The sequence below is a fragment of the Vibrio profundum genome, assembly GCF_050337555.1.
GTDB classification, from domain to species: Bacteria; Pseudomonadota; Gammaproteobacteria; order Enterobacterales; family Vibrionaceae; genus Vibrio; species Vibrio profundum.
The window spans coordinates 115,344-230,686 of sequence record NZ_JAKJTA010000005.1 but is presented as its reverse complement, the minus strand read 5'-3'; the positions used below and the strand labels follow the sequence as shown (position 1 = coordinate 230,686).

The following is a 115,343-nucleotide window of genomic DNA, read 5'->3' as shown; positions in this document are numbered from 1 at the left end:
ATTTAATGTACTCCGACACCATTTTTTGCAACAAGTCCTTAATTTGAATTGACCCCAATATGCCGATGTGGAATATTACCGCACGTTAAAAACTATTAAATGGAGTTTATATAAATAATGTTGCGAAATATCCTACTGATCATATCTCTATCAACAATATCCGCCATAGCTAATGCCGCAACAAGCGTACATCTTCTTTGTGTCGTACCAGGTGGTAGTCATGGACACCCTGTTTACACACAATGTAATGCGGGAGATATAGACGGGAAAGATTTCGTATACATACGTGTATTAAAAGTATGTGACGGAGATAATAAGGTTGCTCACCTTGACCCATTCCCTATAAATAATACTGGAATGGTGACCATGAAAATTGGCAAGTGTGGTATTGGCCAAAACTTTCAAGAAAACATCGTTTATGCCAAGTTCAGAGGCCAGGATAACGAAGTGAGGTTGGGCTCAGAAAGCAAACATGAAGGAGATATTACATTAGTTTGGTCGCAAGTAGGCACTTGGAAAGTAAGTGGTTTAGATCATTTATAGCTAAGAACGGACAATGTGAATTACCCGAGGCGTCCGTCAATGAATGATGGGCGTCCTCCTCTAGATAGATGCGGAGATCACTTACTCAATAAGTTCTTGGATTGAGGTTTACAAATGAAGATTAAGCTAACGCTCATAATCTCACGATCTCGATGACATTAAGCAAAAATAATATCTGCCAGCTGAGATTGCTCAAGATTAGATTTATAAGGGAAAGTCAGCCGTCGTACCATATAGCCAACCAACTTGGCTGACTTGTTATGGGGCACAAAATATTAACTTTCAAATGATAAGTATATTTTGAGTGCCCCAAATAAACTTCTCCAGCGTAGCTGAATCACCCTGTTTGAAATGAAATATACGTCCTCACTCTCAGCAGAGATAGAAGGAAAAACCTGGATTAGCCCACTTTTTATTCGATTGAACCATAACTAGGTCAGCTAATCTTGTTACGAGAAAGCTTTGGCAATATATACGGCTAGAGATAGTTCTTTTACCGCCCCCACTTCTAAGATCATTTCTTCATTTTTGTTGCCTTGGGCTTTCAGAATAGCATCTCCCATACTTGCCAAAGCATCTAGGTAGGTTTTTATTTTTGTAAGTTCAGAAGCTGTGCTTTTTTGAGTGTTTTCAATGGAGATAACAATAGATATCGTTAGTTTCACCAGAAATGAAAGCAGTGCCAAAGCTGATTTTTGCTTAGGGTAGAAAGTCTTCACCGACAAGATAAGTGCAACAACCGTAAGAATATATGAGCTTACTGGAGATAGGTACCCCACTACCGTTTGGTTTTGAGTATCTATGGCTTTTGTCAGCCCAAAAATTCCTTGAAGTATTTTCACTTGCGATTTAGCGAGACCAAACTCATCTGCAGAGAGCCCTCCAAAGCTACTCATACAATCTAATATGATCGCTATTTGACTCGTGACAATATAACCAGTGGTAAGAGGAGAAATGGCGCTTCCTTGGCTATCTACGAAGCTTTCAAAAGTTGAGGAACCAGTATTGAACGTCACTGATTTCAATGAATGCCCGGTTTCAAAGGCGTACATAGTGTGTAAAGGAAACGCCACCATAAAGGCGGTCAGATTGCCCCAAGTCAACTCTAAACCAAACAATTTTAGCAGCCAACTAAGGAAAGGGACTTTCTTGTTAACAGCGGAGATAGCAATAGCTTCGCCCAATTGTGTGATTTGTGCTAGCCCTTCAATTGTCTCCTGAGTTATTTTGCAGCCATTGCGAAGTAAGGTTTTTTGGTCCTGCAACACACTATCTAGCGCCGACTTATCAAACCCTTTCACTATCACGTCGAACAGCGATTCTACCATATCTTCAGGAACGGCAATGCCTTCAACAAGGACATCTCCCACGAGTGACTCGACTAAACTATTCAAACTGTTCGTGGATAGTTCGTCTGAATCATTCCACTGTGTTACTTGAGTTGAACCTGATGCTTGTGCCGCATTAGTAAACTTGTTCAATACGAAATTGTGAACACAGGAGTTGTTCACTGAAGGTTTGCTTTTCTCTATGTTCGGTAACGACCGTTGGCACAACTTATCAATGTCAGTTTCGATGTTTTGTTCGAAGTTAGAGAATTTAATTTTTATATCTTGCGACCATTGATAACTTTCTTGGGCCACATAAGATATTTGATTTTTTAAACCGCTTTCTATACTACGAGATAAAGCCAGAATATCTTTAAAGTCAAATAGTAGCTTTATGTACTTAATCAGAGTTTTCACCGCAGAAATTGCTGCATCCGCCAATGTTGTAACGACAGACACAATTGCCTTCGCAATATGTTCAATGGTATCTAAGGCAAAGCTAACCGCCCCGCCGACATATTGGAAGGTAATACGAAAACCATCTTCGATTGACAAAGCCACTTTGGTCACGGCTCTTGCAACACCATTGATCACGGCTTTAACGCCTTTCTCTATCGAGTGGACTATATGGTGGAATAAGTGACCAATACTGTGGAAAAAACTACCGACCTCTTCAGAATACCCTTCACTCAATGAGCGATTCTGTAAATCTAACGTCCACGATCCAGACAAGGTGGTCAGTTCTGTATCAGATAGGTTAGGGAACATATAGCTGATGTGTTGTAACGGGTTGATCACTTGAGAGTCAGGCTGTGCTATCAACGATGAATTGGGTGCTGGCGTAGGTGACAATTCTGTGAGTCTACTGCCAGCGGTTTGCAGTAATTTGGCATTAGCTGCAGTGGCATTTTTAGCAGAGAGCAAGCCAGCTTGCTCCAAGCTTTTTGCGTTTGTATGACTTGGGTTTGCAAGCCTTTTGTGAGCATCTAAATCTGGGTTCAATTCATGCCACGAATGGTCGGCACCGCTTTGACTCAGTTGTATTTTCTGGTTATCCAATTGATTATTGGTGTCGTAAATGCGGGTAAATAGGCTTGGCGACTTGAAATCGGTCGCTTTTATCGAAGCCACAATTCTTCCAGCGGCATTAGTGTACAGTATCGCACTAGTATCACGACTAATGGAGTGTCCTCTTCCCGTACTATTGTCGATCAGGCGTACAGGTTTAGAGCTTCTTATTTCAATTGGTTGATTTGAACCCACTGAACAGCCATACACATTCAACACATTGATCTCGGCGTGGTAATAAGTATCGGTTATCTGTTGTTGGCCTTTATCAGCATTAGCTTCAATAGCAGCTTCAGACATTGGCACCATAATGGTTTCTTCTTGTGCGGTAAGACTGAATTTGGTCACCTGAGTAGAATGGTATTCGACCGCTTGAGTAGTTGAAGAAAGCTTAGCAACTAGATATTCACAATCTTGCCCAGTCAGTAAGGGGGCGACAAAGCCGATGCAAGACTTATCCAGTTGTTGCCATTCAGGTTCAAACCAAGTATCTAACTCACCTTTCGGCTCTATTGCCACAAATGGGCTCAAAATATCACTAGGCTCTTGACGTTGGCAGTTTTGCCGACGCTGAAACACATTACCTGCATCATCTTGGAATAGCAGACTTTGTATCCCATCGTGATTAGTTTGTACTATCGGATTTAAATCAGAAGTGGTGTTGTTAGGTCCTGTAAGGGTCGCTAACCCAACTTTACTATAGGTTGAAGAATGAGGTGCAGGAAAAGTGATCTGGCTGTTCACTATCTTACTATGATTGGAAATCGACTTTCCACACAATATAGCGCTGATCTGACCTTGAAAACAAGGAGCGGGATAGACTTTATAGGTCCCTTGTCCCATAGTCCAAAAGTTGGTATAGGTTTCTTCTTCTTCTTCTTTGGCTTCTCCAAATGACCAAACACCCGACTGCATAAGTGAAGCAGGATCATCCCATTGAGCTACGTAACTTTTATAGAAATGCTCAGAAGCATCTTGCCCAACAAAGTTTATAAAGGTGAATTGCTGGGTTTCCTTATCTGTAGACACTAAACGTAGCTGATTTAAGGTGTTGAAATGCGTATCTTTATTTTTCCAATTATAAGTGGTGCGTTGCATGCTCGACATCTCAGGGTTTGCGAGCACATAATTGAGGTCATGGAAATAGAAAACATTTGAAATGGCATCGGGACCATGCTGTTTAGAAGGTGGTTGAAAGAAATGAACACAAGGGTTCTGATTTAGACCGTCCCCGTAAACTATATCTTTAATTAATGCCGGATGAGGTACCAGTAATAGGAAATATCCGTCGATTTTCCAACCAGAGTCTTGTCTCTGGCTGCTATCGTTGCTGTTTATTTTGAGCGTACGGTTATAGGCAAACACTGAACCATCGTTGATGATGCACCAAGCAGACCAGTGACCGACAATCCAGCCATCAATTATCGTACCGTTGTCTGGATGGGGTAAAACAAAAAATTCTATAATATCAGCGTTTGGTAAGCCAAGGGATTCTACCCGCTGTTTAAACCCATGGCCCGAATCTGGATCTCGATACATATGGACAAGGTTGTTGTGTTCATCGAGCCCTAACAACTCACTTTCCCCGCGAATCAATGAAGACACATTCACCGACTCATCGGGCATCGTTTGGATATAAGGAGTGGATGCGATGCCATTTATCATGGCATGGCGACCATCAAACTGCTTAAACATCGCCGCATTTTGCAAAGTAAGCTGTTCATCCATTAACTCGCCATTTAGCGTCATTGAGTACGCTGCTGTCACTTCACTCCTCTCAGCATCTGTAAGCTGTAAATCTGGCTCATCGACCTGATAGTTTGGGTTGGTATTGGCCCAAACAGATGGAGGAAGCCCAGACCCAACCAAAGCCGCTAAAGCAGTCAGCTTTCCAGCGCTACCTAAGAAAGCTCGGCGAGACACTATGTGATCAAATTGACCAAGTTCTTTTCCAACAATGGTTTTGTTTGGGATCAGACGAGAAAGACGTTTGAAAATTTGGCTTCTCATCTTTTGTATTTTTGATATATCAGACATATATAATTAAAAACCAATCAATGTAATGGTTTGGTTGTGGGCTCCATCGCGTGTTTATGATTAATTTATTGTAATCTTTCGACAGAGAGTTAATTTCAGGAAAAGGGTTAAATAACCCAACCCTCCTTCACTATAAACATTCACGCAATATAATTGATGTATAATATAGGTATGAGTCACCGATCTACCTTCTATACTAATTGCGTGTAATTTAAACATGAATACAAGTTAATATATGACACCTAGGAATAGCCACCCTCCACGAATAAATAAGAAAATTTTGGTATTATGATATGGCACGACATATTTTACCGTAATGAAAAACTTGGGTATGTATAGTCGATGCGCATGACTGCTTATTGAAATGCTTATCATTTACTAATGCGAATATTGCCCTTCACTTTATTGTGTGCCCAGCAATTTTCCTACCGGATATAGAGTCCTTTTCAACTCTCTTTAATTTATTATCAATAGACTCGAATTCTAAAGATATCTCGTCCACTCCCAACTTTTCTACTTGACGCAACTGGGCATTTAATTCTTGTACGTTAATCTCTTTTGTTACTTCTTGAGTAACATTGTTCATCATTTTTTTAGCAGTTGCGATAAACTTCGCCACCGTTCGAATAGCGTGAGGTAAACGTTCTGGACCTAGCACAACTAACCCAATAACAAACACCAGCACAATTTCACCGAAGCTAAAATCAAACATGACTAATAAAGATTTTGTTTACTGGTGGTTTCAACATTTTCGCTATCAGCATTGTCAGCAGTACTAGTTGCGTTATCGTTATCACTGACGGTTTTCTTAAATCCCTTGATAGCAAGACCTAGATCTTCCCCAAAAGTCCTAAGCTTTTTGGTGCCAAATAACATCACGAAGATCACTGCAACAACTAGGAGTTTGGATAGCGAGATTTCACCCATGGTAAATCCTTATTTATTTTCTGTGGTAATTAAAATTCTAATGTAACCACCAACAATGAGATTGATGGCTTTTGTCTACCCAATTTGAAGGAGACATGCTTGACGACACTATGGCTGCCACAACCGTTAATTTTCCAGCATTACCCAAAAAGGTCGATAAGACATTATGTGTTCAAACCTCCAAGTTTCTTTGTCTACAATTTTACGATTATTGAACAATTGTGAAAGCTCATTGAGTCGTCGTAATCTTAAAAAACGGATTGGCGTTGTGTCATTCGTATTATTTAAACTTTGTTGTATCTATTATGGGGAGGTAATTTACATTTTGATACATTTGAAAGTCAATCTCTGCAAACGATTGCGAGGTACACATAGTAATAAAGTGCTGTCTTTTTGTTTGAAAATTAATTCTAATGTTATATAAAAACCATTGTGATGCATTGTTTTTGTAAACTCAGCATTCACTCTATTGACAAGGCTAATAATATTAAGGTCACACCCATTTATAAATCTAATAGTTGTTGTTATTATCGGTAATTTAAATTTCATCTATTTTTTTACTAAAATATATGGAATTTATCGGCACAGTGCGTTAGGCCGATATTTCTGATTGGTTTTCTTTGGTCAAAGGTCGCCCCAGGGCGGGATCGCACTTTGTTAATAAATCTGATCTAATAGGCAAAACCCATTGATAGAACGCTAATTTGAGCTTACTCGATCACCTCTCTGTTGTTGTAGACACTCGTTCTCACACCAGCCAAAAACATGACCTTATTGATGTCATGTTCCTTATAATTAGTGCCGTTGCTGCAGGCAGTGAAGGTTGGCAAGCTATTGAATCCTATGGCGAACATAAGCTCGATTGGTTGAGAAAATATCGCCCATTTGAAAACGGTATCCCACGCAGGCACACCATAGCGAGGATCCTAGCTTCAGTCGTTCCTGAATCTTTGTTTGAGGCACTAGTACTTTGGATAAATGAACAACGAAGTCATCAGGGTAAACCTATTATCTGCTTTGATGGGAAAGTATTAAGAGGCTCGTATCGAAATGACAGAAAGACAGCAGTGCAGTTGGTGACTGCCTATGATGCTGAACGAGGTTTAATTCTAAGTCAGAAGCCAACAGCGACTAAAGATGGTGAGCTTAGTGTTGTTCGTCAAATGCTTGATATAGTTTATATTAAAGGTAGCGTAGTCACTATCGACGCGCTTCATTGCCAACGAGAAACACTAGAGAGAATCGCTGAAAAGAAAGCGCACGTCGTTGTTCAAGTGAAAAACAATCAACCCAAATTAAGATCAGCAGTGGTGTCTCAATTTCAGGCAGTGTTTGATGCGAAGAAGGAAAAAATAGTCACTGAAGTGAAACAAGAACATCATGGTAGAAAAGAAGAGCGTTACGTATTCCAACTCAAGGCCAAGCTGCTAGAAGAGCTTGAGGCCAAATGGCCGACAGTAAAGAGTATCATTGCAGTAGAGCGGCACCGAACAGTCAAAGGTAAGGGGACAGTCGATACGTCTTATTACATCAGTTCAATGGCTCCGAAGCATAAATTACTGGGTCATTACATTCGACAGCATTGGCGCATAGACAATAGCCAGCACTACATATTAGATGTTGTTTTTAAAGAAGACAGCTCGCGAATAGTCATGGAAGATGCGGTAGAGAATATCGCTTTATTCAGACGTTTTGTGTTGAATCTTCTTAAGCAGTGTAACTGTGGTACTCGCAGTCAAAAGTTGAAACTTAAAAAAGCGGGTTGGTGTGATGATTTTCGAGCGCAGGTCTTCTTTGGGTTATAAATCGAGCAAAGTATGCTCCCGTCCTGATGGTGCTGTAGTTCCAGTCTTTATCGATTATCGCTTTTGAGGGTCACTTCGGTGGATGCTGTGACATGTACACCGTTCCAGTGGTCATCATCAATGTCTATGATTCTCTGAGCAGTCCATCCTACCTAGTTTATAGGTGCCATTGATTGAAAGTGAACCAAATTTGACCAATTTGAGTTAACTTAAAACATTAGCCCCAAGTACGGCTAGTAGTGTGGTCATAGGAGTGATTATTATGACAAATACGGAAGCCCTGTCGAAAAGTATATGATATTTAGGCCTGAATTAATTGGGTTTGAATGGGCAATCTTCCATTTTTCTCGGTACTTTCCCTCTGCCAGAAGTAGAATATTTTCTTTGGATACTTTCTTTTAAACCACTGCTATTCATCTGGTCAATAACGGCATTAAACTTAGGGACTAGGTGTTCATAGTCTCTATGAAGTCGTATGTGTAAAGGCACGGTTTCAAAACGATAGATTACTTCAAAGTCGTCTACCTCATATTTGAAATTGTACTGGTTATTACTTAGTAAGTAGAGAAGTTCGTTTTCATTGATGATGATCACTTTTAACCTTCCACGAAGAAGTTTCGGTAATAACGTTTTTGAGTTTGAGGGACTGGTTAGTATTTTTCCTGTATTAAATGCTTCTGTAAACCCCTCTGGGTAGTAATACCCAACCGTCACTCCTATCTCCTCCCCATGTAAATCTTTGGAAGACACAATGCTTTTAAATTTCCCCTTTTTGGCAAAAATAATATCGGATGTTGTAAATAATGGATTCGTATAGGATGAACTAGACTCTTGAGATTTTCTCCACAATGGAGAAATCGCGGATTCAGCGTTGATACGCCGCCCCCACTCTTTCCTCATACGTTTAGCATTTTTAACATCTAGCAGCTCCAGATTTGTTTTTGTACATAACGCAATAACTTTTATTGTGTCTATCGCTATCCCTCCCCAACTTCCGTCATCCAATTGAATTCGCCAAGGTATCCAAGGAGAAACTGCTACTGTTAACGAGTTTTTATTTGACGGGTAGGCTTTGTTGAGTAACGAAGATAGAGAAAAAATAACAATACTTGTATAGAAGAATAGGATAATCAGATTAGCAACACCTCCTTTTTTCCGTGCCCCTACTAATCGGAATCTTTTTGTTATTAAAGGCACATCTTCATATATATCGCAATATGTTGTCTGAACTTTCTTTAACCTTACAGCACTTATTAGGGGATCGGGCATAACTACTCCTTGTATAAAAGAAGTATAGTAGTGTTGCTGGAACTGGTTACTAAATCGCCCCGATATCATATATACCCTTGATCATTGAAGATGCTTGATTTTCGATGAAATCAGGATCATGCTAAGCGCCATGAAAATTACACTCACTCCTCAACAAAAACAGCAACTTGAACAAATGCACGATTCAACTCGTGACGAACGAGTGCGTGACCGTATTAAAGCTGTCTTACTTGCTTCTGAAGGTTGGAGTCAGACCATGATTTCTCAAGCCCTTCGCATTCATGAATCGACTGTTGCTCACCACCTCAGCGATTATGTGCTTTCAGAAAAGCTTAAGCCTGAAAATGGTGGCAGCCAAAGCAAACTTTCGGCTACCCAAACCATGCACCTTGTCAAACATTTGACTGAGAATACCTATTCTCATACTCATCAAATTGTCGCTTATGTTAAAGAGGTATTTGGCCTGAGTTATCCTGTTTCGGGCATGAATAAATGGCTTCACCATAATGGTTTTAGTTACAAGAAACCGAAAGGCATTCCACACAGGTTTGATGAGGTCAAACAGCAAGCTTTCATTGAAGCTTATGAAGCGCTAAAAGCGAGTTGTGGCGAGGATGAATCGATAGTTTTTATCGATGCCGTTCACCCAACCCTATCGACCAAAATCTCCCATGGTTGGATACGCACTGGTCAAGATAAAGTGCTAGAAACGACAGGAAATCGTATCCGACTGAATATTATTGGAGGGTTGAACCTGTCGGATATTGGCGCGACCATTGTTAGCGATTACGAAAGCATTCACAGTGAAAATATTGTTCGCTTTTTCTGCAAACTAAGTGAGAGCTACCCATCAACTCACAAGCGCCATATCATCTTAGATGGAGCAGGCTATCACCGTAGCGATTTAGTCAAAGATGCGGCGTTTGTCCTAAATATTGAGCTGCATTACCTCCCACCTTACAGTCCTAACCTCAATCCTATAGAGCGGTTATGGAAGGTAATGAACGAGAGGTCGAGAAATAACGTTTACTTTAAAAACAAACGTGACTTCAAGTCGGCAATTGACCAGTTCTTTGCTGTGACTCTTCCAGAGATCGCAGGCTCGTTGACGTCTCGAATCAATGATAATTTTCAGGTGCTCAAGCCTGCGTCTTCAAGTTGATTGGGTATAAGCTAATATTAATAGAGGAATTACTCTATTAATACGGTGTAGAATGATGTTGAAGTACATAATACTACTCTTTCTATATCTTCCGGTTCCTGTGGGTGCGGTTGAGCTAAATAATCTCCGATTTATAACGGAAGAGTACCCACCATACAATTATACAGATAATGGAGAGATAGTTGGCTTGTCCGTTGATGTGTTAAAGTTAGCAGCTGAATCCATACACGACCCCATAAACTTAATTGAGCTGCAACCTTGGGCAAGGGGTTATATGAACCTCTCCAATGGGCCTATGGTCGTGCTTTTTTCTACGACTAAAACCAAAGAGCGGGAAGCTAAGTTTAAATGGGCAGGGCCAATAACATCAACGAAAATAGTTGCTTTAGCAAAAAAAGATAAAAAAATAAAAATCTCTAAGCCAGAAGAATTTGAAAAGTATGTTATTGGTGTTGTACGGAGCGATGTTGGAGAGCAGTTATTGTTATCCCTTGGAGTAAATGATGGTAGACTAAGACAGTCACATAGTCCCAAACTAATGGTTAAGAAGTTAAACTATGATAGAGTTGATATAATAGCCTATGACATCAATGTGGCTAAATCGATTATGAAGAAGGAAAATATTGACTTTTATAATTACGAAGTGGTTTATACTCTTAGTCAATCCAAATTATATTATGCTTTTAGCTTAGATACACCAGATGAATTTATTGATAAGCTTCAAAAAGGAATTGACATTATAAGATCTAATGGGGATTTGGATGAGATAATACTAAAATATTAGGAGGTGGCTCCCATTTACTAAAAATTGTCTATAGGGAATGTGTTATTACTTGATTTATCCCTGTTCAACTTGAGATACAGGTTTGACAATCCGACAATTATCATTAATTCGAGATTCAAAAAAGTCTGAGATATTAGGTAATACATCCATAAAAATTTCTTTATTGTTAACTCAAATTCTCGTTTATTGGCTAAGTAAACGTTGTTTCGAATATGCTCATTAATTGGCTGTGACACCAAGTGGTTGATTCAGTAATAGTGCTTTTTTCAATAAAAGTACCGATTACCTTCTCGTACTTGGCTTCTGCCTTGGAAAAGCCAATCGTTTTTCTCATTAACCTCTTTAGTCGAGTTCGGTAAAGTGAGATTGGTCCGCTCTATTCTCTGGTAAGACCCCAGTCATGTCGTCGGCCAACTCATCGACGCCAATGTATTTGAGATGACTTAGCCTTAGATACATCCTGTTCTGGCACGGACTGAGCTTCGATGTTCTTGACGGCTTCCCAACGAATACCGAGGTGTTGAACCGTACCATCAGTTTTGGTTTCCAATCAGCCTGTCTGCTCTTTTGATGTCGTGTTTTTTGTCGGTGTCAGAGTTATTTTTTAGCCCACAGCCAAGGTAGGTAGCAGAGAGTCGTTGATCGGTCATACCCGATTCAACGAAAGTAAACACCGCGTTTAATCTAGCGGTATGGATCTCAGGGTAAGCAGAAGCGATATCATTTTTTAGTGTTTGATAGGCTTTCATTACGGTTACTCATTTTTTATCAATGAGTTGATCACAAGTGAAAGCTAAGGTCGATAAGCAATCAGTCTAAGGGCGGAAATTCGTGGGGATTCCCACAGCTTTTAGTATTCACATTTCTGATCTATTCTTTCGTAAACAATGCATCAATATGTCTTCAGCGATATGAAAACAACACTGATATTTTTATGTTTACTTATACTACCGTACCAACTTGTACGAGCCGATGTGCTAACGTTAACTTCACTGGAATGGCCCCCGTATACTGGCCCTAATCTTATTCACCAAGGGGCAACTGTTATGGTTGTAAAAGCAGCTGTCGAAGCTATGGGGCATGAATTACATGTTGAGTTCTACCCTTGGCAGCGAGCGGTCATGCTCGCAAAAATTAAGCCTAAATATGCTGGTTACTTTCCAGAGTATTATTTCGAATCGGAAGATATTATCTTTTCATTACCGATTGGTACAGGTCCGTTGGGATTCGTTGAGAATAAATCTAAACCGTTCACTTGGTCTACTTTGCAAGATTTGAAAGCAGTGAAACTTGGTGTGATAAGTGGTTATGCAAACACTGATGAGTTAGACAACATGATTGCTAGCGGTGAAATACAAGTCGAAGCTGTCATTAGAGATACCCAAAATTTGTATAAAGTCGCGAACAAAAGAATCCCTCTTGCGGTCATCGATAGTAACGTTTTTGCATATTTGGTTAATACTAATAGCAAGCTTAGGGAACAAAAGAACCTACTACAGATGAACGAAAAGATTTTGGATGAAAAGAAACTATTCATAGCTTTTTCTAACGATAAGGTAGGAAAAAAATGGAAAAAGATTGTTGATGAGGGGATAGAGAAAATAGATGTGAATAAAATTATGGCTAATTATTTTTCTGACATTGAGGGGGCAAAATAGGGTCGTAACGCCAAGGCGTTGATATATGGTATGACTCTGAATTTTGGAAGTGGGCATGAGCAGTATTTCTGTTATTTTTTCACGACTTCAGAATCTGTTTGAGAAAGGTCAATCTTACCCACGATCCCGTTTGATGCCGCGAGTATTGAATTGATTTGCGAAGTCGACGAACAATGGTCTTTTGTGGGGAATAAAAAGAATCAGCGTTGATTGTGGTATGCATGGGAGCCGAGGTTTAAACGTATTATTGCTCACGCATTTGGCAAGCGGAACAGTCAAGCATTTAAGCGTCTCCAAAGCTTGCTGACTCCCTTTACCGTCAATTTCTTCTGTACGGATAACTTCAGTGTTTACACAGCAAGTTTACCACGTGAAAAACACATCGTGGGCAAACGATACATACAGAGAATCGAGCGAACCAATCTCACTTTACGCACTCGACTAAAGAGATGAGTGAGAAAAACGATCGGCTTTTCCAAGTCAGAAGCTATGCACGATAAGGTAATCGGTACTTTTATTGAAAGAGAGTACTATTACTGAATCAACCACTTGGCGTCATGACCGTTTTTTGACAGGCAGTTCGTTATCATTGCCACTTTTTTGCTTGAAATCGGCACCAAATCAAACACGCTTGGTAATCTGTAAAAGTCCGGTAATCGAGCTGCGAATCATGCTTTTCATATTCGTTGACTATCATTTTGTCAGCCATGACGGAGTCCACAACGGTACCGTTAAATCGGCAACCGTGCTCGTAACACCAATTGGTAAAGGTGAAAATATCATCCAGAGCGTCTGGAGTTGCGAGTTCCCACTGTCTAGAGTCGACACATGATCCCCAATAACCTAAGTTCCTGCTCAGCACCTCAGATTTCCACGCATCGGCGTAAGTGGTTATAGCTTCCAAGTTCCACGAACCCCAACTTCGACCAATAAGGAGGTTTCCTTCGAAGTGAAATTCATGGCCACCATGGATATTTCGTTGGGTCATTGCTTTCCTTTACTTGGCTACAAACTTGTTACACGAGTATAGCCGACGGCTCTCGTCTCTAACGCGGTATTAACGTCGAGATTTTTTCATTTCACTACGTATCCAAGCTAGCGCTTCACTTTCATCGTCAAAGTGCCGAGTAATCAGGACGTCTTTAGCTGCAGCGGTGTAGTCACGCACAATAGTCTTCTGCAAAGGGTTGATAGGTAGCACTGCTTGCCAGCGGTTTTGGAGGTTCGTAAAGTCGGTTACTTTACTATTAAAATATTCTATGACATCAGGAGTGCATAACTCCCAATCTCTAAAGTCGTTAATACATCCCCATTCATGTCCACCACAAACGTCATTGACGAGCTTATAATAATCGTTTACGAATTCTTCCGCGGCCTCAAGGTTCCATACCCCAGAAATTCTCGCGATAATGATATTTTCATCCCAGTAAGTGGGTTCGAACGAATAAACACCATGTTTGTTCCATTTAGCCATATCACGGACCTCTTCATGTTTAGTTGATTATAGCGTTTATTTTCTTTTCTAAGGCGAATTAACTCAGCGCGTTCATCGGTTGAAAGCACCTAATCTTGAGTCTGCTTTTTATACTTAGCGACCCAATTTAAAGGGACTTGTCCGTGTGATCTGCTCCGACCAAACTGAACATTTCATTAAGCGACATCAAAGACAGATATACCGGATGAATTCCAGATTAGTTTTAGGTTCTTCTCCTATATGGAATCCATATAGGAGAAGAACCATTTTGTCGGGCAAGTCTTCCTCAGTAAATCTCCTTCACTTTACTCCGCTAAACAACTTTGGGGCATAAATGAGATAGTTCATGTTTAGCTAATCACGCCCTCAAAGCCAAAAAGTGATCAAACTTTTTTGTAACCAGACAAACTTTATTGTTTATGAGTAAACTATTTTGTATTCCTACAATAGGAGGCCTTATCACAAACAAATTTATATCCACAACGTGGCAAAAGGAAGCTCTATGCGCAGCCCTAGCCGAAGATAGCAGCGCCATCGATTAAGCTCTTATCTTAGAATAGAAAATAAAAAAACCTCGTTCTTTGAACGAGGTTTTTTTGTTTAAGACTGTATAAATTGGTAGGAAACAGAAAGGTTAGATAACCTGTAACACCTGTTCCATCGCTAGGCGAGATTTTGGCAAGCTTAAATTGTAATCTTCTTCAGGCAAACGATAACCAATGGCAAGAGCGACATCACATTGGTAACCGCCTAGCTCTTTGCTAAACAATTCACTCACCATCTCCGCATCAATCCCTTCCATCGTTGTGGAATCAATACCCAAACGTGCCAGCACATGCAAGGTATTACCCAATGCAAGGTAAGTTTGTGCTTTAGTCCAAGTCGCATTATTGCCCTTGTCGTCCGTATTTAGATCAACAAAGCCATACGCGCCAAAGGCAGAATCACGTTTTTCTGGTGGTGTGCGTCCATCTTCAACCCCTTTATCGACCACTTTTGCGTAGTCATCGCGGCTATAATTCGGATTGTGGGCAAATAAGATAACTTGCGATGCCGCTTTAATGTGAGGCTGGTTAAATTGGTGCATACGCGAAAAAGTATCGTGCATACGTTGCTTCGCTTCATCACTTTCGATGACGATAAACTTCCACGGTTGAGAGTTAATCGAAGAAGCAGACAAACGGGTTGCTTCGTAGATCACATCCAAATCCTTTTGAGGAATGCGCTTTGAGGCATCATAGCGTTTAGCAGTGTAACGGTTTTCTAAATCAGCAATAATTGGATGAGTCATAATGTAATCTTCTCTAAAATGGTGGTATCGCTTGATACGCTTATGGACAACGAGGACAATATTACTCGCTAGACCTTCAATGAAAAAGCGCTGCTGAGTTGAATCATTATCAAATAAGGATTGATAATATGTTACTAGAAGATCTTAGAGTGGTACTAAGGGTTGCTGAGTTCCGCAGTATCACTGCCGCCGCCACTAATCTAGATATGCGAACCGCAACCGCCAGTGCCGCGGTCAAGCGGGTCGAAGCGAATTTAGGCGCTGAACTGTTCGTTCGCACCACACGAAGTTTGCGAATATCCAGCGCCGGTGAACGCTATCTCCCTCAATGTGAACAAGCGCTGCAATTGTTGGAGCGTGCCAAACTCAATATGCGTGATGACCTCGATATCATTGATGGTGAAGTGCGAATTGCCGTTTCGTCTGATTTGGGCCGCAATCAAGCGCTCACTTGGTTAGATGAATTCGTCGACGCCTACCCTAGCGTGACACTGCGTACTGATGTGAGTGACAGCAAAATAGATTTTTATCGTGATTCCGTTGATATGGCGCTGCGCTATGGCTCCCCGAAAGACAGTAATCTATATGGGTTTAAAATCTGCTCTATACCACGTTTGGTCTGTGCGAGCCCAAGTTACTTAAAGCAACACGGTACGCCTAACGAGCCGAGTGACTTACTTGCGCACAACGGGCTGTTTTATCAATTTGGCGATATGCTATACGATGAATGGACGTTCCCCAGTGAATCGGGAGATTACAAAGTAAAACTGAAAGGAAACCGAGCGTCAAATGACAGCGACGTGGTCAGGCGTTGGTGTGTAGCAGGGAAAGGCTACGCGATAAAATCAAGTTTGGATGTTGCAGACGATCTGATGCAAGGTAGGGTCGTCAGCATTTTGACTAAGCATCAGCCTGAACCAATTGAACTATGGCTGATTTGCCCTAGTCGCCAATCCATTACCCCCGCAGTGCGAAAGATTCGGGATATATTCCGTTCAAAAACCGAACAGATTTTAGCGACTCTCAAAGAAAAAGGCTTGCTCGGATAGCCCAGCAAGCCTTCTACTCTAAGTAAATTGATAATTAAAACAAAGGTTAATGGCTAAAACTAACTTACGCGGGTCATTTCATTGATGACAAAGCTTTCTACCGCACCTTCCGTCGCTTCGATATAAGCGGCAATATGCTTGCTAGCTAAATGTTTGGTTAACAATTCATGCGATTGCCAGTTTTCATGGAATATAAAATGAGCTGGATTGCTGTTGTCTTGGTGAAGGTCGTAGTTGATGCAGCCTTCTTCTGTCAGAGTCGGCTCGATCAGCTTAAGAAGCTCTGATTTCACTAATTCGATTTTGTCTTGTTTTGCCACAATATCGGCAACAATTGTAAGCTGAGTCATACAGTAAACCTTCTATAAATGAATGTTATATGGCTTTTCATTTGCGATATTCCGCCTCGTCACCGCCACATCTGACAACTAGAATATAAGTAATATTCACTAAGAAAAACACCCTCAAATTTGAATCGTTATCAAATTTAATTTGTCAATGACATACAAATAACGAGAAACTGCAAATAGTACTTGTCGGAGGCGAACAATGAGACTATAGTCAATCGTAGTTCGACGATTGACTATGTAGGTAAACGAATGACCAACCCATGCATCCCAAGCCGCACTCAAGCTTTCACCTCAACGGAAGTTGAAACGGAAAATGAAGCACAGCTGGCTGCACAAGCAAAAGCGCTCGCGCACCCTGCCAGAATTCGAGTGTTGAAAATATTGGTCAATTTAGATAACACCGGAGGATGCTTAAACAGCGATTTAGTCTCTGATTTGGGGCTTGCACAATCGACCGTTTCAGAGCATCTACGGATTCTAAAGGCGGCTGAATTCATCACCGCAGAGCCGAACCCGCCTAAAGTTTGTTATCGTGTCAATCGCGCAAAATTAAATCAATTTTCAGCGCTATTTGCGTCTATATTTCAATAGATTGTTATAACAGATGATGTAAGTGGCTTTGATGCCACTTAATTTTCAAACAAATAATCGTCTATCGACGATGAACAATAGTAAGGAACCACCATGGAACCAAACACACACCAAACCCAAAGCGCTACCGATGAAATGGGTTTTCTCGATCGGTATTTAACCATTTGGATATTTGTTGCCATGGCAGTAGGTGTGGCGATTGGCTATGCTTTCCCGCAAGTTACCCAGTGGAATGAAGCGATGTCGGCAGGTACGACCAACATTCCGCTAGCCATTGGCTTAATCTTAATGATGTACCCACCTTTAGCCAAAGTAGATTATCGCCTGCTTGGTGAAGTGCGCCGAGATAAGAAAGCCATCACACTCTCATTGGTTATGAATTGGCTTATCGGTCCAACCTTGATGTTCGCCCTCGCATTAATTTTCCTCGGCGATCATCCAGGCTACATGATGGGAATTATCCTCATTGGGCTCGCTCGCTGTATTGCTATGGTACTGGTCTGGAATGACATTGGCGGTGGAAACAAAGAATATGGAGCAGCACTCGTTGCTCTAAACAGTGTATTCCAAATTTTCACTTATAGTGCAATGGCATGGTTGTTCATTACCGTATTACCACCCTACTTCGGGTTCTCTAGCTTTGCCGTAGACATTTCTATGCTGGATATTGCCCAAAGCGTACTAATCTATCTTGGCATCCCCTTCCTAGCCGGATTTTTGAGCCGTGCCCTACTAACCAAATACAAAGGTGAACAATGGTATAACGACATCTTTATCCCGCGTATTTCTCCTATCACCTTGATTGCACTTCTGGCGACGATTGTCCTCATGTTTAGTTTGAAAGGTGAGATGATCTTAGACTTACCGTTCGACGTCGTACGCGTTGCGACTCCGCTGGCCATATATTTCGTCTTGATGTTTTTTGTTAGCTTTTTTATAGGGAAAAAGCTCGGTATCGAGTATGACAAAAACGCGTCTATTGCCTTCACCGCAACTGGCAATAACTTTGAGCTCGCGATTGCTGTCTCAATTGCCGTGTTCGGTATTAATTCAGATCAAGCCTTTGCGGGTGTGATCGGCCCGTTAATTGAAGTCCCCGTGCTCATAGCCCTAGTAAACGTGGCGCTTAGAATGAAAAAACACTATTCACTTGTTGTTGTCAACTAAAATTGGCCACAGCGAACTTAATAAGCCTCCACACCATGTTCCAATTTACTCAACGATTACATTATTCTGGGGTAGTTAAGCAAATAGAGTCGATACACTGAACTGGAGCCGCTTTAGCAATGTCGCTAATCCGGCTCTAATTTATTGAAAGTTAAATATCGAGTTCGCGAAGCTTTTGTTCACACATCTGGTAAGCCTCATTGTAGTCGAAGAAAAAACCGACCATTGTTTGATCTTTAAAGCCGTCGTCAGCTGCAAAAACCTGTATTTTTTTGTCGAAGACAATTGATAGGTAAACTCCATTGTGCTGCGACATCCAACGTACAAAATTGTTGGCAATATCCCAAGAGTCGGGAGGTGCCATCCCCCATTGCCGACAATCAAGGAGGACAGACCAGGGTTCCATAGTCTCAGTCGAACCTTTCATTAACAGCTGTTCGGCGTCTTGGCACCAAGCCTCATTACCTTCCCGATTAAACACCCCTGAAACCTCCGAAAACAATATTTGGTTTTCGAGCTTCATGGTCCATTCTCCGTGGATGTTCCTACTAGCCATCAGCTTACCTCATCAAGTGATTGGTTTTCTCTCAACTATACCCAAGAAGCATAATTTTAGTTGTCCATTACATACTGATCAACCGTCTTTACTGGCGGGAAATACAATAGAAAACTGGGCACCGTCATGCCAACTCTTCAATTCGATTTTCCCTCCTAAACCTTCGGTGACAAGCGAATACGTAATGGATAAGCCTAATCCAGATCTGACCGAAAGATCATGAGTTGAAAAAAATGGGTCAAAGCACTTTTCCGCCACTTCATCTTTCATCCCACAACCGTCATCACGAACGGTGAGTAAAATATGTTCATCAGGCTGAGGGGAAACTTCGATGACAATGTTCCCAACCGACTTTCCCTCAAGCCCATGTATTAACGAATTATCTACCAAATTGCTTAGAATCTGAAAAACGATATCTTGACTGGCATTGACCGTACAATTTTCAGGCATAATCACGGATAGACGATGGCCTACATCCTTTAGCTTCTTACCATAGACATCTCTAAAACTTCCTATACAATCCACTAAATCCAATGTGACATTGTGCCTGTGGAACTGGCTGACAGAGACCTCTTTAAACCTAGATATTAAGTTCTTCGTTCTATCCAAACTGTCGGTCATTACATCCACAACGGAGATACAACCGTCGATATAAGCATCTAACCACGCTTCCTGAACAGATCTCTGTTTAATTTCCTCTTCCAATTCAACCAAAGTATGTTTTAGATGAGATATACCTGTAATACAAATACCTAGAGGGGTATTTATGCTGTGTGCGACTCCAGAGACTAAAGGCGCTAGCCCTGCCATCTTTCCAGAGATCACCAAAGCATCTTGCGCAATTTTTAATTCTTGCAACGATTTAGTTAGTTCAGAGTTCGTATGCTCAAGGTTCTTATTTGCGACTAAGTTTTCCTTCTGTAACCGCGTTATCGTTAGGTGAGTATTAACTCGAGCTATAAGCTCCTCGGAGTCTACAGGCTTAATAATATAATCAACCGCACCAATTTCAAAAGCTGTCACTTTGTCGATGGTATCTGTTAATGCACTCATAAAGATAATAGGTATATCGGATATCTCACTATTTTTCTTGATGATTTTACATGCATCAAATCCATTCATTTTTGGCATTTGTATGTCTAATAAAATCAAATCAGGTTTAAGGCTCTTAGTAATCTCAATTGCGCTTTCGCCATTCTTAGCGACGGCTATCTGATACGCGCACTCTTTTAAATATGTCGAGATCAACGCCAAGTTCTCTGGATTGTCATCCACCACAAGTATGACAGCGTGGCTATTTACATCACTTCTATTCATCGCCTGACTCCCGTATTGAATCGAGGAACGAAACCAGTTCTTCATCTTCGAAGTTATTCGCCATGACTATCAACTTATCAGAGAAAGGTTCCAGCTCTGGGGAATCCTCCACCATCTTGAGTGCCGTTTCTTTTACGGAATCTAATAACCCCATAGTTGCAAGGTGATGGAACTGAGTAATCACGTCTTGAGGAGGTATTGAAAAGTCATGGATATCAACTTGACGGTCATCAAGAACTGATTCACCACGTGTATAGCTAATGTGATTCATGATTTCAGAAAGCAGTTGGGGTTTTGTCACAGGCTTGGTCAAATAGCCATCACAGAATGTACTGATATGGCCTTCGTCGGAGCGCGATGCGGATGCCGTAATGGCAACGATAGGGACAGAAGATGTTTTACTATTGTCTTTCAATGCCCGCGAGGCTTCGTAACCATCCATAATTGGCATTCTCATATCCATCAATATGATATCTGGAAGCTGTGAGATAGCATTCTCTATTGCGGCTTGGCCATTACTCGCATATAAAAAATTAAAATTTGAGTCAGAAAGGAAAGCGGATATGACGTCACGATTATAGTCTATATCATCAACAACCATCACTGTTTTACCTCCAAAATCCACGTCAGAATATTCGGCAACAAATTTTTGGTCAAGCTCAGCTTCATCTAAAACCATATCAACTGAAGGAAGATGTACTTCAAAATCACTACCGGAATTAATTTCACTTTGAACACTGATTCTCCCTCCCATAAGTTCAACGATACTTTTCGTGATTGCCAACCCGAGACCGGTCCCGACATACTTTTCTACTTTAAGATCCCTAACCTGCTCAAAGGAGTTAAATATCTTATCTTGCTGATTTTTGGCAATCCCTACACCTGTATCCTTACACTTTAGCGTCAGGCTTATTGTTGGAGTATCCGACTGAGCCAAGGCCTGAAAAAACACCGTAATATGTATACTACCAGTATCAGTAAACTTAAAAGCATTCCCAACAATATTGATAATGACTTGCCTAAATTTTTGCTCATCAAGCAGCAGGTACTTGGGAAAATCTTTAGGTAGCTGGATTTCAAAGTCAAGGCCTTTATCGGACATTCTCTTGTCAAACAACATATAAACTTCGTCTAGCAGGGATTTAAACGAGGTTTTTTTCGGGTTCAAATCCATCTTTCCTGATTCTATTTTAGACAAATCTAAAATATCGTTAATCAGTGACAACAAATTATTTCCACTTCTATTTATAGATGTAGCATATTTTTTTTGATCTGAATTTTCCGCTTTATCAATGAGCACCTCACTAAAACCTAAAATAGCGTTCATAGGAGTCCTTATCTCATGACTCATATTTGCCAAAAACGTACTTTTAGCAAGGCTAGCATGTTCTGCCCGCTCTTTCTCAAACTCTAACCTTTCATTAAGTTGATTCAACTCCTGAGTTCTAATCTTTACTTTATTGTCTAGTGATTCAAACAGCATCGCATTTTCAATTGATATTGCAGCTTGAGAAACTAATATTTTCAAAGAAGATAACTTCCCGGGTGTGAACACTTCAGTAGCAAGTCGGCTTTCTAAATACAGAGCTCCCTTAAGCTCTCCTTTGTTGAAAATTGGTTCGCATAAGATTGAAGATGGCATATTTTTACTTATATATGGGTCCATAGAAAACTCAGGGTTATCTACCGCATCGTCTAAAACAAGAGTTTTACTCGTTCGTTCAACATACTTTATTATTGGAACAGGTAATAAATCCTCGTCGAAATAACCATCAAAGTCATCACCTATAAACGTATCAATTTTTTCTTTATCGCATATAGCTTTAAGGGACATAACACCGTCGGAGAATAAAATTAAGGCCCCATATTGGGCTCCTGAACTTTTTATGACTATATCAATAAGAGAACGGATCATTTTATTAAGCTCAACCTCCCCTGATATCGACTGACTTGCTTTGATGATAGTTTGAAAATCAAGATCATTATGAGATGATAAATTTCCTTCCAAAATATTATTTTCATTTTGAGCACTTAAAGACAGGTACTCTCTTTCCATCAGGTCGCTTTTACCTTTACATCCCCACTGCTTAAAGAATGAGTATGACTTATAAATATACAACTCTGCCAACTCTTCCCGACCAAAAAACTGCCAGAAAACAGAAAGTCGTTCATAAGAAATTGCCAAATAGTGTATTTGCTCGTTACTTTCAGCAGCATCAATTGCCTGATAATACATCTCCAATGAATCGAGCATATCACCCTTCACTCTACACATTTCAGCGGAAACCAATTTATAAAAACACAAAAAATTATCCGGGCAACTATTAGCTAATCTTTTTATGTGTTCAAAGTATTCATTCAATGTTTTATCGTAACGAAGACGTTCTTTTTCATCCGGATGATTACAAATAACAAGACAGGCGTAAAGTCGAAATTCCAGTGACCAAGTGCCCATGATAGATAGGTCATTCTTAAATTTGTCTATTATTTTTATTGCCTCTGCATACTCTCCTGACAAAAAATATAAAAATAATTTATAACTATCAAGTAAATCTAAAAGAAGAGGCACTTGAGAAAGACATTTCCTCCCCTCGACTTCATTAAATCTATTACACTCTAAAGAAGATAATGAATAGGTCTCACCTTTAAGAGCTAAAATAACGCCTTCTTGCATAACTGCAAGATTATACATAACCTCATAATTTAAAGACCTGACAGTATCTACATATTTTTCATGTTCATCTAGTATCTCATTCAATTCAACACCAGCAGAAATTCTCATTTTAGAAAAATTGGTCAATGAATATGCTGAATAATTAAGATCTCCTATTTCCATTGCTTCTGAAAGACCACTATCAACATACTTAAATCCAGACATATAAGGTTCTTTCAAATAAACTCCGAATGAGCCAAACATAAACTTCACCCGACAAGACATAGATTTATTATCAATCTTATCATTATTAATCATATATCCTACTCTATGAAAGTCATATGCTTCCTCCACATTTTTAAAAACCTCATGTATCACTAAGCCATGAAACGAATAGCCAATCGGAGTATACTTTGTATGTCCAGACTTAATTGATTGATTAATAATCGTGATAGTGACTACTCTTAGATAATTTGGAAATCCTAAAGTAACAGAATCCAATATGGAAGATAATATAGAGATAAGCATTTCTTCTTTTTCTAATTCACTTATTGGAAGGTCATATAATTCTAAAATTCTTTTTTTCTTTCCCCAACTTTCATCAAACCAATTATATTCATTAACAAAGTAATTATTTATCCCTTTTTCATCATCAATATCTGGTAAATTTACACCAAGTAATGAGATTGCAGATATCCCTTGACGAATAGCATTATTATAATCTCCTAACGTTGTACTCTGAGCGATTCTTTGCTGATAAACTCTGCATCTATCCAAGACATTTTGTGACTTTTCAAATACAGTATCCATCATACTCGAGAAACCATCAAAGTCACCTTGAAAGTAACTACATTCCCCCCCCTCTAAATATACTGAAAAACATAGATCGTAACTTGACCCCCAATCTGCGTCAGTTAGAATATTCTTTGCTATTTGGAAATATTTTATGGCGACATCGTAAGCAACAGCATGTTTTGAACGAATACCAGATTCACAGTTTAATTTAGCAAGAAGTAAAATTTCGTCTTTCTTCGTTATTGAATCTATACCTAGATTTAAGTGATCGGTGATATCAAGAACATTATCTCCAATAATCCCCATTGACGCTTGGTATAACGTCCAACCAATTTTTGAATGTAATTCATTTTTTTCATTATTAGAAAGCATTGAGTACGATGCTTCCTGTACTCTATCATGGACAAACTTATACTCGTTATGTTTCGAGGAAGTATCTTGTGGCACAACTAGCCCGTCTTCTATTGGAATAGATAAACTGTCAAATATCTCCGCCTCTCCTAACCTACTAACAATACCAAGAGTCTTAATATCAAAGTTTGATCCAATGCAAGCCGATAACTTTAAAATTTCAACAGTTTCTTTGGGGAATTTTTTAATTTTTGATACCATCAAATCAACAATGTTATCAGTGGTCATTGTTCTTTTTATTACATCATATTCCCAACTCCATATTTCTTTGTTTGAATCAAAACAAAGGTAACCTTCATCATATAGGGCCTTTAAGAACTGCATAAGATAAAATGGATTTCCGCCTGTTTTTTCAAGACAAATTGAAGCTAGTTCAGACTTGTCTGATTTGGAGCATGGTAACGACTCAGATATAATCATCTTGACGTAATCACTAGTCAAATTAGAGAGCCTTATATCCGAAACATTACTATTTTCTTTCTTTATATCTGTCATGACACTGGTTAGGTGATGTCTTAGGCTCACCTCGTTATCTCGATATGCTCCTATCATAAATAAGTTGTTAATTGTTTTAGATGTTATGAGGGTTTTTATTAAATTAAGCGACGACGTATCAGCCCATTGCAGATCATCGAGGAATAAACATAATGGTCGTTCTGATCTTGTAAGGGCCTGTATAAATGCGACAAAGGTCATGTTGAACCTGTTGGATGACTCAGTTGGTGGCAGATCAGGTATCTCTTTCTGCTCCCCGATCAAGTACTTAACTTCAGGAATAACATCGGTAATAACCTTACCATTAACACCAAGTGACGATATTATTTTCCTTCGCCACGATAGTATATTCTCGTCACTTTCGGTTAATAATTGATTGACCAACCTTTTAAAAGCTTGAATTATCGCGCTATAAGGGACATTTCGTTGTATTTGATCATATTTCCCCGAGGAGAAGTAACCCTTCCTTTTCACGATTGGTTTATGAATTTCATTTACTAAAACTGATTTACCTATCCCTGGATCACCAGAAACAAATAACATCCCGTTACTTTCACTTGATACTTTATTAAAAGACGACAGCAGCACTTGAATCTCTTTATCTCTCCCGAATATCTTTTGGGGTATTGAGAACTCGCCGAAAGAGTCGTGACTTCCAGGAACTATCTTAGGGATCATATTACCAGTTGAAATATGTTCTATACAAAAGTCTATATCATGTAATATTCCAGATAGGCTTTGATATCGATCCTCTGCTCCTTTCATTACTAGTTTATTTATTATCTTGATTATCTCTGGGATATTTTCTTTATCAAGACGTGAGTACTCTAAATTTTTTGCCAAGTGATGATGAATGACATCCAGTGTATCTTCACTGTTTACGGGAATATTTCCTGTAAACACATAATATAAAGTCAAACCTAATGAGTAAAAATCGGTTCGATAATCAAGATAGCGATTCATTCTCCCAGTTTGTTCTGGAGAGATGAAGAGTAATCCATAGTGATCAATGCTAACATCGTGGGTGCGCGGGTTTTCCTTTGGGATCTCTGTCGCGCCATAAAAGTCAATAATTTCAACCATCAATGTGGATTTATTATATACAATATTAGATGGGTTGAGGTTTTTATGTATTATTCCGGCATTGTGTATTGTCGAAAGTACTTCCACTATATTTCTTGCTACATGTAATGCATCAAGTAAATCTATAGATTTATTTCCCCAACATTCTTTAAGCGAGTGAAGATCTTGGTCATCGCTGATCAAAGCCAAACGATTATCAATCCTTTGTTTCTCTCTAATCTGACTAGAGTTTGACGCGCTAATTTTTTCTACTAGGCGAAACTCCTGATTTAGCCGTTGTTCACTTTCAGGAGAGTTTTTTGATGCTAATTTAATGATGACTGGCACTGTATCACGGAGTCGAATGGCCTTGTAAATTAAAGACTTAGGTCCAGAATGAATAATACTTAGTACCTTGTATCCACCAATGTGTGTATTTACCATGTAAAAAGGCCATCCAACGAGATTATGTGAATATTTGCCGCACCCGATGTAAGCCGACGTTTAACTAGAGACATCGACTGTCACTTTCAAGGTTTTAGTATAGTGCACAGACTTACTCTTGGCTGACGTTGATCTAGTTTTGTATAAAACCGATAAAAGACACATAAAAACAAACCTAATAATTTCAATGGAATATAACACTGTCCCGTTATAAACCTTATAGGTATCATACCACTCGTTTTCTTCACCAATTAAATATTGAGTATTATTAATATATAGTTATTATGTTACTTCCCTTTACTATTCTGACAAATAAATACAGACATGGTTTTTATTCCCTATCAGATAAACACAACAAACACTCCGATTCACTACTACTAATCTTAGATAACAGAAGTTTCATACCCCTCTACTTCCCTTCCTTAAAATCGATAAAATAGTAATATTGGGATAATGGTATAGAATTACCCTATATCCACCTACCTATAAAGGCATAGAATGAATAACAAGCTAACGTTGATCCCACTGTTGATTTCTTTACTTTCCTTTAACGTATCTTCGGAGGAAATATCTTTAGTCACAACGAATTGGGAACCAGTTTATGGAAAGAGCTTACCTGAAAATGGATTTTTCTCTGCGCTGGCAAGAGAAGCATTTAATAAATCAGGATATGACATGGACGTGAAATTCATCCCTTGGAGTAGAGCGGTTGAAACGGCAAAGAAAGGAGAATTTGATGGCGTAATGGGTGCTTATTATACGGAAGATAGAAGTAAATCTTTTGATTATTCCGATTCTGTTTACGCAGTAGAAGAAGTCTTTGTTAAGAATGTAAATGCTGACATCAAGTACAGCGATGTGAATGATCTCAAACCGTATGTTATTGGTGGGTTGCGTGGAGGAGGTCAATTAGAAGAGTTGAAAAATCAAGGTTTCAAGATACAGGAGACATCGAATGACCTACAGAGCCTAAAAAAGGTATCGGCTGGGAGAATCGATTTAGTTTTGATGGGTAGACCTCAATTAAATTTGTTACTGAAAGATAATCCAGCTCTTCAAAAAAATCTCGAAATCCTTGAACCTCCGTATAAGTCATTTGATGTTTTCGTTATTTTAAGTAAAAAGAGGAAAAACAGCCAAAACAATGGAGCGATAATAACTAAATTCAATCAATCTCTCAAAGAAATGAAGGCTAATGGAAGCTATTCAAAAATATTAAAAAGGTTCGGTCAAAACTAGCGTGTATACACCCTCTCGTCACGGCTGCAACTATCGCTAGTGCTTGGGAAACTCAATAGTGAGTGAGTTGGTTGGATGTCGAGTCACAACTGCGTGTTGTTTTCGTGTGTGCTTTCCAAAAAGCTTCAGAAAATCGCTATTGAATCGTAAATAAATGACATGATCATTATGCCGACTTGTTTCGATTACGATAAGGCCTACCCAAAACTGCCTTAGAAAACTTGCAGAAGCTCCAAGGCAGTAACGTAAGTAATGTATTTGGTCTATGTTTTAGAACGTTGACCAACTCCTAACTCATCATTTTTTCATTCGGCTCGCAAGATCTGCGAACGGGTTATAGGTTGCGCTTTCGTGATCATCTAATCGCGCTGTCGGATCGACACCATAACGGTCGTGGTCAGTGTATTTTGAGTGTTCATGATCGTGGCAGTATATGCACAATAATTCCCAGTTGCTTCCATCTGATGGATTGTTGGTGTGATCGTGGTCTTTATGATGAACGGTCAACTCCCGAAGGTTAGAGTAAACAAACTCGCGAGCACAATTTCCACAAATCCAAGGGTAAAGCTTCAGAGCTTTTTCTCGATAGCCACTTTCTTTACGCGCGTACGCAGCACTAGAACCATAAAAATCTGACGACATAGTATCTATACCCTATTAAATAGTATTTAACCCTGTAAAGTAATGGAGCTTACTTTAACAAAATTGGGCTAGGTAACGCCACTCCCAGCCGCCAGATCGTATCGATGTTAGTGTTAAGCTGGCTCAATCGCTCAGTCTTTGATTCCTCGCAAACGAATCGATAAGTTAATTTCCAGCAAACGCACGATACGTTTGACCTGTTTCGGCCCCAAGTACAGAGCGTACATAGGAACTAGCTAAAGCGTCACCATCGACCGAGTGATATCCCGGAAAATAGTCAGCGTACTTTTCCACCGACTGAGTCAATACCGTAGGACTAACTGCATTGATACGGATTTTCCTCGGCAACTCGTTGGAGACAGCTTGCACAAAGTGCTGGATAGCGCCATTCAACGTTGCCGCACTCACACCATGACGTATTGTACGATCTGCGGTGATTCCTGTAGTCAAAGTGATACTACCTCCATCCTTTAGGTACTTGAGACCGATTTGCGTTAAGTTGATTTGCCCCATCAAGCGGCTTTGTATCCCTTTTTCCCAATCTTGACTGCTCAGTTGCAAAAACGAGTTAAACGCCACTTGGCCTGCTGCGCAGATGATCGCATCGACTGGCCCAACTTGCTCCAAAGCATTCGTGACTGAAAGAGGATCTGCGACATCTAATCGCACATCGCCAGACGTTCTACCTGCGCTCACTACCTCGTGTTGTTTTTCAAGTGCACCGACTACGTGTCGACCTATCGTGCCGTTGGCACCAATAACTAATACTTTCATCTTGTTTTCCTATTATTGTGTACGTAGTGAATTCTATTCTCTTGCCATTTGATGAAAAACAGCAAAAACTAAACCTATTGTTTACTAATTAGGGTTAATTGATGGACCTGACTCACTTACAGACCTTTCTAAAGGTGGCGGAAAACAACAGTTTTACTGGCGCGGCCGACGCTATTGACGTATCAAAAGGCTTAGTTTCTCGTCATGTTAAAGCCTTGGAAGCAAGCCTAAATTGCAAACTATTTCATCGCTCGACCCGTTCGGTAACGCTGACCGAAAGTGGTGAAGCTTTATTCTTAAAAGCTAAAAAAATTCAAGTGCTAGCGAGAGAGGCAGAAACTCAAGTTAAAGATATTTCCCAAGCGATTACGGGCGATCTAAGCATCACAGCCCCTCTAGAGCTTGGCAAAGCCTTGTGCCAACATGTAATACCAAGGTTCAAAGACTCCTATCCTGAGATAAATTTGCGATTAGACTTCGGCCCGCACGCTCGTAAAGTGGAAGAAGGCGACTTTGACATTGCGATACGAGCGGGAAAGGAATTACCCAGCGAAAGTGTGGCAAGAGAACTTGGCTACATCCGGCATGTGTTAGTCTCTAGCCCTCAATATCTAAAAGGACGTAGCTTTCTCGAGTTGGAAAACTTACTTACCGAAGACTTTGTTCTCTACCAAGAAGCCACTAAGACAACACAATTTGATCTGTTCAACGCAACGGGAAACTTTGAGCTCACCGTTTCAGGCAGCATTCGGTGCAATAGCTATAGCGGCGTTCTAGAACTGATACAACAAGGGTTAGGGGTTGCCAGCCTCCCCTATTATCAGGTCGAGCCGTTGATCAAAAGTGGTGAGCTCACTCATGTAATGCCCGATTATTCAATCAGGGCGCAACCTTTGCATATTGTTTATGCCTCTCATCGCTTAACGCCTAAAAAACTCGCGATGTTCAACCAAGCGGTGATGGATTGGCTGACACCTGAAACAGGCTATGTGGTCGATGAGAGAACTTGGCGGCCAAAATAGCGAACAATAACGCATCATCTCTTCGCTACTCATATATCAAAATGAGAGTATATACTTTGAGTACGTCCCGATAACTCAGCTGACGTAAAGAAGGTAAAATGAAATTCAATGTACATGGTGACTATAATTTTGAGTTTGTAGACGACATATTGATTATCCGTGTTGTAGGCAGTTGGAATGAAGAAGCTGCGATTCAATTTAGCGACACCCTGAAAGAGATTGTCGTCCGTTTAGACGGCAAACCTTGGGGTAACGTGCTCAATATGACGGAATGGGATTTATCGATTCCAGAAATATGGAATGTGTTGGGAGAGACCGCAATATGGCTTATGGATCACAACCATAAATTTGAAGCTGTGGTCGCTACCCATGCGATTGAGAAACATTTGATGAATCAAAGATTTGAAAGTACCCCTAACTTAAAAAAGGCCTTTTTCCGCAATGAGGTCGAGGCACTAAAATGGTGTCGGGAACAACAACATTATTTACAGGGCCTATAAACAAGTTAGATCAATACTCGGTTAGCCCATCAAACGTAAACACACTGGATCTGAGACGTTTATTTGAAGGCGGCTCAGAGATTCAACAACTTTCCCCCTTACACATACCTGCTTGCCGTTCCAACTTTTAATATCACCAAATTGGCTCTCAAGCCCGAATATAACGTCGCTATCAACGGCAATAGACAATGTTTGATTGGGGTATGGCAAGTCGAGGTTCAGGTAATCAATCTCATCTTCGTCGCTAATTTGTGCAATATCACCGCAAGCCACAACTAGCTGATTAACATAAAATGGCGCTTTATATGCCTCGATCTTTGGCTCTGCACACGCATAAGAGGAAGAAAGTAACACGATAGAAAATAAAAAATGTTTCTTCATAAACTTCATAAATTAGTTAGCTTATCGGGTGGGTAGCTTTCGCTATATTTTTGGTATATATGACTTTAACGACCAACTTAGTCACAACCCTTCGAGGAGCACCAGCTACGCCAACACTGTGGCTTGAGAAGGCCATACGCCCAAAGACTCCGACTAAACAGAAGGCTCCGATCGTAAGCATAACCCGAATCGTTTTTTTCATAGAGCGAGCGTCGTAGTCAAGCGGATTAAATCTGCTGCCCTGCTCGTTTAACTCGGTTACAGCCGCGCTCAATTGGCGAATTTCTAACTGAATATCATGCTGATAGTCTGGCTCCTGAGACAGGGTTATTAGCTTCTTCTCATAAACGGCAACCAATTTAATTCGTTCTTGCCTTCTGTTCTCTTCCGTTGGTGTCCGAGTCAATCGCTGCCTACGTAGTGCACGATGAACTTTTCCGATGACATTGGCTGGATTCGTGAACATTTGGTGGCGACTGACCCGCAGCACGGTCCCAAACTGGGAGATCAAGGCATTTTGCCGCGCAAGAAAATCTCGCCATCCATCCCTACCCTCGCCGTCAATCTCAATGGGTAGAGCGACACCCATTTCCTCATCCAAAATCATAAAGTCGATATAGTGGCTTTGGCCGTTCTCATCCAGAAAATGATATTGAGGAACCACATCCGACGGCGAAAGATTGGGTAACTTGCGGAAAACACCATCAACAAGGCATTCTTCGTAGCCAGAAACATCCACCATTTGCTTTTTATACAGATGTTTCCAGCTTTCCCAACTGTGCATATTACGAGCATATTTTGTATTTGCGAGTGCTTGGTAAGAGATATTCACGATACTTATTTCGTAGGTAGTTGACTAACTAACAATCTAATTTGTTGTTTTTAGTCATATTAACCTAATTGTAAGCAAGAGCCCAGTGTTGTCTTGGACAACAGAACCGAGTCATTACAATGCGCATAACGCCGAAGATCACAAACTCAAACTGGTGATACTAAAGTCCAGTAAATGCTCCTATCCTCCAGTATAAATATTATTGATAGCTCGTAATAATGACCCTCTTTACGCACAATTTGGGTGATATATGGAGATCCAATCTCTAATTAATGCCGACTTAATCTGTCTAGACCTCGCGGCAAAAACAAAACAAGACGCGCTTGCCGAAATGGCAACTTTACTCGACAAAGCAGGTAAACTCTCAGACAAAGAGCAATATCTGGCAGATGTTTGGGCACGAGAAGAAATTGGTAACACCGGATTTGAACAAGGCATTGCGATCCCTCATGCCAAGAGTCAACACGTCGCATCGCCCGCTATTGCCGTTGGTATCAGCCGAACTGGCATAGACTACGGCGCAGAAGATGGAGAGCCATCCGACTTAATCTTTATGCTTGCCTCACCGGACGGAAACGACAACCATCACATCGAAGTATTGGCTCAAATCTCCAGTAAACTGATCGAAGACGGCTTTATTGAAAAGCTAAAACAGGCTCCCAGCAAACAGCAAGCTCTTCAATTATTGCTTTCTCAAGACGCCGACTCTCAAATACAAAAACAACCTGCGCCAGCGAACTCCTCTGAGTCAAACAATTTAGACGCTGGCTATACCGACGACGACAAAAATATCAAAGCCAAATTAAGCCGAGTGAAAGAACACTTGCTTTACGGAACCTCTCACATGATTCCGTTTATCGTCGCGGGTGGTGTTTTACTGTCTCTTTCAGTGATGATATCAGGGCAAGGCGCAGTACCTGATCATGGGTTGTTGAAAGACATCGCTACGATGGGGATTGCAGGCCTAACCCTATTTACCGCCGTGCTTGGCGGTTATATTTCCTATTCCATTGCAGACAAACCGGGCCTTGCGCCGGGTATGATTGGCTCTTGGATCGCCGTGCAAAACTATCATACGGGGTTCCTAGGCGCGATTGTGGTGGGCTTTTTTGCAGGCTTCGTGGTATCCCAGCTCAAGCGCATTAAACTGCCAGACAGCATGACCTCACTCGGTTCGATTTTCATTTATCCGCTGGTCGGTACATTCATCGTCTGTGCCGCTGTCATGTGGCTATTTGGCGCACCGATCGCACACATGATGGCCGCAATGAACCATTGGTTGGCAAGCATGGCTGGCACAGGCAAAATTCTACTCGGAACCATTCTCGGGGCTATGACAGCCTTCGATATGGGTGGACCAATCAACAAAGTCGCGACCCTGTTTGCACAAACTCAGGTCAACACTCAGCCTTGGCTAATGGGTGGTGTCGGCATAGCGATTTGTACGCCACCGTTGGGTATGTTCCTTGCTACGCTTTTATTCCCGAAAAAATTCAAAAAGTTCGAAAAAGAAGCAGGGAAAGCCGCAGGGATCATGGGCCTTATCGGTATCACTGAAGGCGCAATTCCATTCGCCGCTGCCGACCCTATCCGCGTGATTCCATCAATCGTTGCGGGGGGTATCGTCGGTAACGTTACAGGCTTCATGTTCAATGTTATCAACCACGCGCCTTGGGGCGGTTGGATAGTGCTGCCTGTCGTCGATGGTAAGATTGGCTATATTATTGGCACGCTTGCCGGTTCCCTGACCACGGCGATTATCGTAGCACTATTGAAAAAAGACGCAGTAGAAGATGAAGCCGAGAGCATACTTCAAAGTACGGCGAGCAGCCATAACGTTGCGAAAGGCCAAGCACAAGTTATTGCTATCACCGCTTGCCCATCTGGCGTAGCCCACACATTCCTAGCCGCGAAGTGTTTAGAGAAAGCGGCTAACAAACTGGGTGTCACTATCAAAGTGGAAACTCAGGGCGCAAATGGCACCAATAATAAGTTAACGCCTAGTGATGTGGCCGCTGCACAACTGGTTATTTTTGCGCATGATGTCGCCATCAAGGACAAAGATCGCTTCGCCGGACTGCCTGCCGTCGATGTCGGAACCAAAGAAGCTATGCATAATGCGGAATTGATCATTCAATCCAAATTAAAGCCTGACACTGCTAGCACCACACCAGTGACCGCCTAACTAACGATGCCGTAGGGGCCGCTGCCCCTACGGATCTATTTACCTGATATCTTACCTATTCACCGCCGCGATTTGTATTTATCGCTAATACTCGTATTTAGGACTCTGTCACCGGAACATGTGCGGGTTCTCTATCACCAGTGAAGACTATCAGCAGAACCGCCGCCAATATACTCAACAAACCCGAACAAAACATCACTATTCCAAACCCAGCAGCCATAGAATTTCGATAGGTCGAGAGCAACCCTTCAGGGCTTGAAGGGAACTCATTATTGACAATTGCATGCCGAGCAATCTCGATGGCGCCTTGCATAGTACCGGAAGTGACTGCGTCAGCCATATGCTGGATTGCATAGAGACTCATAGCGCTGCCAAGTAAGGCAATACCCAATGTCATACCTATCTGTCGAAGCGCATTCATGGTTGCCGAAGCGATCCCTGCCTGTTCAGTCGGTGCGTATCCCATGACCATCATCCCAGTTGCAGGAACTGTAAGCCCCATGCCCAACCCCAATATCGCTAGGGCACCTCCGACAAAGATATAAGGGGTATTCGCCGTAAACAGTACCATTGAGCACAAGGACACTCCCACCAAAGTGTACCCACCCACCATCAGCGTTTTTAGCGATATATAATGTGCCATACGACCGAACAACAGAGACGCTGCTCCCATCACGACAAACTGAGGCATCAAGTGCAATCCAGCCATGGACGGGGTATCACCCTGCGCTTCCTGAAGATACAAAGACAGAAAGAAGAGACTAGCATAAGCAGAAAACCCGAGTGCAAAAGAGGCGATGTTTGCCACGGTCAGAGAAATATTACGAAACAGTTGAATGGGGAACAGCGGCCGTTTAACGGTCTTCTCAACCCCGATAAATACTCCAAAAAACACTGCGGCGCAGGAAAGTGGTAAGAGTACTTTCTCCATAGAAACGCCATGCTCGCCAATTTCAATTAGTGCATAGCAGAGCATCCCAAGCCATATCATGCTCAATACTTGGCCAACAGGATCAAATGTGGCGTGCTCTGGGTGTTTTCGCTCCGAAATTCCCCAAGTGCCAAGTAAGACCGCAACGATACCGATCGGGATATTGACCATAAAGATGCTTGACCAACCAATATGTTCAATCAATAGCCCACCGATCAAAGGGCCGGAAACGAGCGCGAGTGCGCTACTTGCCGACCAACCCCCAATCGCACGAGCGCGCTGTCGGGGATCCGGAAAAGCATGGGTCAATATTGGCATAGCCCCTGGGATCAACAGTGCACCAGCGACTCCTTGAACGGCACGGCCCCATAACAGGGTGTGAAGATCATAAGCTAAGGCGCAAATCAGAGAACCAATCACAAACAGAGTGACACTCCCCAGCCAAACTCTTTTATGGCCATATTTATCCCCTAATGGCCCCGCAGAAAGCATCACAGCGGATAGCGCAATCGCATAAATATTAACTATCCACTGTAGCCCCGCCATGTCTGCATGAAGAGCTTGTTGTAATGTAGGCAAAGCAACGTTGACGATACTAATGTCAAGCGTCGCTAGAAATGTCCCGAGATAGGCCGCAATGACCAGAGCATGAGTTCGATAACGGTGCATATTACTTGCGCTCAAACCTTAATGAGAATAAGAATCAATAACATACAAGACAATTAATGGCGGGTCAACTGGAAGAAATCACTCCTACCTAGATCTAGCTGTCGGAAACAACCCAGCCTGTTAAGTGGTTTAGGAAACGACGCCGAAATGCGCTGACTGTGATGCTATAGAAACACACACCACATTTAATGAGACTCAATCTTATTTTTTTAAGCATCCTAATCCCAATATGATAGACTTTAATTAAAGTCATTGATTTATGGGAAGTGCTTATGAAAGTAGTCGTAGAGTTTATTGAAGCTGGCCATTACAAAGATAACTTCTGGGATGATGATACTTTTGTTGAAGAAGGCGAAAGGCGCGCCGTTACTCCATCTTATGCCGCGCAATTAGTTGATCAAAAAAAGGCGAAATTTGTTAGAACTGATGACGAAAAGTAAAGCCAGAGACTTTCCTCTCCCAAGAAACGTTGCAATAGAGTCTCATCATCAGGTTATTCCTATGTACTTTGAGTTTCATAGCCCTCAACTTGCCGTTGGCACCATTGCAATGTTTCGTCATAATCAGACGAAAAAAACTGACCATATTGCGTCGGATGCCCCGCGCCGTCGTCAAGTTTAGTCACGAAATGGTTGATCATCTTCTGGTTGCTCACGATACCTTCGGCAATCATGCCATTCTCTGCAAACCACAAATACAACTCATCGAAATATTGCCAAACGTCGGGAGGACAATGCTCCCACTTTCTCAAGTCAACAAACAGAACCCAGTAAGAAGGCAAGGTATTTTCAACCAGTGCCCTTACTTCCTCTCCATATTCTTTTGCCATAGGTAGGTTCCAAGAGCCCTCAGCGACCTGGTATAAGATATGACCTTCCACTGAAAGATAAGATATGCCATGAACATTCTCTTTCATTTTTATTCCCACGTGATAACGACTACTAGTAGTATGAACCAGAGCTTCAAAAAGGAAAATTCTATCGCTGTACTCTGCTGGTTTTTGTCGAATACGGTACATACAACCGTCACTACATAAACGCTGGCGAACACTATATAGGCGTCTTTGGTATGACCGACACTGAGATAGAACTAGAACATATTTTTTGGGAAGCACGCTGGCAGCGCTGGGAAAACCTACCTCGCTTTTTACTGCCTTATTATTGCTTTTCGCACGGATACACAACCAAGAAAAACAAACCTGATTGGCTGCAAGCCAGAGAGAAAGGCCTGCGATCACGTACTGCAAACGATATCAATAATGCCGTATTATCAGCAGTGATCCCGGAAGCGGTGATTGTCGGTGAAATAAAAAGCCTTGAGAGAGAACAGAACCTGACGCGAGAATCGTTAACGACACTGCTTTCAATTCATCTTGAATATTGCGCGATCAGTAAGCAAGAACAAAAGCGACTCGAAGTGCTTGGTCTTTCATCGAAAATGCCCAAAGAATGGCATCAGGGGAATAAACAAAATCTACACATACGCCTACAAAAGGCGGAAATAAGTCTGCAGAAACCAGCCGATAAGTAGAGTACAAATAAAAGCCAAAGGCTACGTAAAAACGTAGCCTTTGAAGATTCTAATATCGACGAGTGGTAGTATCGATTACAAGAAATGCATACTTACGTTTAGGCTAAGCAATTTAATGTCGTCATGTTTTAAATTGTAAACATCATAGCTCGCACCAACGGCGATAGGGCCAAATGCATAATAGTTTGCACCGACACCGTACATCACATCGTATTCGCTTTCGTTATAGCTGCCGCTGGTAGATTTCACTTCATAGTCGTGAATACCACCACGTGCATACACCTGTAATGGGCCTAAATCCAAACTTGGGCGAAGCGCAATGTACTTGGTGTTAGCCTCTAACTCACCTGTAGTGTTGTCGTAGCCAGAACTGTCAAATTTACCAAAGTCTTGATAACCCGCTTCTAACCCCATCAAAGGCAATAACCCTAGACCTGTACCAACGTGCACACCATAAGCCGTTGAAGAATCACCGCCAAGATCAGATGAACCGACATCCACACCACCGTAAACCAGTGATTCAGCTGACGCCGTTGCGCAGCACCCTAACAAGGCAATGGTAAGCAATGCTTTTTTCATATCTAACCCTCTATTTTCCTTAATTTTTTATTATGTTGCTAGCATACCATGTGCAAGGTATTGCCGTACACCGTCAAAATTTTAGTACAACATCAAGCATAGCAAGTTTCATACCTTGAAAAATGTTAATCACTTAACACTCATCAATGGCATTTTTTATCCGTTTATCTGATACAGGGTAAGGGGTTCCTAACTGCTGGGCAAAAAAGCTGACTCTAAGCTCTTCAAGCATCCAACGTATCTGCTGCACATTAGATGGGATTTCGACTCCTGCGGGGATCTTATTTAATAGCTTTTTATAGTCGCTGGCGACGGCTTCTATTTTCAGCATATGTAAGCGATCTTTATTAGGGTCGATCGGCAGCTTCTCCATTCTGCGCTCAATGGCCTTCAGGTAACGTAATATGTCTGGCAGTTTTTTCCAACCTGACTCCGTTGCAAACCCTTTATAAATCAAACCTTCAAGTTGCGCTTTGATATCCGACAAGGCAAAGGCCATGGTGAAGTCTACTTTACCTTTTAACTTCTTGTTGATCTGAAAAGCTGTGGTCAAAATAGTTTCAACTTGCTTAGCTACGTCCACCACTGTTTCGTTAAGGTCGGCACGTATCTTTTCTTTTAGCTGTTCAAATTTCTCTGGTTGCCATACTAAGCCACCGTTTTCCACGATTAATTTATCAACCCCGCAAGCAATACAATCGTCAATCAAGTCTAAAACCTGACCGTACGGGTTAAAGTACAATCCTAACTTTGACTTGTTAGGTAGGTTAGCGTGCAAATACTTAATTGGTGACGGCACATTCAGCAACACAAGTCGGCGCTGACCAGCTTGCATTGCCATTGTCTGCTCTTGCTCCGTCTCAAACAGCTTAATTTCAACGCTGTCTTTATTATCAACGATGGCAGGGAAAGCCTTAACATCAAAACCGCCACGTTTTTGTTGGTATACTTCAGGCAGTTCGCCAAAGCTCCACGTGCTCAAACCTTGTTGCTCTATATCGTCGTCCGCAACTTTAGACAGTGTCTGTTGAACTTCGTCTTTTAGGCTCTCTTTCAGCGCAACCAACTCTTTACTTTCTTTCAATTTACGTTTGCGATGGTCTATCGCTCTGAAAGTAATCTTAAGGTGATCAGGAACTTGTGCTAAATTCCAATTCTCCCTAAGTATCTCGACCCCGGTCATGCGTCGCAGCTCTTTTTCTAAGCTATCGAGCAAAGGCACCTGCAAAGGGGTCGCCTTAGAAAGAAACGCATCAGCATAGTTTGGCGCTGGCACAAAATTCTTACGCAGCGTTTTAGGTAGAGATTTAATTAAACTCACGACCAGTTCATGACGCAGCCCCGGGATCTGCCAATCAAAACCGGCCGCTTCCACTTGGTTTAAGATCGGTAATGGCACATGCACCGTGACACCGTCACTATCAAAGCCGGGTTCAAATTGGTAACTTAATTTTAGTTTCAGCCCTGCTTGATGCCAAAAGTTTGGATAATCCAGTTCCGTTACGTGGCTCGCATCGCCCCGCAGCAGCATCGTTTTTTCGAAATTGAGTAACTCTCGGTTTTGTTTCGATGCTTGTCGCCACCAATCGTCAAAGTGACGCCCAGAAACCACTTCAGAATCAACCCGCTGATCATAGAAATCAAACAGCTCATCGTCATCGACTAAAATATCTCGGCGACGTGATTTATGCTCAAGCTCTTCCACCTCTTGCAATAGCTTGCGGTTTTGTTTGAAAAAGGCGTGCTTGGTTTCCCACTCTCCTTCAACAAGCGCACTACGCAAGAAAATCTCACGGCTGACTGACGGGTCAATATTGCTGTAGTTGACCAAGCGCTTCGCAACGATAGGCACTCCGTAAAGCATCACTTTTTCGTAGGCCATCACTGCCGCTCGTTTCTTCGACCAATGCGGTTCGCTATAGCTGCGTTTGATCAGGTGCTTCGCCAGTGGTTCAATCCATTCTGGTTGAATTTTCGCGATGATGCGGCCCCACAGTTTCGAGGTCTCCACCAGTTCAGCCGACATGATCCATTTAGGCTGCTTCTTAAATAGCCCAGATGCTGGAAAAATATTAAAGCGTGCGTTGCGAGCACCTTGATAGTTATTTTTCTCCGGGTCTTTCACCCCGATATGAGAAAGCAGCCCGACTAAGATTGCGCTGTGCACTCCTTCGTAACCCGCAGCAGTATCATTGAGCTTAAAGTCCATTTCACGCATTGCTTGATGTAATTGAAAATAAACATCCTGCCATTCTCGGATACGTAGGTAGTTTAAGTAGTCTTGTTTACACTGTTTTCGGAACTGATTACTTGATAACTCTTTCTGCTCTTTTTGCACATAGTTCCACAAGTTAACCAAAGTGAAAAAGTCAGAGTCTTCATGGAAGAAGCGGCGATGTTTGTCATCCGATGATTGCTGTTTATCCGATGGGCGCTCACGGGGATCTTGAATCGACAGTGCCGATGCGATAATCATCAATTCTTTCAAGCAGCCATATTTAGGCGCTTCCAACACCATGCGTGCCAGTCTTGGATCAATGGGTAAACGAGCTAACATCTGACCTGATTTAGTCAAACGCGTTTGTCCGTTGCGGCCTTTCGCGGTTTTTCTCGTGGTTGAAGCATCCTCAACCACACCTTCAGAAGCTTGCTCGTTGCTAGCAATCGCACCTAACTCTTCCAATAAGCGAATGCCGTCTTGGATGTAGCGTTTGTCTGGCGCTTCTACAAACGGAAACGCTTCAATGTCTCCAAGGCCCAGAGCGGTCATCTGCAAGATAACGGAAGCCAAATTGGTCCGCAGTATCTCAGGATCAGTAAATTCTGGTCTAGATTCAAACTCTTCCTCTGAATAGAGGCGAATACAAATCCCTTCTTCGACACGACCACAACGCCCTTTCCGTTGACTTGCACTTGCCTGTGAAATAGGCTCTATCGGAAGGCGTTGCACTTTGGTGCGATAACTGTAGCGACTAATGCGCGCCGTTCCCGGGTCAATAACGTACTTAATCCCCGGGACTGTCAATGAAGTTTCCGCGACGTTGGTCGCAAGTACAATTCGGCGACCAGCGTGAGGTTGGAAGATTTTATTCTGCTCACCCGCAGACAATCTCGCATACAGTGGCACTATCTCAGTGTCCCGTAGGTTGCGTTTCCCTAACGCATCCGCAGTGTCACGGATTTCTCTTTCACCGTTCATAAAGATCAGGATGTCACCTAACCCTTCATCACACAGCTCATCCACTGCGTCAAATATGCCTTCAATCTGATCGCGGTCGATATCGTCTTCACCACTTAATGGGCGATAGCGGGTGTCGACGGGGTAAGTGCGCCCCGAAACTTCAATAATCGGCGCATCACTAAAATGTTTGGAAAAGCGTTCTGGGTCAATCGTTGCCGAGGTAATGATCACCTTCAAGTCAGGACGGCGCGGCAGTAGCTCTTTTAAGTAACCCAAAATAAAGTCGATGTTTAAGCTGCGCTCGTGCGCTTCATCGATAATGATGGTGTCGTATTGGTTTAAAAATTTATCATGTTGAATCTCAGCCAATAAGATGCCATCAGTCATGAGCTTAACTTGGGTTTGCTCAGATATTTGGTCGTTAAATCGAACCTTATAGCCAACCAAATTCCCCAGCGGTGTTTCCATTTCTTCGGCAATACGATTTGCCACTGAGCGAGCCGCTAATCGGCGCGGCTGGGTATGACCAATAAGGCCAAACTTACCGCGACCCAGTTCAACACAAATTTTGGGGATCTGAGTAGTCTTACCTGAACCAGTTTCACCAGCGATGATCACCACTTGGTTTTCACTGATCGCTTGCGCAATATCGTCTTTCTTTTGACTTACTGGCAAAATCTCTGGGTATTCAATTTTGCACGTGGCCGAAGTACGCGCTTCAGCTTCAGAGATGGATTGAGCAATCCTCAGTGCAATATCATCAAGGGCGCGATTGCGAGATTCAGCATTTTTAATTCTGCTCGCGCCATGAATACGTTTACTAAAGCGGAAACGGTCGCGTAGCATGCACTCGCCTAACGCTGCTTTTAGCGTCTTAGCATCATTATTTTTTACTGTGTGCGCTTTTTCAGCGTTATTTTTTGGCAGTGACGTGGTCAAAGCGTTATCCATTCTTTCTAATACACAAAACTGGCGAGATTGTACCACAATAGGCGAGAATTTCGCTTGATTGCATTTCGATGATCAACGAATGTTTCTCGTTCAGCGCCAAGCGTAATATAATCACAGTAGATAGTCCGTCGCACGATCCATTTCGTTCAACCATCACTTGTACGATTCCACCATATTGACCATAGGCTGTACCCATTGTGAAAGTATCAGAGTTCAAACAAATGTTAACATTACTACCCGATCACGCCGACCCAGAGGTGGTCACTGGGGAGGAATGGTTACCTGAACGTTTGATTGGGTCACAACTGGATGGCGACCTACTCTTTTTGGAGTTTGACAACGCGCCAGATGAAGCCAGCGGAGACGATGAAGAACGCGGTTTTATGGAACACGAAATAGAATTGATCCAACATCGTTTTGAACAAATTCTGACGCAGCAAAGTGACATCAAATCCAAAACCGAAGCGATGGTATCGCTATTTGTTATGGCTCACGAAAAGTCCAGCTCAGACATCATCGAAATGCTAGAAAGCGAGCAGGCTTGAAAGACTGAATGCTGCAGATAGTAAATGCTGCGCAGCGACACCAATAAACATGCCAATCAGCAGGCCAATGCCATACGCTTTCAGCCCTGCGTTCCGCCTTAAACATATCGTTTAACAAAGTCGATAAAGGTCTTATCAGCCTTAGATTGATAGCCGTTTTTACGCCATGCGAGTGCCAAATCTAGATGTATGCCTTGTTCAAAGGGAATACCGACGACCCCGGATTCTTGTTCGGGGACGAAGTCGAGCAACACGGAGATGGCAAACTCGCGTCGGACAATATTCAAAATCATCGCGACAAGGTTCGTTTCAAAAGCGAGCCGTAGCTCTTTTCCCAAACGCTGAGACACGTCATCAATTAAATCACGATGGAAATAGCCCGGCTTAAACATCACCAGCTCTTCCGCTAGAAAGGATTCAATGGGTAATGTTTTTCGCTCGGCAAACGTGTGATTGTCCCCAACGACCGCCACCATTTGCGCGCTCATTAGATGATCCACTTCCAGATCGTCCGGTGCGTCTTGTTCGATAATCACGCCAATGTCTAACTCACCGCTAAGCAGCATTTGCTTAATTGAACTGGCACCGGCGTCAATGAGCACTAACTTGAGATTGGGATAGTGGGACTTAAATGCCATCAAGATTTCAGGGAATATATAGGAGCCGACCATACTCGGCGCCCCAAGTCTTACCTCCCCTTTTTCAAGCCCAATCAGCTCATTGATGGCAAGCTGAGCGTCATCTATTTGTTGCTGCACCTTCTTCGCATGCTCGTAAAGTATTTTGCCTTCAGCGGTTAACTCTATTTTTCGGTCACTGCGCAGAAACAGGTTCACACCGAGCTGAGATTCAAATTTCTTGATTGAAATACTAAGCGCGGGCTGAGCGATATTTAGCGCTTTAGCCGCGGAGGTGAAACTGGCATGCTCGGCGACGGCCACTAAATGAGATAATTGTCGGCTGTTCATAGTCCATATAAAAAATATATCGTAGTTATTACTTTAGTATATTTTATATATCCATATTGGAGTGCTAAATTGATCACATTCTCCTTCGAACTACACCAATATGATTGAATACGGCACCGCTTCCTATCGAAAAATCACGCTAAGCCTTGCACTCGGCTCATTTTTGATTTTTTGCAACTTGTACCTGTTCCAGCCGATTCTGCCCTTGCTAGCCAAAGAGTTCGCGATGGACGAAACACGCATTAATTGGATTTTCGCCGCAACGACTCTAGCCCTTTCAGTTTCTTTGGTGCCTTGGGCAATTGCGTCTGAGTCTTTCGGCCGCAGAATAACCATATTGATCGGCTTATTTGCGATTCCGGTTATCGGTGTGTCACTCATTTTCGATAACAGTTTCTACTTGCTGGTCGCAGGACGAGCCATATTAGGCTTGGCTATCGCCGCGTATGCCGCTGTCGCGGTCGCTTATATGGCGGAAGAGCTCAGTGCCCAAGCGTTTAGTAAAGCCATTGGCACCTACATTGCGGCAAACTCCTTAGGTGGAATTACGGGAAGGCTTGCTGGCGGCATTCTCTCTGAATGGTTAGGTTGGCAGCAAGCGGTCCTATTTATCGCTGCGTTAACCTTGCTTGGCGCAATACTAATTGCCTACATGCTACCTCACCAGCAGCACTTCAAACCTCAGAAAGGGTTGTTCTACTACCACAACCGAGCCATCATTCGTCACCTAAAAAACAAAATGTTATGGATAGCCATGTTGATTGGCGGAGCCAACTTCGCTTTATTCGTCAATATTTATACCGTCATGGGATTTCGACTCGTCGCCGCACCCCACAACTTATCCATCGGCCTCGCATCGATGATTTTCCTTTGCTACCTAGCAGGCACGCTTAGCTCCACCCTTGCAGGTAGATGGAGTCAAAAACATCACCCCATCAAAGGAATTCTACTTGGTACCTTATTCAATTTCGTTGGCTTATGCATGGGTTATATGGATTCCATCGGCGCCATGATTGCCTGCCTATTACTTCTTAGCATGGGCGGCTTCTTTGTCCATACTCTGGCTTACGCTTGGGTCAGTCAAAAGGCAACAGAAGCCAAAGCGACCGCGACAGCGCTTTACTTAGTTCATTACTACATCGGCGGTAGCATCGGAGGATTCTTATTGATCTACAGTTGGCAAACATTTGCTTGGATGGGCATCATGACAGCTGGAGGAATATTGTGTATTGCGGTCGGCGCACTCAGCTTCACATTACGTCACCAAGAAGAAACACAAATACCAGATCATGCTGATCAAAGATCAAATAAATGGATTAAGTCGAAAGTCTGATACAATGAGCCGCATAGTTTATGCCCTGAAATATTCAAAGAACCCGATACAATGACTCAAACAATTACCTCAGAAGTGAATACGTGGTTAGAAAAGGTTGTGATTGGCCTAAACCTATGTCCGTTTGCGGCAAAACCTTCACGTAACAAGCAAATTAGAATCGCTATATCTGAAGCGACAGATGAAGAAGCGCTACTGGCTTCTATCCTAACTGAGTTAAATACGTTGACCAGCACCAGCGTTGACCAGTTAGAAACAACGTTAGTCGTCGTTCCTCAGATGCTACAGGACTTTGATGACTATAACCTATTTTTGAATTGGACTGACGCGCTATTAAAGCAGCAACAATTAGAAGGCATTATCCAAGTGGCGACATTCCACCCTAATTATTGCTTTGCTGGTTGTGAGCCAGAGGATGCCGAGAATCTCACCAATCGTTCGCCATACCCTATTTTTCACCTTATCCGAGAAGACAGTTTGGAGAAGGTACTGCAGTACTACCCTGAACCTGAAAAGATCCCTGAGAACAACATTAATAAAGTCAATGAACTGACAGATGAGCAGGTTAATACTCTCTTTCCTTATTTGCAGCGGTAGGTTGTTATTTTTGAGGTTAGATTAACGATTCGCTACTCGGCGGAATGAAGTTTCGAGTGTTGACCTGGTTTCTACCTTGATTCTTCGCTTGGTATAAGCACTCATCCGCCATTAGAATAAGCTCATCTAAAAATGTCCTATTGCATTCTTGATCGATGTCGCCGAGAACAAAATGGCATGCACCTATCGAGACTGTAATAGGGTCATCGCCTGCTTTCACTTCCTGAACCGACTGATGTAATTGATTGAGAATGTCGACCCGCTGAGCCAACGGTTTTTCCGGTAGCCAAACGAGAAACTCTTCACCGCCAAATCGCGCAAGATAATCTGTTGACCCTACCACCTGCTTGAGTTTGTCCGCTACATTTTTAAGAACTTCATCTCCGACTTGATGACCATAGGTATCGTTGACTATTTTGAAGTGGTCGATATCCACCAATGCAATCGTACCGGTTCCGCCCGCGCGCTTGATTTTATCAAGGTCGCTATTTAGCGTTCGAAACATACAGCGCCGATTGGATATTTGAGTGAGGGGGTCGATAAGTGCTTGCGCTTCCAGTTTACGATTCAGCACTTGTAGTTGCTGCTCCTGCTTGCGCCTGATCATCTCGACTTCAATCCAAGAGGCCATCAACTTTATCGCGTCGATATCAGTTTGCTCAAATGGTTTGTCATGAGGATCAACAGAAGAAAAATTGAGGGTGCCGACGACCTCGTCATCGACAAAGATAGGAATACCTATATACGACTCTAAACCCAAACTGCTGTAAGCAGGGTGCGATGAGAATTTCTCATCCTGCTTCATATAACTGATGGCGACAGGGGCAAAAGCGCTACAGGTGATCTCACAATAGGTTAATGAGTAATCAAAAATATCACCTTGATTAATATCAAATTCTTCGGGAGTCACGCAATTAAGAATGGTATATGTCGAGCCTTCAATCTTCGACAAGATGCCAATATCTAAGTTGAACCTTTCCAAGCCTAAGATAAGTAGTTGGCTGATCTGAATATCAAATCCTTTCTGATAATCGTTCGTGATCTGATAGATACGGCGGATCAGCTCTTCACTTTCATTAATAGCAGCCATACTTCCTCTTATGAGTTCAGGTCCATCCACACTCTTATACCTGATATTAAAGACTAATCATTACGTTATCGCAATGAAGTGGGTCTGAAACCGTGGCAGAAGTACTAAATAAAGCGATATTTTTCCAACACAGTCAGTAGCCCTAGGGAAGGTGGTTTGCTAAAATGCGCCCATTTCTATGATTGGATTGACCTAAATGCGCATAGCCAAGTTAACTCAAGATATCTTCGATCACTTATATCAAGACATCGTCGAATTTCGCAGTACTTTTGATCTTCCTGTTAGCGATCAAAACAGTTTAGACAGCCAAGCTGATACTCTCCACAGCTCATTAGCCATTGAAGAACTGACCGAACTCGCCGAAGCTACGGACAAAACTGAACAAGCCGATGCGATTGTCGACAGTGTCTACGTGCTGATGGGACGTTTAGTTCACCTAGGCCACGCTAAGCTGGAAGATAATATTGCAATCAGCTACCTAATCGACTTGCTGCTACACGTAGCCAGTAATCGCGGCATTGATTTTCTTCCGTGTTGGGACGAAGTACATTCAAGCAACATGAGTAAAGTTTGCCGAACCGAACAAGAATACCGCGACACAGAAACTCATTACGCTGAGCAAGGCATCAAGTTAATGTCTATTGAGAAAGGCAACTATATTATTGCCAAGTGTGCTGAAGATTTTACAGTTGAAGGTAAAACAGTCCGCCGCGGAAAAGTGCTGAAGTCGGTTTACTACCGACCTGCTAACCTTAACGAGTTGACTGCATAAAAAACTGCTTAAAAAAATGCCACCTTACACAAGTGTAGGGTGGCCAAACAGATGTTAGCACTAAAAGATATTTAGCCTAACAAGAACGAGAATGTACCTTTTCTATAATACAAACCTCATGCCAATGATAAAACCTTCATAACCTATTGATTTTAAAGGGAGTGAAAGTTCATCTTCACATTTACTCGGTCACTTGCTCACCAAAAGCGAGCGTCATGCACCAAAATCAATCAAAAACAAGCACTTGTTTATTGTTGACGCGGGTCAATATCACCTCAGTATGAAACACTTCACTTATGGTGTTTGGCTGTAACACTTGCTCAGCGCTGCCTTGTTTAACCAAGGTACCTTTATCGAGTAACAACACGTGATCAGCTTGATTTAAGGTGCGATTGAGATCGTGGTTAGCCATTATCACGGTAATACCCTGCTTCGCTACCTGATCAATAAGCCGGTACAGCAGCCTATCTTGCCCAACGTCTAAAGCAGTGGACGGCTCGTCTAGAATGAGAAGTTTCGCCTCAGGATTTAAAGTCGGCCACACTTGTAGGCAAACACCCAATAACCTCACTCGTTGCCATTCCCCTCCAGACAACTGATTAATTGAGCGATGAATTTTATTGTCTATATTAAGAAGCTGAGACAACTGACTAATCACTTCTGCCAGCTCTGGTGAAGCCTTTTTATGCCGAGGAGCCGACAACGACAAATATTGAAACACAGGGATGCTAAAAACAGGCTTGTCACTTTGTGCTAGGTAGGCACGATATAACGACAGCTCAGCGATCGTTAATGCACTCAACTCTTGGCCGTCTAATTTCACGTATCCTTGAAATGCCATTATCCCAGCTAACGCCGACAATAAGGTACTTTTTCCGCTCCCATTGGGGCCAACAACATGGACGACTTCCCCCGCTTTACAGGAAAAGGAAAGTGGTAAAACTCTTTCCCCCACTGACAGGCTCTTAACGCATATCATGGTTTTTCACCAACATCCAAATAAATATAGGAGCGCCCAGTGTGGTTGTGACCACACCGAGAGGAAGCTCGCCAGCGTGTAAGGCTGTGCGCGCAATAAGATCTGCCAAAGCTAATAAAGTAGCGCCTAAAATAGCGCTAGCCGGAAGCAAGTATTTATTTTCAGAGCCCAAACATAATCGAATCAAGTGTGGTACAACCAAGCCGACGAAGCCTATTATTCCGCCTAGTGCAACAGCCCCACCAACCAATATCGACGTCGCAAACACCAATCGCCAGCGGATCGAAAGCACATTAAGCCCCAACTGAGTCGCATGTATTTCACCCAGCATCAATGTATCCAGCGTAATCCCTTGCTTGCACAACCAAACGACACAAGGAAGCATCAGTGCTAACAAGTAGAGTTGTGGCCAACTCATCCCAGACACGCTGCCCATCAACCAATATAGGAGCTGTCGCAAGTTGAAGTTGTCACTGAAATAAAATGCCCAGGTGGTGACCGCTCCCGCCAAAATACCCAACGCGACGCCAACCAATAGCAAGCGAGAGGTAGTCATTTGCATCAACTTGGCTAGGATAACTAATAAACTGGTAAAGACTAAAGCCCCCAGTACCGCTGCAATCATAAAACCAATGGGTGTTGACCATGCTGGGAGAAAAAACAACACCATCACCATCGCAAGGCTCGAGCCGTTGGAGATGCCAAGCACCCCAGGTTCAGCCAAAACATTACCCAACAGAACTTGCAAGCTTGCGCCCGCCACCGCCAGCGATGCACCAATCGTTAGCACTGCAATTAGCCTAGGTAACCTAAGTTCAACGAGAAGCGTTTTATCTAATGCACTTAGCGGCTTGAACGGCGATATCACCACGCTGCCCAGCGCTAAATACGTCAAGCTCACCAGTAACATCACCCCCAGCAAAACAAGTATCGCTATTTGCCAGCGGCGCACCGTCTTTTGTATCAGTCGATTAAAATCCATACACCACGTTTGCTAACCAAAAAAAAAACGGCTTAACGTTACCGTTAAGCCTGAATGATGTCGTCTACAAGTCAACAGGTCTAATCATAGATCAACTGTTCATTCTCGTAACGTGTTGTCACTTCGCATACCATCAACGCCGCTCTTTGGCCGACCGCGACGCGTCGATTAGGGAAGACTATAGACTCCCCTTCATTTTTCGCCATCAAAGGCTTGTCGCCATCATTGCCAAATACTTCACCGTGCTTAAAAGAGGTAAAGTTTTCTACATCGTCAGAAAACAAGAAATTAAAATCCGCATGAAGCCGAACCACTGTGCGGCTAACTCGGTAGATAATTGGCTTTTTCGCTTCAATCTCCGAAGACTTTCTCGCCACTAAACCCCGCAATGAAGTATCGAAAGACTCAAGTTTTTTCAAATCATTTTCGCCAATTCTCGCCACTCTGCCGAGCTCTAACGTAACGGCTTGCGCTGCGTAATTCTCCGCACTAAACCAGCTGAAAGTACCTGAGGGTGCATTAGATAACAAAATCGCATCTACGTGTCCGCGTTCAATAAATTCAATTAATTCACGGCTACGTACGGCGTGGCGAGCTTTCGGACTGACCGCGAAAGAATAGTGCTTAGATAAGCGGATCGCACTATGCAGATCGAGATGCCATCGGGTTTCTTCTGACGTGCCTTGGAAAAAATCGTCCACCAACTGTTTAAGGTTTTCAGCAATCACTCTTTCTTTACTTGAGCTCTGATCTTTATTGAGTGGGTGCTCTTTGTTATCAAATAGACGATTTAAGTTTTCTTCAACGAAACGAGTATGCTGATTGGTCGCTTCAGGGTGAGCGATAATAAATAGGCAACGCTCACTGATTAGCTGAAAGCCAGTCACCACATCTTTTAATATGGCGTCCACCAGCTCCATCGGCCCAGTTTCATCGCCGTGAACGCCGCAAGAAATAATGAGGTGTTTAGTGTCGTGGTCAACATGGCTAGGAATCACTTCTAGCACACCCCGTTGATGAATTTTAATTCGGGTGCCATAAGCGACCACCTCTTCACGAGGGGTAATATCTGAAGACAGATCTAGAGTGTCTAACAGGAAAGACTGACGAAAGAGAGAGTTCGACATGTGCTACTCCTTTATTGCACAGAGGTAAGCAAATAAATTAAGAAAATTTATACTAATGCCCCTTCACCGATCAAGATGAATACCCAATCTAGCTACGGGCGAGGCCACAAATAAGAGATCTGTGAGCCAAGAACAAGCATTTGAATGGCACGCAGTCTATCACAAAGCCGGTAACTATCGCGTTGTTTATCATCGACAATTGAGCCCTTACTGAAATTTTTTTAATGGAACCTAATACGGGTATCGATTTCACTCAATCCAATAAACTAGAGTATGCCTGCAATAATACTTGCGTTATCATCCCTATAAACCAACTAGCAGACTCAAATAAGCTATGACTCAAACATGTATCATCACCGGAGGCAGCTCTGGTATTGGCCTCGCTACGGCCAAGCGTTTCATCGAACAAGGTTACCAGGTCTTCAACCTCGATCAACAAAGCGGCCCTTATGGTGAGTATTGCCAATGTGATATCACGGATCACGACGCGGTCCAAAACCACATCCAAACCATTGCAAAATCTCATACTATCGATGTACTGGTTGCTAGTGCGGGTATCCATATGTCAGCCAATATTGAGAACACCAGTGAAGAAGATTTTCTGCGAGTGTTTAATATCAATGTCAAAGGCGTATATTCGGCTGTAAAGTCTGTGCTTCCAACCATGAAGCAACAAAAGTCTGGCGCAATTATTCTCGTTTCTTCAGACCAAGCTTTGGTGGCCAAACGTAACTCATTTGCCTACAACCTGAGCAAAACCGCTATTGCCTCTATCGCGAAAACCACCGCGGTTGATTATGCCGAATACAACATTCGTGCTAACGCACTTTGCCCCGGCACAATCGAGACGCCTCTTTATCACACAGCTATCGACAACTATTGCCAGCGTTCAGGAGCCGATGCACAAGCGATTCACCAAGAAGAGGCGGCAATGCAACCACTAGGTAGACTTGGACAAGCCGATGAAGTCGCTGAGTTTGCCCTATTCCTTGCCAGTGACAAAGCCAGCTTTATTACGGGGAGTTTGCAAGTCATCGATGGCGGCTACACGGCGCAGTAGGAATATGAAATGGTGAAAATAATCGACAGCCATATTCACCTTTTCGATTTAGAAGGCGGTGATTACCAATGGCTAAAACCCAGTAACCCGCCATTTTGGCCCGACAAAGCCGCTATCGCACGCAGCTTTAACGAAGACGACCTCGCCCTCTCACAGCCAATGGTTTTGGCAGGCTATGTACATATCGAAGCTGGCTATGACAATAGCCAGTTTTGGCGAGAAGTGGCTTGGTTGGAAGCTCAAGCTAAGATGCCCTTTCGAGTTGTAGCCGGTGCTAACCTCTCCCTACCGCCAAGCGAATTTTCATCTCACATCGATAAGTTGGATGAGTTTTCCTCTGTGGTTGGGGTTCGGCATATCTTAGATGATGATGCCGAAAACCTATTGATGGATTCGACGGTCCAGACCAATATCAGCTATCTCGTTGAGAAAGATCTATCATTCGATCTGCAAATGCCATTTACCAACAGTCAGGCAGTCGAGAATCTCACCAACATATTAAAGAAGCAGCCGAACTGGCGCGTCGTGATTAACCACGCAGGTTTTCCACCTGTCGGATGTGACCCAGAGGAAAAAAATTGGCTGGAATGGGAACGTAATATAGCCACGATAGCCGCTTTCCCCAACGTTGCGATAAAATGCTCTGGCTGGGAAATGGCCGACAGAAATTACTCATTAGATTGGGCTGATAAAGTGATAAATACATGCCTTGATTCATTCGGCACCCGTCGGGTCATGCTAGCCAGCAATTTTCCACTGTGCTTATTTAGCCAGCCTTATTCTAATTTTTGGCACACATTGAGCCAGAAAGTCACCGATAATAAAAAGGCGCTGCTACATGACAACGCCTTTAAGTGGTATCGGTTCTAAATTATTTCACCAGCACATGCGGCGAGCGTTTAACCACCTCGTCGTTAAGCTCTATGCCTATCCCTGGAGTATCTGGCGCTTGGAAAAAACCATTTTCAGGCTGAGGATCTTGAATACATAACTCGCGGTTCCACTGCTTAATTGCATAGGTATGGTGCTCATGAATTAAGAAATTCGGGATTGCTGTTTCAAGGTGCAGCGAAGCCGCCGTCGCAATAGGACCACCACAAACATGGGCTTGCACCCGAATATCGTAGACATCAGCATAATCACACACTTTTTTCGCTTCGGTAAAGCCGCCACATAAACCCACGTCGGGTTGCAGCACATCGATACTTTGGTCTTCAAAATAAGGTCGCACATCCCAGCGGTGATACAAACGCTCACCACCAGCAATAGGGACATTCACATTCTGCGCGACTTTTTTATGCACCGCGGAGTTGAGGTAATTGACTGGCTCTTCATACATCATGCAGTCGACTTCTTTCACCACCTCGCCCATCTGAATGGCCGATGCCGCCCCCATCAAAGAATGAGATTCGAAAATAATATCGACATCCGAACCCACAGCATCGCGAATCGCCCTCAAACGGTCACCAAACAATCGCATTTGCGGGCGAGTAAATAATTTAGTGCGGTCAAAAGAGGACTCACCTTTGGCATCGTAAACAATAGGATCAACTTTCACCGCATCGTAACCTTCAGCAACAGCTTTCAATGCCGCTTCTGCGTACTCTTGCGGCTCAATCAATTTAGTGCATTCTTTGTCCCAATCAAACTGCAACTGGCTGGCATAAGTACGCAGTTTGTCGTTTGTTTTCCCGCCAAGCAGTTGGTAAACCGGAAGATTGAGTGCTTTGCCCTTGATGTCCCACAGCGCGGTGTCGATAGCGCTCATTGCAGCGTACAGCACTGGCCCTCCACCAAGCCCCCAAAAACTTTCGCGAAGCATACGTGACCACAAGCGCTCAGTGCTAAATGGGTCAAAACCAATCAATACTGCCTCGGTAATTTCCTTTATCATCGCTGCCGCAGCACTGTGGCCCCAATCATACGCTAGACCCGCTTCACCCACTCCTGTAATGCCTTCATCCGTATGGATACGAATAAAAACTGGATTCCATGGCGGCCTTTCAGGGCAATGGATATCAAAAATCTCTACTTGAGTAATCTTCATACAATAGTTACTTACCTGTTGTTATTGCTTAAATATCTCTTAGACGTTGGCTCAAAGCCTGCCTCAAGATCATTGGTCGAAATCAGGATATTGCCGCTTAACACGGCGCATCATGGCTGGCCATGCTGTTTGCCCACCAGTGAGCCCAGTATGAACAATATTCGCCTGCGCCTTAATGCCGTCAACAATACTCTGATCGGCAAGGATTGCCTGTTGACCTGTGGCTTGGATTTGCAATTGAACTTGGCACGCTCGCGTCAGATCATACATGTGCATAAATGCATCACCGATGGTTCTTCCCATCGTTAATGCGCCGTGATTACGCAGCAATAAGAAGTTTTTATCTCCTAGATTATCTTGCAGGCGCAACTTTTCTTCTGGGTTAACAGCAAGCCCTTCATAATCGTGATAAGCCAGTGAGGCTAAAGCAAACATAGAGTATTGACTGAGGGGCTGAAGGCCTTGTTCTAAACTCGCCACTGCAATGGTTTCATTGGTATGTACGTGTAAAGCACATTGGTCTTCTGGTCGCGCATGATGCACAGCACTATGGATAGTAAATCCAGCTGGATTAATAACAAACGGGCAGTCTGGATCGATGATATTACCGTCAATATCGATCTTAACGAGATTGGATGGGGTCACTTCCTCAAACGCCAACCCAAACGCATTAATCAATAGATCTTCAGTGCCCGGTATTCGCGCTGAAATATGGGTATGGATAAGGTCGTCCCACCCTTGTATCACGAGTAACCGATAGGCGGCGGCTAACTCAACCCGAGTCTGCCATTCTTGCTCAGAAACTTGATGTCTCAAATCTAAGCGGGGGATTTCATACATCCTACACTCCTTGGATTATTCACCTTGCAACCACGCTAGCAAATTCCAAGGTAAGAATACAGATGCATGACGTCAAACCGCTGCCACAAACACGCTGTTACAAAACCGTTGTCATAAACACATAGCTTATCAACCAACTTACGCGGCCCACTAAATTTATATGCAACTAGTGATAAAAGTGGCAGTAGACTATACTGATATAACTTTCAGCTCCAAGAATGGCACGAACAATGCACAATCCTCTGTGTACAACCACTTCTGCGAAATATGCTAAGGAGATTCTATGTTTGCCAATCAAAGTGCGAAAAAGCAACGTCCTGCAAAAAGTAGCGACAGCAAAAAACAAAAAAAAGTACCACTGTCTATGACATGACGCGGTATCCATTCACAACGTTCGACTGGCCCCACTGCCGTTTGCAGTGGGCCAAATTACACACCAACAAGACGAACTCTTCGTTTGCATCTATGCTAAAGACAATTACACAGCTCATTGGGAGAGGCGCATGGGCGGTGCATACAACGAAAATAATGTGGTTGTCGCAGGCGGATCTGGTTTAGTTGGCTCTGAGTTATTAAAGGAATTGCTAGAAGATGGGCCGATTACCCGCGTCTATGCCCTGACTCGCAGCACCTTACCCTATTACCACACCAAGCTCGATATCCTTCAAGATCCCGAGCTTCGAATTCTCGATTGGGATGATGAGAACCCAGCGCCCACATTAGGTTTTATTTGCCTAGGGAGTACCCTAAAGCAAGCCGGCTCTGCCAAAGATTTAGCCAAAGTCGATTATGAATTAGTCTGCCGAGTTGCACATTCCATGAAAGTGATCGGAGTTAAACGGTTAGCCGTTGTATCCAGCTACGGCGCGTCGAGAAACTCGCTGATCCACTATCTACGCTGTAAAGGAAAAATGGAAACGGCAATTGCGCAGATGGGTTTTGACAAACTTGTCTTTATGCGTCCCGGTCCGCTTAAAGGCCTCCGAGATAGTCCGAGGCAAATAGAAGCCATCACCCATGGTATCTTGAAATTCCTGCAACCTTTGATGCAAGGAAGCCTTGTCAATGCCAGTCCAATCGATGCCAGATCGGTGGCGCTCGCCATGCTATTTGCTCTCCTAAATGCTCCCTCCCCCCAACATCAGATTCTCAATAACATCGAGATCAACCAGCTACTAAGCCAATATCATATTTATAGCTGACAATATGCACCAAGTTGTTATACCTTATAACCGTTTGTTATTTTATTGTGAATAGCAACAGGGGTAGCTTCTGCAGTCTTACCCCTAAAACACTACCCGTTTAAAACATACACTTTATAAGGATATATTCATGTCACTCGTTTTATTCCTATCCCTTGTCGTATTCGTTGCGATACTTTTCTATCTGTATACGGAACAAAGGAAGGAGCGCACTTTATCTCGTCTAGTTTTTACTGGTTTAATCCTTGGTAGCCTATACGGATTGGGCTTGCACATTTCACTGGGCACCACAAACCCAGCAACCAGCCAAGCTCTAGATTGGATACATATCGTCGGTAGCGGCTACATCGGTTTATTAAAAATGGTCATCATGCCATTGATTCTCGTCTCTATGATCTCTGCCGTCGTCAAACTGGAGAAAGGCGGGTCCTTAGGTAAAATATCAAGCCTGACCATTTTCATGTTATTGGCGACCACTGCCATCGCCGCGCTTATTGGCATCATCATCGCCAATAGCTTTGGCTTAACCGCTGCAGGGCTAACAGAAGGCGCTCGTGAAGCAGCACACCTCACCAGCTTGGATAGCAGATTACACAACGTTGAAAACCTAACCGTTCCGCAAATGTTGGTTAACTTCATTCCAACTAACCCATTTGCAGACTTAACTGGGGCACGTTCAACTTCAATCATCGCCGTGGTTATCTTCAGCGTATTAATTGGTATTGCCGCTCGCAAAGTGATGCATGAAAAGGAAGAGCTAGAGTCACCAATCAAAACCTTTGTTGATGCCGCGCAAGCAACGGTTATGCGCCTCGTAAAAATGATTATGGCACTGACACCGTATGGCATCGCAGCACTGATGACCAAAGTGGTAGCCACCTCGAGCCCGGCAGACATCTTAAATCTACTTGGCTTTATCGTCGCTTCTTACGTCGCCATCATACTCATGTTTGTTGTTCACGGCACAATACTGACTTTTTTCGGGGTGAGTCCAAAGCAGTACTTCAAGAAAATTTGGCCAGTGCTGACTTTTGCTTTTTCATCACGTAGTTCAGCGGCTACTATCCCGCTTAACGTCGACACGCAAATCTCTAAGCTCAACGTTCCACCTGCGATTGCAAACTTATCCGCCACGTTTGGTGCCACTATCGGGCAAAACGGCTGCGCAGGTATCTACCCTGCAATGCTCTCCGTCATGGTCGCGCCAACGGTCGGTATTGACCCACTGAGTTTCCATTTCATTATGTCTCTCATTGCCATTGTGACGATCAGCTCATTCGGCATTGCTGGGATTGGGGGCGGCGCTACATTTGCCGCTCTTATCGTACTTCCTTCAATGGGACTACCAGTGACGATTGTTGCGTTACTCATCTCCATAGAACCGATGATCGATATGGCACGCACTGCACTCAACGTATCTGGTGCCATGACAGCAGGTGTTGTGACTAGCCGAGTGCTGAAACAACAACATTCACATACCCCTGAAGCAACAGAGACCCAAAGCGCCTAACCACAAGCTAGCGGGCACCAAAGGTGCCCGCTCATTAACTCACTATTACTGTTTTATCCGTAGGATCTTTGAAACCACCTAGGATGCTAATCCACGAGAACAGCCTTTGAAGGGCTAGCGTGATACTCATACATCATCGCTATATCTCTTTGTAACACTCGCCCTTCTGAGAGCTTAGGCAAATCATCGAGGGCAAAAAATCACTATCAGAAATTTCAATGTTGGGGGTAGCTGTACCCGATTCAAATTCACATAAGAAAAACATCTTGTAGGCATGAAACGGAAGTTTAGGTGTGTATGGGTGAATATCTCTGTCCTTGATTGCCACAAGTTTAGGGGAACCTACGACATAACCGGACTCTTCGATCACTTCTCTTATGACCCCTTCTGAAGGTGTTTCTCAGACATCGGCCCACCTGTCGGTAGACAATAAAGTCTGATCGAATGAGCCTAGTTTTGGGCGATTAACAGGCGCAAGGGCGTTAAAGTTTGATCGTTTTTTCTCGTAGAGCTATACGAATAAGCTTACACTACGACAATAAAACATGATCAGATTGAGCTTATTTTTGGATAATAGCCGTTTACGATCTTCGTTCCATGTAAGCGAATTCGGATTAGTGGAGATATGGCAAACGGATGTTGTCTCCGTTGAATTTGAAAATTCCTTTAGAAAAGTATCCGGTTGGAGTCGACCAGAACAGCTCAAACGGGTCGAGTTACGACCAAGCTTTAGGAATGTTTATTGTGAATGTGGACCCCTTTCCTAACGTACTTTTACATTCTATCGTACCATTGAATTTTTGATGTATAATGTTGTACACAAGATGCATACCCAGCCCCGTTCCCCCGAACTTTCGATTAGTGGTAAAAAAAGGGTCAAAAATATGTTTAATATTTTCTTCTGATATACCATTACCATAATCGATTACGTTTATTTTTATAGCTTCATTTTCATCCAATACTTCTAATTTAATATGACCCGATGAATTCCCACCATAACCGTGAATCATAGCATTTAAAATAAGGTGCTCAAATATCTGGTTAACTTCATTAGGCTCGCAACTAATGTATAAACTTCCTGAGCAATAAAAATCAATAGTCACATTGTTTTTCTTTAATTTAGGTTTGAGTGTGAGTATCAGTAGTTCAATTTGATGTTTTAAGTCAATAGTTATTGCATTATCATTGGATTTAGAAATTGCTATCTTTTTAAAGCTGGTAATCATATCTGAAGCTCTTTTTAAATTAAACATCAACATCTCTCCTGATTCCTCTATTTGATTTAGAAAAACCATCAGGTCATACTCAGATAGTTTACCGGTTTCAAAGTTCTCTCTGATCCTCTTCGACTCCCCTGAGAGAAAAGAAGCAGAAGTAACACCTATTCCAATTGGAGTGTTCATCTCGTGAGCAACCCCAGCAACAAGACGACCGAGTGAAGCCATTTTTTCCTGTATTACCAGTTTTTCTTGGGCCCGTTTTAATTCGTATAGGGATTTTCTTAATTCCTTTGTCCTATCTTTTACCCTAGTTTCAAGTTCTTGATTTAATGTTCTAACCTCTCGCTCCGTTTTTTCTATTTTATGAAATGATGATTCTAGCTCAAGCATGCTAATGTTTACCCTGTTCGCCATACTATTAAAAGATTCAGCTAGAACTTCCATTTCATCTCCTGTTTTTATCGTTACTTTTTCAAAAGCATCCCCTGGTTTAAGGGTCGCTACAAACTTGGTTAATTTATTCAGATTCTTTGTCATTAGTCTTGATGCTAATAGAGAAAATAAAACTACCAGTAGTACTATTACAAACACGAGCCAAAGAGCTTTACGTTGCTGTTGCATGATAGATGCATCAAACACGTTCTGTGGTTGGGCTCCTAATAGTTTCCATGGGAGGTAATCTAGTGTCTTCACAACAACATAGCTCTTTTCCACCTTGTTAATATCATGTATTGCAGTGAGCTCTGTAACAAATGTTGCATTGTTATCACTAATATTCAACAATCTTTCAAGCTCTGGTAGTTCTATGTTTGGAACCACTTTGTTAGGAGAAAGTATTCGTTTTTTTATAACCAATGATTCTAACTCATCCTGATTAAAACTAGTTACTGGTTTAAACTCCAACTCAGGAAAAAGACTATGAGTAATTCTAATATTGCTTTCATCAAGGAGGATGAAGAAGTTAGTATTTTCCTCTAATGTATTTTCCTTGATTGCATTAATTACCACTGCCGAGTTATACCTAAGTCGAATAATCCCAACTGCTTGTTGCCTATATTTAATTATTGCACAAAAATTTATCACACTCACGCCAATAAAATTATCAGAAAAAGTTATCCCTGATATCGATGGAACCTTATTGTCGACAACTAAATTATAGCACTCTGTTTCAGATTCGTTTTTCCCTTGATTCGGTCGGTATGAATCTACTAAAACCTCACCGGACATATCCAACAATGCATAAGATAAAATGTTGACGTGATCCTTTCTACTTAATGTAATTAGAGTGCCTTTTGCTAATTCCTTCTTCATGGGGTTTTTAGGGTCTGTTAGGTATAATTTAAATGCTGGTAATAGCGCCCCAACCCTAACCGTATCTAACCCTAGAGAAATGAATGTATTAATTTTGTTATAAACATTATTTGTAGAGTTCATTATATTTTGATTCGAATAAGATATAAGCATTTTCTTTGTTTCAAATTGATTGTATACTAACAAAGAGAATATGGGGATCAGTGATACAGAAAGAAATGCCGAAAGATACTTAAATCTAATAGTATTCGTTATCATATATAAAGCATTACTTATTAGAAAGTATTATTTTACTTATTATTTTATTAATATCTGGTTTTCTTGACAATGTTCCATTACCTACATAGAAATCACTATACTTTTTAGCGTTGTCATATACAGAGTAAGTATTTCCCGTGCTAAAGTAATCCTGGTTGTCTCTAATTGTTAACAACCTTATACCATCAAGAAATATATCACTTTCAGATATCCCTAAAGCCTTCACTAGTAACTGTTTTGTTTCTTCAGGGTTGGCCAACCAATAAGTAATTGCCCTATCACAAGCTCTAATGAAAGCTTTTACATCCTGTGGTCGTTCATCAACAAGCTTTCCTTGGAAGGTGATAACATCTAGGATGAGACCGGGGGTCTCCCTGCTAGTAAAAATAACCTTCCCACCGTCATTAACTGCTCTTGATACATAAGGCTCCCACGCGTGCCCTGCATCCATTTCATTGTTCTTTATACGGTCATAAACTTGATTTGCATCCGCATTCACGATCGTAACATCATCACTCGTTAAACCTGCAGTTTTAAGCATCTCGATAACAAAGACCTCACCAAAGCCATCGATTGAGGCCCCAATAGATTTCCCTTTAAGGTCTTGGACCTTGTCAATGCCTGAGCGTGCTACTATAGCGTCACCTCCGACGGAATCATCTATCGCATATACAACTCTAACATCTGCATTAGGGTACTTTCCGCTAGCGCTAATGATACTCCCTAAAGGGAGAGCCAAGGCATCATATTTTTTCGCATAAAACTCAGAAATTTGAGGTAGCTGATCTTCAGAAAAATGGGCTTCAACATCTATGCCCTCATCTTTAAAAAAACCCATTTCTTTAGCTATTGTGATGGGGTAATAGCCAGGCCATAAATTGTAAGAAACAATAATCTTTGGAGATGGCTCCATGCTCGCGATGCCAAGATCTTTTCGAGATTCTTTTTCTATGTAAATAGCTCCTGCCGCACCAAGTACAAGTACGAGTCCAACAACCGATAAAATCATTCGATTATTCATTTGTCCTATTCTCCCTTAAACGCTCTACGTGAAGTATAGACTAGCAGGGTTTGTCGCAAAAAAAGACCTCGTGAGAGTAGTGAACTGCTCCACCAATACTGGATGTAGTGGTCGAGTTAATTCGGCCAAAATTTCAGATTACTTCTATTTGGCCAGCCTTGGCTCAGCTAGTTTCAAGCACACCAAAAAGTTAAACACTATTGGGGCAACTCCTGCTTCCATTTACTAAAAATAATTCCCAAAATCGATCAAACTTTAATGTAGGCCGACACCACCCTCCCGGCAACTATCTTCTCGCTCTCGAACCAGCAAAATTTTATTATTTCTGATCACTCCAGCCCGCAAGTCGACCTTAGGGGTCGGGTAGCCTGATTCGGGATATGCAGGTTTCAGACTTGCTCAACAGAAGCGTCGCCAAGTTCCGAAAACATTTGCTGGGATATATGAGTCAGCTGCTCAAAGCGCTCTATATCAAATCCATCTTTGGAATAGGCTTTGCCGGCTTGGCCAATCGCCTGTAATTGTTTAACCCAATTAATCCATTGCTCCATTTCATTCTCTCCCTCGTTACTAGACCTTGATTGAATAACTAAGTAAACGAGCAACTTGCTATACGACAGTGCCGCACGCTGGTTAGCGTTGTTGTACATAGCAACTATGCCAGTAATAGAGAAATATGTGCTATCAATTAAAAGTACAGGTGACTGACGTACCATCATTAAGAGAGTTAAGAAACCGTTTAGCCTCAGCAGGACTGCGCAATTGGATAAATCTGATATGTTGATAGTCTGGATTGGACATCAGCGCCTGATACCGACATCGGTTTCTTTTATACGTTTTTAGCGTCCACAATATGATCGAGTCTCTACTCATAAAAGCTCTTTTGAACGTTTCTCGATTACCGCTGCTCTTATCTGAAGTCAGATTGGGCCAGAGTTCCTCTTGATCCACTACTCGGGATATTGCTCTCCTAATCGCTTGAAATACGGTACGTTGAAATGAATAATCCAGCCATATCACCGTATCAACTGATTGCCATTTTATTGGCACAGTGCGATGGTAATTACCGTCCAAAACCCAGCGGGAGCATTTGGTTACCTCAGAAATAGCTTGGAAAAGTTCTTCGTCAGTTGACTCTATCCAATTCGGTTTCCAGTACATCCCATCCATTTCATGGTAATCAATACTTGTTTTTTCAGCGAGCTTCTTAGCAAAAGTAGACTTTCCACTACCAGAGGTTCCGACAACATTGATTCTGTCCATTTAATTAAACGTCCAACAAATGTGCAACAAGGCTTAAAACTAACCAGTTGGACTCCTTTTTTCAATAAAAGCTTTTTATTTTCATCGAGATGTAGCATAGTGATTCCGCTCTACGAGATGCGTGCATCGTATAATGGCTATTACCTCAGCCTTCCAAGCTGATGATGTGGGTTCGATTCCCACTGCACGCTCCAACACTCTTCCCCATCTAGAAATATAAACAGCTCTAAAATCATCTTAATTACCCTGCCTCGCCTCTTCACCGTAACTTCTAGTGATTAGAACTAAGCGGTAAATTTGAGCATGTGCTAACAACATTTCCCCCTCAAACCACCATCTAGTTAACCCCCCTATATTCACCTGCATACTCTGACAGCAGAAATAGCGATTATAATTAAAATATTATCCGTATTCAGGGGCCAGCTTTTCCATCGTTTTTATTGGCTTTACTATCGGCCACACAAAAATATTGGTTAGAAAAGCTAGAAAGAGATGAGAACACTATCTTTACTGCTTTGCTTGTGCGGGTTATCGATTTGTGACGATGTCATGTCTGAGCCCAAGTATTTTTCCAGCCTGAACATTGGTATTGGGGGAATGCTTATGGACGATATTCACCCCATCGATACCGTTGACCATAGCTACGACGTCAAGGGGATTGCGACGGGCGTAACCGTGGGTGTTTGGACAACCCCTCAGCTTCTAAAACATTACAGATATGGCGTAGAGTTAGGCTTTTACACATACGACGACAATACCTATGGGTATGGGAGCCCGTCTGGCCAATTGGGCTTAACCGATGGCCGCTATAATGGGCATTACTTCAATTTACTCTCATTTGGAAGATACTACTTTAACGATAGTATAAGCTTTTTAGTCAAAGGTGGACTGGCGTATGTCACGCAAGAACTGACGACTAGTGGTATCAATTATGACGGTAATCAATCGAAGATCTTACCCAAGGTAGCGTTTGGCGTCGGGTACGACTTCTCGGCTGAGTGGGGCGCTGACATCATATTTAGCTATGTATTGGGAAATAAACCAACGCAGTTTGGTCAAAACGGAAGTAAGGGCGATTACAACCGAGTCGCGTCGGTTAATCTCCTCACTATTGGCTGTGTCTATTATTTTTAGTATTAGGCCTGAAAGTACTCGAGTATAAACGCGTCATGTTAATGTTAATAAAGATATACCGCGCCTGAGTCTGCCTGAGTGTTGTTACTATCATCCCCACCGACTCCTGTCGCATTCGAATCTTCAGAGTAAGCCCCAACGACTAGGTTTCCTCCATCTGAATCCAATGACAAAGAGAGACCAAACTCATCTATATCGTTGGTGTCAGTAGCTTTGAGATAAGAGTCTTGTGACCAGCTGCCGCTTTTCACAAATACGTATGCTGCCCCTGAATCCGCACTGGAGTCGTCGTTTTGATTTCCGTTTATACCAGTAGCATTGGAATTTTCAAAATGAGCACCGACTGCCAATGTATTACCGTCTGGGCTTAAAGATACAGAATAACCAAATCTGTCATCTGCGTCGGTGTTAGAAGCTTTGATATATGCCTCTTGGGACCAAACACCACCGCTTTTAGTAAATGTATAAGCGGCTCCAGCACCTGATAAACTATCATTCGTTTCATCTCCGCCGACCCCCATGGCGTTAGATTGTTCTCGATCGGCTCCAACCGCTAAGGCTGTCCCGTCGGAGTTGAGGGATACCGCACGACCAAATTGATCGCCATCTCCCGTATTAAACGGCTTAATATAAGCATCTTGAGACCATGTACCGCTTTTGATAAACACGTAAACAGCACCTGAATTGGCGGCATCATCGTTATTCACACCGTCTACCACGGTAGAGTCAGAGTCTTCTAAATATGCGCCAACCGCGAGGGTTAAACCATTTTGGCTCAGCGAGACACTGTTACCGAATTGATCGTCGTTATCTGTCACATCAGCTTTAATGTAGGCCTCTTGCGACCAAGAACCACTTTTGACAAACACATATGCAGCACCATTGGCTGAGCCATCGTCATTAGCCGTACTCACCGTACCTACCGTGTCCGAGTCTTCTAAATGAGCGCCAATAGCCAAGGTCGTGCCGCTTGAATCTAAGGAGACTGAATAGCCAAATTGGTCGTCGTCGCCTGTGTTCGTGGGCTTAATATAGGCTTCTTCTGACCAAGTGCCGCTTTTGGTAAACACATACACAGCACCTGAGTTGAGAGAGCTATCATTGTCCACACCGTTTACTACGATAGAACTCGAATCTTCAAGAGGAGCGCCTACTGCTAGTGTATTTCCATCCGAGTCCAAGGAGACAGCATAACCAAACTCATCTCCGGCCCCGGTATTTAATGGCTTCACATACGCCTCTTGCACCCATGTACTACCACTCTTAACGAAGACATAAACAGCACCTGAAAGAAGCATCGAGTTATTGATGGGAGTATTGTTGACTCCTGTTGTATCGGAGTCTTCCCTATAAGCGCCAACTGCGAGGGTATTTCCATCTGAACTTAAAGAAACCGCATAGCCAAATCGATCTGAATCTTCCGTATTTGAGGCTTTAAAATACCCTATAGCCGCCCTGACATTAGCAGTGCTCGCCGTCAACGTTGAGCTTGAACGGTTACCTCCGGTATTTGAAGCAATGATGAAGAAGTCGAGATCATCATTTAGCCGAGTGTCGTCTAAAGTGACTGTTTGATTCGTCCCAGTTGTGGCGCTGCCGAGCGACAGACAATTATCCGTTTCGTTGGTATCGTATAAACAAACTTGATAAGTCGAAGCTCCACTACTATTTTCCCAAGTAACATCAAACGTTTTGACGGCGTTGGATGACGCTGAGACGGACAGGATATTGAAAGCACTAGGGATTGAAGTTGTAGCCAAATTAGCACTATGTTCTCCGGATGAAGGCCATGGGCAGCCAGACAACCCCGCAATGGATAGTATAACGGCAAGGGTTGGAAAGGTGGAAAGGGATGCTCTCATACCCATATGGCTTCCGTTGGTTTGGTTAAACGAACCTTGCCAGCCATGACGCATGTGCACCAAACAATGTGCACTAAATTAGTATATTAGCCTCATTCATCAGTAATGAGGTTGTTATGCGTATGAGTATAGTCGCTTTATCGACTAACTTGTTTATTATCAATAATCCACAAAAAACGCGGCCCCTATAGTTCAGGTTGCCACCTTTTAGCTGACCGAGGAGAAGGGGTATACAGATCAATTTTAGTCATCTAATCGCATGTAAACATCGGTTAATAGCTCACTTTCCACTACATCTGCTATCGAGTTGACGTAATGTAAAAAGAACGGGAACTCGTTCAACATTTCGTTACCCGCTGGGGCACAGTGTTGATATAGCAAGTAAAATGCACGACCTATATCATTGTAAGTTCCTTTGTGCCGATAGACAGCGCACTTCCCTTTGGGAAGCAACATTTTCTTAATCCCAAATGGGTTCTCTCGGATTTCACCTTCATATGTCCAGCACAAGATGCTGGTTAAAGTGCCTTGTTCGGACGTATTAGGGTGGCGAGCGAAAAGCGTAAAAACGTCTACTTTTTTATGTACCGACAAAGCATGATCTCTATACCAAGCGATCATCGCCCTCGCAGCATCAATCCCCTCTACCAAAGAGTTTTGATGCTCCAACGCTGCAACGGACTTTTGTTCAAATGCAACGATATTGATATCATCGGAGTTGAGCGAAACACTTGGCACTTGAAAACCGTATTGATAATTCCAATGAGGCCAATTCGGGTTACTCCGAAACTGAGATGGGGATTGAGAAAATAGCCGAGAAAACGCCCGTGAAAAGGCTTCATGACTATCAAATCGCGCATCAAATGCGATATCAGTGATGCTTTTATTCAGAGAGAACACAAGCTGAAAAGATGCACGTTTCATCCGAACCAACAGGATGTATTGCATGGCGCTTATACCTGTGTACCTTTTGAATACACGGTGAAAGTGATATTTAGAATAACTAGAGACCTCAGCTAAGCAATCCAAAGGTAAGTTTTCATCAATGTGCGTATCTATAAATTCGCACACCTCCATAATCATGTTTTCGTGATTCTTCCCCGTCGTCATCGTTTGATCTTCTCTCTCATACGCACACTGAAGATAAGAAACAACCCTAGTCTATTTAGACTTATGTCTTGCGATGATTCTCCGTTTCTGTCCAGCTTAATGCCCCGACCTGACTTCAAGTTACCACTTCCTATCTAGGTCTTCGGCATATAGAGAGATAGCTCGCTGATACTGCCTAATTTCTCCGCTATCTGTTGTCGACAATAGTAACTTGAGTAATATTGATACCGCTTCATGGGTACGACCTAGGTTATACAAACACATGGCATAAAACGGCTGAACTTCGATAGCGTCTGGGTACTCGGTTACGGTTTGCTTAAAGTAATCCAACGCTTGGTCATATTTTCCCAAACAACGAAGAGTGCTCGCCAAGCCAAACATCGCCTCAAACCTATCTGATTCCGGTAACGGCCCTTGCAGAGCAAACTCGTAGTGGAGCGCTGCATTTTGCTCCTTACCTTCTTTATCATATGACCAAGCCATATGCAGATGAGCAATTGAACTTAATCCCTTATGAGATAACAACCCCGACAACACTTTTCGAGAATCTTCATAGTCGCCTGATTTTCGAAGTGCTATCGCTTCGACAATAGCGGTATTCATAGTGATTCCTTGTCTCAATCATTCTTAATTAAGTTGGCTACAATGTTTCACACTGCCCGAGTCATAAACTGGCTAAAAGAGTCGGCTTGGTAATGGCCAAAAGGTAGGCAATATTCAAAACCGAATTTTTCATACAAACGCCTGGCAGGTTTAAAGTAATCGTCCGAACCCGTCTCCAAGCTCAGCGTTTTATAACCTCGATGGCGACATGTAGCGATAGCGTGTTGCAATAACTGGCTTGCCACGCCTTCATTCCTCGCAGATTTACTTGTGCGCATCGACTTCAATTCGGCTTCTTTTTCCGACAGCTTTTTAATCGCCACACACCCCATCAATTTCTCTCCCCGCCATGCACTGAAAAAAGTGAGCTCGGGTGCCCTTAACGCTTCCACATCCAGTGCATGAACGCTTTCTTCCGGCGACGTTCCATACATATCCCCTAAATGCTCTTCTAGCAAACAAATAACCTGCTCGCTTTGCAGATCATCAATTTTAATATCCATATCCACTATCCTATAAAGGCGACTACTTGAAATAATAGAACCTATTGTCTATTGAAAATCAATAAGTCATACGCATAACCGACTTGTTTTTATTCGTCATTGCTCTCGTGACGTAATTCGTAGGGGTTCCTAAAAATTGCATTCACTCCCAGAGCCAAGTACGATAGCGAGATCCTGCACAATATCCTGTAATCGCTTAAAATACTTTGGATATTGCCGAACTATTAGAACTTGCACCCCATGAATAATTCCGACAGCGCCACTTTCTTTTTTTTCGACTACGAAACGTGGGGCACCAACCCTGCCACCGATCGCCCAAGCCAGTTTGCTGGCGTGAGAACTGATGAAAACTTCAATGTTATCGGTGAGCCACTAGTCATTTATTGCCAGCCGCCTCAAGACTATTTACCGTCACCAGAGGCCGCATTAATCACTGGCATTATCCCTCAAAAAGCGGCGCAACAAGGCCTACCCGAACCTGAATTCATTGCTAAGATCCACGCTGAATTATCGAAGCCAAATACGACCAGTTTAGGTTACAACAGCATTCGATTTGACGACGAAGTGACTCGCTATACTTGCTATCGCAATTTTATCGATCCCTATGCATGGAGTTGGCAAAACGGTAATTCTCGCTGGGACTTATTAGATGTCACACGCGCATGCCACGCATTGAGGCCTGAGGGAATGCAATGGCCAGAAAATGAAGAAGGCTTCACCAGCTTTAAATTGGAAAAGCTGTCCGTTGCCAATGGTATCAGCCACGAAAATGCGCACGATGCAATGTCGGATGTTGTAGCAACCATCGAGCTTGCGAAAAAGCTCCAGCAAGCCCAACCCAAGTTATTCGATTATTTCTTGTCAATGCGCCACAAACGCAAACTCAATACCCTTATTGATATCGTGAATCTTGCTCCGCTCGTCCATGTATCCGGTATGTTCGGTCGAGAGTGCCAATACACCAGTTGGATTGTGCCAATGGCTTGGCACCCAACCAATAAAAATGCCGTGGTTGTCGTCGACCTTGCCAAAGACATCTCACCTCTCATCGACTTATCAGTCGAAGAACTGCGAGAGCGCCTCTACACCAAGCATGCCGATCTCGCTCCAGATGAGCTACCCGTCCCTGTTAAGCTCGTGCATTTAAACAAGTGCCCAGTGCTCGCTCCTGCTAAAACGCTTACCGCGGAGAACGCGAACGCCCTTAATATTGATCGCCAACAATGCTTACAGAATTTGGCGCAGCTGAAAGAGAGCCCTGAAGTAAGACAAAAACTTGCTGACCTCTTTGCTATTGAGCGAGAGTATGAAGCCAAGCACAACGTCGATAGTCAGCTGTATGATGGTTTTTTCTCTCCTGCTGACAAAGCGGCGATGGATATCATCCGATCGACTGAGCCAAACAACCTGACCGCGTTAGACCTTTCGTTTAAAGATAAACGTATTACACCCTTGCTGTTCCGCTACCGTGCGCGCCACTTTCCACACACGCTAGATATCGATGAGCAAACGAAGTGGGCCAATCATTGCCGAGAGTATTTTGAGCAGACGTTACCAGATTATATGCTCAATCTAGAAAACCTAGCGCATGAACATGAAGACGATAGCCGCAAAATAAACATACTGAAATCTGTCTATAATTACGTCGTTCAATTAACCTCATAATTGGTAAGCTTTTTATGTATAATTGCTGCACTGATCACATTTAAACCTTAGTGCGATAACCTTATGTTGAACAAAGCGCTTCAGTATCTCGTTTCAATGAGCTTGATTTTTGGTTGCCTGTTCGCAGGCAATAGCTTGCAATCTTTCTTCGACCTCAGTATCCCAGGCAGTATTCTAGGGATGCTAATGCTATTCCTCTTGCTCGCCACAGGAATCGTCCCTGTGCGTTGGGTCAAACCCAGTGCCAGCTTATTTATTCGTTTTATGGTGTTACTGTTTGTCCCCATTAGCGTCGGACTGATGCAACATTTTGATGTGCTTATTCAAAGCGCATTACCTATCTTAGCAAGTACCATAGGTGGCACCTTTATCGTTCTGGTTTGTTTAAGCCTACTCATCGAGCGTTCGTTAAAAAAGGAGTCCTAACCCATGTGGTTTTTATTTACCTTGGCGGCATTTGTCGTCTCAAAATGGCTCAGCGCTCGGTTTCGTTCACCGTTACTGAATCCACTGTTGCTCAGTGTTGCTGCCATAATCTCCATCTTGATGTTTTTCCATATCCCTTTTCAGGTCTACTATGCGGATAACACGTTTGTTACTTACCTACTGCAACCCGCAGTCGTTGCGCTCGCTTATCCTCTCTATGAACAGCTGCCTGAGATCCGAAAAAACTGGCGGATAATTTTGTTTGCCTGCGTAACAGGCAGCGCAATGTCGATGTTTACCGCAACGCTAATCGCAGCCTACCTCCATGCATCTCCTGTATTGTTGGCCAGTGTGGTGGCGAAATCAGTCACTACGCCCATCGCAATGGTTGTGTCTAGCCACTTGGGAGGTGAACCGGCCATTACTGCTATTCTCGTTCTTATCGTCGGCTTGTTTGGCTCTATTTTGGCCTATCCAATGTATAAACTACTCAACATTACCCACCCGATTGCTCGAGGGCTCACAATGGGCACTGTATCTCACGCGCTTGGCACAGCAACATGCGCAGAAACTAACGCTCAAGACGCAGCTTTTAGCTCTTTAGCATTAGTTGTATGTGGGGTGATTACCTCAGTGCTGGCACCTCTCTTTTTTGCTCTATCGATATCATTGTCAGCATACTTGTGAATAAATATATGTTTGGTTTAGTGTACTCTGGGTATACAACCAGAATACGAAATGTGTGACATCACTCTAATATTGCAACAAGATGAAATGTTGCAGCTGTTTTTGTGATGCAAATCACTTTATTGCTTTTTGTTTGATTTAGAATACTCCTCCATGCACATCAAAGGATGACCAATGAAAAGCCAACTGAAAGAAGCATTCGAACAGCTTTCTTCCCCTGTTTCTCAGTATCTCTTACCTATTTTTTCTGATGACACATTCGACGGGACTCTTTCGGCTGAACAGTATGCCAAACTGTTAGCCTTATCTGGTCAAACCGATCCCGAGTTACGAGTCAGTTTGCTTCCTCTCGCTGCAGCGTACTCGTACGCACCTATCTCTAAATTTTATGTCGGGGCCATTGCTCGCGGTCTTTCAGGTCGTTTATATATTGGGGCCAACGTAGAAGTCACTGGTAGCCAGCTGAATCAAACTATCCATGCAGAGCAATGTGCGATTAGCCATGCTTGGATGAAAGGCGAAGAAGGCCTAATCGACATTACGATAAACTTCAGTCCGTGTGGTCACTGCCGCCAATTTATGCGCGAGCTAAGCACATCTAAAGAGCTGAAAATCCAACTGCCAAACCGCGCAGAAAAATCGTTGGAAGACTACCTACCTGACTCATTTGGCCCTGAAGATCTCGGCGTTGAAAAAGGCTTAATGAGTACTCTATCGCATGGTAAAACTTTAGAAGAAAGCGATCCTTTGATGCAAAGTGCGCTAGACGCATTAAACAAGAGTCACGCACCTTATAGCGAAAACCTCAGTGGTATCGCCTTGCAGTTAACTAACGGCAAAGTGTACAAAGGAGCCTACGCAGAAAATGCTGCCTTCAATCCTAGCCTACCTCCATTGCAGGTGGCTTTGGTGCAACTTCTGATGGATAGTGAGAGCATTGATTCGATTGAAACCTGTGCACTAGTGGAAATGACCGAAAACTTGGTGAGCCACTTACCCAATACACAGGTAACACTAGAAGCCATCAATCCTGATATCTCAGTGTCTTACCTTACCCTCTAAGACCTGCTACGATCGAAAAAGGTACGCTCATAGAGCGTACCTTTTTTATTTGGAACCACTTCATTTAAAGTTGTGATCTCTATAAGCGACCGAATTTTAAGGAAAACCTCACACCTTGAACCTAAGCTTACTCGTTTTACGGCATTTCAATTAGCCATGCTTCTTCAGAAAAGCGCGTTAAACCTCTCTCCTCAAACTTAGCAAAGGTGGTTCCGGTGGAACGGCTACTAAGCAAACTCACCTTGGTTCCTTCAAATAACGATTCAACTTGAGGTTTCGGCAAGCTGAATGGAGGCCCCGACATTTCATCTTGATTGTAATCAAGTGTAATCAGCAAAATGCGCCCACCAGGCTTTAACAACGACAGTAGACGTTCAACATATCGCGTTTGCATTTCTGGAGGTAAGGCAACAAGAGCAGCCCTATCATAGATAATATCGGACTTTTCAATAGGCGCCGTAAAAATGTCACCTGCAAAAATAGACAGCTCGTCAAATTGATATAGCTCGTGTTGCCCATCGATCGTCGTCACTATCGGCGTATAGAATTGCTCTGCGAAAAATGAACGCACCGCTATTTTGCTTAACTCAACACCTTGCACACACTCATGCTTGGACGCCAGCCAAACTAGATCCTCAGTTTTTCCGCATAATGGAACAAAGACCACCTCTTCTCTATTCGCTTGGGTGGCTGGCCAATGCTCGATCAGCAAAGGGTTCACGTCTTGCAAGTGAAAGCCAATTTGGTTTGCAGCCCACTTATTGTGCCAAAATTCAGGATCATTCATTTTCGATTACATTCAATTCATTGAGGTGTATCAAGATTACCTGATTTTTCCAGCCAGCGGTAGAGAGCTGTCCCCCATTGATAAGCTGATGAACCTTATATTCATTTTATATTAATCTTGCCGACATATACTGCTTCTATCGTTAAACGGGTGAATCGTTGAGATGGACATGCCGCTAAGTATTAACAAGTTTGTAGCCAAACCTTTCTCTCCAACGTCCCGTATAACCGCCAAATCGCAAGCTGTCATTTTTATAGATTTTTCTGTCCCCTTTTATGACATGCTGCGAATTGAGGAGAATCAATGAGCTTTCTATTTCGTACTACTGCATTAGTACTATTGTTATTAAGTCGCGCACCAGCCTATGCCGCGGCACCTACAGTACCAACGGGGCTGCAAGCCCGTTCTGCGAGCCAGCAAAATGAGGTGTGCTCTAAGCGTTTTAAACGAAGCCTAAGTGGGCTATATGGCATTCCATCGATTGACGTATCACCAATACAACCATATTCAGACTTTGAGGCTCTTTACAGCCAAGCGTTAATCGCCCAAGAAGAATTACAAAATATTTGTACGAGTTCTGCGCTTCTTACTAATACAGAGACCATATTCTCTGGAGTAAAATCTAAAGACAGAGCGAAACAAAAGGTCATGTTCGAGCTAAATGGGAAATCTGAACGAATTACTGATTTAGCTCGGGCAAGCATAGTTTCAGATGATGTCTCTAGTTTAGTGGAAGTATACGAATCGCTTGCAAGAGAAACTACCATTGTAAAAGTGAAAAATAGGTTTAAAAATCCGCAACAATCTGGCTATCGAGATCTGAACTTACTTGTTCAATTACCTAACACCGGAATGATTGCCGAAGTCCAGCTGCACTTAAAAGCGATCGCCGATGTAAAAAGTGGCCCTGAGCATGATTTGTATGAGCAAATTCAACATATAGAGCGATTAGCCAGCCAACAAAATCGAGCCGTGAATATGGGTGAATCAACAAAAATAGAAAATATTAGGAATCAATCAAAAGAGTTGTACCAAAAAGCATGGCAGCCTTACATTACTACTCATATACAGCAAGCCGCGTAAACGGAAGTGAACGGAGCAGAGAGAATTAAAGTGGCTCAGGTGTAACGTAGAGTATAAGGTGTGTTAGAAAGGCAGTTTTCAGGGCCAGTGAGCAGATGTACATACACTCCGCCCGCTAATCTATGCACCCAAATTCTATTCACGACAAGTTCTATTCACGAAGAGTCTGGTGCTAACGCCCTACGCGCTGAGGTTGAGTTAAAACTTAGGTTCGCTTCAAGCATAGGTTCACTTGGAAGCATAGGTTCATTTAAACATAGGTTCATTTAAACATAGGTTCATTTGAAACTAAGGCTTATATGAGAACTAGGGCTTATTTGCGAAGAAGCTTATGTACAAAACTAAAACTCGCTCGTGAAGATATCCTATCTTCACGACGCCGTCTTATTATGTAAAAAATCAACACCTGCTTGCTTAGTCCTGCAAACAGATTAAGCGAGCACTGCAACACTAACAAGCTGCCCAGCTTGAATGCACTGCCGTACTCTTCTCTCCCCACGACTATTTTTCCCGCAGATTTTTTTCCTGCAGCTCTGCTCCCAAGAAATTAGGTAGTTTCCCACCCAATATTACGTCAGAAAGCACAAGTTCCTAGCGGAGTATAAAGCAAGCGAATTAGCCGTCGGCTTCGATGCTCTCTACACGGGCTTTTAACTTTTGCCCGGGTCTAAATGTCACAACTCGGCGGGCGGTAATTGGAATATCTTCACCCGTTTTTGGATTTCTCCCTGGGCGTTCGTTTTTATCGCGAAGGTCGAAGTTGCCAAATCCTGACAGTTTTACCTGTTCGCCACTTTCGAGTGCTTTGCGAATTTCCTCAAAAAACACTTCAACCGTTTCCTTGGCATCCCGTTTACTATATCCAAGCTTTTCAAACAGGTTCTCAGCCAAATCGGCCTTTGTGAGCGCCATAAAACTTTCCTCAAAACTCTATTAAACATTGCTAGCCTAGAAGGCCGCGCCATAGCATTTCGCCTAGCCAATCAACAACATATAGGCATTACCTGAAAAGTGTATGTCAACCTCATGATTTACGCCAACTTTTTTCTTTATCAATTGCATATTTATAATAAAAATCAAGTAGATACAGAAGCGTCTTTTTTAGTCATTACCTGCATGTTAAACCGACAATCAATGAAATTGCGATATATATAACTATATTAAATACCAATTATGGTCATTTAAACCAAAAGATAAGCAAACGTAAGATTATGTCAATTTTTCTAATCATAAAAACCATGAAGATATTTTAAATAAATAATACATAGATTTTATATGCAAACCTGCTCATTAGTGTCTAAGATTTCCAGTTTTGCCTGCAATAATACAGCGCTTCCAATTAAGTATTATGGCCCATTTCAGTAAACTTCATTTTAGACGAGATATAGCCATCGAGATGTTGTACATTGGCGGTACGCGGAAATTTCAAATAAGTAACTGATTAATTTCATTCACAAGTATATGGGCCTTCCCCAACCAGAGCTCTAGGCCACAGAACGAAAGAAACTGAAACGGAATGTGGGCGGCTCATTTTCTGTTTTCACCTCATAAACGGCACCAAATACCCCGAAACCTTAACAAGTGAAGGAATCCGAGTTGCAACAATCAAATGTCTCACCTCTACCTTTAATACTAAGCGGCCCAATATTGAGAAAAACAACGTCTTCGGAAGTCGTTATTTGGGTTGCCACCAGCAGGTGTCTAAGAGGTGAAGTGCTATTGTGCAATGAGTCCACTGGTGAATACATTCTCCGGCAGAACATCGGTGACTTTGAGCAAATCCAAATCGGATCAAATGCTTGGGTGACACTGCTTCATATCCAGAAGTCCCTTCCAGTCAAGGTTGCGTTGAGCTACGACCTACTAACGCCTGAAGGGTCATTATCTGTCTTGGTGCCATCATTGATGTACGGCGAAAAAACTAAGCCAAACTTCTGGATATCAAACGAAGCTGATTACATCTTGCATGGCTCTTGTCGTAATCCCGACCATCACAGCTCAGATGCGTTAATTGCCGCCGATCAGAAAGTATCACAGCAACGAATTAATTCTCGTCCAGACATTCTCATGATGAGTGGCGACCAAATATACGCCGATCACGTATCGGGCCCACTATTGAATACCATTCATCAAGTAATACAGCTACTCGGGCTTCCCAGTGAAAAGTTCACTGATTCAATAGTCCGCGATAGCGAGCACTTATATCACCACCCTGATTCTTTATATGGACGGGACAAGCTTCTTCCCTATTACCCCAACCCAAATGGCTGGATAAATCGTAAGATTCAAGGAGAGAGCTTAGCGGTATTTACGTCGCATGATTGTGATAACCATTTGATGACTTTTTCAGAATTTTTTTCGATGTATCTTTTAGTATGGTCACCCGAACTTTGGCAACACATCGAGCTCGCCAAGCCTGATCTAACACCTGAACTCACGATTCGCTGGCATAAAGAAAAACAGCGCTTAGATTCTTTTGTTGCCGGTCTATCGAACGTACGGCGTCTGATGGCTCACATTCCTACCTACATGATCTTCGACGACCATGATATCACCGACGATTGGAATTTAACGATTGGTTGGGAGCAAGCGGTCAATAACAGTTCTCTGGCGACAAGAATTATCGGTAATGGGCTGATTAGCTATTGGCTTTGCCAAGGTTGGGGCAACGACCCAAGCCGTTTTGACCTACTTTTCATTGAACAGGCGAAGACCTTTTTTAACGTTAAATCAGCTCAAGTTCAGGATGAGCTTATCCATACAATCGGCAAGTTTGAGCATTGGCACTACAGTATTCCAACCACTCCGAAGGTGCTCGTGCTCGACACGAGGACTCGCCGTTGGCGATCCGAATCAAACCCCAACAAACCATCAGGACTGATGGACTGGGAAGCGCTAACTGAATTCCAGCAAGAGCTATTAAACCAAGAAAAAGTCATTGTAGTTTCAGCCGCTCCCATCTTTGGCGTAAAGTTTATTGAGGCGTTGCAGCGTATAATGACCTGGGCAGGTCAGCCTCTTTTGATTGATGCTGAAAACTGGATGGCCCACCCCGGCAGTGCCAATACTTTACTGAGTATTTTTACTCATACAAAGACTCCGACTAATTTCGTCATTTTATCTGGTGACGTACACTACTCTTTTGCCTACGATATCAAGCTAAGGCACAGCAAAAGCAGCCCGAATATCTTCCAAATCACATGCAGCGGATTCAAGAATCAGTTCCCGGAACCTCTACTTAAGATCTGTGATGCCCTAGACCGATATTTATATTCAGCCAATTCACCGCTTAACTTTTTTACTAAACGTAAACGCTTAGTAATCAACAAACGCGACCCTAATCTCAAGGGATCACGCCGATTAGTTAACCAAAGTGCTATTGGGGAACTTCAACTAGATGAACAAGGGAAACCCAAAAGTATCAATCTATTAACGGCAGATGGAGAACTAATTGAATTTATCGAAAAATAAGTTTTGCAAAAACCTGACTTGCATTCCCCCTACTAAAGCGCCATACAATGTCATATTAGCTTTTGATAGGTGTCAAACATGTTCAACTCTATTTCTTCAATGTTTAAACAACTTATCGAGGGAACGCAGTATCATCAACAAGGAAGTAATCCCAGCTTAGCAATGGCGTCGCTGCTGTGTGAAGTAGCTGAAGCCGATCACACGCACAACACCGCTGAACAAAAAAAGCAGTCAGATCTTCTGTCTCGGTTACTCGGAGTGAGTAACGAAGAAGGGCAAACTCTGATTCAGCAAGCGCAAGAAAAAGTAAAAAACTCAGCTTCTCTATATGACTTCACCTCCCAGCTGCGTGAACTTTCACAAAGTCGACGATTCGATCTCATTAAAGCAATGTGGGAAGTCGCTAACAGTGATGGCAGTATTGACCCATTAGAAGAAGCCGTTATCCGCAAAGTAGCTGAATTGCTGTATGTGGACCACAATGAGTTTATTCGCGCTAAGCTGATGGTCATTGAGGGATAACATGTAAGTAACAAGAGAGATGTCGGGAATTCAACATCTGCTACAGCCCCGATACACATCGTGGAGCTATAGCGACGACTCTTTAGCAACTGGATCTATAGTAGTAAATAACGAAACTTTCTTAAGATTTCGCAACCAATTCAATCTTAGATTTGTCGATATTGAGCTTTGACAGCTTTTTCAGAAATTCGGCTATATTCTTTTTAGCCGACTCTTCAGTTGCGATTTTCAAACGACTAGCCCCATAGAACGCATCACTAAACTGGGCGACATATGGTGCTTTAATCGTTTCCTCGAATACTGCTTTCCCACTACTTTTTTCTACCAATACATATCGAATCTTAGAAGTCACTTTCATATCGAACCCGAACGAAGGCTGCTCAACGTCGACAATCACGACTGATAATTCGTATGCAGGTTGCTTGCCTTCTGACAACAAACTAAATGATTTCAGAGAACTTTTTACAGCGGCGTCAAAATCACTATTCGCTATTTTGGATTTCCATAAAGGATTTGTTCCTTCTCCACCTTTCACTTGGTCTACAGCAATCGCACCCGATAAACTTGGATCAAAGGCCATCGCTGTATTTTTGATTTCCATATGGCTCACTTTCGCCGGAGTTGCACAACCAAAAAGAAATGAGCCCGCAACTAGGACTGCGGACATTTTAAATAGTCTCATTATTAAACCAATACAAAATAAAAAACAGTGTTCATTATAATAACAAGAAATAACGATTCAACATTTATATCAATGGTAGTTGATCAATTGGTCAACGAACGAGCAGGTAACTAGCGAGGTTTACATTAGTTTAAAGTGCGTCCAATGTCTCCAGCATATTAAGTAAAGGAGTAGCGACACTACCCCTATCAATAAAATCGAACCTATAAAAGAAAGACTGGTGACTTGATATACGTATACCACGATTACGAGCATAGAGAGGAAAAGGCTATACACTGCCCACTTTTTCCACATCCACAAACCAACAAACGACGCAAAACATACCGCCCCCATACCTGAAATCATATATAGAGTGCTTTGTTCAACAGGCGTATGAAACCCTAGTAAATAGACAGCGTGCACAATCGCTCTCGTATAAAAAACAGCCAACATCATAGCAATGAAGCTAATCGCCATTCCAACAAGAACGTACAAGTTGAAAAGCCATCCACGTGCTCTTTCTTTATCGACCATTATAAAATATCTACCTAAATATGATTGCCAAGAACGGCGAATCTCAAAAGCCGGAGGCCGATTTAAAGTGGGCTGAACGGTTAACACTTATTAGAGTTCGCGCACCGTTTCACTTACAACATGACCAAAGCCAGCTTAGCCAAGTTATACGCATCGACGTAACCAGAATGCTGACGCCCGTCCCAATCTATGCCTTTATTTTCTTGGGCTTGTCGGTGACCAATCCGCTTTTCCTTCAATCGATTTTGTACTCGATATAAAGTGGCCAAATTAATAAATTCTTTAAAAGGAAACGGAATCTGCTTTTGCTCGCATTCCTGCCTCAAGATGAGATCGTCTCGCCCCCATGCAGCATAAATCTTATTTGCACCACCGAAATTTTTCAGCATAGATTGAATCACAGAAGCTAATGGACGCCCCTGCTTTTCAACTTTACGTGGCGTAATGCCTGTTAGCTCTCGGCAAAAGTTCGATACCTCATCTTTTTCCGGCTTTACATAGTATTGGGCGCGTTTAACGACTTCTCCCTGCACCAAATCAATTTCGGCAAGCCCTATTTCGATGATTTCACCCGTCGTCCCGACGCCGTTTTCGCTCCAACAGCACATTTCCAGATCAAAACAGACTATGCGGTTATGGTTCATTGCTTGCCCTAAAAAAAGTGTGAGAAAAATTGCAAGCCGCCATTTTACACCAGCGTCAATTAAATCTCGACTGATCCGATTTAACTGACGCTATATAAATCACACAGCGCATTTTTTGGGTGTTTTTTCATCAATTATTCCGATAAATCAGAGGTTAGGACATTTTTCAGCAAGATTTGGCCCTTGAATGTGGTAATATTCCTAACCAATTGTTAAGACCAAATAACGATACCTAGATAGTTCGAGCGAATAAACAGTCACTTCTTAGCCCGAGTAAGGTTGACGCAATACTCAGACAAACTCTGAGCAACCTCCAACTGAGTAAAGTGGCATCATACGTTTGGCCTGCAAAGAATTACGGGTATACAACGATGCAACCACATCGTTTTTAAACACAACATCAAAGAGAATTCACAATGACCGTTGATTTAAACACTTTCCCCACTACGTTTGACATGCTGCATGCTGGCTTAGCCGGATTATGCGTCTTACTGCTTTTGGTGGTCGCGTTTCGTAAGTCAAAAGTTATCGAAAAGCCTGTCGAGAAAATCGTCGAAGTTGAGAAACCAATAGAAACAATCGTGGAAGTCGAAAAAGTTGTCGAAGTTGAAAAAGTCGTTGAGAAACTCATCGAAGTTGAATCTAAACTCCAAACCACTGCAACCGACTCTGCCATGCAACTGCTTTCTCTAATGCAGCAAGAAGCCCGTCTCATTGACTTCTTAAACGAAGACCTGAGCGCTTTTTCCGATGAAGAAGTTGGTGCCGCGGCGCGTGTCATCCACACAGGCGGACACAAAGTATTAAGCGAGTATCTAACCCTATCTCCAATTCGCAATGAAGAAGAAGAAAGTGCCATCGTTGTTGCTAAAGGGTTTAACCCTCAGGAAATCCGCCTAACTGGAGCGGTAACCGGAAGCGCACCGTTTAACGGTACACTAATTCACAAAGGCTGGAAAGCTACTGATATCCGCCTACCTAAGATCGCAGAAAACTACGATGCTTCTGTGATTGCCCCAGCGGAGGTCGAGCTATAATGGAACAACAAAATAACGTAATAGATATGCCAAGATACTCGGTGGGAATTGACTTAGGGACCACTCACTGTGTGCTGTCATATATCGATAACACGCAGGAAGAGGCCAAAGTTGAATTGATGACGATCCCACAACTAACGTCTCCGGGCACCGTGGAATCGAAAACTCAACTGGGCTCTTTCTTATACCAGCCCCACGAGCACGAGATGGATGGCGCTTCGCGCGTATTACCATGGACCGAACAGCCATCAGCGCTTGTCGGTGCTATCGCTCGTAACCTAGGTGCCAAAACGCCAATCCGATTGGTCGCTAGTGCCAAGTCTTGGTTATGTCACGCCGGCGTCAACCGCCGTGAAGCATTTCTGCCTTTAGGAAGCCCAGAAGAAGTAGAAAAAGTATCTCCGCTAAGAACAACTGAGCTCTATTTAGAACACTTGCACGATGCATGGAACCATGTTCACCCAGAACACCCATTGACCGAGCAAGAAGTCATTATTACCGTACCAGCTTCATTTGACCCAGCGGCAAGAGACTTAACCGTTGAAGCTGCTAGAAACTTAGGTATTGAACAACTAACGTTGTTGGAAGAGCCTCAAGCTGCGCTATATAGCTGGATCGACAACAGCAATGATTCATGGCGTGATCAAGTTTGTGCCGGTGACATCGTTTTAGTCGTCGATATTGGCGGTGGCACAACCGACTTATCCTTGGTTGAAGTAACTGAAGACGAAGGTAACTTAGAGCTAAACCGTATCGCTGTTGGAGAGCATATCTTGCTCGGCGGTGACAATATGGACTTAGCCCTCGCCTACCGTTTGAAAATGAAATTGGCGCAAGATGGCAAAGACCTTGCCCCTTGGCAAATTCAAGCGATCACGCACGCGTGCCGTGACGCAAAAGAAGCTCTACTTAAAGACTGTGAGTTAGAGTCGTTTCCTATCGTGGTGCCAAGCAGAGGATCAAAACTGCTAGGCGCGACCCTCAAAACCGAGCTTACGCAACAAGAAGTTCAGCAAACTTTAGTTGATGGTTTCTTCCCATCAGTATTGGTGAGCGAACACCCAGTGCAGAAAAATCGCGGCGCACTGACCAAGATGGGTCTGCCTTACGCACAAGATGCAGGGATCACTCGTCATATTGCTGCCTTCCTATCTAAGCAAGCGACAGCAAATAGTGGTGAGCAAGGCGGAGAAGAGTTTGACCCATTTGCCAATATGCCAGGTATGCCAGAAGCTCAAGAAAGTCAGGCCGAGTTTATCAAGCCGACCGCTATCTTGTTCAATGGCGGCGTGCTGAAATCCGATCTCCTTGCGAGCCGCTTGTTTGATACGCTCAATAATTGGCTAAGCAGCGCCGACGCACCGCAAGCAAAACGCTTGACCGGGCTTGACTTAGATTTGGCTGTTGCCCATGGCGCTTCCTATTATGGTTCAGCGCGTCGTGGCCAAGGCATTCGCATTCGCGGCGGTATTGCTTCTAGCTATTACGTGGGTATAGAGAGCTCAATGCCTGCAATCCCGGGAATGGCACCACCTTTGGAAGCCGTCTGTGTCGCACCATTTGGCATGGAAGAAGGCTCTAACGTCAGCGTATCTAACCAAGAATTTGGCTTAGTGATTGGCCAGCCCGTCCACTTCCAATTCTTTGGCTCTACCGTACGCCGAGACGATGAAGCTGGAACACACTTGGATCATTGGCAAGAAGACGAACTCAGTGAGCTGCCAGAAATCCAACTGACGCTACCCGTTTCAGAAGGCCGCCAGCAAAGCGAGATTGTGCCTGTTACGTTGGCATCTCGCGTGACTGAACTCGGAACGCTACAACTTGAAGCCATCGCAGCCGACAATGGCCAAAAATGGCAAGTTGAATTTGATGTGCGTGACGATAGCTCTGCGGAACAAAACTTAGCCGAACACGATTAACACGATTACCACGATTACACGCATTGGGGCTGTTGACTGCTCAAGCATCAACAACCTCAATACGTGCACCAACCATTATCAGCATAAGTATCTAATCCCTACTAGCCCCGCACTGCTCATTCGTTTTTTCATTGATACTTACATCACAGACTATACTCAACAAGCCTTAGATTATTGACATTAATCGCAAAATCGACACACTGTGCATCGGTTATTCTCAGGCGTATCTATATTAAGGGGTTTACATGACATCTCCACGCTACCTAGTTGGTATTGACTTAGGGACAACAAACACGGTTGTCGCGTATTGTGAGATTGAAGACGATCTGCATAATGCCCCAATTAAACTATTCGAAATCGATCAACTTATCGGCCCGGGTGAAGTGGCCAGAAAACCACTGCTCCCTTCTTTTCGTTATCATCCCGCTCAAGGGCAAATCGACTTAGCAGACACCACGCTACCTTGGCAACACGAAGCCGTAGAAGGCGATATCCAACACGCGATTATCGGAGAATGGGCGCGTGAAATGGGCGCGAAAGTTGAAGGTCGCCAAGTCGCTAGTGCCAAAAGTTGGCTCTCTCATCAAGGCGCAGATAGGCGAGCAGAAATACTGCCTTGGGCAGGAGCGGCGGACGTCGACAAGGTATCCCCTGTCACTGCGAGCGCAAGTTACTTAAACCATCTGCGCCAAGCTTGGAATTATCACAACCCTTGTAACCATTTAGAACACCAGCACGTTGTCGTGACTATCCCAGCGTCATTTGATGAATCAGCTCGCAAACTAACGCTAGAAGCGGCAAAACTTGCCGGACTACATGACATCGCCCTACTTGAAGAACCACAAGCCGTATTTTACGACTGGTACGCAAGACACAAAGACACCGCCAGCGAAGAACTTTCAAGCGTACCACTGACTCTGGTTTGTGACGTCGGCGGAGGCACTACCGATTTAAGCCTGATTCAAGCCGAGCACCAACAAGATTCATTAAAACTTAGTCGGATTGGCGTCGGGGATCACCTGATGCTGGGTGGCGATAATATCGATTTGGCACTCGCTCACCTCACTGAGCAAAAGATGAAGTCGGGCAAAAAACTCAATGCCGCGAGCTTATCAAAACTCATCCAGCAAACGAGGCGCGCAAAGGAAGATCTGCTTTCAAGCTCGTCCGGTGAACAAGCGAAAATTACCGTACTCGGCAGCGGATCAAAATTGCTTGGTGGTACCAAAAGCGTATTGATCGACAAGAACGAAGTGCACGATGTCGCACTCGACGGTTTTTTCCCACTTTCTACTTTGGCCGAACTGCCCAATAAAAAACGCAGTGCAGTCATGGAGTTTGGTCTGCCGTATGTCGCTGATCCAGCGGTCAGTAAGCACCTCGCTGAATTTTTATCGCATCACCAAGCGAGCACACAACCATTACCCAATCGCGAGCCGGCAGCAGATGAACAACCCAAGGTTCCGGCAGGTTTACTGCTAAATGGCGGCGTGTTTAACAGCCCACTGATTCGAGAGCGAATCCAACAAGTTCTCTCTGATTGGCGCGGCGCTCCAGTCACGATACTGGATAACCCTCATCCTGATTTGTCCGTTGCCTTAGGCGCTGTCGCCTACGGTAAAGCCCAACGCGGCGCCATGCTGAAAATAGGTGGCGGAGTTCCACGCTCTTACTTCTTGCAACTCCCCGATAAAAAGAAACAAACCCAAGCTGTTTGCCTGCTAGAAAAAGGCACTGAGGAAGGGCAAGAAATTCGACTCAGCGGCCGACGCTTCTCACTCACGCTGGGCGAACCGGTACGTTTTAACTTGCTGACGACGACACATGACGAGCTCGTCGCCGACAAACACAACGCCAAAACAAGCATTCAAAATGGTGCTATGGTCACAGTCAATAGCGAGCAGTTTAACGCCCTCCCCCCTTATATCGCGACATTGGATGGTGAAAGTAAAGAATCTCTACATGCTAACCAAAAAGAGCGTGTCGAGGTCATCCTTGCCAGCAAAATGACCGAAGTGGGTGCACTAAAACTGGAATGTGTTAGTGCTGATGACGACAGTAAACGATGGCAGCTAGAGTTTGAAGTCCGCCAGCAACAAGAAAGCGATGACGAACAACTGGCCGCGCATCCACGACTAACGGAATGCAAACAGATCATCAGCCACCTCTATAGTGGCAATAAAAAATCCAACGACAGCGCGGAGATAAAAACCCTCGCCAGAGATTTGGAAAAACGCCTCGGTAAGCGCGAAGATTGGGACTTCTATACCCTTAGACAACTATTCGATACTCTAGCGCAAGGCAAAAAACGTCGTAAGCGCTCTGGACAGCATGAAAAAAACTGGCTGAGACTGGCTGGATATTCCCTTCGACCAGGTTTTGGCGATCCCACTGACGATTGGCGAATCACCAACATATGGCCATTATATCAACAAGGCATTCAAACGACGGATCATCAAGGCTGGACAGATTGGTGGGTCTTTTGGCGACGTGTCTCAGGCGGCCTGTCACAAGAGCAGCAAGAAACTATACTGGCTGACATCGCGAAATACCTGCATCCGGGGGCAATGAAAAATGCTAAATCCGCGAAAGAGGTACAAGACAAAGGCTATGAATCCATCGTCCGTTTGGCGGCGTCATTAGAGCAGCTCCATGTCGAAGATAAGGTACTACTGTCTTCTTGGTTTTTGTCTAAAGCGATGAACCACAAACAATTTAGCCAAGCTCATTGGTGGGCTTTGGGCCGCTTGGCCGCTCGAATCCCGCTGTACGCAAGCCAGCATAACGTGATTACCAAAGAACAAGTTCACCAATGGCTTCCTAAGCTACTCAGCGAAAATTGGCTAGATGAACCCATTATCGCGTTTGCCGCCGTCATGATGTGCCGCAAAACCGGAGACCGGAGCATCGATGTTTCAGACCAATATCGGGATGAGGTCCTAGTCAAGCTCAAACAAAGTAAAGTGCCTGACACTTGGGTTGAATTAGTCGCAAGCGTCAGCGAGCTTTCTAGCAGCGAATCAAAACGAGCATTTGGCGATGCCCTGCCAACTGGGTTACATTTGTTGTCTTAAAAGGCACCTATTTCTAGTTAAAAGCATTTAAGGTGATGATATGGAAAAGTTTGATCATATTTACCAAAGAGCAGCAGAAAGAAAAGGCGGTGAAGAAGAGTTGGAGGCTAGGCTAGATAAGCCAGCTTCCAAAGATGAACTACTCGCGATTTCTGATGACCGCTGGCTAGCCGCGTTTTCACAAAAAGTCTTTCAAAGTGGCATTTCTTGGAAAGTGGTGAGGAACAAGTGGCCCAATTTTGAAGAGATGTTTTTTCAGTTCCGCATCGAGCCTTTACTCATGCTCTCAGATGAAGAATGGGAGAAGAGAGCCAGCGATGCACGCATCATTCGCCATAACGCAAAGGTGATGAGCATTGCGGGAAATGCCGATATGATTTATCAAACCCGCATTGAACATGGATCTTTTGCCCAGTTCATTGCCGATTGGCCACAAGATAACATCACCGGCTTGTGGCAATATCTGAAAAAACACGGCAGCCGGCTTGGGGGGAATACAGGCCCATATTCACTGCGCCAACTTGGTGTCGACACTTTTATGTTCACTCAGGACGTAGAGAGTTACCTACGTAACACTGGAATTGTCGACAGCGGGAAAACGACAAAGCGAGCTATGGCGGCCGCCGACAAGGCATTCACCACGTGGCAACAAGAATCATCACGTAGCCTCACGGAAATAAGCCAAATTATCGCATTCAGTGTCGGTGATAATCGATTCTAGTCTTGGGTTTCTAGATGATAGCCCTCCAACACTTCTACAACTTCAAAGAAGGGGTATATACTCATATTATCACTCGTTGATAAGGTAATGAGATGCCCCCTCGTCATATCCCCGAACTGTGTGCCATAAATTTGGTTCCAACTCTGAGACCTTGTAAACCAAAGCTTAACGGCAAGAGCAGAATTTGACGAAAAGCATACTGAAAACACTTGCATGGGGGGTGGTTAGGGCTGTGATTACGCTTTCCGTCACACCGATATTTTTCGTGATCGCATTGCTCACAGATAGCGCAGGTAAATTAAACTCAGGCCTAATCCAAATAGAAGTTGTCATCGTTTCATCTGTAATATTAATGACTCTAGCGTTAACGTTGTTAAAGCGTCATCCAGACGTGCGATACATCAGCTATATCATAATATTCTCGACTTATGCCGCCATTATGTTGTTAGCATTTAGGAGTATACGTATACCGCTACCGTTTATGCTGTCCCCTAATCTACACATATATCCCCTATTCCTTCTTACTATTTGTTGTTTGGCGGCGCTTTATTATGTGTTTCCCATTCAAAAAGCTGCTTTCATCTTGATGCTACTCCCTATCGCTAGCGGAGCATGGTTTTTAGCCAATGTGATCTATTTGCCTTTAAGCGTGACATATTCCGTGTTTCTTACCGATACGTCATTTCTTAGTGAGCAAGAAATAGCGTTTTTGATCAGTCTACTACCACAGATCTATTTAGATTGTTTGCTTAGTGGGGCGCTCGCACTAGGTACCTTACTGCTTTACTGCCTCGTTAGATACGGGCACAATCCGAAAGCTACATACATAAGCCTAAAGCAACGCTGGTAAGCCACTCCAGTAGATACTGAGTAATTTCACCGGCGAATTGGATGGCGACTATAGCCCGCGGACATCCAGTTCGTTGTGAATCAAACTAATACACTGAGATGCAAACAACATTCTCGGACCTAGACTAATTTTTTCAGTGCCTAAGCGCTTCAAGCTATTAAATGATTTTTTGGGCATTGGAATATGATCGGTCAATAAAAAACAAGTATTCGCAGGAAAATCCACTTCTCGTGCGCTGCTGCCCTTTTTATCGAGCATATACAGTTGGTAGTCTTCTGCTAACCTCTGCACCAAACGTTCAAAACTGATCGTTTCAACTGACAGACCAGATTCAATATCACGATACTGCTCTTTCGCCATCCCAACAGATTTGTCTAACGCCAACGCAATTTTATTAATCAGTGCTTGTTCATGGAACCCACCAATGTTGGTCAGCTCATTTGATTGAAAGCGAATCGTACGGGAAAAGTCTTTAGTGCTCTCCAATACCAGATACACATCGACATCATTGCGATGAGATTGAGCAGTAAACACAGCATTCATCAACACGTGCGCTAATATCTCTGAGTGCGCATCTTCGCCAACACCCGACAAAAACATCTCTTTATCCGTTGACGCAGCTCTCGCTCGTACTACAAATGCTCGCATAACTTTCCTTTCTATCAATCAGGTTCAACCACTAACCGGCGCATACTACACTGCCCATGATAGAAAATGAATGACAAATACTGCTTAAACCCTTCTTGGTGTTAGGTAAGGGTAATAATTACCCTGTTAAGGAGACATGACTCTGCGTAGTCATATTCTCCAGTCGTTTAAATTCGGTAGCGACTCTGTTGAAAGAAGGACCACTGTCTCTAAAATGTGTGCCCATTTGTCAGTCTATCGTTGTGGAAACTGCTTTATAAAAGTCAGATGAGGAAAGCTAGTGATATACCCGCTACAGACCAACTTTATTCCTTGACGGCCTAACTATATCTATAGGTAGTGATAGGTGCTCCGTAGTCAACTCACAAAATGTGAGAGAAAGATATAATTTTGCGATACAACTATATGTTGTCTAAAGTAATCAATAAGCCACCATGCGCATATTGTTGGTTGTTTTTTCTAGAGGACTCATTATGTCTCAAACCATAAAATTGTTTGATGTGCGTTTTATTGCATTTTTGTTCGTATTATTGTCTAAGCCAGTGATGTCAGTTGAGCTCACATTTGGAGTTTACACTTCCGATAAACCGACAACGATGCACGACAAGTTCTCTCCTATTCTCACTTATATTGAACATAAGTTTGCCGAACGCAATAAAGAAGTATCTCTTCGGCTCAAAATCTACGCTTCATATTCAGAAGCTCTTATTGGCTTAGTAAACGGTAAAGTTGACATCGCCCGACTTGGTCCAGCTAGTTATATCTTGGTTAAACGACAAGAGCCAGGGATTAAAATACTCGCAATGGAACATAAACAGCAACAGCGCCGCTTCTCTGGAGTTTTCATTACAGCAACAGAAGCTCCATTCGATTCGTTAGCTGAAGTTAAAGGGAAAACATTGGCATTTGGAGACAAAAACTCAACTATTGGTCGCTATTTAGCTCAAGCAGAGCTCATTGAAAGCGGTATTCACGCGTGTGATTTGAAGACATTTCGATACCTTAACCGCCACGACAAGGTAGCTTTGGCAGTTGCTAATGGCCAGTATGATGTCGGAGTGGTGAAGGAGAACACATTTGATCGATACGCCAAGTCTCGTGGGTTAAAGGAAATTGGTCGTTTTTCCAATGTAACCAAACCTTGGGTTGTTCGCGATGGCTTTAACCCTCAACTAGAGGACGAGCTTCGTTCTATCCTACTGAAGTTAGATGATCCAGAAGTACTAAAAGGTTTAAAGCAAAGTGGCTTTTTCACCTCTGAAGATAAAGATTACGACTTTGTGCGACAAGGCATGCGTTTATCGGCCGCGTTCACGCATCAAGCGGAGAATTGCCAATGAAACTGTCAGGAAAGATCATTACTGGGGTTTTTATTCTGCTATTTGTGTCGTTGTCGTATATTGGTTGGCTTTTGATAAATCAAGAACGCCAAACACTTAAAGTCATACTAACCGAGCAAGGTACGGCTATTTCGCATACTATCGCGGCGGCAAGCGTAGATCTGCTTCTAGTGGAGGATTACCCAAAGCTTGACACCTTACTCTCTGTTACAGGGAAGCACAGTAATAACATTTCAGCTATCGATATTATTATAAATGATAAAACGGTGTCGTCTTATCAGGAAAATAGCGTCATCACAGCATCACGCGTTATGTTTCAAACTGATATTCGATATCGTTCAGAGTACAACCATACGGTAACGCATTTAGGGGTGGTACGACTTTATCTCACTAACAAAAGTGAACAAGTGATAAGTCAACGGGTTGAAGAACTCGTGAAGGCGATGGGATTGATCTTTTTGTTTTTGGTCATCTCGCTCATCTTTCTATTACAGAAGACGATCTTAAAAAAGATCAAGTTGTTGAATATTCAAGCTAACCAACTAGCAAGCGGTGATTTAGATTCTAGATCACACTTCGGAGGCGCCGATGAATTGACTGCTCTCTCTTCGACCATGAATATGATGGCAAGTAAAATCCAATGTTTTCAAAAGGAAGTTCATTGTCAGAATGAAGAACTGCGAGAGTTAGATCGCCTCAAAAGTAACTTTCTTGCCACTACATCACATGAATTAAGAACCCCGCTTAATGGCATCACTGGATTAACATCTTCTATCCTGAAAGGAAACTATGGAGTAACACCTGCGGCGTTAGTCAAACCACTGACAATGGTTAACGAGAGTGGTGAGCGACTCTTGGAAATGGTGAAACAGTTGCTGCAGTATAGTAAGGTCTCAAATACTCATATGGCCGACCTCGGAGTCGCTGCTACAAAATTCAATATCGTAGAATTGTTTAACAAGGCTCTAGATAACCTTCAATACAGTGCCTCCGTGAAGCAACTCCATTTTGAAAAACAATACTTACCTCAGCTGTATATAACAACAGATCGGAATTTGTTGTTTCACATTATCCAAAACTTGCTTGGTAATGCGGTTAAATATACCGAAAAAGGTCGTATTTTACTTCATGCAAAGAAAGTTGATGAGTCAGGCCGGCAGGGATTCTTGATTGTAGTAGAGGATACGGGAATGGGGATTCCAATTCCGCTTCAGGACCAGGTTTTTGATCATTTTTATCAAATTGAAGGCGCCGAAGCACGAACTTCTGAAGGGATTGGCATTGGTCTCAGCATTGTTGCAGAAAGCATTAGACTGCTTGGAGGAAAAGTTCACCTTAGGAGTGAGCTCGGGCGAGGTAGTCAATTTAGTGTCATTATCCCAACAAAGTCCAACGTAACTGAGCTAGTAGAACCGCCAGACGATTTTTTGATACCTGACAGAGCTCCCTCTGAATTATTACCTTGCACTGAGCATACCCCACTTAAGGTTTCGGTGCCCGAGAACATTGAACGCGTTGCACGGCCTCAAGCTTTATCCAATGCATCAAAACAATTAATGATCGTTGATGATGATGATATTAATATCGAAGTATTGAAGGGAGCATTGAACCACCGATACACCCTTATAGCAGCGGTAAGTGGTCCGGAATGTTTGGATAAATTAACCAACTCCAAACCAGATTTGATTCTTCTAGACCTGATGATGCCCGATATGTCTGGCTTCGAGGTTCTAAAACGTATGAGCGAAAAAGCGCATGCCCGCCATATTCCGGTCATCTGCGTTACCGCAATGGGTCAGCCAGAATCGATTAAACAAGCCCTTGCGCTTGGTGCATCCGATTATATGACTAAGCCTATCAATGAAAAAGTTCTGATTGCACGTATTGAAACACAATTATATAGAGCCGAGCAGTCGCTTTTACTTAGGTCTTCAGTGAAAACAAAACACCGAGAGTTTCTATCTACAATCAGCCATGAACTGCTTACTCCGATGAATGGCATCATTGGTATGGGTGAGTTACTACTTGATACTCACCTTACAGAAATGCAGCACGAATATCTTGAAGACTTGAAGACTTCAGCCACTGCTTTACTAACTTCTTTGACCGATACTATTGTGTTTTCAGAATTAGAAAGTAATAACCTTCAATTACAGCCTTCTGAGTTTGACCCTATAACTGTGTTGTCGGAGGTTGAATGCCACTTCACCCAGATGGCTCAAGACAAAGGGCTAACTTTTATAGTGACTCCGTGTGACAGTCTTGAATATTCTCTCCTAGGGGATGCAGCTCAGCTTAGACAACTTCTTTTTCACTTGGTACACAATGGACTTAAGTTCACACAACAAGGGACTGTGACAGTTAGTGCGCGAGTTTCACTGATAACATCGAGTCAAGCTAGCCTCGAGTTTGAAGTGACCGATACAGGAATTGGGATTCCAAGTGAAAGTCTGGAGGCGATATGCAGGCCCTTCCACCAATTAGATAATAGCAAGAGCCGTTGCTTCAATGGTTTGGGGTTAGGATTAGCTATCAGCAAAAAATTAGCGACTTACATGGGAGGTGAAATGGTGTTTGAAAGCAAACTAGGAGAAGGATCTAGTGTGCGCGTCAAATTTAATCTTCCCGTGGTTAATACGGTTGTGTCGATAACACCTCAGAATTTGTCGGCATCTTATAGGTCGAGATAAGTGACCTTGAATTCCTTGGCGTTTAAAGAGGAAGCGAAGAAAATAACGCTAATGATGATAAGGCCCCCCACCCGTTCTGATAAACCTAAAAGCTAGAGCAACTAATGCAGTCTTGATATTGAGTCTCATAGTGATCCTTTCGCTCCATCGTTTTTCCTGAGGGCTGAACTCTTAAAGCATATACCCTCCACCCTCAACGTGTGTTTTTCCGTTTAAAGAAAATACTCCATAAAAAATACGACCGTATACTTGCACTTACTTTTGCAACGAAACCATTTCTAGCTACGCTTTAAGTGTAGAAAGCATCATGGTGAAAAAATGAACATGGATATTGGGTATCGAAAAGTGGTACTACTTACTTTCTTACTCACTTTTAGCTTCGTTATTCAGGCTGAGGTAGTAAAGTTGGCGACGGGAGAATGGGCACCGTATCAATCTCAATCGCTTAAAAACGGTGGGTTCATTACTCAAGTCGTCGTGGAGGCATTTTCAGAGCAAGGCTATCAGGTCAAACTGCTTTATATGCCGTGGAAAAGAGCAATGAAGGAAGCGAAAGCTGGGAGAGTTGATGGTACCTTTCTGTGGGGGACGAACGAAGAAAGAGCCGAACACTTTTATTACACCGATAAAGTCCTCACCCTCACCAATGTCTTATTTCAAAAACGAAGCAACCCAATCCATTGGAGCAAAATTGAAGACTTGGCTCAATATCGAATCGGAGGGGTCGACGGTTACTCCTATGGGATAGAGAGATGGGAGGAGCTTGGTTTCATTAAACTTCAGCGTGTGCACAAACCCGAACTGAATTATCGTAAGCTGCAACAGGGGCGATTAGATTTGGTCGTCGAAGACACATATGTAGGAAAAAGCATACTTGAAGAACTCAATTTAGCCAGTCAAATATCCATCAATGAAAAGCCTATCAACCAGCGATCTTACTACGTTCTCATCCCTAAAGGTGGGGCAAAAGCCACTCAGTTGGTCGAAGCCTTCAATAGAGGACTTGGCAAGATACGTTCAGACGGGCGATTCAAGAAATACTTTGGAGCTTCAAACCGAGGCGAATATGTGTTGGCACCTCAAAAATAATTCTTACGTAAATAAAGTCCCTGTAAATAAGGACCCTATAAATAAGAGCAGTAACCCGGTGTTATTGCAGGGCCTTCGGCTTTGTTTTACTTGTTTTAGATATAGTCGAGCTAGTGGAGAATGTAGAGCTAGAAACGTCGCTCTAGCTCAGCATGCTTAGGTCAAGCCTGAATTAGTAGAGGTTAAAAAACGTAACGTCTTCGACAACGTCACTTTCTTCCTATAATACCCACGCTTTCCCTACCTTCTGACAACAAATCTGGAGGGAACTGCCCTTTTCGATCAACATAACCAGATTCACATATCGCTAAGCCACTACTCGCGACAAGCTTTTCTAATGTCTCTTTGTCTAGCCAATGAACAAAGTCTGGTAGGTTGTCGGTTCTGTTGTTCTCCCAATTCTTTGGATTGGTAATTTCTCCAGGGTACTCAACACTCTCTCTTTTTCTTCTTTCATATTCGGGAAGGAAAGAAGACCAGTTCTGTAAGAACGGCGTTTCACAGACGACGTAAAGCTTTCCACCGGGTTTCAACCATTTATAAGCAACTTGAATAGCGCTTTCGATCTGCTCACCTGTAAAGAAGTGAAGAACTCGACTAATAAGAATTTTCTGAAAAGAATTCTCTGGAAAATCTAGTTGATCAGGGAATGAACCAAGAGCGGTCGTGAGAGTCGTCGCCCCCCTACGATCCGCTTCTCTTTTAATATGATCTAAATGCCCTTCATCTATATCGTTGGCAGTAACAGAAGCACCGTTGTCTAATGCTGTCAGTGTTGCCAACCCAAACGCAGCCCCAATCTCCAGAAACTCACCCTCTTCAAAGGCAGTAAACTCTCTCGAGAATCGATCTAAATTGGTTGTAGCAAACCCTTGCTTATTTAAAGTCGGGACAAAAAACTTTTCACTTATCATAATGTTACAGTCTATTTGTTTTCCCTAAATAGACGCTACAACAATTGACTAACATTGTCTATGAGCTGTCCTAACTTCACTTCAGCAATTTGGGGTTAGCATGCTCATTCTTTGATATGAGGCAGATCCACCTCTAAATGGATCTTCTAAAGACACTCAGCGACGTCAACGCAAATGACATTGCACCGAAGCAATCGGTACTTTTGAATGCGTAAAGCACACGTAAGCTTTCGCTGAGTCACGAGGGCCAATGGTGATATAGCCAGTATGAACTTGATCACCGGGGAAGTTCACATGGCGAGAGTCTACTTCGCGACCATTGACGTAGTCAGCGCTAAACGCGTGATTCATATCGTTGGCAACTCTGGGCTGCGTGGTATCGGTATGGAAAGTCACCAAGGCGCACCGCAGTGGCGGTTTTCTCTGCCTGACAACGTGGCCTTTCTCATTCTCGCCTTGCTTGATGACATGAGGCACCTTTGAAGCTTGGTCGACACTATCAAAGCCCGAAACAATACACTCTGCATTCGCCAGAGCAGAGTAAGACCACAGAACGCCTAGCAAGGCACTCCAACTTTTCCTTTTCATTCACAACCTCTTAGAGCCAACAGACAAGGCACAATAACGAGAGGATAATCCATATATGCCAAAATAATGTTAAAACATTTCTCCATCTAATCACCATGTTCCCTCAAACGAGACTAAACTGTAAATGCTGCCTTCACGTCAGCCCTCGTCAGTCAATTATTAGCTTACATTCGCCCAACCAATAGCAATTAACATTTGGGGCAAACCGCTACGGCAGACGTATGAGAGAAAATACTTTATATAAATTTCAATACCTCCCTATCCTTGCGTTCACACTGTCGATGTTTGTGGGTAGCTATCTCTTCACTAAAACGCTTGACCGATGGATAACCGATATCGTCAGCGGTCATATGCTGAACTTAATCGACGATGTGGCGAATGAAATTAAACAAAAGAAGTTTGATGTCTTGCACATGCCGACCGCGCAAGTTGACCAGTTTCTCGATAACCTATCTCAAGCTTCCACTTTGCATCGTTTTACTCTCATTAGCGAGGCAGGACGCGTTCTCGGCGACTCTCAGATTAGTCTTAAAAAATATCTCAACTTGATGATCACAGTAACTTTCCCGAGGTCGTTGCTGCATTGAATGGAGAGCAAGGTATTTCCACTCACTTTAGCGTCTCAGGCAATCAGAATATGCTGTATACCGCCAAAGTTTATGAAGACGTCCATAATTCAGTCGCTGAGAATCCCAGGTATATTCTGCGACTCTCGACACCAATGACAGCTATTGATGATATGAAGCGAGGATTACAGATCATCGTCTATTCCATGTTAGGGGGGTCGTTGTTGATGCTGGTCCTCGTATCATGGTTTAGTAACCGGAAAATCTTGCATTTGGTTGACCTTGAACGGCAAAAACAATAGCTGCGAATAAAACAAAGTACGCATGATATTGAACTGCTGCACCGACTAGCCCATATGCTGGCCGCCTGTAACAATTTAGATGAGGCGCAAGCAGTCGTGGAAGATATTATCCCTCGCCTCTTGGGAGACTTGAACGGCTGTGTGGCAATTATGCGTGAGTCTCGTAATCAGATGGAAGTACAACTTGATTGGGGAGGCGAATGGCCAGCCAATAAAATGTACGCCCCTCATGAGTGCTGGGCACTAAGAAAAGGGAAACATCATTTATCTCACGACTTATATCACTACTTACCGTGTGCTCACATGGCTGGGCAAGATAAGGGGCAAACGTTATGTGTCCCGCTGACCGCTCATGGCAATACTGTCGGTATGTTCCACATCCATTTTGACAATGGAGAAGAGTTTGTTTCAGGAGAAACAAAGCAACTCGCGTTGACCATTGCCGAGCATTTAGGTTTAGCGCTCGCCAACCTAAGCTTGCAGGAAAAACTGCGAGCTCAAGCGCTGAGTGATCCTCTGACTGGATTATACAATCGGCGTTATTTTGAAGAAGCGATGGACAGTGCATGGCTACATGCCGAGAAGTACCAGAAACCTCTCTCTATCATAATGCTGGATCTCGACCACTTCAAACGTTTTAACGACAACTTTGGTCATGATGCGGGCGATTACGTGCTAAAAGAAGTCTCTAGCCTACTGAAAAAAATGGTCGAGAGTAGTTACGTGGAAATGCAGAAAACCTGAACAACCCATTGAGAAATTTACAGACGAAGAGCACACCAGCTAACGCGGTGTGCCCTCACCCGCCTGTACAAATTTCATCATGCCTTTTAGAAAAAGTGACCTAGTGCATTACGCCTAATATTGTTCTGATTCAGCGCTTACTGCTGCATCAACGTCACCAGACTAGAGTCTTTTAACGTGAGGCTTTCAGAGCTCTTGAATTCAGCGTCTTTTTCACTTTGAATAAAGTAGACAGGCAACTGCTGTTTCGATGCAACTGCGTGACCTTCCATTGGCCCTAAACAAAGCATAGTGGTCGCCCAAGCATCGCCCGCAATCGGATTACGGCCAAACACAGAAGCCGATACTAAATCGTGGGTGATCGGCGCACCAGTACGTGGGTCCAGAATATGTGAATACTCTTTTTTGTTTTTATCAAAGTTATGGTGATACGTGCCAGACGTGTTCAACGAAATACCCTTTTCATCATTGATCGTCACAATCTGATATGGACGAATTCCATCTTTTAAGGCAATGGGTTGCTCAATCGCCACACGCCACTTCTCACCTTGTGGTTTATGACCTTTAATCTTCATATCACCGCCGAATTCAACTAAGTAGTTCGTCACGCCATCCGACTCCAGAATACGACCTAGACGACTAATTGCATATCCTTCTCCCATCGAGGACAAGTCCAATTGCAAATTAGGGATAGTTTTTCTGATACGCAGGTGCTCAGAATCAACCTCAACTTTATCAATCCCCAACTCCTTTTTGACCTTCGCAATTTGCTTAGCGGTTGGGATATTCAGTTCGCCACTTTGGAAGCCCCAAAGCTTGAACAAGGGTTGAATCGTCGGATCGAAACAGCCGTCACTCTGTTTATTAATGGTCTGGGCAAGCGCCACCATGTAAATGAAATCTTTAGACGCTGGTTGCCAGTCTGTTGAACGACTTTGATTAAATTTGGATATATAAGAATCGTCGCGATAAGTTGAATATTCTTTATCAATATCTGCCAAAGTTTGACTAAACTGCTGCCGCACTTTTTCGACCGAAAGTGGCTTCTTCGACCAAAAACTCACATGATAGCTAGTTCCTTCGGCAAACCCTTCGATTTTCTCAAGTTTGGGAGGCTGGCTACAACCAGATAGAAACAAAGAAAGCAGCAAGGAAGTGCCAATCACGCGGCTATGTTTGATTAGAAACTTTGAAGATTGAACGAGCATGTAACGCCTTATCGGTACGAAAAATTGGCCAGAGTCTATCAATAGAATCCGGCCAATACCAGATGATGCCAATGCTTGTGATATAAATCAGACAAGTTGATAAAAAAACATGCTGGAAAAATGCATTAAATCAAAGTATTAATTTCGCCAAACGATTAATATTGACGCAACATTGTCCTCATATAGTCAAGCAAGCAGATTGAGACAGCCGAAGAAGAAAATAGATAAGGAAGTTTATGAAGATCAAGTTCGCTTTTATTCTCATTTTAAGCATATTGTCGTCCTCAGCGATGGCTGAAACACAATCTCTTCAAGCCTCACTCCCTAACGGTAATTACCCAAAAGGCGACGTCAAAGGAGCGCGATTTACCTTTATCTATGGCCAAACTTACAAAGTATCTGGGGCAAATTTCACATTGTTTGGTATCTCAGATGTGGATCATTTTACCGGAGCTGAGCTGGCCTTATTAGGAGCAAACCGTAACCGAGTTGAAATGCAAGGGTTCCAATTCGGCGTTGCAAACTGGAACGACGTCAAAGCGACTGGGGCAAGCCTTGGCATGTTTAACTACACTGGCGAATTTTATACCGGGGCGCAACTCGGATTCGTCAACTACAACCATGGTTTGATGAAAGGGGCGCAGCTAGGTTTAGTGAACTTTGCCAACCATTTAACTGGCCTGCAATTTGGCATCGTCAATGCCACCAACCGTATTGATAGCGGCGTCCAAATCGGGTTAATCAATTACGATAAATCTGGCACCTTACTTGGCAAAAACATTCCTGTTTTGCCGATTATCAATGCGCGTTTTTAGTGCAGAAATAACCTGAGCACAAACACTGATCTTATTATCACCCAAAGTTCGTATATCCCTGTATTGTTAACAACAGGGGTAACTCCAATTTGTAACCTCTTTAGATACTCAAAGTTGCAATGAGACACGGGTGACTGCCAAAGCACTAACAAAAACACACATTGTCTGGACATTCCTCGTAATTCCAAAGTGTAGGATCGGCTGCCTTAACAATCTGGGAGATTCTCCCAACCGTTTCACGCTTCATACTGGAGATCTATTATGAATTGTCGCGCAGCTTTCGCCTTGCTACTGACCACATTATCGGCATCAGCTATTGCTGAAACGAACGCTCCAACTGCAACTGCAACTGCAACTGCAACTGCAACTGCAACTGCAACAACACCCTACCAGCTGTCGTTGCCAGACCAAAACTATCCTGCAGGTAATGTTAAAGGGGCACGCCTAACCCTGTTTTATGGACAAACTGATAAAGTTTCTGGTGCAAACTTTACCTTACTCGGTTTGTCTGATGTGAACGATTTCTCAGGTGCTGAGCTAAGTTTCCTTGGGGTAAACCGTACTCGCGATAACATGACTGGCGCGCAGTTCGGCTTAGTGAACTGGAACGACAACATAGCATCTGGCGCAAGTCTTGGTCTCGTCAACTACACGGGCGGTCAATATACCGGTGCGGAACTTGGCTTGGTTAATATCAACCAAGGTTCGTTAAACGGCGCTCAGTTCGGGTTCATCAACTACGCAGCCGATCTCAATGGCCTTCAATTTGGTCTTGTTAATGCGACTAACCGCATCGATCAAGGTGTGCAAATTGGCCTGATCAACTATGACAAATCAGGCACACTGGCTGGAAAAAACATCCCAGTATTACCGATTATTAATGCGCGCTTTTAGCATTTAATCGCCTGCGCCAGCCCGTTGCTGGCGTAGAGCATACCTCTGCCCGTATCTGCTATACACTCATACGCTATAACTTATCCCTAGATCTATCTCAACAACAATCTAATCACCCCGCCCTTGCGTTAAATTGTGTGATTAGGGATAGCATGCTGAAAATCTGAAAAGAGCTACAATTTAATAAGTCACCTAACACATTTCATTACGATGTAAGGCTTATTTGTCATGCACAGTCGGCAGCTCACCAATCGACATTTTGACTTCCACTCACCAATCGGTCGGCTAATTATTTGGTTAGCAATGTCTATTGCCTGTTTACTGGTGCTGCTCTCGCCCAAGCCACAACAAGTTTTGCTGTCTCTATTAGGGGTTGCGAGCCTACTGTTATGGGGCTGTTATCTAGCAAAAAAAAGTAAGGTGTCTTTTACGCTCACCGCCACTCACTTACAGCAACACCTCTATCATGGTGGCTGGGTATTGAAGTGGAGTAACATCAGTAAAATAGGCCTTTGCACTTACAATAACGATGGTTGGCACCAACCTTTGCCATGGGTGGGGATAAAAATAAAACACTACCCACCGTATTTAGAAAGTATTTGCCCCAGGATCATCACCGATGTATTACTCAATCAGCGGGTGATTCTTTATCTAGGTGCGAAACAATGCGGTAAAGAAAAGGTATTTGAAGATTATGTACTTGATGGTGAGGCATATAGAAGCCCTGCGCGCGAATACACAGGGCTACAAGCTATGTTAGCGAATCGAATGAAGCACCAACGTCAATTTCATGACTACGATATATTTATCGCGGTCGCCGACCTAGACCGAACGGGTGAAGATTTTGTGGGTCTCGCTCGGCGCTATTTAGCGGCAGCCGAGACAGAGCCCGACCACCATTAGCCATTAGCGCCTAGCGCTGGCACTGTCTACACCGCGGCGTTATCTGCCACATAAGGATTCGAAGCTCTTTCTTGGCCAAAAGTGGACTCAGGCCCGTGACCCGGAATAAATCGCACTTCATTACCCAATGGCCATAACTTAGTCTTGATTGAGCGAATTAAAGTATCGAAGTCCCCTTTCGGAAAGTCAGTTCGCCCAATACTACCGCTAAACAGCACGTCACCAACAAAAGCCAATTTTGCTTCTGAGCTATATAACACCACATGACCTGGAGTGTGGCCCGGCGTATGTATCACATCAAAAATTTGATTGCCGAAAGTCACCTTATCCCCTTGCACCAACCACTGATGAGGTTCAAATGCTTCCGTCAAAGGGAAGGAAAACATCTGACTTTGATTTTTTAGGCCTTCCAGCCAAAAGCTATCGTCTTTGTGTGGGCCAATAATCGCTATGTCGCCAAGTAGCGCTGCGAGCGGTTCAGTCCCGCCAACGTGATCAAGGTGACCATGGGTCAGCACCAACTTAACGATGTTGACTTGTAGCTTGTCAATCCACTGCTTCAGTTCTTCTACATCTCCGCCTGGATCAACGACAATGCCTTCCATGGTGTCATCACACCAAACGATCGAACAATTTTGAGAAAATGGTGTAACTGGAACAGTTTGATATTGCAGAGACATAGATAACCCTTGGCTAGCTTTAAAACAGGGCGAACTATGACACTAGATGAAAGACATTTCAATAGACCGTTACCTGTGAAAATCAACCTTTACCGTAGCTAAAGTTATCATAACTATAGATATCATCCCGATAGTGTACCTGGCCTGATTCATACCACACGGTCTGATAAATGATGTGTACGGGTATCGATTTTTTCAATGGAATAGCGCGATTGACAATGTCCGTACCTTTGATGAAACGCTTAACGGCCTGAGTGTCCATCAATAAGTCGGCAAACTGTCCCGCTTTCTCTATTCGCACGCAACCAGAGCTAAATGCGCGAGTTTCTTTGGCAAATAATTCTTTACTCGGGGTATCATGCAAAAAAATGGCACGCGGATTTGGAGTATTAAACTTATACAACCCTAGAGCGTTGTCTCGTCCCGAGCGCTGGCGCATTTTGTAGGTGAACTTGTATGGGTCAACACTATTCCAATCGATACCATTAGGATCGACAGGTTCCTTATCACCCCATTTTTCAATAATTTCAATATTTTGCTGATCAAGATAGGTCACATCTTTCTTTACCTTGGGCAAAATATCCGCCACCATTATTTTCCAAGGAACATTCCAGATTGGGTTCAACACCAAGGAATCGAGGTTCACTTCCATGACAGGTGTTCGGCGACTCTTTCGCCCAACAACAACTTTAGACTCAAAAACCTCAACACCGGAATCCCAATACTTCATCGCAAAACTTGGCACATTCACAACAATTAATCGCTCTCTTTGCTGTGGCCAAAGCCTGGCTCGTTCAGCGTTTAACGCCAGCATTTTAAGGCGTTTTTCAATCGGCATATTCAGCCATTTTACCGTGGTGGCGTTGATCTCCCCATCATCTATTAAGCCGTGAGTTTGTTGGAACGCGCGTACCGATTTCACTAAGTTTCGGTCGTATCTATTCCCTTTAGAACTGCGAGAACTCACTGGGATATCAAGAATGCGCAAACGCTGAATGAGAGCAGCTTTGTCGACGAGCACTGCCCCCGGCTTCTTCAAACCCACTTGTTCATAAGCTTTGAACTCTTTACCATCATAAGAACGTAAGCGTTGGTAAGACGAAGACAATTCTTTGTATCCCATACTATTGGGTGTATAGCCGTGGATCAGCCCATTCAATTGCTTCATATGCACCGCAACCAAAAGCTCTTTCACAGAGGCTTCTGAAGGCGGTGGAAAGGTATTGGCAGGTTTTTTGTCAAAAAACCAAGACTCTCCTTGCAACGGTGCCTGTTCGACATAGCTCATGTAAAGAAGCAGAGTATCCGTAGCCAGTAAATCATACTCAAACCACCGATTGGCTTGACGATAATACTGAAGGTAGCTCAGTTGACTTGAAAATAGTGGACTTATCCCCGCCTGCCTGATCATCTCTAATTGAAACTCAAGCAGTTGACTTTGCTCAAGGTCATACCAAATAAGGTGGTCGTCATTTTCTCGATAAACCCGATCCACTAAATCAGGAAATTGAATCACACTCGTTACTGACGAATCAGGCTGAATCCAGTTCAACTTCTCGAACCGCTCTAGCGCCCCTGAAGAAAGTGGGAATAACCAAATCAGCAGTACCGCTATTTTTACCTGAATCTGAGCCATCTGATTGTTTCTTTTTTTAAGTTTCAAACTAACTAAAGTATGGCAAAGAATCTGTGAGTTCGTGATGTGCCTTAGGAGATTTGTAGCTTATAAAGCATAGTGAGACAGAAGAAATTGATAGTAACCCTTTGTCAAATTAACAGAATTCAGAAAGATAATGATGAGAACAAAAGAGCCAACGATTGCTAAGCCATCGTGTGGCGAAAATGAGACGGGTAATTACGGGAGGCGGAATCAAGCTGAAATAAAAAAGCTCCGAACATGTACGGAGCTCTTTCGTAAAACAATCTATCACAGTTTCAACTTATGTTTACCGTGAGAGGCCTTCGCTTTTAGGTAGTCTTCGTTACCAGATTTAACATGGGCAAGCGTGTTAATCACTTCCGAAATTTGCACACCATGAGAGCGTAGATCGGCAATTTTCTTCGGATTGTTTGTAACCAGGCGAATAGTATCAACTTGCAACGCGTCCAACATTTGCGCAGCTTCCGAGAAATCACGTAAATCATCTCCGAAACCGAGGTGGTTGTTCGCCTCGTAAGTATTCATCCCTTCACTTTGAAGCTGATAAGCGTCGATTTTATTGTATAAACCAATGCCTCGCCCTTCTTGTCGAAGGTAAAGAATGATACCACCTTGCTCTCCCATCTTGTTGATGGTTTCATCAAGCTGCTCACCACAATCACAACGAGAAGAGTGAAATACATCTCCCGTTAAGCACTCGGAGTGCATTCTTACCAAAGGGGTCGATTGAGCTGTATCTGCTTGCTTAAACACAACTGCAACGTGTTCTTTATCTGTTTTAAGGCCATGAAATGAAATCAGTTCAGCTTCGATATCGCTACTCTGACCGACTTTGAAATTTACTCTGGCTCGTACTTCCGCCATATATTTACTCACTTGGGTATGACTGATGCCGAGGCACCTTAACGCGTATCTAATCTTAGTTAACTATTGGGGCAAAGCAGACACTTTTCAATAATGACTATTTTTTCAACAATGACTATTGAAGGCGAGCAATCAATGCCACAATTGTTATATTATAACAATTGTGGCATTGATTGGAAAGAAATCAGCGCAAACGGGATTGCTCATCGACTAGCTTCATAAAAAAACCACTAAACAAATTACCCCACCGCTCAAGCCTAAAGGGGCCACTAAGGCCTCATACCCAACTTAACCTTACCTTTCGAATCAAACCATAGGGCTTGCTTTCTGCGGCGACCGAGCAAAATAGGGCCATCATCGTAGAACAAAAAGTTCTTCCAATGTTGGCGAAAAATAGACCATTTTGTTTCAATCACATTGTATTTTTCATAGCAAAAGTACACGGTCACATCATCTTGCCAATCAATGTGCTGAAGAACCTCGTCAGGTAAACCTAGCTCGTCGTCTTCCCAGTTCTCCATCCAACTCACTTCACCCTGCCAACTTTTATCTTGGCTTGGCCAATCCCCTGAGCTCAGCCTATCGGAATCTGGACTCTGAGGACTAATATTCTCTTGCCAAAACTGCGCCGCTCTTACTTGGCTCATCGGCTTGATCAGTGCGAGGTCCTGTTCTGGAATCGGCATAGATTGATGGGTAAAAATCCACTTTCGAGAGTAAGATTCTAAAGGGATATATGACATGTTTAGTCCTTCGTACTGGTTAGCCAGCCATTTTTGGTTGCTTGCTCAATCATCTGTTGAGCCTTCTGCCACAATGCGCTAGAACCTAATTCAATTTTTTTATTAACGTCTATAACTTGCTCACGCGTCACCTGATGCTCGACCCAGCTTTGGCCTGAGTTATGGTAGTTCAAGAGCATAGGAATAATGCGATCAAGCGCTTTCGCGTAACGTGCATCAGCACTATTGGCTGCTTCAAATTCGAGCCATAGTGCTTTCAGTTCTTCGCCTTGATCATCTGGCAACATACCAAACAAGCGTATCGCCGCCGCAAGTTCTTTTTCTTGCTGCTCACAAGTCGCGGCAGCATCGTACACAAATGTGTCTCCGGCATCAATTTCTACGATGTCATGCAGCAGTAGCATTTTGACCACTCGTGCTATATCAACAGACTCATTGGCGTGCTCTTCCATTAAAACGGCCATCAAACACACATGCCAACTGTGCTCAGCACTATTTTCTAAACGCCCATCAGCTTCTTTCACTCTTGTTCGGCGCAGGACGGTTTTTAATTTGTCCAACTCAACCACTAACGCTAACTGCTGTTCTAATCTTGATATCATCATCGGCCATCACTTTTCCAATTTGGGTTCGTCAAAGCAGTAAGGACGTGGTCTTGCCACTTTCCATCGATCAAAAGGTAATCTTTCGCGTAACCTTCTTTCCTGAATCCAAGCTTGGCTAGTACCGTCGCACTGCGCTCATTGTGGGGCAAATAGCCCGCCGCTATTCGATGCATGTTCTGCACTGAGAACATATAGTCCACGGCCATCTTCAAGGCTCGGCTCATAATACCCTGCCCTTGGAGCCCTTCAGAAACGGAATAACCGACAGTGCAAGCATGAAAAGGAAAGCGAGATAAATTACTAAATGAAATTGTCCCACACATTGTATTACTGCTCTTATCAAGAATCAGTAAGTAGTAACCGAGCCCTAGTTTATGCAGCTCGCTCAACTTGACAAGCTTCTTGGACCAACTATCTAAAGTGTAAAAGGATTCTTCACGACGCGGCTCCCAAGGCTTCAGGTATTGACGATTCGTCGTGAAGTAATCGACTATCATTTCCGCATCTTGTGGCTCTGCGGTTCGCAGCAAAATATTGTCGTCGCTCTTATAGACTTGGCTGGCGGTACTCACATGACTCATTAGTTCTTTCTGATCCCATATTCACGCAGTTTGTTGGCAATAGAGGTGTGTGACACATTGAGGCGCTTAGCAAGCTTGCGGCTAGATGGGAAAGACTGATAAAGATGCTCTAAAATCTGCGACTCATAGCCTTTCATTATCTCATCAAGCGAACCATCTAAGTCCACATTGAGTGCACCTGTTGAAACACCTTCGTATTGCGGCAAGTGAAATAATTCAATGTTTAGCTCACCATCTTGCAACTCGGTTAAGGCACGAAGTGCCATATTGTCCAGTTGTCTGATATTACCCGGCCACTGATAAGTGGATAGATGTTCCGTCAGCTGGGGAGACAATGCTGGTTTGGCGATCCCGAGTTGTTTCACATATTTGCTCACAAACAGATCAAGCAAGGGCTCGATGTCACTCGCACGCTCTCTGAGCGCAGGAATTTTCATACTCAAGACATTAAGTCGGTAATAAAGATCTTCTCGGAATGCCCCGGATTCAGCCAGCGCTGCCAGTTTGTATCGAGTCGAAGCGATCACTCGTACATCAACATGAACCTCATGTTCTTCACCAACGCGACGAAAGGTTCCGTCTTGTAAAAAGCGCAACAACTTGATTTGCAAATGCGGGCTCATTTCACCAATTTCATCAAGAAATACCGTACCGCCGTTGGCCTGCTCGAATATACCGGTATATCCCGCGTCATGATTGAAAGAACCAGGCGCATGGCCAAATAATTCAGTCTCGGCCACATTGTCAGGCATCGAAGCGCAGCTCAAAACCAGAAATGCAGCGGAAGAGCGCCGAGAACGATTATGACAAGCGCGGGCAAGCATTTCTTTGCCCGTCCCCGTCTCTCCTTCAATAAGCAAAGGTTGGTCGAGCATGGCTAATTTTTTCGCTTGGGTCATTAACGATTTATGCCGACTAGACACACCAACAAAATGTTCAAAACCTAAATGATTATCTGCTGGTAAAACGTCGTCGAGCTGGCCTTTGGTTTGCGATGAACGAATAATCATCACCATGCTCGCGAGTGTTTCGTCGCCGGATTCTCCAGAAATAAACACTGGAGTGACTTCCATGGAGTAATCTAGGCCCTCTACAACCAGCTCTTCTCGATGGCGACTTACATCGCCTTCCGCCCACTTCGAAAAGTTGAGGCTAGGAAGTAAGGTTGCGATCTGCTGGCCGATCATTGCTTCTTCAGTTGAATGAAATAACTCTAGAGCGGCGTGGTTAGCCATATCGACATGACCTTTTAGGTCGATGGCTAGCACTGGCTCCGCAAGAGTATTGATAAGTGAAATGAGCTCAGTGTTATGACGTTCCATGGGCATAAAATGTATTTTACGGACATCTTTTACACCGTCAATAAGTCGAATTTTGGCCATCAATTCACTGAAGGTATCAAAATCGATGTCTGGGCAATTTAGATAAATAATTCCCGTCACATCAATCTCAATCCCACGTAGATCAATATTTCGAGATACAAGAATATCGAGAAGCTCGCGGGTCAACCCGAGCCTATCTTCACATAAGACTTCTAATCGCACCGTGCCATCCTAGTCTAACTGTCAGGAAAAGTTGACAGTAGTGTCGCCTAAGCATGGAAAAGCGTCAAGATTACACAGCTCACATTAACTAACTCTTAACAGCGATTGACGCAATTTTCTGCACGATTTGCTTGCGGATTGTACTCAGCTTCACTGCTTTGCCTTCTTGCCACGGGATCGGGCGCAATAGCGATACCGCTTTTATGCCCAAACGCGCCGTTAAAATTCCGATACCGATACCTTGCCCAGCGCGAGCCGACACTCGGCGCGCAAGGTCCATCGACACCAAATCCATGCTTGCATCAATCACCAAATCGCTGGCTCCGATGGCAGCCATGTTGATCAGCACCAGTTTAAACAATTTCAATCGTGACCAATAACCTAGCTCAACCCCATAGATATCCGCGAGCGCATCGATCATCTTAAAGTTTCGCCACGCGACCAACAGCATGTCCGCTATCGCCAGTGGTGAAATAGCTACGAGCGTTGCAGCTTCAGTGGCGTATTTAGTCACCAACTTCGTCGCAAGTTTATCCTGCTCGCTCACCACCATGGCGTCAAACATCTCAATCACTTCGGCATCACTATGATCTGCCGCGATACTTTGTTGCCAGCGAACATACCCAGCAGAGTTCTGGTTTATGTGGCTATCATTGGCGATTTTCTGACAAAACTCACGCCCTTTACCTACGCTGTCACTTTTAAGCAGGCGCTCAGTTTCATCTTGAGTGTTAAAGTGGCGGCGCAAGCGGCGCAACTTCCACAATTCTTTACCAAATGCGCCAACGCCCAACCCGGCAATCGCCGCAACGAAACCTGCCCAAGCAACGCTTAACCATTGACCCGATGCCACTGCACTTAAAAAAGTATCAATGGCCTGCCAACCAAGTAGCCCAGCAAATACTACGAGCCCGCCAGACCAAAGCCACCTTCCTCGTTTTTTGGGGCGTATAATGTGCTCGATCTTCTGTTCTGACGCTAGTTCTTCTAGAAGCGGCTCCACCGTTTGAGGGACAAAGACGTTCTCGTTGGCAAACACTTGCTGCACGGTGAGATCTTCTTGAGCCTGTTCAGGCTGCTCTAACGGCTGTTCAAAGACTTGTTTTGATTTCAAATCACTCATTTCACTTTGTCTCCCAGTAAATACTCCAGCGCTTTATCTATTCGAATATGGCCAATGGGGCTATCTGGATCAGAGCAGGCTGGGCGAAACCCTGTAAATTCAAAGCCACGTTCTTGCCAATACCCAGAGCTAGGTAATTTCAATGGCACCTCTCCTGGGAACACCGTTAAATCTTCGCCAGATAACGTGACCCCCTGTAAGGCGGGGCTCTGCGCACCACTCACATTGATAAACCCCGACCGAGTCGCTTGAATTGATGCCAAACTCATACAATTCATTTCTATATGCTCATAAGCGGTCGATTGCCACGCGGGCTGCACCATTTGTCTTAGCAGAGAAACCAAGTTTGTGTGTTGTTCAGGGGTGACATGATCGGCTTTGGTTGCAGCGAATAATACTTTATCTATTTTGGCAGAGAATAATCGGCGAACGACATTGCTCCGACCGTATTTGAAGCTGCTCATTATCTGAGCCAAAGCCGCTCTCATATCATGAAAAGAATCATGCCCAGCATTGAGTGGTTGAAGACAATCCACCAACACAATTTGCCGGTCAAAAGTCGAGAAATGGTGTTTATAAAACGCTTTCACCACTTTCTGCTGATATTCCTCATAGCGCTTGGAGAGCATCGCAAGGTTACTCGTCGCACGGGGCTTTTCATTATCACTCAAATGACACGGGAAAAATTGTAGGACAGGCGCACCTTCAAGCTCACCAGGTAACACAAATCGACCCGGCTGGACAAGATGCAAGCCCGCAGCCTTACACTGGTGCAAATACTCGGTAAAACGCTCAGCAATATGTTTAAGCTTCATTTCATCAGCATCGGCACTAAGATCAAGATCAGTAACCTCGGCCAACCACCCCTGAGCCAATTCTTTGCGTACACCCGTTAAGTTTTGTATCTGAGCATTAGACCACTGGCTAAACGACATATCGAGCAGAGGTAAATCAAGTAACCACTCCCCCGGGTAGTCGATGATATCGATATCGAGTACGGAAGCTCGGCTAAGCAGCTGACGATACTTTTTGTTCGATTGATATTTGAGTGACAGTCTAATTTCGCTGACATCACGGGTTGGCTGAGGCCAATTCGGCGGGTTCTGATGCAATTGCCCCATGGCATCTTGATAGGCAAAACTTGGGGTAAGTAAATTGCTTTGCGGCACGCGTTTCGCGCCGACCACACGGCCTTCTCTAGAGGCAACAAACAAAGGTAAGTTGTCATGGGTAGAGGAGTGTAGTAGTTGGTTAACCAAAGAAGTAATAAAGGCAGTTTTACCTGCTCTAGAGAGCCCTGTCACCGCGATTCGTACATTGCTATCCATGCCGCGATGAATTAAGTCGCTCACTTCTTGGGTTACTTTGTTCATCTAGCTTTCTCACTTACGGTTTAAAATATTTTGCTGTATTGGGAGATTATTGTTGAGATCTAGAGGTCTCCCTCGAGGCATACAGTTAAGTATGGCAACACACATATTAATGCCAGATGAATAATAAAGCCCCTGATAAAAATCAGGGGCTTACTTCGTTTAACTCACGCATTACTGTCAATTTATATAATTCTGACAGGTTATATAATACCGATAAATTATAGAATACCGACAAGTCATATAATGTAGCGTACTAAGCCGATAACGTTACTTCGCCGCCTCTGCGATTTTCACTTTCCACGTATCTGGGCCCATTTGGTGAACATTGGCACCTGTAGAGTCCACAGCAACCGTCACAGGCATATCTTCTACTTCAAATTCGTAGATAGCTTCCATGCCTAACTCTTCAAATGCCACTACGCGTGCTTTCTTGATGGCTTTCGATACCAAATATGCCGCGCCGCCAACCGCCATCAGGTAAACCGCTTTATGCTGTTTAATGGATTCAACCGTTGCAGGACCGCGCTCTGCTTTACCAATCATTCCCATGATGCCTGTTTTCTCGAGCATCATGTCAGTAAATTTATCCATGCGCGTTGCCGTTGTCGGACCCGCTGGGCCAACCGCTTCATCGCCCACCGCATCAACTGGGCCAACGTAATAAATAAATTTACCTTTAAGGTCGACACCGTCTGGCAGGCCTTCACCACTGTCTAACATACTTTGGATACGTTTATGTGCGGCATCACGACCAGTCAATATTTTACCCGACAGTAAAACGGTTTCGCCCGTTTTCCATTGCTGGACATCTTCTTTGGTAAGAGTATCTAGGTTCACTCGGCGAGTATTGTCACCAGCTTCCCAAGTAATTTCTGGCCAATCTTCGAGTTTAGGCGCTTCTAGCTGAGCCGGACCTGTACCATCTAGCGTAAAGTGAATATGACGCGTTGCGGCGCAGTTAGGAATCAAGCAGACTGGCTTAGAGGCCGCGTGAGTTGGCGCAGATTTAATTTTTACATCGACAACCGTTGTTAAACCGCCAAGGCCTTGCGCGCCAATACCCAGTTTGTTTACGCGATCAAAAATGTCGAGGCGCAGTTCTTCTTCTGCATTGCTTGGACCACGATCGATCAATTCTTGGATATCGATATGTTCCATTAGTGATTCTTTAGCAAGCACCGCTGCTTTTTCAGCCGTGCCACCAATACCAATACCCAACATGCCCGGTGGACACCAGCCTGCGCCCATTGTAGGTAAGGTTTTCTCGACCCATTCGGCCACATCGTCAGATGGGTTTAACATCACCATCTTCGTTTTATTTTCAGAGCCACCACCCTTCGCCGCAATTTGGATCTCCACTTTATTGCCCGGAACCATATTGATGTGTACCACGGCAGGTGTGTTGTCTTTGGTGTTAATACGTTTGCCTGCTGGGTCCATCAATATCGAGGCACGCAGCGGGTTATCTGGGTTGGTATACGCTTGGCGCACGCCTTCATCAACCATTTCCTGAACTGTCAGATCCGTTTCCCATTGCACATTCATGCCAATGTTAACAAAACAAGTCACGATACCCGTATCTTGGCAGATTGGACGATGTCCTTGAGCGGACATACGTGAGTTAATTAAAATTTGTGCGATAGCATCTTTCGCCGCCTGACTCTCTTCTTTTTGATACGCTTTGTCCAACGCTTGAACGAAGTCCAACGGGTGATAATAGGAAATGTATTGCAACGCATCAGCTACACTACTGATTACGTCTTGTTTGCGAATAACGGTCATTGCATGCCTCGCTTTATTTTATTGTTGGTGCAGACGTAAATGATGCCTTCCTAATGATATTGCGTCTCATACGCATGAAACCATCAAAAATGGCAGCAAAAACTAGCTGCTTTTTAATTTGCGAAATATGATACTCTTGCTGGCCTCAACACGCTATGCAACGAACAAATTCTTTGTCACAAATTAAATATGAAGTACGACGAAAAAAAAACCATTCAAGTTAAGTCGATTAGCTATTGTTCAGATCTCGCCAATACCTTATTCAGTCGCATTGAGCAGTTACCGTGGTCAATGCTGTTGCGTTCGGCTTCTCCAGATCACGTTGATAGCCGCTACGATATTCTCGTCAGCGACCCAAAAGTGACAATTACGACCGAACGTCATTCCTCTCAAGTAACTACGCCTAACGACACGTATACTACAAGTGTTGACCCATTTGAGCTAATTTCAAGCTTACAAGAACAGTATTTACCAAAGGTAAAATCGAACCTCGATTTGCCTTTTGTTGGCGGTGCATTGGGCTACTTTTCTTATGATTTAGGCCGTTACATAGAATCGATGCCAAAAAAAGCTCGTAGTGAGTTATCTGTACCTGATATGGCAGTGGGGCTATATCAATGGGCGGTCGTTATCGATCACCACACCAAACAAGCTTATGTTGTTGGCTCAGAGCCTGAGCAGCATTGGCAGTGGCTATCGGATCAAGGCCGAGGTCAAACGGAGCAATTCGCGCTCACCAGCCCATGGCAATCCAACATGGATAAGCAAGAATACAGCGATAAGTTTGCGGCGGTACAGAATTACTTGCGTGAAGGAGACTGCTATCAAATTAATTTAGCTCAGCGCTTTAGCGCCCGCTACCAAGGCGATGAGTGGCAAGCTTACCAAACCCTAGAGCAAGCAAACCTAGCCCCCTTCTCCGCTTTTCTCCGCTTAGACGACACAGCGATTTTAAGCATTTCTCCAGAACGTTTCCTCCAGCTCAAAGGAGACGAAATTGAAACCAAGCCCATTAAAGGCACGCGACCTCGATCTGAAGACATCGAATTAGACGAACGCTATAAGCTAGAACTGCAACAAGCAGAAAAAGATCAGGCTGAAAATCTCATGATTGTCGATCTACTGCGCAACGATGTTGGCCGCGTAGCGAAACCCGGTTCCGTGCACGTACCAAAACTGTTTGATATTGAAAGTTTCCCTGCTGTACACCACTTGGTCAGTACCATTCGTGCCACACTGGAAGACAAATATCAGGCAACCGATTTATTGCGGGCGAGTTTCCCTGGCGGCTCCATCACTGGCGCACCTAAAATACGTGCCATGCAGATTATTGAAGAGTTAGAGCCGCATCGACGCAACGTATACTGCGGTAGCATCGGCTATATCAGTCGTCATGGCAGGATGGACACGAGTATTACTATTCGCACCCTGATTGCCGAAGATAATGCTCTTTATGCGTGGGCGGGAGGGGGCTTAGTGGCGGACAGCCAGTGTGATGCGGAATACCAAGAAACGCTGGATAAACTCAGCAGAATTCTACCTGTACTAGAGAAAAGCGCTCAGTAGAGCCGCTTTGTCAGGATCGGCCTTACGCAGCTCTCCGTAAGGCCGTGATTATTCCTACACTTCTTCCACGAGTTCAGATTGCCCAGCAGCCTTATCTATCTCTTTTTCAAAAGCTTTCAAACGCTTATAGATAGAGATCAGCTCAACAATCGTGCTCCAAGAGTTGACTAAAAACTGGAATGACTCTTCCACACGACCAAATGCCCGTAAAATTTGGTTAAGAATACCAAGGGTGATCACGCCTGCAATAATCGTCGGTGCCAGGATCACGTAAGGCATAATATTTGTGGTTTGTAAGTAAGAGTACTTCGCTATATTAAATATCATGTAGTATTTGAAAAGCCTGAAATAGTTTTTACGTACATTGGAATACAGATCTCCAAGGCTGCTTGGGTCTGCTCGCTCAGGGCTATCCTCCCCCAACACCAACTCTTTTCTATACGCCGCTTCCACTTTTTGATTGTTGAACTCTAACCCAGGCAACTTCATACCAGCGACTGCAAGCAAAGTGGTACCCAATATCGCAGACAGTATTGCGACAAAAATCAGCGAATGATCAATATGGCCAATCCACGGCAGTTCTGTCACATGCTTACTGAGTTCATTTAGCAAAGGAAGAAACGCGATTAAAGTTAGAACGGAGCGCAAAAAAACCAGCCCTAAACTCTCCATTATACGGGCGAAACGCATGGTATCTTCTTGAATTCGCTGCGATGCCCCTTCCACATGCCGAATCGATGGCCAATTCTGAGTATAATATTCGTTCATCGCAGTGCGCCAACGGAAAATGTAATGGCTGATAAAAAACTCTAAGAAGATGCCAATCAACATGTAAACAAAAGCGATTTTTAAAAACGAAACCGTGCTCCAAAGGAAGTCATCGAGCTTCACAGAACCCGGTTTGGTCAATGCCTCTTGAATACTATTATAAAAACTGCCGAACCAATGATTGATTTCAACATCCAGTTCAACTTTGTACCAAGTGCCAACAACGATGAGCAATGAGCCAAAAAGTGACCAAAAAAGCCACGTTCGGTTGAGAAAAAACGACTTAAACATAAAGTAGCTACCTGCTGTATTATATTTCTAACGAAACTCTGTCGCACCTAAGCAATGTATCGCACCGAAGCAATGTATCGCGCCTAAGAAATAGACAGATGGAGTAATTTGGGGATTGTATGTATTAATATGCTTAACTGAAAGGCAAGAAGCAAAAGGTTTTCTGTGATATTGCTTGAAACCAGCTTCGATGATGAAACTACTCTAAAAAACACCATATTGACGACTGCAATAGCCGAGGCTACTCAACTAACTCCATTTGTTAATCATGCTCTTAAGCTCTTGCCCAGTATAAGGCTTAGATAAAATGTCATTCATGCCGCACTTAAAACAGCGCTCTCGTTCGGCTAAGGTCGTCGCCGCAGTCAAAGCTATAATGGGAATTTGACAGCCCTGCTTTCTTAATCGTTCAGTTGCTTCAAATCCATCCATTTCAGGCATACGACAATCCATAAAAATGAGATCGTATTTTCGGATTTGTACTGCCGACAACGCTTCTACACCATTTCCAAAGATATCTGGGGTAAAGTCCATCTTACTCAACATACTGTTGATGATAATTTGATTCATACGAATATCATCCACAACCAATATAGCTAATTCATTCACCGATAAAGTATCGTTAGGCTGATCGTTCAAAGGCGTATCATTTTGGCTATGCTTGTCAGGTACAATCAATGGTAATAAAAGGGTAAATTGGGTCCCTTTCCCCACTGTGCTTTGAAAACTCACTTTTCCAGACATAAGGTCCAAAAGCTGCTTACAAATCGCTAAGCCCAAGCCCGAACCTTCGAAAAATCGCGTACTCGATGGATCTGACTGGATAAATGGATCAAATAAAGAATCATGATCTGCTGCCGGAATACCAATACCAGTATCTTCAACGACGACAGAAAGCTCACTTTCAAACCATTCAAAATATACTGAAACTGAGCCTGATTCAGTAAACTTAATGGCATTTCCAATGACATTGACTAACACTTGAGTGATTCGCTCATAGTCGCCGATGAAATGCGTCGGCACCGGATTGCGACGATCCATAGTAAATTGGATCTGTTTTTCTGCTGCTTGAGATAAAAAAATGCCGTTTAAGGTAGACTCCAAGCTTTCCCACTTAAACTGAGTAGGAATGAGTTCCATCATGCCTGCACTCATTTTGCTGTAGTCAAGCAGGTCATTAATGATGACTCTTAGCAAATCCCCTGACTGACGTAGATTACCTAGATAACTCAACTGTTCTTGAGTGAGCGAAGTATCTTGCAACAACTCAGCGCTCCCGAGTAACCCATTCAACGGTGTGCGCATTTCATGGTTAATCATTGCGACAAACTCTTTGGTCGCTTTCTCCGATTGCTCCGCCCTTGTCCTCGATTCAACCGTTGCAGAAATCATATTTTGATGAACAATCGCACTGCACAACAGTTCAGCAATCAGCGTCATTTGCCCTTCGATAAACTTGTAATCCAGTTCACCGACTGACGTTTCGAATGCTAACGTGCCCACCAACCCACTACCAATTTCAAGGGGTAAGTAAAGCCGATCTTTCTGCCAGTCAATAGCCGATTTGCACTGGTAGTCGACAAACAACTGCTTCTCTCCCAACCGAACATCTTCTAAGTGGGGCTCCACGCCCTGGCTTTGTAGGTCCGCGAGAGTTTGAGGAGAAAGTCGTAATCCTACCGCGATAATCACGTCGCTCGATTTCAGCCGATCAAGTAAGTCATTAAGAAATACTGCGTCTAGATTCCTTTTTAAGAAAGCATGACCAAATTCAATTAAGATGACATCCACGCACTCTTCAAGTTCAAACTTCCGTAAGTCTTGCATCGTTTGCTTCTTGAGATGTTTTAGTGCAAGTTCTAGTTGTTGATTACTGTGATATAGCTCAAGCGATTTATTTTCCAGCAAAAACTCAGCTTCCTTGCGGGCCGCTTTTTCTCGCGCTAGCCTTCTTTCTAAAATTGACTTTTCGCTCATACCGCTACTCAATACAAAGCTGGAACCTTACGTGGCTGCCTTGGCTATCTTCCGAATTCATCGTGATACCAATGGATTCATCAAAATGTTCCGCGCAGCCCTTTATCAAGCCCAAGCAAACATGTGACATGCAACGTGCGCTATAGTAATCAAAAGTCATCGCCAGCTTATCTTCTGTGATGAAATCAAACTTAGGTGGCTTGGCGTCGGGATAAAGCTTTTTAACCTCAATGTGAATATGATTTTCAACCTGACGTAAAAACTGAAAGGTTGTAGTACACAATTTGAGTGCCGTTGTAGAAGGAATAGAAGCATGCAGGTGGGCGAATATCGCTTTACCAAAGGTGGCTTGTAAATCTTCTGCGGAAACATTGGTCAACTTGCTCAACGCCACAATCAGTGACACTAAGTGTTTGTGATCGTAGCTGCCTACCGAAGTGTAGACTCCTTTATCCTGCGCCAAGTCAAACATTTCTTCCAAGACTTGAGAGCCAAATTCCGTTTCGACAAGCTCGATAAATTCGGTGAATATAATGCCTTTCATCTTTTTGAGCTACCCTTAAAGTAAAGGTAAATAATTTCTAGCATGACCCAGATTATCTGTTTGATCAAACTAGCGATGGAGGTGACATGCTGTCGGTCAACAAAAACTTAATTATTCAAAATTTTCAATTTAATCAGCCTGTCGGGTATCATTTCGAATCCACACGAAGAGTGGCCCAATTACAAAACAAACCACTAAGAAAAGCTTCAGTTCTAATTGGTTTTGTCGACCGCCCTAATGGATTGTATGTGGTTTTAACTCGCCGAGCAAAACACCTCAAACACCACCCTGGTCAAATAAGTTTTCCGGGGGGAAAGTATGAAGACTCCGATACGTCACTTCAATATACGGCGCTGAGAGAGGCCAACGAAGAAATCGGCTTAAAGCCAGGCCAAGTCGAAGTGTT

At 43.3% G+C, this 115,343-nt stretch carries 100 protein-coding genes, 1 tRNA gene and 3 pseudogenes (1 of these 104 only partly in view); 47 read left to right on the top strand and 57 right to left on the bottom strand.

Annotation, left to right across the window (positions count from 1 at the left end; genetic code table 11):
* The first annotated feature begins 117 nt into the window (after positions 1 to 117).
* Positions 118 to 543 carry a hypothetical protein gene (locus L4C34_RS05425; RefSeq protein WP_428788331.1) on the top strand — a complete coding sequence of 142 codons (426 nt, stop codon included), beginning with the start codon at positions 118 to 120 and terminating at the stop codon, positions 541 to 543.
* Positions 544 to 992: 449 nt separating this feature from the next.
* On the opposite strand, the gene L4C34_RS05420 is transcribed toward L4C34_RS05425, so the two are convergent.
* The 3 genes from L4C34_RS05420 to tatA form a co-directional block, all read right to left on the bottom strand.
* Positions 993 to 4,949, bottom strand: a complete 3,957-nt coding sequence (locus L4C34_RS05420; protein WP_428788330.1) for a hypothetical protein — start codon at positions 4,947 to 4,949, stop codon at positions 993 to 995.
* A 424-nt stretch (positions 4,950 to 5,373) separates the two neighbouring features.
* On the bottom strand, positions 5,374 to 5,688 hold the full coding sequence (tatB, locus tag L4C34_RS05415) for a Sec-independent protein translocase protein TatB (RefSeq protein ID WP_428788329.1): 315 nt from the start codon (positions 5,686 to 5,688) through the stop codon (positions 5,374 to 5,376).
* A gap of 2 nt (positions 5,689 to 5,690) precedes the next feature.
* Positions 5,691 to 5,903, bottom strand: coding sequence for a twin-arginine translocase TatA/TatE family subunit (gene tatA / locus L4C34_RS05410; RefSeq protein WP_428788328.1), 213 nt, complete (start codon positions 5,901 to 5,903; stop codon positions 5,691 to 5,693).
* A 704-nt stretch (positions 5,904 to 6,607) separates the two neighbouring features.
* Between tatA and L4C34_RS05405 the strand changes: the two genes are divergently transcribed.
* On the top strand, positions 6,608 to 7,708 hold the full coding sequence (locus L4C34_RS05405) for an ISAs1 family transposase (RefSeq protein WP_428788327.1): 1,101 nt from the start codon (positions 6,608 to 6,610) through the stop codon (positions 7,706 to 7,708).
* 312 nt (positions 7,709 to 8,020) lie between these two features.
* Here L4C34_RS05405 and L4C34_RS05400 read toward each other — a convergent pair whose 3' ends face one another.
* Positions 8,021 to 8,977, bottom strand: a complete 957-nt coding sequence (locus tag L4C34_RS05400; RefSeq protein WP_428788326.1) for a substrate-binding periplasmic protein — start codon at positions 8,975 to 8,977, stop codon at positions 8,021 to 8,023.
* A 130-nt stretch (positions 8,978 to 9,107) separates the two neighbouring features.
* On the opposite strand from L4C34_RS05400, the gene L4C34_RS05395 reads away from it, so the two are divergent.
* The gene (locus L4C34_RS05395; protein ID WP_428788325.1) at positions 9,108 to 10,139 is read left to right on the top strand and encodes an IS630 family transposase; all 1,032 of its coding nucleotides are present in this window, start codon (positions 9,108 to 9,110) and stop codon (positions 10,137 to 10,139) included.
* 52 nt (positions 10,140 to 10,191) lie between these two features.
* The gene (locus L4C34_RS05390) at positions 10,192 to 10,923 is read left to right on the top strand and encodes a substrate-binding periplasmic protein (RefSeq protein WP_428788324.1); all 732 of its coding nucleotides are present in this window, start codon (positions 10,192 to 10,194) and stop codon (positions 10,921 to 10,923) included.
* A gap of 190 nt (positions 10,924 to 11,113) precedes the next feature.
* Here the strand turns inward: L4C34_RS05390 and L4C34_RS05385 are convergent.
* Together L4C34_RS05385 and L4C34_RS05380 are read right to left on the bottom strand one after the other, a co-directional pair.
* A pseudogene (locus L4C34_RS05385) lies at positions 11,114 to 11,309 on the bottom strand (IS1 family transposase); the annotation flags it as partial.
* A 156-nt stretch (positions 11,310 to 11,465) separates the two neighbouring features.
* Positions 11,466 to 11,672: pseudogene (locus L4C34_RS05380) on the bottom strand (IS4-like element ISPpr2 family transposase); the annotation flags it as partial.
* Positions 11,673 to 11,969: 297 nt separating this feature from the next.
* On the opposite strand from L4C34_RS05380, the gene L4C34_RS05375 reads away from it, so the two are divergent.
* Both L4C34_RS05375 and L4C34_RS05370 read left to right on the top strand, forming a co-directional pair.
* Positions 11,970 to 12,581 (top strand): substrate-binding periplasmic protein, encoded by a 612-nt coding sequence (locus L4C34_RS05375; protein WP_428788323.1) that lies wholly within the window; start codon positions 11,970 to 11,972, stop codon positions 12,579 to 12,581.
* Between the two features lie 120 nt (positions 12,582 to 12,701).
* Positions 12,702 to 13,121, top strand: a pseudogene (locus L4C34_RS05370) (IS1 family transposase); the annotation flags it as partial.
* A 46-nt stretch (positions 13,122 to 13,167) separates the two neighbouring features.
* Here L4C34_RS05370 and L4C34_RS05365 read toward each other — a convergent pair.
* The 3 genes from L4C34_RS05365 to L4C34_RS05355 all read right to left on the bottom strand — a co-directional run bounded on the left by L4C34_RS05365 (position 13,168) and on the right by L4C34_RS05355 (position 15,346).
* Positions 13,168 to 13,569: a hypothetical protein gene (locus tag L4C34_RS05365; protein ID WP_428788322.1), complete on the bottom strand. Its 402-nt coding sequence runs from the start codon at positions 13,567 to 13,569 to the stop codon at positions 13,168 to 13,170.
* 69 nt (positions 13,570 to 13,638) lie between these two features.
* Positions 13,639 to 14,055 carry a hypothetical protein gene (locus tag L4C34_RS05360; RefSeq protein WP_428788321.1) on the bottom strand — a complete coding sequence of 139 codons (417 nt, stop codon included), beginning with the start codon at positions 14,053 to 14,055 and terminating at the stop codon, positions 13,639 to 13,641.
* A gap of 634 nt (positions 14,056 to 14,689) precedes the next feature.
* A complete protein-coding gene (locus L4C34_RS05355) occupies positions 14,690 to 15,346 on the bottom strand; it encodes an NAD(P)H-dependent oxidoreductase (RefSeq protein WP_428788320.1) in 657 nt (218 codons plus the stop codon).
* A 128-nt stretch (positions 15,347 to 15,474) separates the two neighbouring features.
* On the opposite strand from L4C34_RS05355, the gene L4C34_RS05350 reads away from it, so the two are divergent.
* On the top strand, positions 15,475 to 16,395 hold the full coding sequence (locus L4C34_RS05350) for a LysR family transcriptional regulator (protein WP_428788319.1): 921 nt from the start codon (positions 15,475 to 15,477) through the stop codon (positions 16,393 to 16,395).
* Positions 16,396 to 16,454: 59 nt separating this feature from the next.
* Here L4C34_RS05350 and L4C34_RS05345 read toward each other — a convergent pair whose 3' ends face one another.
* A complete protein-coding gene (locus L4C34_RS05345; RefSeq protein ID WP_428788318.1) occupies positions 16,455 to 16,745 on the bottom strand; it encodes a putative quinol monooxygenase in 291 nt (96 codons plus the stop codon).
* 249 nt (positions 16,746 to 16,994) lie between these two features.
* Here L4C34_RS05345 and L4C34_RS05340 point away from each other — a divergent pair, with 249 nt between their 5' ends.
* Together L4C34_RS05340 and arsB are read left to right on the top strand one after the other, a co-directional pair.
* Positions 16,995 to 17,336, top strand: coding sequence for an ArsR/SmtB family transcription factor (locus tag L4C34_RS05340; protein ID WP_428788317.1), 342 nt, complete (start codon positions 16,995 to 16,997; stop codon positions 17,334 to 17,336).
* 93 nt (positions 17,337 to 17,429) lie between these two features.
* Positions 17,430 to 18,503 carry an ACR3 family arsenite efflux transporter gene (gene arsB, locus L4C34_RS05335; RefSeq protein WP_428788316.1) on the top strand — a complete coding sequence of 358 codons (1,074 nt, stop codon included), beginning with the start codon at positions 17,430 to 17,432 and terminating at the stop codon, positions 18,501 to 18,503.
* A 151-nt stretch (positions 18,504 to 18,654) separates the two neighbouring features.
* Here the strand turns inward: arsB and L4C34_RS05330 are convergent, their stop codons facing one another.
* From L4C34_RS05330 to L4C34_RS05320, 3 genes are all read right to left on the bottom strand, one after another.
* Positions 18,655 to 19,026, bottom strand: coding sequence for a hypothetical protein (locus L4C34_RS05330; protein WP_428788315.1), 372 nt, complete (start codon positions 19,024 to 19,026; stop codon positions 18,655 to 18,657).
* A 111-nt stretch (positions 19,027 to 19,137) separates the two neighbouring features.
* Positions 19,138 to 20,376 carry a hybrid sensor histidine kinase/response regulator gene (locus L4C34_RS05325; protein ID WP_428788314.1) on the bottom strand — a complete coding sequence of 413 codons (1,239 nt, stop codon included), beginning with the start codon at positions 20,374 to 20,376 and terminating at the stop codon, positions 19,138 to 19,140.
* Complete coding sequence (locus L4C34_RS05320; protein ID WP_428788313.1) at positions 20,369 to 26,236, bottom strand: AAA family ATPase; 5,868 nt, start codon at positions 26,234 to 26,236, stop codon at positions 20,369 to 20,371. Before L4C34_RS05320 ends, L4C34_RS05325 begins: the two co-directional genes overlap by 8 nt.
* Before the next feature lie 498 nt (positions 26,237 to 26,734).
* On the opposite strand from L4C34_RS05320, the gene L4C34_RS05315 reads away from it, so the two are divergent.
* Positions 26,735 to 27,475 carry a substrate-binding periplasmic protein gene (locus L4C34_RS05315; protein ID WP_428788312.1) on the top strand — a complete coding sequence of 247 codons (741 nt, stop codon included), beginning with the start codon at positions 26,735 to 26,737 and terminating at the stop codon, positions 27,473 to 27,475.
* A 297-nt stretch (positions 27,476 to 27,772) separates the two neighbouring features.
* On the opposite strand, the gene L4C34_RS05310 is transcribed toward L4C34_RS05315, so the two are convergent.
* Positions 27,773 to 28,117, bottom strand: a complete 345-nt coding sequence (locus tag L4C34_RS05310; RefSeq protein WP_428788311.1) for a YajD family HNH nuclease — start codon at positions 28,115 to 28,117, stop codon at positions 27,773 to 27,775.
* Between the two features lie 165 nt (positions 28,118 to 28,282).
* Positions 28,283 to 28,891 (bottom strand): short chain dehydrogenase, encoded by a 609-nt coding sequence (locus L4C34_RS05305; protein ID WP_428788310.1) that lies wholly within the window; start codon positions 28,889 to 28,891, stop codon positions 28,283 to 28,285.
* 101 nt (positions 28,892 to 28,992) lie between these two features.
* Here L4C34_RS05305 and L4C34_RS05300 point away from each other — a divergent pair, with 101 nt between their 5' ends.
* Positions 28,993 to 29,913 (top strand): LysR family transcriptional regulator, encoded by a 921-nt coding sequence (locus L4C34_RS05300; protein ID WP_428788309.1) that lies wholly within the window; start codon positions 28,993 to 28,995, stop codon positions 29,911 to 29,913.
* Positions 29,914 to 30,011: 98 nt separating this feature from the next.
* Complete coding sequence (locus tag L4C34_RS05295; protein ID WP_428788308.1) at positions 30,012 to 30,413, top strand: hypothetical protein; 402 nt, start codon at positions 30,012 to 30,014, stop codon at positions 30,411 to 30,413.
* A 21-nt stretch (positions 30,414 to 30,434) separates the two neighbouring features.
* Here L4C34_RS05295 and L4C34_RS05290 read toward each other — a convergent pair whose 3' ends face one another.
* Both L4C34_RS05290 and L4C34_RS05285 read right to left on the bottom strand, forming a co-directional pair.
* Complete coding sequence (locus L4C34_RS05290) at positions 30,435 to 30,794, bottom strand: hypothetical protein (protein WP_428788307.1); 360 nt, start codon at positions 30,792 to 30,794, stop codon at positions 30,435 to 30,437.
* 16 nt (positions 30,795 to 30,810) lie between these two features.
* Positions 30,811 to 31,626: a hypothetical protein gene (locus L4C34_RS05285; protein WP_428788306.1), complete on the bottom strand. Its 816-nt coding sequence runs from the start codon at positions 31,624 to 31,626 to the stop codon at positions 30,811 to 30,813.
* A 250-nt stretch (positions 31,627 to 31,876) separates the two neighbouring features.
* Here L4C34_RS05285 and L4C34_RS05280 point away from each other — a divergent pair, with 250 nt between their 5' ends.
* Positions 31,877 to 33,811 (top strand): fructose-specific PTS transporter subunit EIIC, encoded by a 1,935-nt coding sequence (locus L4C34_RS05280; RefSeq protein ID WP_428788305.1) that lies wholly within the window; start codon positions 31,877 to 31,879, stop codon positions 33,809 to 33,811.
* 97 nt (positions 33,812 to 33,908) lie between these two features.
* Here L4C34_RS05280 and L4C34_RS05275 read toward each other — a convergent pair whose 3' ends face one another.
* Positions 33,909 to 35,411: an MFS transporter gene (locus tag L4C34_RS05275; RefSeq protein WP_428788304.1), complete on the bottom strand. Its 1,503-nt coding sequence runs from the start codon at positions 35,409 to 35,411 to the stop codon at positions 33,909 to 33,911.
* A gap of 272 nt (positions 35,412 to 35,683) precedes the next feature.
* Between L4C34_RS05275 and L4C34_RS05270 the strand changes: the two genes are divergently transcribed.
* On the top strand, positions 35,684 to 35,851 hold the full coding sequence (locus tag L4C34_RS05270) for a hypothetical protein (protein ID WP_428788303.1): 168 nt from the start codon (positions 35,684 to 35,686) through the stop codon (positions 35,849 to 35,851).
* Positions 35,852 to 35,910: 59 nt separating this feature from the next.
* Here the strand turns inward: L4C34_RS05270 and L4C34_RS05265 are convergent, their stop codons facing one another.
* Positions 35,911 to 36,327 carry a hypothetical protein gene (locus tag L4C34_RS05265; protein WP_428788302.1) on the bottom strand — a complete coding sequence of 139 codons (417 nt, stop codon included), beginning with the start codon at positions 36,325 to 36,327 and terminating at the stop codon, positions 35,911 to 35,913.
* A gap of 152 nt (positions 36,328 to 36,479) precedes the next feature.
* Between L4C34_RS05265 and L4C34_RS05260 the strand changes: the two genes are divergently transcribed.
* Positions 36,480 to 36,941, top strand: a complete 462-nt coding sequence (locus tag L4C34_RS05260; protein ID WP_428788301.1) for a hypothetical protein — start codon at positions 36,480 to 36,482, stop codon at positions 36,939 to 36,941.
* Between the two features lie 75 nt (positions 36,942 to 37,016).
* Here L4C34_RS05260 and L4C34_RS05255 read toward each other — a convergent pair whose 3' ends face one another.
* Together L4C34_RS05255 and hrpA are read right to left on the bottom strand one after the other, a co-directional pair.
* Complete coding sequence (locus tag L4C34_RS05255; RefSeq protein WP_428788300.1) at positions 37,017 to 37,520, bottom strand: outer membrane beta-barrel protein; 504 nt, start codon at positions 37,518 to 37,520, stop codon at positions 37,017 to 37,019.
* Positions 37,521 to 37,653: 133 nt separating this feature from the next.
* Entirely contained in the window at positions 37,654 to 41,652 is a 3,999-nt protein-coding gene (gene hrpA, locus L4C34_RS05250; protein WP_428788299.1) for an ATP-dependent RNA helicase HrpA, read from the bottom strand.
* Between the two features lie 197 nt (positions 41,653 to 41,849).
* Here hrpA and L4C34_RS05245 point away from each other — a divergent pair, with 197 nt between their 5' ends.
* The gene (locus tag L4C34_RS05245) at positions 41,850 to 42,197 is read left to right on the top strand and encodes a VC1380 family protein (RefSeq protein ID WP_428788298.1); all 348 of its coding nucleotides are present in this window, start codon (positions 41,850 to 41,852) and stop codon (positions 42,195 to 42,197) included.
* A 98-nt stretch (positions 42,198 to 42,295) separates the two neighbouring features.
* Here the strand turns inward: L4C34_RS05245 and L4C34_RS05240 are convergent, their stop codons facing one another.
* Positions 42,296 to 43,165, bottom strand: a complete 870-nt coding sequence (locus tag L4C34_RS05240) for a LysR family transcriptional regulator (protein WP_428788297.1) — start codon at positions 43,163 to 43,165, stop codon at positions 42,296 to 42,298.
* Between the two features lie 100 nt (positions 43,166 to 43,265).
* On the opposite strand from L4C34_RS05240, the gene L4C34_RS05235 reads away from it, so the two are divergent.
* The gene (locus L4C34_RS05235; RefSeq protein WP_428788296.1) at positions 43,266 to 44,498 is read left to right on the top strand and encodes an MFS transporter; all 1,233 of its coding nucleotides are present in this window, start codon (positions 43,266 to 43,268) and stop codon (positions 44,496 to 44,498) included.
* Positions 44,499 to 44,549: 51 nt separating this feature from the next.
* Positions 44,550 to 45,095, top strand: coding sequence for a DUF1415 domain-containing protein (locus L4C34_RS05230; protein ID WP_428788295.1), 546 nt, complete (start codon positions 44,550 to 44,552; stop codon positions 45,093 to 45,095).
* 16 nt (positions 45,096 to 45,111) lie between these two features.
* Here L4C34_RS05230 and L4C34_RS05225 read toward each other — a convergent pair whose 3' ends face one another.
* Entirely contained in the window at positions 45,112 to 46,185 is a 1,074-nt protein-coding gene (locus L4C34_RS05225) for a sensor domain-containing diguanylate cyclase (RefSeq protein ID WP_428788294.1), read from the bottom strand.
* Between the two features lie 196 nt (positions 46,186 to 46,381).
* Between L4C34_RS05225 and L4C34_RS05220 the strand changes: the two genes are divergently transcribed.
* Complete coding sequence (locus L4C34_RS05220) at positions 46,382 to 46,957, top strand: nucleoside triphosphate pyrophosphohydrolase family protein (protein WP_428788293.1); 576 nt, start codon at positions 46,382 to 46,384, stop codon at positions 46,955 to 46,957.
* A 226-nt stretch (positions 46,958 to 47,183) separates the two neighbouring features.
* Here L4C34_RS05220 and btuD read toward each other — a convergent pair whose 3' ends face one another.
* The 3 genes from btuD to L4C34_RS05205 form a co-directional block, all read right to left on the bottom strand.
* The gene (btuD, locus tag L4C34_RS05215) at positions 47,184 to 47,936 is read right to left on the bottom strand and encodes a vitamin B12 ABC transporter ATP-binding protein BtuD (protein ID WP_428788292.1); all 753 of its coding nucleotides are present in this window, start codon (positions 47,934 to 47,936) and stop codon (positions 47,184 to 47,186) included.
* Positions 47,923 to 48,918 (bottom strand): vitamin B12 ABC transporter permease BtuC, encoded by a 996-nt coding sequence (gene btuC / locus L4C34_RS05210; protein ID WP_428788291.1) that lies wholly within the window; start codon positions 48,916 to 48,918, stop codon positions 47,923 to 47,925. Before btuC ends, btuD begins: the two co-directional genes overlap by 14 nt.
* 80 nt (positions 48,919 to 48,998) lie before the next feature.
* A complete protein-coding gene (locus L4C34_RS05205) occupies positions 48,999 to 50,045 on the bottom strand; it encodes a succinylglutamate desuccinylase (RefSeq protein ID WP_428788290.1) in 1,047 nt (348 codons plus the stop codon).
* 334 nt (positions 50,046 to 50,379) lie between these two features.
* Between L4C34_RS05205 and L4C34_RS05200 the strand changes: the two genes are divergently transcribed.
* Both L4C34_RS05200 and L4C34_RS05195 read left to right on the top strand, forming a co-directional pair.
* Positions 50,380 to 51,105 (top strand): SDR family NAD(P)-dependent oxidoreductase, encoded by a 726-nt coding sequence (locus tag L4C34_RS05200; protein ID WP_428788289.1) that lies wholly within the window; start codon positions 50,380 to 50,382, stop codon positions 51,103 to 51,105.
* Between the two features lie 9 nt (positions 51,106 to 51,114).
* Positions 51,115 to 51,975, top strand: coding sequence for an amidohydrolase family protein (locus L4C34_RS05195; RefSeq protein WP_428788288.1), 861 nt, complete (start codon positions 51,115 to 51,117; stop codon positions 51,973 to 51,975).
* A gap of 1 nt (position 51,976) precedes the next feature.
* On the opposite strand, the gene L4C34_RS05190 is transcribed toward L4C34_RS05195, so the two are convergent.
* A complete protein-coding gene (locus L4C34_RS05190) occupies positions 51,977 to 53,152 on the bottom strand; it encodes a mandelate racemase/muconate lactonizing enzyme family protein (protein WP_428788287.1) in 1,176 nt (391 codons plus the stop codon).
* A 69-nt stretch (positions 53,153 to 53,221) separates the two neighbouring features.
* Positions 53,222 to 53,992, bottom strand: a complete 771-nt coding sequence (locus L4C34_RS05185) for a class II aldolase/adducin family protein (RefSeq protein ID WP_428788286.1) — start codon at positions 53,990 to 53,992, stop codon at positions 53,222 to 53,224.
* A gap of 503 nt (positions 53,993 to 54,495) precedes the next feature.
* Here L4C34_RS05185 and L4C34_RS05180 point away from each other — a divergent pair.
* Together L4C34_RS05180 and L4C34_RS05175 are read left to right on the top strand one after the other, a co-directional pair.
* Positions 54,496 to 55,194 carry an NAD(P)H-binding protein gene (locus L4C34_RS05180; RefSeq protein ID WP_428788285.1) on the top strand — a complete coding sequence of 233 codons (699 nt, stop codon included), beginning with the start codon at positions 54,496 to 54,498 and terminating at the stop codon, positions 55,192 to 55,194.
* Between the two features lie 130 nt (positions 55,195 to 55,324).
* Entirely contained in the window at positions 55,325 to 56,704 is a 1,380-nt protein-coding gene (locus tag L4C34_RS05175; RefSeq protein ID WP_428788284.1) for an L-cystine transporter, read from the top strand.
* Between the two features lie 716 nt (positions 56,705 to 57,420).
* Here L4C34_RS05175 and L4C34_RS05170 read toward each other — a convergent pair.
* The 4 genes from L4C34_RS05170 to L4C34_RS05155 form a co-directional block, all read right to left on the bottom strand.
* On the bottom strand, positions 57,421 to 59,358 hold the full coding sequence (locus L4C34_RS05170; protein ID WP_428788283.1) for a HAMP domain-containing sensor histidine kinase: 1,938 nt from the start codon (positions 59,356 to 59,358) through the stop codon (positions 57,421 to 57,423).
* Between the two features lie 145 nt (positions 59,359 to 59,503).
* The gene (locus L4C34_RS05165; protein ID WP_428788282.1) at positions 59,504 to 60,514 is read right to left on the bottom strand and encodes an ABC transporter substrate-binding protein; all 1,011 of its coding nucleotides are present in this window, start codon (positions 60,512 to 60,514) and stop codon (positions 59,504 to 59,506) included.
* 389 nt (positions 60,515 to 60,903) lie between these two features.
* Positions 60,904 to 61,065: an NUDIX hydrolase N-terminal domain-containing protein gene (locus L4C34_RS05160; protein WP_428788281.1), complete on the bottom strand. Its 162-nt coding sequence runs from the start codon at positions 61,063 to 61,065 to the stop codon at positions 60,904 to 60,906.
* Positions 61,066 to 61,198: 133 nt separating this feature from the next.
* Complete coding sequence (locus L4C34_RS05155; protein ID WP_428788280.1) at positions 61,199 to 61,777, bottom strand: P-loop NTPase family protein; 579 nt, start codon at positions 61,775 to 61,777, stop codon at positions 61,199 to 61,201.
* Between the two features lie 119 nt (positions 61,778 to 61,896).
* On the opposite strand from L4C34_RS05155, the gene L4C34_RS05150 reads away from it, so the two are divergent.
* Positions 61,897 to 61,971, top strand: a tRNA-Gly gene (locus tag L4C34_RS05150).
* Between the two features lie 298 nt (positions 61,972 to 62,269).
* Positions 62,270 to 62,911 carry an outer membrane protein gene (locus L4C34_RS05145; protein ID WP_428788279.1) on the top strand — a complete coding sequence of 214 codons (642 nt, stop codon included), beginning with the start codon at positions 62,270 to 62,272 and terminating at the stop codon, positions 62,909 to 62,911.
* A gap of 44 nt (positions 62,912 to 62,955) precedes the next feature.
* On the opposite strand, the gene L4C34_RS05140 is transcribed toward L4C34_RS05145, so the two are convergent.
* From L4C34_RS05140 to L4C34_RS05125, 4 genes are all read right to left on the bottom strand, one after another.
* Positions 62,956 to 64,779, bottom strand: coding sequence for an FG-GAP repeat protein (locus L4C34_RS05140; protein WP_428788278.1), 1,824 nt, complete (start codon positions 64,777 to 64,779; stop codon positions 62,956 to 62,958).
* A gap of 237 nt (positions 64,780 to 65,016) precedes the next feature.
* Positions 65,017 to 65,883 (bottom strand): AraC family transcriptional regulator, encoded by an 867-nt coding sequence (locus L4C34_RS05135; RefSeq protein WP_428788277.1) that lies wholly within the window; start codon positions 65,881 to 65,883, stop codon positions 65,017 to 65,019.
* 120 nt (positions 65,884 to 66,003) lie between these two features.
* Positions 66,004 to 66,486, bottom strand: a complete 483-nt coding sequence (locus L4C34_RS05130) for a tetratricopeptide repeat protein (RefSeq protein ID WP_428788276.1) — start codon at positions 66,484 to 66,486, stop codon at positions 66,004 to 66,006.
* A gap of 47 nt (positions 66,487 to 66,533) precedes the next feature.
* The gene (locus L4C34_RS05125) at positions 66,534 to 66,989 is read right to left on the bottom strand and encodes a GNAT family N-acetyltransferase (protein ID WP_428788275.1); all 456 of its coding nucleotides are present in this window, start codon (positions 66,987 to 66,989) and stop codon (positions 66,534 to 66,536) included.
* A 240-nt stretch (positions 66,990 to 67,229) separates the two neighbouring features.
* On the opposite strand from L4C34_RS05125, the gene sbcB reads away from it, so the two are divergent.
* From sbcB to cdd, 4 genes are all read left to right on the top strand, one after another.
* Positions 67,230 to 68,654 carry an exodeoxyribonuclease I gene (sbcB, locus tag L4C34_RS05120; RefSeq protein WP_428788274.1) on the top strand — a complete coding sequence of 475 codons (1,425 nt, stop codon included), beginning with the start codon at positions 67,230 to 67,232 and terminating at the stop codon, positions 68,652 to 68,654.
* A 63-nt stretch (positions 68,655 to 68,717) separates the two neighbouring features.
* A complete protein-coding gene (locus L4C34_RS05115; RefSeq protein WP_428788273.1) occupies positions 68,718 to 69,080 on the top strand; it encodes a CidA/LrgA family protein in 363 nt (120 codons plus the stop codon).
* 3 nt (positions 69,081 to 69,083) lie between these two features.
* Positions 69,084 to 69,767, top strand: coding sequence for an LrgB family protein (locus L4C34_RS05110; protein WP_428788272.1), 684 nt, complete (start codon positions 69,084 to 69,086; stop codon positions 69,765 to 69,767).
* 174 nt (positions 69,768 to 69,941) lie between these two features.
* On the top strand, positions 69,942 to 70,829 hold the full coding sequence (gene cdd, locus L4C34_RS05105; RefSeq protein ID WP_428788271.1) for a cytidine deaminase: 888 nt from the start codon (positions 69,942 to 69,944) through the stop codon (positions 70,827 to 70,829).
* Positions 70,830 to 70,965: 136 nt separating this feature from the next.
* On the opposite strand, the gene L4C34_RS05100 is transcribed toward cdd, so the two are convergent.
* Complete coding sequence (locus L4C34_RS05100) at positions 70,966 to 71,616, bottom strand: thiopurine S-methyltransferase (RefSeq protein ID WP_428788270.1); 651 nt, start codon at positions 71,614 to 71,616, stop codon at positions 70,966 to 70,968.
* Between the two features lie 303 nt (positions 71,617 to 71,919).
* Between L4C34_RS05100 and L4C34_RS05095 the strand changes: the two genes are divergently transcribed.
* Positions 71,920 to 72,699: a RelA/SpoT domain-containing protein gene (locus L4C34_RS05095; protein WP_428788269.1), complete on the top strand. Its 780-nt coding sequence runs from the start codon at positions 71,920 to 71,922 to the stop codon at positions 72,697 to 72,699.
* A gap of 615 nt (positions 72,700 to 73,314) precedes the next feature.
* Here the strand turns inward: L4C34_RS05095 and ihfA are convergent.
* Entirely contained in the window at positions 73,315 to 73,611 is a 297-nt protein-coding gene (gene ihfA, locus L4C34_RS05090; protein WP_428788268.1) for an integration host factor subunit alpha, read from the bottom strand.
* A 684-nt stretch (positions 73,612 to 74,295) separates the two neighbouring features.
* Between ihfA and L4C34_RS05085 the strand changes: the two genes are divergently transcribed.
* Together L4C34_RS05085 and L4C34_RS05080 are read left to right on the top strand one after the other, a co-directional pair.
* Positions 74,296 to 76,170, top strand: a complete 1,875-nt coding sequence (locus tag L4C34_RS05085) for a metallophosphoesterase family protein (protein WP_428788267.1) — start codon at positions 74,296 to 74,298, stop codon at positions 76,168 to 76,170.
* A gap of 78 nt (positions 76,171 to 76,248) precedes the next feature.
* Positions 76,249 to 76,692 (top strand): tellurite resistance TerB family protein, encoded by a 444-nt coding sequence (locus L4C34_RS05080; RefSeq protein ID WP_428788266.1) that lies wholly within the window; start codon positions 76,249 to 76,251, stop codon positions 76,690 to 76,692.
* A 121-nt stretch (positions 76,693 to 76,813) separates the two neighbouring features.
* Here L4C34_RS05080 and L4C34_RS05075 read toward each other — a convergent pair whose 3' ends face one another.
* Both L4C34_RS05075 and L4C34_RS05070 read right to left on the bottom strand, forming a co-directional pair.
* A complete protein-coding gene (locus L4C34_RS05075; RefSeq protein WP_428788265.1) occupies positions 76,814 to 77,359 on the bottom strand; it encodes a hypothetical protein in 546 nt (181 codons plus the stop codon).
* Positions 77,360 to 78,000: 641 nt separating this feature from the next.
* Positions 78,001 to 78,531: a 3'-5' exonuclease gene (locus L4C34_RS05070; RefSeq protein ID WP_428788264.1), complete on the bottom strand. Its 531-nt coding sequence runs from the start codon at positions 78,529 to 78,531 to the stop codon at positions 78,001 to 78,003.
* A 416-nt stretch (positions 78,532 to 78,947) separates the two neighbouring features.
* Between L4C34_RS05070 and L4C34_RS05065 the strand changes: the two genes are divergently transcribed.
* The 5 genes from L4C34_RS05065 (at position 78,948) to L4C34_RS05045 (ending at position 86,135) form a co-directional block, all read left to right on the top strand.
* Entirely contained in the window at positions 78,948 to 79,568 is a 621-nt protein-coding gene (locus L4C34_RS05065) for a DUF2760 domain-containing protein (protein WP_428788263.1), read from the top strand.
* Complete coding sequence (locus tag L4C34_RS05060) at positions 79,568 to 81,490, top strand: Hsp70 family protein (RefSeq protein WP_428788262.1); 1,923 nt, start codon at positions 79,568 to 79,570, stop codon at positions 81,488 to 81,490. The genes L4C34_RS05065 and L4C34_RS05060 overlap by 1 nt, the downstream gene beginning before the upstream one ends.
* A 245-nt stretch (positions 81,491 to 81,735) precedes the next feature.
* Positions 81,736 to 84,564 carry an Hsp70 family protein gene (locus L4C34_RS05055; RefSeq protein ID WP_428788261.1) on the top strand — a complete coding sequence of 943 codons (2,829 nt, stop codon included), beginning with the start codon at positions 81,736 to 81,738 and terminating at the stop codon, positions 84,562 to 84,564.
* 40 nt (positions 84,565 to 84,604) lie between these two features.
* Positions 84,605 to 85,285 (top strand): DNA-3-methyladenine glycosylase I, encoded by a 681-nt coding sequence (locus L4C34_RS05050; protein ID WP_428788260.1) that lies wholly within the window; start codon positions 84,605 to 84,607, stop codon positions 85,283 to 85,285.
* A gap of 184 nt (positions 85,286 to 85,469) precedes the next feature.
* Complete coding sequence (locus L4C34_RS05045; RefSeq protein WP_428788259.1) at positions 85,470 to 86,135, top strand: hypothetical protein; 666 nt, start codon at positions 85,470 to 85,472, stop codon at positions 86,133 to 86,135.
* A 48-nt stretch (positions 86,136 to 86,183) separates the two neighbouring features.
* Here the strand turns inward: L4C34_RS05045 and trmY are convergent, their stop codons facing one another.
* A complete protein-coding gene (gene trmY, locus L4C34_RS05040) occupies positions 86,184 to 86,783 on the bottom strand; it encodes a tRNA (pseudouridine(54)-N(1))-methyltransferase TrmY (protein WP_428788258.1) in 600 nt (199 codons plus the stop codon).
* A gap of 473 nt (positions 86,784 to 87,256) precedes the next feature.
* Between trmY and L4C34_RS05035 the strand changes: the two genes are divergently transcribed.
* From L4C34_RS05035 to L4C34_RS05025, 3 genes are all read left to right on the top strand, one after another.
* A complete protein-coding gene (locus L4C34_RS05035) occupies positions 87,257 to 88,123 on the top strand; it encodes a PhnD/SsuA/transferrin family substrate-binding protein (RefSeq protein ID WP_428788257.1) in 867 nt (288 codons plus the stop codon).
* A gap of 71 nt (positions 88,124 to 88,194) precedes the next feature.
* Positions 88,195 to 90,813, top strand: coding sequence for an ATP-binding protein (locus L4C34_RS05030; protein ID WP_428788256.1), 2,619 nt, complete (start codon positions 88,195 to 88,197; stop codon positions 90,811 to 90,813).
* 318 nt (positions 90,814 to 91,131) lie between these two features.
* On the top strand, positions 91,132 to 91,902 hold the full coding sequence (locus tag L4C34_RS05025) for a substrate-binding periplasmic protein (RefSeq protein WP_428788255.1): 771 nt from the start codon (positions 91,132 to 91,134) through the stop codon (positions 91,900 to 91,902).
* A gap of 209 nt (positions 91,903 to 92,111) precedes the next feature.
* Here the strand turns inward: L4C34_RS05025 and L4C34_RS05020 are convergent, their stop codons facing one another.
* Both L4C34_RS05020 and L4C34_RS05015 read right to left on the bottom strand, forming a co-directional pair.
* Positions 92,112 to 92,816: a methyltransferase domain-containing protein gene (locus L4C34_RS05020; RefSeq protein WP_428788254.1), complete on the bottom strand. Its 705-nt coding sequence runs from the start codon at positions 92,814 to 92,816 to the stop codon at positions 92,112 to 92,114.
* A 165-nt stretch (positions 92,817 to 92,981) separates the two neighbouring features.
* Complete coding sequence (locus L4C34_RS05015; protein ID WP_428788253.1) at positions 92,982 to 93,404, bottom strand: hypothetical protein; 423 nt, start codon at positions 93,402 to 93,404, stop codon at positions 92,982 to 92,984.
* Between the two features lie 221 nt (positions 93,405 to 93,625).
* Between L4C34_RS05015 and L4C34_RS05010 the strand changes: the two genes are divergently transcribed.
* Both L4C34_RS05010 and L4C34_RS05005 read left to right on the top strand, forming a co-directional pair.
* Positions 93,626 to 93,991, top strand: a complete 366-nt coding sequence (locus L4C34_RS05010) for a hypothetical protein (protein ID WP_428788252.1) — start codon at positions 93,626 to 93,628, stop codon at positions 93,989 to 93,991.
* Positions 93,992 to 94,368: 377 nt separating this feature from the next.
* Entirely contained in the window at positions 94,369 to 95,016 is a 648-nt protein-coding gene (locus L4C34_RS05005) for a sensor domain-containing diguanylate cyclase (protein ID WP_428788251.1), read from the top strand.
* Positions 95,017 to 95,153: 137 nt separating this feature from the next.
* Here the strand turns inward: L4C34_RS05005 and L4C34_RS05000 are convergent, their stop codons facing one another.
* Positions 95,154 to 96,224 carry an FAD:protein FMN transferase gene (locus tag L4C34_RS05000; RefSeq protein ID WP_428788250.1) on the bottom strand — a complete coding sequence of 357 codons (1,071 nt, stop codon included), beginning with the start codon at positions 96,222 to 96,224 and terminating at the stop codon, positions 95,154 to 95,156.
* A 236-nt stretch (positions 96,225 to 96,460) separates the two neighbouring features.
* On the opposite strand from L4C34_RS05000, the gene L4C34_RS04995 reads away from it, so the two are divergent.
* From L4C34_RS04995 to L4C34_RS04985, 3 genes are all read left to right on the top strand, one after another.
* A complete protein-coding gene (locus tag L4C34_RS04995) occupies positions 96,461 to 97,039 on the top strand; it encodes an LA_2272 family surface repeat-containing protein (RefSeq protein ID WP_428788249.1) in 579 nt (192 codons plus the stop codon).
* A gap of 261 nt (positions 97,040 to 97,300) precedes the next feature.
* Positions 97,301 to 97,933: an LA_2272 family surface repeat-containing protein gene (locus L4C34_RS04990; RefSeq protein ID WP_428788248.1), complete on the top strand. Its 633-nt coding sequence runs from the start codon at positions 97,301 to 97,303 to the stop codon at positions 97,931 to 97,933.
* Between the two features lie 228 nt (positions 97,934 to 98,161).
* Positions 98,162 to 98,836 (top strand): DUF2982 domain-containing protein, encoded by a 675-nt coding sequence (locus L4C34_RS04985; protein WP_428788247.1) that lies wholly within the window; start codon positions 98,162 to 98,164, stop codon positions 98,834 to 98,836.
* Between the two features lie 26 nt (positions 98,837 to 98,862).
* Here L4C34_RS04985 and L4C34_RS04980 read toward each other — a convergent pair whose 3' ends face one another.
* From L4C34_RS04980 to L4C34_RS04935, 10 genes are all read right to left on the bottom strand, one after another.
* The gene (locus L4C34_RS04980; protein ID WP_428788246.1) at positions 98,863 to 99,516 is read right to left on the bottom strand and encodes an MBL fold metallo-hydrolase; all 654 of its coding nucleotides are present in this window, start codon (positions 99,514 to 99,516) and stop codon (positions 98,863 to 98,865) included.
* Between the two features lie 82 nt (positions 99,517 to 99,598).
* Positions 99,599 to 101,152 carry a L,D-transpeptidase family protein gene (locus L4C34_RS04975; protein WP_428788245.1) on the bottom strand — a complete coding sequence of 518 codons (1,554 nt, stop codon included), beginning with the start codon at positions 101,150 to 101,152 and terminating at the stop codon, positions 99,599 to 99,601.
* 291 nt (positions 101,153 to 101,443) lie between these two features.
* Positions 101,444 to 102,040 (bottom strand): GTP cyclohydrolase II, encoded by a 597-nt coding sequence (locus tag L4C34_RS04970; RefSeq protein WP_428788244.1) that lies wholly within the window; start codon positions 102,038 to 102,040, stop codon positions 101,444 to 101,446.
* 269 nt (positions 102,041 to 102,309) lie between these two features.
* Positions 102,310 to 102,783: a DUF2947 domain-containing protein gene (locus tag L4C34_RS04965; protein WP_428788243.1), complete on the bottom strand. Its 474-nt coding sequence runs from the start codon at positions 102,781 to 102,783 to the stop codon at positions 102,310 to 102,312.
* A gap of 2 nt (positions 102,784 to 102,785) precedes the next feature.
* Positions 102,786 to 103,382 carry an HD domain-containing protein gene (locus tag L4C34_RS04960; protein WP_428788436.1) on the bottom strand — a complete coding sequence of 199 codons (597 nt, stop codon included), beginning with the start codon at positions 103,380 to 103,382 and terminating at the stop codon, positions 102,786 to 102,788.
* Positions 103,383 to 103,384: 2 nt separating this feature from the next.
* Positions 103,385 to 103,969, bottom strand: coding sequence for a ribosomal protein S5-alanine N-acetyltransferase (gene rimJ, locus L4C34_RS04955; protein WP_428788242.1), 585 nt, complete (start codon positions 103,967 to 103,969; stop codon positions 103,385 to 103,387).
* Positions 103,969 to 105,513: a transcriptional regulator TyrR gene (gene tyrR, locus L4C34_RS04950; RefSeq protein WP_428788241.1), complete on the bottom strand. Its 1,545-nt coding sequence runs from the start codon at positions 105,511 to 105,513 to the stop codon at positions 103,969 to 103,971. The genes rimJ and tyrR overlap by 1 nt, the downstream gene beginning before the upstream one ends.
* 88 nt (positions 105,514 to 105,601) lie before the next feature.
* The gene (locus L4C34_RS04945; protein ID WP_428788240.1) at positions 105,602 to 106,636 is read right to left on the bottom strand and encodes a YcjF family protein; all 1,035 of its coding nucleotides are present in this window, start codon (positions 106,634 to 106,636) and stop codon (positions 105,602 to 105,604) included.
* On the bottom strand, positions 106,633 to 108,009 hold the full coding sequence (locus L4C34_RS04940; RefSeq protein ID WP_428788239.1) for a YcjX family GTP-binding protein: 1,377 nt from the start codon (positions 108,007 to 108,009) through the stop codon (positions 106,633 to 106,635). The genes L4C34_RS04945 and L4C34_RS04940 overlap by 4 nt, the downstream gene beginning before the upstream one ends.
* Positions 108,010 to 108,276: 267 nt before the next feature.
* Positions 108,277 to 109,791, bottom strand: a complete 1,515-nt coding sequence (locus L4C34_RS04935; RefSeq protein WP_428788238.1) for a fumarate hydratase — start codon at positions 109,789 to 109,791, stop codon at positions 108,277 to 108,279.
* A 189-nt stretch (positions 109,792 to 109,980) separates the two neighbouring features.
* Here L4C34_RS04935 and pabB point away from each other — a divergent pair, with 189 nt between their 5' ends.
* On the top strand, positions 109,981 to 111,357 hold the full coding sequence (gene pabB, locus L4C34_RS04930) for an aminodeoxychorismate synthase component I (RefSeq protein WP_428788237.1): 1,377 nt from the start codon (positions 109,981 to 109,983) through the stop codon (positions 111,355 to 111,357).
* Between the two features lie 54 nt (positions 111,358 to 111,411).
* On the opposite strand, the gene L4C34_RS04925 is transcribed toward pabB, so the two are convergent.
* From L4C34_RS04925 to L4C34_RS04915, 3 genes are all read right to left on the bottom strand, one after another.
* A complete protein-coding gene (locus L4C34_RS04925) occupies positions 111,412 to 112,416 on the bottom strand; it encodes a putative transporter (RefSeq protein WP_428788236.1) in 1,005 nt (334 codons plus the stop codon).
* Positions 112,417 to 112,665: 249 nt separating this feature from the next.
* Positions 112,666 to 114,393: an ATP-binding protein gene (locus L4C34_RS04920; protein WP_428788235.1), complete on the bottom strand. Its 1,728-nt coding sequence runs from the start codon at positions 114,391 to 114,393 to the stop codon at positions 112,666 to 112,668.
* Positions 114,394 to 114,397: 4 nt separating this feature from the next.
* Positions 114,398 to 114,937 carry a heme NO-binding domain-containing protein gene (locus tag L4C34_RS04915; RefSeq protein ID WP_428788234.1) on the bottom strand — a complete coding sequence of 180 codons (540 nt, stop codon included), beginning with the start codon at positions 114,935 to 114,937 and terminating at the stop codon, positions 114,398 to 114,400.
* Positions 114,938 to 115,023: 86 nt separating this feature from the next.
* Between L4C34_RS04915 and L4C34_RS04910 the strand changes: the two genes are divergently transcribed.
* On the top strand, positions 115,024 to 115,343 hold the 5' portion of the coding sequence (locus tag L4C34_RS04910) for a CoA pyrophosphatase (RefSeq protein WP_428788233.1). Its footprint extends 307 nt past the window's final position; 320 of the gene's 627 nt are visible here — the first part of the coding sequence; its start codon is at positions 115,024 to 115,026; its stop codon lies off the right edge, out of view.

Excerpts from the sequence above, each read along its gene's own strand:
- L4C34_RS05425 (WP_428788331.1), top strand. The coding sequence starts at position 118 with ATGTTGCGAAATATCCTACTGATCATATCTCTATCAACAATATCCGCC.
- L4C34_RS05420 (WP_428788330.1), bottom strand. The coding sequence starts at position 4,949 with ATGAGAAGCCAAATTTTCAAACGTCTTTCTCGTCTGATCCCAAACAAA.
- tatB (WP_428788329.1), bottom strand. The coding sequence starts at position 5,688 with ATGTTTGATTTTAGCTTCGGTGAAATTGTGCTGGTGTTTGTTATTGGG.
- tatA (WP_428788328.1), bottom strand. The coding sequence starts at position 5,903 with ATGGGTGAAATCTCGCTATCCAAACTCCTAGTTGTTGCAGTGATCTTC.
- L4C34_RS05400 (WP_428788326.1), bottom strand. The coding sequence starts at position 8,977 with ATGCCCGATCCCCTAATAAGTGCTGTAAGGTTAAAGAAAGTTCAGACA.
- L4C34_RS05395 (WP_428788325.1), top strand. The coding sequence starts at position 9,108 with ATGAAAATTACACTCACTCCTCAACAAAAACAGCAACTTGAACAAATG.
- L4C34_RS05390 (WP_428788324.1), top strand. The coding sequence starts at position 10,192 with ATGATGTTGAAGTACATAATACTACTCTTTCTATATCTTCCGGTTCCT.
- L4C34_RS05375 (WP_428788323.1), top strand. The coding sequence starts at position 11,970 with ATGGTTGTAAAAGCAGCTGTCGAAGCTATGGGGCATGAATTACATGTT.
- L4C34_RS05365 (WP_428788322.1), bottom strand. The coding sequence starts at position 13,569 with ATGACCCAACGAAATATCCATGGTGGCCATGAATTTCACTTCGAAGGA.
- L4C34_RS05360 (WP_428788321.1), bottom strand. The coding sequence starts at position 14,055 with ATGGCTAAATGGAACAAACATGGTGTTTATTCGTTCGAACCCACTTAC.
- L4C34_RS05355 (WP_428788320.1), bottom strand. The coding sequence starts at position 15,346 with ATGACTCATCCAATTATTGCTGATTTAGAAAACCGTTACACTGCTAAA.
- L4C34_RS05350 (WP_428788319.1), top strand. The coding sequence starts at position 15,475 with ATGTTACTAGAAGATCTTAGAGTGGTACTAAGGGTTGCTGAGTTCCGC.
- L4C34_RS05345 (WP_428788318.1), bottom strand. The coding sequence starts at position 16,745 with ATGACTCAGCTTACAATTGTTGCCGATATTGTGGCAAAACAAGACAAA.
- L4C34_RS05340 (WP_428788317.1), top strand. The coding sequence starts at position 16,995 with ATGACCAACCCATGCATCCCAAGCCGCACTCAAGCTTTCACCTCAACG.
- arsB (WP_428788316.1), top strand. The coding sequence starts at position 17,430 with ATGGAACCAAACACACACCAAACCCAAAGCGCTACCGATGAAATGGGT.
- L4C34_RS05330 (WP_428788315.1), bottom strand. The coding sequence starts at position 19,026 with ATGAAGCTCGAAAACCAAATATTGTTTTCGGAGGTTTCAGGGGTGTTT.
- L4C34_RS05325 (WP_428788314.1), bottom strand. The coding sequence starts at position 20,376 with ATGAATAGAAGTGATGTAAATAGCCACGCTGTCATACTTGTGGTGGAT.
- L4C34_RS05320 (WP_428788313.1), bottom strand. The coding sequence starts at position 26,236 with ATGGTAAATACACACATTGGTGGATACAAGGTACTAAGTATTATTCAT.
- L4C34_RS05315 (WP_428788312.1), top strand. The coding sequence starts at position 26,735 with ATGAATAACAAGCTAACGTTGATCCCACTGTTGATTTCTTTACTTTCC.
- L4C34_RS05310 (WP_428788311.1), bottom strand. The coding sequence starts at position 28,117 with ATGTCGTCAGATTTTTATGGTTCTAGTGCTGCGTACGCGCGTAAAGAA.
- L4C34_RS05305 (WP_428788310.1), bottom strand. The coding sequence starts at position 28,891 with ATGAAAGTATTAGTTATTGGTGCCAACGGCACGATAGGTCGACACGTA.
- L4C34_RS05300 (WP_428788309.1), top strand. The coding sequence starts at position 28,993 with ATGGACCTGACTCACTTACAGACCTTTCTAAAGGTGGCGGAAAACAAC.
- L4C34_RS05295 (WP_428788308.1), top strand. The coding sequence starts at position 30,012 with ATGAAATTCAATGTACATGGTGACTATAATTTTGAGTTTGTAGACGAC.
- L4C34_RS05290 (WP_428788307.1), bottom strand. The coding sequence starts at position 30,794 with ATGAAGAAACATTTTTTATTTTCTATCGTGTTACTTTCTTCCTCTTAT.
- L4C34_RS05280 (WP_428788305.1), top strand. The coding sequence starts at position 31,877 with ATGGAGATCCAATCTCTAATTAATGCCGACTTAATCTGTCTAGACCTC.
- L4C34_RS05275 (WP_428788304.1), bottom strand. The coding sequence starts at position 35,411 with ATGCACCGTTATCGAACTCATGCTCTGGTCATTGCGGCCTATCTCGGG.
- L4C34_RS05270 (WP_428788303.1), top strand. The coding sequence starts at position 35,684 with ATGAAAGTAGTCGTAGAGTTTATTGAAGCTGGCCATTACAAAGATAAC.
- L4C34_RS05265 (WP_428788302.1), bottom strand. The coding sequence starts at position 36,327 with ATGAAAGAGAATGTTCATGGCATATCTTATCTTTCAGTGGAAGGTCAT.
- L4C34_RS05260 (WP_428788301.1), top strand. The coding sequence starts at position 36,480 with ATGACCGACACTGAGATAGAACTAGAACATATTTTTTGGGAAGCACGC.
- L4C34_RS05255 (WP_428788300.1), bottom strand. The coding sequence starts at position 37,520 with ATGAAAAAAGCATTGCTTACCATTGCCTTGTTAGGGTGCTGCGCAACG.
- hrpA (WP_428788299.1), bottom strand. The coding sequence starts at position 41,652 with ATGGATAACGCTTTGACCACGTCACTGCCAAAAAATAACGCTGAAAAA.
- L4C34_RS05240 (WP_428788297.1), bottom strand. The coding sequence starts at position 43,165 with ATGAACAGCCGACAATTATCTCATTTAGTGGCCGTCGCCGAGCATGCC.
- L4C34_RS05235 (WP_428788296.1), top strand. The coding sequence starts at position 43,266 with ATGATTGAATACGGCACCGCTTCCTATCGAAAAATCACGCTAAGCCTT.
- L4C34_RS05230 (WP_428788295.1), top strand. The coding sequence starts at position 44,550 with ATGACTCAAACAATTACCTCAGAAGTGAATACGTGGTTAGAAAAGGTT.
- L4C34_RS05225 (WP_428788294.1), bottom strand. The coding sequence starts at position 46,185 with ATGGCTGCTATTAATGAAAGTGAAGAGCTGATCCGCCGTATCTATCAG.
- L4C34_RS05220 (WP_428788293.1), top strand. The coding sequence starts at position 46,382 with ATGCGCATAGCCAAGTTAACTCAAGATATCTTCGATCACTTATATCAA.
- btuD (WP_428788292.1), bottom strand. The coding sequence starts at position 47,936 with ATGATATGCGTTAAGAGCCTGTCAGTGGGGGAAAGAGTTTTACCACTT.
- btuC (WP_428788291.1), bottom strand. The coding sequence starts at position 48,918 with ATGGATTTTAATCGACTGATACAAAAGACGGTGCGCCGCTGGCAAATA.
- L4C34_RS05205 (WP_428788290.1), bottom strand. The coding sequence starts at position 50,045 with ATGTCGAACTCTCTCTTTCGTCAGTCTTTCCTGTTAGACACTCTAGAT.
- L4C34_RS05200 (WP_428788289.1), top strand. The coding sequence starts at position 50,380 with ATGACTCAAACATGTATCATCACCGGAGGCAGCTCTGGTATTGGCCTC.
- L4C34_RS05195 (WP_428788288.1), top strand. The coding sequence starts at position 51,115 with ATGGTGAAAATAATCGACAGCCATATTCACCTTTTCGATTTAGAAGGC.
- L4C34_RS05190 (WP_428788287.1), bottom strand. The coding sequence starts at position 53,152 with ATGAAGATTACTCAAGTAGAGATTTTTGATATCCATTGCCCTGAAAGG.
- L4C34_RS05185 (WP_428788286.1), bottom strand. The coding sequence starts at position 53,992 with ATGTATGAAATCCCCCGCTTAGATTTGAGACATCAAGTTTCTGAGCAA.
- L4C34_RS05180 (WP_428788285.1), top strand. The coding sequence starts at position 54,496 with ATGGGCGGTGCATACAACGAAAATAATGTGGTTGTCGCAGGCGGATCT.
- L4C34_RS05175 (WP_428788284.1), top strand. The coding sequence starts at position 55,325 with ATGTCACTCGTTTTATTCCTATCCCTTGTCGTATTCGTTGCGATACTT.
- L4C34_RS05170 (WP_428788283.1), bottom strand. The coding sequence starts at position 59,358 with ATGAACTCTACAAATAATGTTTATAACAAAATTAATACATTCATTTCT.
- L4C34_RS05165 (WP_428788282.1), bottom strand. The coding sequence starts at position 60,514 with ATGAATAATCGAATGATTTTATCGGTTGTTGGACTCGTACTTGTACTT.
- L4C34_RS05160 (WP_428788281.1), bottom strand. The coding sequence starts at position 61,065 with ATGGAGCAATGGATTAATTGGGTTAAACAATTACAGGCGATTGGCCAA.
- L4C34_RS05155 (WP_428788280.1), bottom strand. The coding sequence starts at position 61,777 with ATGGACAGAATCAATGTTGTCGGAACCTCTGGTAGTGGAAAGTCTACT.
- L4C34_RS05145 (WP_428788279.1), top strand. The coding sequence starts at position 62,270 with ATGAGAACACTATCTTTACTGCTTTGCTTGTGCGGGTTATCGATTTGT.
- L4C34_RS05140 (WP_428788278.1), bottom strand. The coding sequence starts at position 64,779 with ATGGGTATGAGAGCATCCCTTTCCACCTTTCCAACCCTTGCCGTTATA.
- L4C34_RS05135 (WP_428788277.1), bottom strand. The coding sequence starts at position 65,883 with ATGACGACGGGGAAGAATCACGAAAACATGATTATGGAGGTGTGCGAA.
- L4C34_RS05130 (WP_428788276.1), bottom strand. The coding sequence starts at position 66,486 with ATGAATACCGCTATTGTCGAAGCGATAGCACTTCGAAAATCAGGCGAC.
- L4C34_RS05125 (WP_428788275.1), bottom strand. The coding sequence starts at position 66,989 with ATGGATATTAAAATTGATGATCTGCAAAGCGAGCAGGTTATTTGTTTG.
- sbcB (WP_428788274.1), top strand. The coding sequence starts at position 67,230 with ATGAATAATTCCGACAGCGCCACTTTCTTTTTTTTCGACTACGAAACG.
- L4C34_RS05115 (WP_428788273.1), top strand. The coding sequence starts at position 68,718 with ATGTTGAACAAAGCGCTTCAGTATCTCGTTTCAATGAGCTTGATTTTT.
- L4C34_RS05110 (WP_428788272.1), top strand. The coding sequence starts at position 69,084 with ATGTGGTTTTTATTTACCTTGGCGGCATTTGTCGTCTCAAAATGGCTC.
- cdd (WP_428788271.1), top strand. The coding sequence starts at position 69,942 with ATGAAAAGCCAACTGAAAGAAGCATTCGAACAGCTTTCTTCCCCTGTT.
- L4C34_RS05100 (WP_428788270.1), bottom strand. The coding sequence starts at position 71,616 with ATGAATGATCCTGAATTTTGGCACAATAAGTGGGCTGCAAACCAAATT.
- L4C34_RS05095 (WP_428788269.1), top strand. The coding sequence starts at position 71,920 with ATGAGCTTTCTATTTCGTACTACTGCATTAGTACTATTGTTATTAAGT.
- ihfA (WP_428788268.1), bottom strand. The coding sequence starts at position 73,611 with ATGGCGCTCACAAAGGCCGATTTGGCTGAGAACCTGTTTGAAAAGCTT.
- L4C34_RS05080 (WP_428788266.1), top strand. The coding sequence starts at position 76,249 with ATGTTCAACTCTATTTCTTCAATGTTTAAACAACTTATCGAGGGAACG.
- L4C34_RS05075 (WP_428788265.1), bottom strand. The coding sequence starts at position 77,359 with ATGTCCGCAGTCCTAGTTGCGGGCTCATTTCTTTTTGGTTGTGCAACT.
- L4C34_RS05070 (WP_428788264.1), bottom strand. The coding sequence starts at position 78,531 with ATGAACCATAACCGCATAGTCTGTTTTGATCTGGAAATGTGCTGTTGG.
- L4C34_RS05065 (WP_428788263.1), top strand. The coding sequence starts at position 78,948 with ATGACCGTTGATTTAAACACTTTCCCCACTACGTTTGACATGCTGCAT.
- L4C34_RS05060 (WP_428788262.1), top strand. The coding sequence starts at position 79,568 with ATGGAACAACAAAATAACGTAATAGATATGCCAAGATACTCGGTGGGA.
- L4C34_RS05055 (WP_428788261.1), top strand. The coding sequence starts at position 81,736 with ATGACATCTCCACGCTACCTAGTTGGTATTGACTTAGGGACAACAAAC.
- L4C34_RS05050 (WP_428788260.1), top strand. The coding sequence starts at position 84,605 with ATGGAAAAGTTTGATCATATTTACCAAAGAGCAGCAGAAAGAAAAGGC.
- trmY (WP_428788258.1), bottom strand. The coding sequence starts at position 86,783 with ATGCGAGCATTTGTAGTACGAGCGAGAGCTGCGTCAACGGATAAAGAG.
- L4C34_RS05035 (WP_428788257.1), top strand. The coding sequence starts at position 87,257 with ATGTCTCAAACCATAAAATTGTTTGATGTGCGTTTTATTGCATTTTTG.
- L4C34_RS05025 (WP_428788255.1), top strand. The coding sequence starts at position 91,132 with ATGAACATGGATATTGGGTATCGAAAAGTGGTACTACTTACTTTCTTA.
- L4C34_RS05020 (WP_428788254.1), bottom strand. The coding sequence starts at position 92,816 with ATGATAAGTGAAAAGTTTTTTGTCCCGACTTTAAATAAGCAAGGGTTT.
- L4C34_RS05015 (WP_428788253.1), bottom strand. The coding sequence starts at position 93,404 with ATGAAAAGGAAAAGTTGGAGTGCCTTGCTAGGCGTTCTGTGGTCTTAC.
- L4C34_RS05010 (WP_428788252.1), top strand. The coding sequence starts at position 93,626 with ATGAGAGAAAATACTTTATATAAATTTCAATACCTCCCTATCCTTGCG.
- L4C34_RS05000 (WP_428788250.1), bottom strand. The coding sequence starts at position 96,224 with ATGCTCGTTCAATCTTCAAAGTTTCTAATCAAACATAGCCGCGTGATT.
- L4C34_RS04995 (WP_428788249.1), top strand. The coding sequence starts at position 96,461 with ATGAAGATCAAGTTCGCTTTTATTCTCATTTTAAGCATATTGTCGTCC.
- L4C34_RS04990 (WP_428788248.1), top strand. The coding sequence starts at position 97,301 with ATGAATTGTCGCGCAGCTTTCGCCTTGCTACTGACCACATTATCGGCA.
- L4C34_RS04985 (WP_428788247.1), top strand. The coding sequence starts at position 98,162 with ATGCACAGTCGGCAGCTCACCAATCGACATTTTGACTTCCACTCACCA.
- L4C34_RS04980 (WP_428788246.1), bottom strand. The coding sequence starts at position 99,516 with ATGTCTCTGCAATATCAAACTGTTCCAGTTACACCATTTTCTCAAAAT.
- L4C34_RS04975 (WP_428788245.1), bottom strand. The coding sequence starts at position 101,152 with ATGGCTCAGATTCAGGTAAAAATAGCGGTACTGCTGATTTGGTTATTC.
- L4C34_RS04970 (WP_428788244.1), bottom strand. The coding sequence starts at position 102,040 with ATGGCGGAAGTACGAGCCAGAGTAAATTTCAAAGTCGGTCAGAGTAGC.
- L4C34_RS04965 (WP_428788243.1), bottom strand. The coding sequence starts at position 102,783 with ATGTCATATATCCCTTTAGAATCTTACTCTCGAAAGTGGATTTTTACC.
- rimJ (WP_428788242.1), bottom strand. The coding sequence starts at position 103,969 with ATGAGTCATGTGAGTACCGCCAGCCAAGTCTATAAGAGCGACGACAAT.
- L4C34_RS04945 (WP_428788240.1), bottom strand. The coding sequence starts at position 106,636 with ATGAGTGATTTGAAATCAAAACAAGTCTTTGAACAGCCGTTAGAGCAG.
- L4C34_RS04940 (WP_428788239.1), bottom strand. The coding sequence starts at position 108,009 with ATGAACAAAGTAACCCAAGAAGTGAGCGACTTAATTCATCGCGGCATG.
- L4C34_RS04935 (WP_428788238.1), bottom strand. The coding sequence starts at position 109,791 with ATGACCGTTATTCGCAAACAAGACGTAATCAGTAGTGTAGCTGATGCG.
- pabB (WP_428788237.1), top strand. The coding sequence starts at position 109,981 with ATGAAGTACGACGAAAAAAAAACCATTCAAGTTAAGTCGATTAGCTAT.
- L4C34_RS04925 (WP_428788236.1), bottom strand. The coding sequence starts at position 112,416 with ATGTTTAAGTCGTTTTTTCTCAACCGAACGTGGCTTTTTTGGTCACTT.
- L4C34_RS04920 (WP_428788235.1), bottom strand. The coding sequence starts at position 114,393 with ATGAGCGAAAAGTCAATTTTAGAAAGAAGGCTAGCGCGAGAAAAAGCG.
- L4C34_RS04915 (WP_428788234.1), bottom strand. The coding sequence starts at position 114,937 with ATGAAAGGCATTATATTCACCGAATTTATCGAGCTTGTCGAAACGGAA.